A 115,343-nucleotide genomic window follows, 5' to 3' on the forward strand; every position below is an offset into this window, starting at 1 on the left:
TTTCTTCGACACCAAGTGACCATAAAGAAACAACTATAGAGGCAAAAGGAATGTAATCTTGCAGAAATACAGCATGAATCAGCAAAGCGTATGGAGTTATTGGATAATCAGGTTGAAAAAATGGGATGATGCCTAAAAGGGCTATTAGCACTATAAAAGTGTAAAGTGGCAGTATTCTTAATGCCCTTTTAAAAAAATAGCTATAAATAAATGATCTGTAATTGCTTTTTGGCCATTTACTTAATAAGTGATGTGTAATTAAAAAACCACTCAAAGCAAAAAATAAGTCTACACCTAACCAGCCGTTGTACCAGAGATTCCATATGGCGCCATCTAGAGGCTCTTCCCAAAATCGTACAGAATGGCGTAATAGCACTAAAATAATAGCGATGGCTCTAATGTTATCAAGCCCTGGAAACCGGCCTGGTTGTCCAGCAATATCAAAATATTGCTTAAACATAGTACGGCTTCCTATTCTGTAAGAGTCTTTTTAATTTGCGGCTTACGCAACTTCCAAATTTGAGAGTCGACAATATAATGATGAAAATTAATTGCTGCATAAACAATAAATATTAGAGCAATTTTGTTATCACCACTAAACTGATTAATGCTTTGGTTAACTGCCCAATATACTGCCAATGATAGGATAAGGCAGCTACCAAAATATATGAAAAACCTATTAGGTTGGCTAATGTATGAAATGATCAAATGCTTTTTGTCGATGCCAGAGGAATATTTCTTACGGTTAAAAAGCCAAACAAAACCTATGTATTGCGCATTATGCCAAATATTAATAGTTAACCAAGAGTAATCAATTTCGGTAATAAAAATATAAGCCGTTAGGTAGATGCTATAATGAGAAAGCGTATAGATATAATATAAAAAGGATATTTTCTTTTGCGCTAGGGCTATCAGACCTTTAATAAGCCATAATAATGCAGCTGAAAAGCTTATTATCATTAATATCAATCTGAGTTCTGTTGATAAACTAATAGTTAAAATTGGAATGTTAAGAAAATACTCTGGACCACCACTTATCATATAAAAAAAAGTAGTGAAAGGTACTGTATAAAACATAGTGCGATTTATCGTGGAGCGAGCAAAATTGCTATCGGCACACTTAAAACTATAAGCTTTTGCAACACCTTCACTTTGTCGTGAGTAGTGATACCACTGCCAATATAAATACACACTACCTAAAATTATAGCACCACCCATTTGATAAATGGTAAGTACAGCTATAAGCACAAATACTGGTAAGGGGAAAAGTAGTTTCCAGTGTTCTTTAATACTGTTGGTGTCAAAACCAATGCGTGTAAAAGTAGATATTACGTGATGGTAACCAAGAAGCCATAAATTAAGCATTAGTATAAGTAAGAAATAATCTGGGCGTACACTAACAAAAGCACCAACGATAATAGCCAAAGCAGGTATAACAAGTATGAAAAAAATATCCGCTTTTTGATGAGGGAATAAACCGGTTTTATTATTCATAACATACACCTGAGACATTACTTATTACCAACCTTATTATACTTCTTAAGTGTACAAGATAATAGAAAGCCAGCTTTATTCAGTATCTCAAATTAATAAGGAATAAAATAAAGCCCCAATTAAGGGGCTTCGTTGTTTGTATTTTAAGCTAAAAAACTATTTAAATTAAGGAACAGGAGCTGGAACAGTAGCAGCTAATGCACAAGAACCTGTACCAGCATTACAAGTAGCATCTTCTTTAATACTTGCATTACCACGAGTTGGTGATGCAAATACAACAGCTTGACTAGAATCATAATGTGCTACAGTTAATGGGCTTGGAGTCATGCTGCTACAAGCTACAGGTGTATATGCTGCACTTGGTGGACGGTTGTTTGCTAAGTCACCTACTGCAGCGCTCATGTATGCTTTAGCTTCAGCTAGACAACCGCCGTTAGCTGCACGTTGAGTGTAGTCACGGTAAGCTGGTAATGCTACCGCTGCTAAAATACCGATGATTGCGATAACAATCATTAATTCAATTAAGGTAAAACCTTGTTGTACTTTTTTCATTTTTACTTCTCCAGAGTTTTAAGTAGCCCTTGGGCTAATGTCTATTGTGAGTGAATTTATTTTTGGTGCAAGTAAAAACTGAGGTTTTTAGCTGTTTTTTTTAAATACTTGTTTCAAGTGGCTATTTTTTTAACTAAAAAGTTTAGTTATTAACGTAACTAGTAACAAAGTACTAGTGTAATAACTCTATTTTTTGAACTGCAATTCATTTTATCCTGCTAAAAAGGCAAACTGGCTGAAAAAATTTCTACCATTACTTGAAAGCAACCAGATAATTAACAAGGTATTAGCCAGTATTATTAAGGCGAATTCACGTTGAAATAACCACTTACTGCTTTTGTGCTTTAACCTTTTCTGGGCAATATAGGCCCCAGGCCAGCCGCCAATTAAGCTAAATAATTGCAAGCTTTGCTCGGGCAGCCTGTCGCGCTGGCGTAATTTAGCCGCGTCTTTGTCGGCCCGGTAAAGCCAAAAGGTAAATAAGCTGGCTTCTATATAGAGGATGGGCAGTAAATAAGGTAGGGTGCCAAATAGCACGGCAATAATAAACAGGATAAAAAAGCCCATTCTAAAAAACAGTGCAATATCTTTAGTATGTTGGATATCAATATTGTGGTTTAACTGAGCTGTTTTATTAGGCTGGTTATTAGTTTTGCTGTTGGCTTTGTGAGTGGCATTGGCATCTGAAGTGCTAGTGCTACTATTTTCAAGCTTAGCCATATAGTTAGCTATATGATGGTTAATATGGCCGGATAAGCAGTTAACACTAGGTTGCCAGTTAGTCGCTATAGGGCGGCCTTTTTTATCTGTGCCTAAACTATAGTTAAGTTGGTCACCAACGCTAGGCCGATAGTGTTTAATAACCTGCATTGCCGCAGTTTGATTGTCAATTTCAGTATCAACTTTAGCAGTGTCGGTTTTAGCGGTTTCTGCTGTTGAGGCAGGGCTTGCTGATAAGGCGGTTAATTCAGCAAGCATAGCTTGCTGATTCAGCTTAAGATCACGGATATGAAAAAACAGTTTTTCTTGGCTAGCTTGGTCTACAATAAAGCCGAAGCCTTTATCGTCTCGCCAAAATACTACGCTACCCGTTAAATGCATATTTACCACTGTTCGCTACGCGAGAGTTTAGTTTTTAGTTATGAGTGTTGAGTGTTTAGTTGCAAAAAAGTTCACTTATAGCTTACCTGTAAGCCCGTAACCGTTCGCAAAGCGAACTAGTGACCGCAGCGCAGCTGCTAGTTACCGCTTGCAAAGCAAGCTAGTCGCTCACAACTTACCACTCACAACTCACAACTCACAACTCACAATTCATCACTAAAGAATCTCCAGCCTCATCGACAAGTCGACTGCTTGCACATGCTTAGTTAACGCGCCGCTTGAGATGTAGTCTACGCCGGTCTGGGCTAATTCAGTTAAGCGCTCGCTGGTAATGTTGCCTGAAACTTCAAGTTTTGCTTGGCCGTTATTAGTTTGCTTGTTTTGCGCTACGGCTTGTTCGATATCTGCTAGGCTAAAATTGTCTAGCATAATAATATCGGCGCCTGCTGTGAGTGCTTGGGTAAATTCAGCTAGGTTTTCTGTTTCAACTTCAACCGGCTTACCTGGGAAATTTTGTTTAGCTGTAGTGACAGCATTAGCAATAGAGCCCGCTGCGGCAATATGGTTTTCTTTAATTAAGAAGGCATCGAATAAGCCTAGTCGATGATTAGTGCCACCGCCACAGTTTACTGCATACTTTTGGCTAAAACGCAGGCCGGGTATGGTTTTACGGGTGTCTAGCAATTGCGTGTGAAAACCCTCTAGAAAAGCAACATAACGCGCTGTTTGCGTGGCTGTGCCGCTTAATAATTGTAAAAAGTTAAGCGCACTGCGCTCACCGGTTAATAAAATACGGGCCGGGCCTGTTAACGTGCATAGCAGGCTATTGGCGCTAACTTTATCGCCATCTTTTACTTGCCAGTTAATATTGATGTCTTGGCTTAATTGCTTAAACACTTCATTGACAAAAGCAATGCCGCAAATAACGCTGTCTTCGCGAGTAATAATAGTGGCTTTAGCTTGTTGGGTTGCAGGTATTAGCGAAGCGGTAATATCGCCTTGAGCTAGATTTAAAAAGCCTAAGTCTTCCGCTAGTGCGGCGCTAACACTGCGTTCAATTTCGTTTTGAAGTAAGTCGGTATAATGTGTTTGCATAGTTATTTGTGCTGTATCAGAGTGAGTTGATTACCTTGTTGGTGGAATTCTAACTGTTTTAGTACGCTCATGCCCAACAATATCTCTGTACCTGCCAAATTAGGTACAATACTGGCTGGAATATTATATAAAACAATGTCACCTAATTGCAGCTGTTTAATTTGGCTAAGATAAGCCGTCGTTAAGCCATTAGCTGTGCTTACTTGTATTGGTTGGCCTTGTCTTAAACCTAATTGGCGCGCAGCGTCAGCGGTAATAGCCACAGTCGTTGCGCCTGTGTCTAGCATAAAATCTATTGGCTGCTGGTTAACTAAAGCGGTGCCAACGTAATGGCCGGCTTTATTGCGGATTAAAACAGTGCGTACTTCGCCTTGACTGCCAATGCTGCTATTTAACTGTTGGTTTGGGTTTAGTTGTGCATTAATGGCGTCTTGAAAAAAAAAGTACAGCATTACCATAATGAGCAACCAAGCTATTACTGCAAAGCTTTTAGCAAACCCTTTTTGATTTTTATTATTGTGAAGGGTTTGAGGTCTTGGTGCTTGCATTCATATTCTCCAGCATTGACAATATGCTATAGCTTAAAGAAGCCCCAGCATAAAGGCAAAAGCTCTGATGACAGGTTTTGATAACATGACAGCAGCTCAACCCGTATTTAGACAAAGCCCACATTGTGATGCCAGGCCTACTGGCGCCGAAGTGAGTTTATTGGTGATCCACAATATAAGTTTGCCTGCTGGCCAATTTGCCGCTAACCCTGAACAGCATGCCTATGTCGATCAGCTGTTTATGGGTAGCCTTGATACTAACCCAGCAACGACGGCTGATGCCAGCTTTGTTAGTTTAAGCGGCATAAAAGTGTCGGCGCATTGCGTAATATGGCGCAGCGGCCAGGTATTTCAATATGTGCCTTTTGCCAAGCGAGCATGGCATGCAGGTGTTAGTCGTTTTGCTGGGCGTGAGCGCTGTAATGATTTTTCTATTGGTATAGAGTTAGAAGGTACTGATGATTTACCTTATACTGATGCACAATATCAGAGCTTAATAATGCTAACCCGACAACTTATGCAATTTTATCCAGCAATTATGCCGCAACGTATTGTCGGCCATAGCGATATTGCGCCAGGACGAAAAACCGATCCGGGGCCAGCATTTGACTGGGCTCGATTTCAAACCGCTATTAAGGAGTTTACCCTATGACGTTAATCAGTATGCTGTTAGCGCTAATTATTGAGCGCTTAGCCGTACGCAGCGATGCTTGGCAGGCACATGGCTACTTAAAAAGCTATGTTCGTTTAAGTGCCAGCTCTGGCTTAAGCAAATTAGCGTCACATCGTTTTGGCCAGTATCTTTGGCTAGCCTTACCCGGCGCTGTGGTTGGCTTAGTACTTTGTTTACTAGATAGCCATTTAATTAGTTTTGTTGTTAATACCTTAGTGTTATTAGTTTCAATAGGGTGTTGGCATTTTAGACAACTGTATAAGCAGTATTTAAATGCAATGGAACGCGGCGATGATGAAGCGGGTTTTTTAGCTATGCAGCAAATGCGCCATGATAGCGGCAGCCGTGAGCAAAGTAGTTATGGCCAAATTTTGGTTTGGTTGAATTTTCAATATTATGCGGCAGTTGTGTTTTGGTTTTTAGTCGCCGGTGCCTTTGGCGTAATAACCTATGCCTTAGTGCGTCACTTACAACAACCGGTAGCAGAAGATGATACCGAGCAAGCAGCAGCCTATGCTCATTGTGTGCCAGAGGGCAGTAAGGCCCTGCCAAGAGTGGCGCATTGGCTAAATTGGTTTCCTGCGCGTTTATTTGGTTTAGGCTTTGCCTTGGTAGGGCACTTCTCGCGAGCTTCCTCAGCTTTGCTAAGCTATTTCTTAGACTTTACTGCCGACAACGAGTTAGTTGTTACCGAAGTGGCAGCAGCGGCTGAACCGATGCCAGAATTAACCGTGAATACTGTAGAAGAAAGTGGCCATATGTTGCAGCTAGCTAAACGCAGTATGTTGTTCTTTTTAGCTTTTGCTGCAGTGCTGACGTTAGGCGGCTGGTTAGCTTAAGTTGAATATTGGCAAGAGCAGTTAACAAAAGGCTTAACTGCTCTTGCGTGCGTAGTGCATAGTGCTAGTGTTTAGTTTTGAGTGTTGAATGTTGAATGTTGAGTTTTTAGTGTTTAGTTTTTTTGCCTGATATTGCTTTGCTAATGTCGCTGAAGCTGTGCGGTTTTAGTTCCATTTTTTCTTTTTCGTTTTTTTTCTCTTCTATTTTATTCTTTTGAGCTTTAGCTCTAACTATATTTCAATTTTGCCTTTGTCTTTAATGTCTGCTTTATTTACTTCATATTTTATAAATGTTACTTTATCGCGATTAATTACTTATTGGTAAGACCAATTTACACTTTGTTGTTGATTGTGTTGATGCCTTTAGCTAATAGCTATTTTAGGAGTGCTTTTTTATAGCGATGGCAGATTTTAAAATTAAACCGGCTAAGCTTTCCGATAGGATAGTAGAACAGCTTGAAAATATGATGCTAGAAGGCAGTTTAACCGCAGGTCAAAAGCTACCGGCTGAGCGTGAACTAGCTGAGCGTTTTGCTGTGTCTCGCCCTTCGCTGCGTGAAGCTATTCAAAAGTTAGAAGCCAAAGGTTTAGTTAATCGTCGTCAAGGTGGTGGCACCTATGTAAGTGAGAATCTTGCTAAGGGCTTAACTGATCCGCTGTATGCCTTAATTAGCCGCCATCCAGAATCTCAGTTTGATTTATTAGAGTTTAGACATGCATTAGAAGGCATTAGTGCTTATTACGCCGCATTGCGTGGTACACCGGCCGATTTTGCCCAGATAAAAAATGACTATGATGCTATTTGTGATGCCCAACAATTAAATGATTTAGATAGCGAAGCCAAAGCGGTGGCCGATTTTCATTTAGCTGTCGCAGAAGCTTCACATAATGTGGTGTTATTGCATTTAGTTCGCGGCTTAATGCCGTTAGTTGAACAGAATATTCGCATTAACTTAGATAGCTTGCAGCAAAGAGAAGGCATTGTTGGCCAATTAAACCAACACCGCCAGCGCTTAATGCAGGCCGTAATTAACGGCGAGCCAGAGCAGGCTCGTCAGGCCAGTAATGGCCATTTGGCCTTTATTGAAGAGGCTTTATTAGAAATAGGTAAAGAGCAATCTAGAATAGAGCGCTCACTGCGACGTACTCAGCAAAGCTGATACTGAACTAGGCTTATACTGAATAAGTATTAACTGTTTCTTTGTCAATTGAATAACTTATAACGCGAAGTCGCGTTGATAACCATAGGAAACCTCGATATGTCTGAAGTCAATAAAGTTGACATCGACGCGCTAGAAACTAAAGAGTGGCTAGAAGCGTTAGAATCGGTTGTTCGCACTGAAGGGGTAGAGCGGGCGCAGTTCCTGCTTGAGCAAGTGTTAGATCAAGCGCGTTTAGATGGTGTGGCCATGCCTACAGGCGTGACGACAAACTACATTAATACCATAGCGCCGCAACAAGAGCCGGCCTACCCAGGTGATGTTAACTTAGAAAGACGTATTCGCTCGGTTATTCGTTGGAACTCTATAATGATAGTGCTGCGCGGCTCGAAAAAAGAGCTAGATTTAGGTGGCCATATGGCATCTTATCAATCGTCAGCGGCGTTTTATGAAACTTGTTTTAACCACTTTTTCCGCGCTCCAAACGAAAAAGACGGCGGCGATTTAGTCTATTATCAAGGCCATATTTCACCGGGTATTTATGCCCGTGCCTTTGTTGAAGGCCGCTTAACTGAAGCGCAATTAGATGGCTTCCGCCAAGAAGTAGATGGCGCAGGTTTACCAAGTTACCCACATCCTAAGTTAATGCCTGAATTCTGGCAGTTCCCAACGGTTTCTATGGGCTTAGGCTCTATTTCTGCTATTTACCAAGCGCGTTTCTTAAAGTATTTAAATGGTCGCGGCTTAAAAGATACTACAGAGCAACGGGTTTATGCCTTCTTAGGCGATGGTGAGATGGATGAGCCAGAATCACGCGGCGCTATCTCGTTTGCGGCTCGGGAAAAGCTAGGCAACTTATGCTTCTTAATTAACTGTAACTTACAGCGTTTAGACGGCCCAGTTATGGGTAACGGTAAGATTATTCAAGAGTTAGAAGGCTTATTCCGTGGCGCAGGCTGGAATGTTATTAAAGTGGTTTGGGGCCGTGGTTGGGATAAATTATTAGCCAAAGACACCTCAGGTAAGCTATTACAGTTGATGAACGAAACTATCGATGGTGATTACCAAAGATATAAAGCCAATGATGGCGCTTATGTTCGTAAGCACTTCTTTGGTCGTTATCCTGAGACTGAAGCTTTAGTTGCTGATATGACAGATGAAGAAATTTTCGCCTTAAAACGCGGTGGTCATGAACCTTCTAAGTTATTTGCAGCCTTTAAAGCAGCTCAAGAGTGCACGGATAAACCAACGGTTATTTTAGCTAAAACCGTAAAAGGTTACGGCATGGGTGAAGCAGCTGAAGGTAAGAATATTGCTCACCAAGTGAAAAAAATGGATATGACCCACGTATTGCAACTACGCAAACGTTTAGGGCTTGAAGATTATATTACTGAAGATCAAGTAGCAGATTTACCTTATATTAAATTGCCAGAAGGCTCGCCAGAATTAGCTTATTTACATGAACGTCGTCAAGCGTTAAAAGGCTATACACCTAAGCGTTTACCTAAGTTTAGCCAAAAGCTAACCTTACCTGCATTAAGCGAGTTCAGTGGCTTATTAGAAGAGCAAAAGCGTGAGATTTCAACAACTATGGCCTTTGTCCGTATGTTGAATATTTTATTGAAAGATAAAAATATTGGTCAGCAAATAGTGCCAATTATTGCCGATGAAGCCCGTACCTTTGGTATGGAAGGTTTGTTCCGTCAAATTGGTATTTATAATCCGGGCGGTCAAAACTATAAGCCTGAAGATCATTCTGTGCTTAGTTACTATAAAGAAGATACCGCAGGCCAAGTATTACAAGAAGGCATTAATGAGCTGGGCGCTATGTCGTCTTGGGTGGCAGCTGCAACCTCATATAGCACCAACGATTTACCGATGATCCCGTTCTATATTTATTACTCTATGTTTGGCTTCCAACGTGTGGGTGATATGGCGTGGATGGCAGGTGATCAGCAAGCGCGTGGTTTCTTATTAGGTGCAACAGCAGGGCGGACAACGCTTAACGGTGAAGGCTTGCAGCACCAAGATGGCCACAGTCATGTGTTAGCCAGCACAGTGCCTAACTGTATCTCTTATGATCCAACCTATGCTTACGAGCTAGCGGTGATTATTCAAGATGGTATTGAGCGCATGTACGGTGAAAAGCAAGAAAACGTGTATTACTACTTAACGGTAATGAATGAAAACTATCATCAACATGCTATGCCTGAAGGGGCTGAAGAAGGTATTCGCCGCGGTATTTATAAGTTAGAAACCTTAAATGGCGACCGTGGTAAAGTGCAGCTGTTAGGCTCTGGTACTATTATGCAGGAAGTACGCAAAGCGGCCGATATTCTAAGCAAAGATTACGGTGTTGCTTCTGATGTGTATTCAGTCACCTCATTTAATGAGCTAGCGCGTGATGGCCAAGATGTTGAGCGTTTTAATATGCTAAACCCAGAAGCCGAAGCTAAAACAGCTTATATTGCAACGGTAATGAATAGTGCACCGGCAATTGCTGCGACCGACTATATTAAAAACTATGCCGAGCAAGTACGTGCTTTTGTACCTTCTAGTTCGTATAAGGTATTAGGTACTGATGGTTTTGGTCGCTCTGATAGCCGTGATAATTTACGCCGTCATTTTGAAGTTAATGCCAGCTATATTGTAGTTGCAGCATTAAGCGAACTAGTTAAGCAAGGTGAGTTGAAACAAGCTGTAGTGGTAGATGCCCTGAAAAAATTCGGCATTGATAGCAGCAAAATCAACCCGCTATACGCATAAGAGGATTGCAAATGACTATTGAAATTCAAGTTCCGGATATTGGTGCTGATGAAGTTGAAGTCACTGAGATCTTGGTTAAAGTTGGCGATAGCGTTGCTGTTGATCAAACCATACTCAGCGTTGAAGGCGACAAGGCCGCTATGGAGCTGCCTGCCTCTGAAGCAGGTGTAGTAAAAGAGATTAAGGTTGCTGTTGGCGACATGGTAAAAACCGGTAGCGTTATTATGTTATTTGCCGCGGATGGTGACAAAGCCGATGCTAAAGCCGATAACAAAGAAGAAAGCCAAGCCGAAACTAAGTCTGAAGCTACAGAATCAGCAGCTAAGCCAGCTGATGCGCAAGCGACGACTAGCCTAGAAGATATTAATGTACCTGATATCGGCGGTGATGCCGTTGAAGTGACTGAGATACTGGTTAAAGTTGGCGATACTGTGTCGGCTGATCAGTCAATACTTAGTGTTGAAGGCGATAAAGCAGCTATGGAATTACCTGCACCTATGGCGGGTACAGTAAAAGAAATCAAAGTTGCTGTTGGCGATAAAGTGTCTACTGGCAGCTTGATGATGGTGTTTGAAACTTCAGCACAAGGCGCACCTGCGGCTAAGTCTGATTCAAGCGCTAAATCCGAGGCAAAGCCTGAAGCGAAAGCTGCTACAGAAACGGCTAAGGCCGAGCCAGCTAAAGCTGCAGCACCAAGCAACCCCGCAACAGATAGCTTTGTTGAAAATAAAGAATATGCTCATGCGTCACCTGTAGTGCGTCGTATTGCGCGTGAGTTTGGCGTTAACTTAGCCAAAGTTAAGGGCACAGGCCGTAAAGAGCGGGTACTAAAAGAAGACGTACAAAACTATGTTAAGCAACTGGTTAAGCAAGTAGAAAGCGGTGCTAGCACCGGTGGCTCAGTCTCTAATATGGGCTTTGATTTAATTGCTTGGCCTAAAGTTGACTTTGCTAAGTTTGGTGAAGTGGAATCTAAGCCATTATCGCGAATTCAAAAGCTATCGGGTGCTAACTTGCATCGGAACTGGGTGCGTATTCCGCATGTAACCCAATTTGATGAGGCTGATATCAGCGGCTTAGAAGATTTCCGTAAGCAGCAAAACCAATTAGCGGAAAAGAAAAAGCTTGGCGTTAAGTTCACACCTTTAGTCTTTATAATGAAAGCAGTAGCGAAAGCTTTAGAGGAATTCCCAACCTTTAATAGTTCGCTGTCAGACGATGGTGCTAGCTTAATTCTGAAGAAATATGTTCATATTGGTATAGCCGTTGATACGCCAAATGGCTTAGTAGTGCCTGTAGTACGTGATGTAAACAAAAAAGGCATTATTGAGCTTTCTCGCGAGTTGCAAGAGATCTCGGCTAAGGCCCGTGATGGCAAGTTAACCGCTGCTGATATGCAAGGCGGCTGCTTTACTATCTCTAGCTTAGGCGGTATTGGTGGTACGGCGTTTACGCCTATTGTTAATGCGCCAGAGGTGGCTATTTTGGGTGTATCTAAATCAGATATGAAACCAAAATGGAATGGTAAAGAGTTCTTACCAGCCTTAATGTTACCGTTAAGTTTATCTTACGATCACCGTGTTATAGATGGCGCTTTAGCTGCACGCTTTACCGCAACTTTAGCTGGCTATTTAGCGGATATTCGTCAGATTATTATGTAATAGCTATATAAGTGCTTATATAGAAAATTAGTAGCGAGTAAAAACCAGAAGTCCCAGCAAAAGTTTCGGGACTTCTGCGGTTGGCAATGTTAAAATTTTGCCACTTTTTTCGCCTGATAGGATTTAAATAAAGATCCTGTCAGTAACCCGACCCGATAAAGAAAGGTAATACGATGAGCAACGAAATTAAAACCCAAGTTGTGGTGCTAGGCGCAGGCCCTGGCGGTTACTCTGCTGCATTTCGTGCAGCAGACCTAGGTCTGGAAGTCACCTTAGTTGAAGCCCGTAGCACCTTAGGTGGTGTCTGCTTAAACGTAGGCTGTATTCCTTCTAAAGCATTATTACACGTTGCTAAAGTGATTGATGATGCCCGCGAAATGGCGTCACACGGTGTTACTTTTGGTGCACCAGAAATTGATTTAGATAAAATTCGCAGCTGGAAAGACAAAGTGGTTTCTCAATTAACCACAGGTTTAGCTGGTATGTCGAAAATGCGTAAAGTTAACGTAGTTAATGGCTACGGTAAATTTACCGGTGCTAACACCTTACAAGTTGGCGATACTACTATTAACTTTGAACACGCTATTATCGCTGCAGGTTCAGAGCCAGTTTCTCTGCCATTTATTCCAGAAAATGACGATCGCGTAATTGACTCTACAGGCGCCTTAGAATTAAAAGATATTCCAGGCGAAATGTTAGTATTAGGTGGCGGTATCATTGGTTTAGAAATGGGTACAGTTTACCGTGCCTTAGGCTCTAAAGTATCAGTAGTAGAATTTGCTGATCAATTAGTGCCAGCAGCAGATGCTGACTTAGTAAAAACCTATACTAAGTACAACAAAAAGAACTTCAACATTATGCTATCAACTAAAGTTGTTGGCGTAGAAGCCAAAGATGACGGCTTATATGTGACTTTCGAAGGTAAAAACGCGCCAGAAACAGCAGTACGTTACGACAAGATTTTAGTAGCTGTTGGCCGTAAGCCAAACGGTAACTTATTAGACGTAACTAAAGCCGGTGTAAATGTTGATGAGCGTGGCTTTATTAATGTTGATAAGCAATTAAAAACTAACGTTGACCACATCTATGCCATTGGTGATGTTATTGGCCAGCCAATGTTAGCGCATAAAGCGGTTCACGAAGGCCATGTTGCGGCTGAAGTTATCTCTGGTAAGAAACATTACTTCGATCCTCGCTGCATTCCTTCAGTTGCCTACACAGATCCAGAAATGGCTTGGACAGGTTTAACTGAAAAAGAAGCTAAAGAGCAAGGTATTCAAATTGAAACAGCCACTTTCCCTTGGGCTGCATCAGGCCGTGCTATTGCCTCTTCACGTACTGAAGGCTTTACCAAATTAATCTTTGATAAAGAAACCCACCGTGTATTAGGTGGCGCTATTGTTGGTATCAACGCTGGTGAAATGCTAGGTGAAATTTGTTTAGCTGTTGAAATGGGCGCAGACGCAGAAGATATCGCGTTAACTGTGCATGCTCACCCAACATTAAACGAATCAATAGGTATGGCTGCTGAAATGTTCGAAGGTAGCATTACTGACTTACCAAACCCAAAAGCTAAGAAGAAAAAGTAATTTCCAATGCTTAGTGTTTAATAAAAAGGCCGCATAGCGGCCTTTTTTGTTTAAAGTTTTCAAGCACTCTTACCCCTTGAACTAAAATCTCGACGCTGCTTTGATAGGTGTTGCTCGATGTTGTCTGCGCAATTACCGAGTTCACGGTTTGCGTTATCATTCAGACAAAATTACAAAATAAAGGAGATGGGCTATGGTTCTGGGAAATTTCAGTATAATTCGTATAGCATTACTGACAACTATATTTAGCATTTCTTCATGTGCTCAAGCTGATATTAGTCTTAGTACTGTTAACGGTAAATGTAGCGTAACAACCAGAGGGCAAAGTGTTGAGTTAGAACTTACACCACCTTGTGAGCTGGTTAAAATAGAGTATAAAGATCATTATTATCATCAGTATAACGATAACAAGGTTTTTATAGTCGCAGGACAGCCAGCACAGCTAGATAAGTTAACTAAATGGTCAGTAATTGAAAAGGATAGATGTTCGCTGCAATCACAGGCTGTAATTATTAATAAAGCGGCTGTACGCGTAGCCGCGATTAGCTATGGCTCATTAACCTGCCCTGATATTGGTTTAGATGAAAAGTTTTACCGGTCAGTGTTAGATAACTGAGAATATAGATTTTACCGATACTAATACGGCTAAAAAGGCTTGTTAAATTAACAAGCCTTTTTGGTTTAGTACCTTTAAGCGGTAATTGCTGTGTTAATAGCAGTAGTAGAATTGGTTTTGGTTATTTGACTAATAACAAAACGCATTTCACTGCCTAACACTTTTACGCGTACTTCATCACCGGCGTCTTTACCTAATAAGGCTTGGCCTAGTGGCGATAAAACTGATAGTTCACCTTGGTTAAGGTTAGCATCAGGGGTTGCTACTAAGGTTAACCAGCTTTTGCTGTCTTCTTGTTCTGATTCTAAATAAACAGCAGTGCCTAAACTTACTTTTAACGGTTGTAGACTATCTTGCTCGCTAGTTTGACGCTGATCTAATTGATCCATCGTATTATGTAGCATTAAAGGCGTTAATGGCACTAATGCTGACATGAGCAAGCAACGACGAGTTTTGGTGCTTAATGATTTAAAGAAAGAAAAAATAGGATTTAATAACATATAGCCTCCAGAGCATGTGTAATTAGAACATGGTTAGATAACAGTGTGGCTAAATAGGCCCAGTTACGGTTTAACGTAGCTGGTTTAAAACGATGAGACGATAGAAAATTTAAGCTAATTATTATTGGCTATAGGCTACGTCTCGCTGTGTTGCTACTGAGTCACTGTTAGGGCTATTATAACTTAACTAGGTTAAATAAGCAAATACATTGATACTTAAGTTGTTAAAATGAAGGTTAGATTTGATTTGTCTGTCTAGCGCGCCGAAAATGAACGTTATCTTAACGAGGTTAGTACGAAAGTTAATCAGTTTGTTTTAAATTATAAGTTGTTAGCTATTAATATGATTAAGCTGCTGATGCTGCCCTGATGGTTAGGGTTAACTATGTCATACTAATAGGCAAATTTGCCCGCTTTATAGGTATTTATGAAACAACCACAAGCTATTACATCAATATTGCAACAACTTCTGCAGCAGTGCCAGCCCTTATATAGTCAAGGTAAGGTGGCTGATTATATTCCCGCTTTAGCACAAGTTGATCCAAGCTCTGCAGCCATAGCTGTAGCAACCATTGACGGACAAATACATAGTGCCGGCGCAGCTGATAAAACCTTTTCCCTACAAAGTGTCTCGAAAGTATTTGGTTTAGTGATGGCGATGAATAGGCTTGGTGATGATTTATGGCAGCGAGTTAACATGGAGCCATCAGGGCAGCCATTTAATTCAATTGTTCAGTTGGAGTGGGAAAAAGGTATTCCGCGTAATCCTGTAATTAATGCTGGTGCTATATTAGTTGCTGATGTTTTAGTAAGCCATTACTCGGCAAGTAAAAGTGCTTTTTTAACTTTTATGCGCCGTTTAGCCGGTGATGAGAATATCTATGCCGATCAAAAGGTTTATTTATCAGAGCTTGAGCATGGTAATCGCAATGCGGCGCTTGCTTACTTAATGAAAAGCTTTGGCAATATTGAAGCTGAAGTGCCAGATGTATTAGCACATTATTTTCATCAATGTGCTACGGCAATTAATTGTCAGCAATTAGCCAAATCATTATTGTTTTTAGCAAACCGTGGCATACAGCCTCATAGTAACGAGCAAATTTGTAGTCGCCGCGACGCCCACCGAGTTAATGCAATTTTATCCACTAGCGGCATGTATGACCAATCAGGTGAATTTGCCTTTAAAGTAGGCTTGCCAGCTAAAAGTGGTGTAGGCGGGGCCATTGTTGCTATAGTGCCGCAGTTTGGGGTTATTTCAGCTTGGAGCCCAGCATTAAACTCTTATGGTAACTCTGTTGTTGGCATGCAGCTGATTAGCTTATTTGCTGAAGAATTAGGTTTGTCATTGTTTTAACCTTTAGCGGTAATCATTTATTGTCATGATTACCGCGAATTGGCTGTAGAGTATTAAAGCTTTATCACTTTAGGCTTTATGGCGAAATTACTAATAAAACCTAAGCTGAAAATGGCAAACATGATATAAAGAAAAGTGTAATCGGTTTCTTTTGCCTCGGTTTTAGCTTGTTGTTCCAGTTTTTGTCCTTGCACTTGGGTTGTTTGCTTAGCCGGATTAGCAGGTGGCGCAACAGGTTGGGTAAGGGCTTGGGCCAAAGCCTGAGATAAGGGCGTTAAACCAAAGCCTGCAGCAGTGCTGTCCATGTATTGGTTAAACTTTTCGTTATCTGTAGCGACATCAAACTGTGTTGCCAGCTCAGTATAAGTTTGCACCATTTTTTGGATGGTTTTTTCATCTGCCTGCCAATAACCTTTACGTACCGCTTCTAACATTCGCTCAATAATTTGGGCTAGGCTTTCAGCGTTATGTTGTTCAAAGAACTCACGCATATCCATTTGATATTTATCGTCGACATAGACGTCAAAAAATTCTTGCCATTGGTCATCACGTATTGCTTCAGGTGTCATGACTTCCCAGCCCCACATATTATTCATTCGATCTAATATGGCAGTAGCACCGGCATAACCAGAATCTTGCATGGCTTTTATCCAGCGCGGATGAAAATAACGACTGCGCATTTCTTGGTTAACAAACTCGGCTAAAGTTTGCGCTTTTAGCTGATCTTTTTGCCGCAAGTTAGCCACATACATCTCTGGTGTTTTACCGTCTAAATGGCGTACTGCTAGGCCAATGCCACCAAAATATTGAAAGGGATCGTCGTTGGTCATCAGCGCATATAAGTTAGTTGAACGAGAAAAAATAACGCCATCTGTGCCTGATAGCACTTTACTGTATAAGCCTTGGCTATTAGCTCCTAAGGCATCGTTAACATTTTCGCTCCAGCGCTTTTCATCATAACCATAAGCAAACCCCATTCTATCTAAATATAACTTGGCCAGTTTATCATCGGTATCCCAAGTGTCAGACGCTAAAGAGCTGCTTGCTAAGCCGGTACCATAGTTACCGGTTTCGTTAGAAAAAATACGAATTGACGATAAATAATCCGCATCGTCTGGGCTTTTGCCTTTGGCTAACAACTCCGTTTTTAAGGCAGTGCTATTGCGGTAAACAAAGTTGTTGTCTTCTTTCATTTTGGCCACTTTATCAATGGCTTTAGCTAGCCATAACATAACATTGGGAAAAGCATCGCGGTATAAACCGGTTGCTGAAATGACTACATCAATGCGGGGCCGCTTTAATTCGCTGTAGGGGATCACCTCTGTGTCTATCACATCGCCTTGATTATTCCACTTAGGCCTTAAGCCTAAGGCGTGAAGTATTTGCGCCTCAAGGGCACCGTGATGGCGCATAGTTTCTAGCGACCATAACGAAAAAGCTAATTTTTCAGGGTATTTGCCATGTTTGGCGACATAAGCGGCAATAGTTTGATCCATTAAAGTCACCCCAGCAGCATAGGCTTCTTTTGATGGCACTTTTGCTGGGTTAAAGCCAATCAGGTTTCTGCCCGTGGGCGCTGCATTAGGGTTACGAATTGGATCGCCACCATAGCTTACAGGAATGTACTTGGCATCGAGTGCTGCTAACAAGTTTTGAGTTTCAGCAATACCTTGAAAATTATCCCAATAGCTTTTAGCTAAGCTAAGATCTGCAGCTAATAAGGGATCGACGTCAATTAATGACTTAGGATCCGCTAAATAGGTTTTAAGTAATTGATAGCCTTCAAGAGCTGCAAGCTTACGTACTTTGCGCTGATCAAAATGCTGCTCTTCAGGTAAAGCTAACTGATGGTGTTGCTCATATTTAGCCGCACGCTCGGTAAAACTTTGGCCTAACATTTGTAATATAGTGCTATATAAATGCTCTGTTTTAGGCAGCTGGCCAAAAATATGTACCCCTAGCGGTTGGCTTATTTGAGCCAGTGCATTTAAATGATCCTGTATTTTATCAATATAATGCTCAAAATCGGCGGCAACCATTTGTTCTGTTAAATTTAAATCTTTAAAAATATTCAGGCTTTGCGCCATATTAATAATTTCTGCTTGGGTGTTAGCTTTGGTTTGACCTGCTGCAAGCAGTAAATAATTGGTTATTTTTTCATTTAACTCTGCCACTTCGGTATATAAACCGGCTTTAGCAAAGCCGGGTGTTAAATGGCTAATCATAGTGGCGCGGCCACGGCGCTTGGCTTGCATGGCTTCACCTACGTTATCAATAATATACGGGTAAAATACCGGGAGGTTTCCTAAAGCCAAACTAGGTGCATCGTAAACAGATAAGCCTCGCTCTTTGCCGGTTAACCACTCTTGGCTGCCATGGGTACCTAAATGAATATAAGCATTAGCCTTAAAAGTTTCTCGGGCAAAGAGGTAAATAGCCAAATAACTGTGGTTGATTGGGGTTTTAGTGCTGTGGTAAAGGTTTGCGTGTTCTTTGGCATTTTCGCCGCGTACGCCTTGTGGTAATACAATCATATTACCTAAGTTAATTCTGGGTATAACAAAGGCTGGTATTGTTTTGCCATCTTTAGTTGTCGATCTTAGCATAGTGCTATCTTCAGCTTTGCCCCAGCGCTGAATAATAGGCTCTGTGACCGAGCTAGGTAAACTATTAAACCAGGTTAAATAAGTGCTTAAGGGTAAGTATTCTGCTAAGTCTTGCTCAATGAGTGTCTCTGCATCTTCACCCCGATAATAAGGGCGTAATAATTTACCGGCCGATTCTATTAACGCTTGCTGCGATTTAAGCTGAATATCATAGCCTTTTTGTTGCATGGCTTTGGCAATGTTTTCAATTGACGTTGGCACATCTAAAAATGCGGCGCCAATATTCTTTTCCCCCGGTGGGTAATTCCAAATAAACATCGCGATCTTTTTATCTTTATTGTTAATATGGGCCAAGTTGGCGTGATGATAGGCACGCTCGACTAAAGCATTTAATTGATAAGGTATCTCTTTTTTCTCGCCATTTTCATTAGCAGCAATAATAGTAGGATCGGCACTACCGGTATCCTCTGGCATCACTAAAAAGAACGGTGTTAATGAGGCGGATATACCCGCATGATCTTGCTCAAATTCAGCTTGATCACCTTGGGTGTAATTTAATGCATGTAAAACTGGGACACCTATTTTTTCAAATTCAGCTCGGCGTTTGGCAACAAAATGTAAAGATCGGTAATTAATTAATAAATCTATAGTAGGTATTGTTTTGCCATCTTTTTCGGTTATGAGTAAGTCGGTGTAATTTAATGCTTCATCTTCGCCTTCAAAAAAGTAACCAAAAGCTTTAGCACCTTTAGCTTCTAGCCCTTTAATGAGGGCATCAACCACTTGTTGTTGCTGATAATCAATAACGCTGCGGTGTATACCTATGGCAATAACAACTTGGTTTGTATTAGCCTGTAAAAAGCGATAAAAAGCGTTTGCATCAGCCGTCATTTGGCCTGGATAAGCGTAATGATACAGGCCAATATTAGGGGTAATAATGGGCGGCGGCGCAACTTGGGCTGACAGCTTTAAAAAATTATTGCTTAAATACAGCATCATATTGCGATAATTGTCGCTACCGGCATTTTTATAGTAACTGCCAATAGTCAATTTTTGCTCATTTGATAAACCATGGTTCATTTGTTCATTGGTTAAATCACCAAGAGAGATCACCGGCACTTGAGGAAACTGGCTGATTTTGTTTTGGTATTGTTCAAACATAAATTTAGAAAGAGCGGGATTTATGCCATCTAGCATCATTAAACTCGCCTGTGACCAAGCTTGGTTTATTTGCTGTTCCGATTTGCCTTGACTGGAATAGATCACTAACTCAAAGGGTTGATCTTTGGCCAACGCTTGCAGTAAATCACCTTTAGGTTTCGAGGCATGTGATGACATCATTAATAATATTTGTGGTTTAGGCTCTGATTTTACAGCGTCTGCGGCTGCTATTGTTTCAGCAGAAAAAGCAAAGCCATGTAAAATAGCACTGATAAAGCAGGTGCTGAAAGTTAAATAGGTTAAGATAGTTTTTAGCATTATTTTTTACTCGCTGCAGCAGAGGAGTTACTGCTTTTGTCATCTTCTGGTACATAAACAAAGCTGCCATCAGCCATTTTGTAAGCCACACCGGCGCGCATGCCTTCGCCTGAGCCAATATCACCGGTAGATTTATATTGTTTAATTTCTTTGCCTTGTTTAATGATGACTTCCATATTCGGTTTACCAGCATTTTTTACTACTGTGACATCATCGCTAGAAAACACATTCAACGGATTTTGGGCTAAGGCGATGAGTAAAGCAGCAATAATGACTAAAAACACATCAACCAGGTTCACGGCACTAACAATAGGGTTAAGTTCTTCATCATCATCTAGAAATCGCATTAATTAAGCCCCTTTAATTTACGAATATTTATTAACTCGTTGGCGTACCATCGCTTTTTAACCGAGGCTGGCCAGAAGGTGATGGATGAAATAACTAAGCCCCAAATTACGGCTGCAAAGGCAATAATAAGGTTTTCACTAATGCCTTGAATGTTGCCATCAGCTAAGGCCTGTAGTGCTGGCCCCATAGGGATCATGGTTGCTATTAAGCCTAACATGGGGGCAATCCGGGTCACTATTCTTAAGGTTTCTAGCTGTTGTAGCGCTACCACTTCCAGCTCGTCATCGCTGGCTTGGGGGTTATGGATAAAATAATTATGAATAGGGTAGCCATTATGAGCAGTTACAGCAGTTTGATTAGGTTGTGAAACTTGTCTGGTATAAGCCAGTTTAGCTTTTCTTCTTTGCAGCCATTGCGAGGCAAATTGACCTAAGGCATAGAGCGCATATACAGCTAAGCCCGCTATCAAAACGATGACGGGCGCCATCAGTAGGGTTGAGGCTTGCGCCATAGATATTTCTAAAAACTGTAAATTCACCTTAATACTTCCTCATTTTATTTAGCGAAAAGAGTGTATATTTCATTAAATCGCAATGCAAGTGATAACTGTTATCATTTGTATTTACGAATTGTTTTTTTCCATGTAAAGTAAAAAGCGATATATAAGAGGCCAATAACTATTGGTATTAATACAGACCTTAAAATGCTTAATCGCTGCAACAAAAGCGTTTCACCTTAGGTGTGATGTGTTAGCAAGTGGTAAGGATTGTTTTAACTAGGAAATAACAATGAGGATTCATAATCGTACTCTGTTAGCGACTGCTATTTTATCAGCATTAGTGATGCCAAGAGTTTCAAACGCCAATAATATGGATACGACTGCTAATACTGATTTTGAAGTGATAGTCATTAGCGGTACCAAGATAGAAAAACCGCTAAGAGATGTTGCCGGTAGTATCTCAGTTATTACTGAAGACGATCTGGATAAACAGGTTATTACGGATATGAGTCAATTATTTAAATACGATCCTAGTATTCAGGTCAGTGGCAATACTGGCGCTGCCCAAAACTTCATTGTCCGAGGGATGGGCGGTGATCGGATCTTGATGATTAAAGATGGCATGCGTATGAACGAAGGCTATGGTGCTAATGGCTTAAACGATATTGTAGGCCGTGGCTTTATTGAAACAGATATTCTAAAGCAAGTGGAAGTGGCTAAAGGGGCAGCATCATCGCTTTATGGTTCTGATGCGCTTGGCGGTATAGTAGTGTTTACTACAAAAACGGCATCAGACTATTTAGCCGATGGTGACCGTTTTGCGGCAAAAATTAAGTTAGGTTATAGCGAGCTTGGTAAACAAAGTTCTATAGGCACTACCTTAGCCTTAGCAACAGGGCAGCTAGAGCACTTAGTGAATATTACCGCGCGAGAAGGAAACGAAGTTCAAAATTATGATCACACTAAGCCAGAATTAAATATTGACTCAACCAGTTTATTTTATAATGGCCAATATAATCTGAATCAAACCGATTTTATTCGCTTTACTGCTGATAACTGGCAGCAAGATGTTAAGGGAGACATGGCGTTTGGTTTATTAGATTACTTTAGAACATTAGATGGTTATAACATTGTCAAAGAATCAAGCACCGGCATTAAAGATAATAACTCCCTGCAGCTGCGTTATCACGCTGAAACAACAACGCCTGTTTATGACTTGCTTAATATTTCCCTTTATCAAAATAAAACCAAGCAAAAAAATATTGAATATGGACAGCTAGACATTAATGCTAATTTCGGCATGCCAATTATTGAAATTAGAGATATGTGGAAAACCGCTATTTATAAGCAAGAAACCTACGGTTTTCTTTCTAATGCCAGTTTAAAAGTTAGCGGAAATCATACTTTGGGTTATGGTTTAGACATTGAGAAATCTACATCGCAGCGCACCGAGACAAAATTATATTCAGTTGCTGGTATTCCAAAAAATGGTTATCCAGAAACGGCAGATAAATTCCCTAAAACAGAGGTATCTCGTGCCGGTGTATTTATTAATGATGAAATCTCGTTATTAAAAGGCCAGTTAACTGTTACCCCAGGCGCGCGGTTTGATACGTATAGCATGAAGCCAAATAATGCCACTAAAGCCAGTGGTGAGCCCTATGCAAAATTTGAACAAAACAATGTTTCTTTTAATTTGGGGGCCTTGTATAAACTTAATAATACAGTGGCAGTTTTTGCCCAGTATGGCCAAGGCTTTAAAGTGCCAGCTTATGATTTAGCCTATATTGATCACGATAACTCTATTTACGGTTATAAAATTGTGCCTAGCGAAGATTTATCGCCAGAAAAAAGTGATGCTTATGAATTAGGTATTAGAGGGCAATTAGACGATTTTATATTCAGTGCAGCGATTTATTACAATCAATACGATCAGTTTTTATCTACCGCCTTAATTGATATTGAAAGCATTAGTAATCCTTATACAGGGGAAGAAAGCCAAGTGTTAGTGTATCAATACCAAAATATAGATGCAGTGACAACAAAGGGTATAGAAGCTTCTGTTCGCTATCATGTAAATGATGCGTGGTCATTTTTTGCTAATGCGGCTTATCAAGATGGTAAAAATGATGAAACCGGTGATTATATTACGAGTATCGCGCCATTATCTGGTGTGACAGGGCTTAGCTTTGAGCTGGAAAATTTTTCCAGCGAATTAATTGTTAATTGGGCCAAGCGGATGGATAAAGTTAATGCTAACAATATTGAAGTTGCCGGCTACGGCAGTCTAGACTTTATTGCGAGTTATGCATTTACAGAAAGCTTTAAAATGAATGTATCGGTAACTAACCTCACTGATAAAAAGTATGTGCGATATCTTAACGGAGCAGGCCATGCAGACAGGTCTAGTTTAAATAAAATAACCGAGCCTAGCCGAACTATATCAGCAAATGTGCATTATATTTTTTAATCAAATATTGTTAATAAAAGGCGCTTTATACTTTCTATAAACGAGTCTAGTTAAAAGCTAAATCATTTATCCTTCATTAGTTATAACTTGTTACAACTTAACTTCAGATGCTATTTGGCATCAAGGTTAGCACAGGTTAGTATAAGAAGATTTTGTGATTTAGCTTGTACAAAAACAGGAAACTAGAATGAAAAAAATTACCTTAGTTGCAGCTTCTGTTGCATTGGCTTTGGGCTTAACTGCCTGTGCCCCACAAGAAGCAGCATCAACGAAAACAGCAACAGAGCAACAAGCATCTACGGCGGTTAAAGCGCCATTAGTGTCGGGTGTAGAGACACAGTATTTCGATCCTGCCGTTAAATTTAGTGAAGATTTCTTCCTTGCGGTAAATGGTAAGTGGTTAGCTGAAACAGATATTCCTGCTGATAAGTCGTCATACGGTTCATTTAATATTTTACGTGATAATTCTCAACACGCGGTAAGAGATATTATTAACGATGTTTCTGCTCGCACCAACTTAGTGCCAGGCTCTGATGAGCAAAAATTAGGTGATTTTTATAAGAGCTATATGGATGAAGCTAAGATTGAAAGCTTAGGAATTAAACCATTACAGCCGCAATTAGATGCAGTAGCTGCACTTAGTAGTAAAGATCAATTACCAGCATTATTTGCTAAATTACAGCGTGATGGTATTTCAATTCCATTTAGCTGGTATGTAAATAACGATGCGAAAAACTCTAGCGAGTATGGCGTTTATGTTAGCCAAAGCGGCTTAGGTTTACCCGATCGTGATTATTATTTTAAAGATGATGAAGCAGGTAAGCAGTTACTAGCTGATTATAAAGCATATTTAACCGATATGTTCACGTTAGCCGGTTATAAAGATGCAGCTGCGGCGGCAGAGCGGGTATTTAATTTAGAAAAAGCTTTAGCCGAGCATCATTGGACGCGGGTAGAAAACCGTAATGCCGATAAAACCTATAACAAAATGGCCTTTGCTGAACTAGATAAAAAAATGGGTGATTTTGATTGGGCCCAGTTTGCTAAAAACGTTAAATTAACCGGTATTGATCAAATTATTGTGCGCCAACCAACTTATTTCTCTGGTTTTGCTAAAGTCGTTGCCAACAGTGATATAGCAAGCTGGCAAGATTACTTAACCATGAGAACAGTCAGTGGCTATGCCAGTAAATTAAGCAGCGACTTTGCTGATCGCCAATTTGCTTTTTATGGCACAGTTTTAAATGGTACTAAAGAACAACAACCACGCTGGAAACAAGCAGTTGATGCTTCTGATGATGTATTAGGTGAGTTAACCGGTAAGCTTTATGTTGAGCGTCACTTTACCCCTGAAGCTAAAGCGCGGATGGAAGGCTTAGTAGATAACTTAATTAAAGCCTATGCGGTTGCTATTGATGAGTTAGAGTGGATGACACCAGACACTAAAAAAGCCGCTCACGCTAAGTTAAATGCTTTTACTGCTAAGATTGGTTACCCAGATGAGTGGAAAGACTATTCTAAGCTAGAAATTAAAGCAGATGACTTGGTAGGTAACTTTGTTCGTGCAACTCACTTTGCTTATGATGAAATGTTAGCGAAATTAGGTAAGCCAATTGATAAAGGCGAGTGGCATATGACACCGCAAACGGTGAATGCTTACTTTAACCCTGTGAACAACGAAATTGTTTTCCCAGCCGCTATTTTACAACCGCCTTTCTTCAATATGGAAGCAGATGACGCTGTTAACTATGGTGGCATTGGCGCAGTTATTGGTCATGAATTAGGCCATGGTTTTGATGACCAAGGTGCTAAGTTTGATGGTGACGGTAACTTACGTAACTGGTGGAGCGAAGAAGACAAAAAGCAATTCCAAGAGCGTGGCGCTATGTTAAGTGCACACTACAGCCAGTATGAACCGCTTGAAGGCCATAAAGTAAATGGTGATTTAACCTTAGGCGAAAATATCGGTGACTTAGGCGGCTTAACGGTCGCGTTAAAAGCGTATGAAATTTCGTTACAAGGTAAAGAAGCGCCAGTGATGGATGGCTTTACAGGTTTACAACGGGTATTTATTAGCTGGGCGCAAGTATGGCGTACTAAATACCGCGATGAAGCGTTAAAGCAGCGCTTAGCAACAGATCCACATTCACCTCCGTATATCCGTGTTATAGGCTTACTGCCAAATATTCCGCAGTTCTATGAAGCCTTTGATATTAAAGAAGGTGATGCCATGTATTTAGCCCCAGAAAAACGGGTTAAGATTTGGTAAGCTAAATCTGGTATAATGCTCAGGCTGAACAGTTTATTGTTGTGATAAACGTTCAGCCTTTTTTATGCTTAGTTTTTAGGTAACCATGCAATGTGGTGCGCTATCAAGGATAAATTTTTACCAGTTAGGTTAAAACTTAATCATCAAGAATATAGTTAGCTAAACATTGTATTCAGCATATTTATACCCACTATAAGTTTGGGAGTTAGCAGGCAGATGTCAATTTGACCTGATTTTTCTTATAATTCACCCCATTCAGTCTAGTGAATACCATTGCAGCGGCAAGGCTGCAATAAACGACCAAGAGGATCAAACTGTGCTACAAGAATATCGCGAACATGTGGCCGAGCGCGCAGCGCAAGGTATACCAGCAAAGCCGCTCAATGCTGAGCAAGTAGCCGCTTTAGTAGAATTAATTAAAAACCCACCACAAGGTGAGGAAGAAACCTTATTAGACTTATTAATTAACCGTGTACCACCAGGGGTAGACGAAGCTGCTTATGTTAAAGCGGGCTTTTTAGCTGCAGTAGCAAAAAGTGAAATTAGCTGTGGTTTAATCAGTGCCGAACGTGCCACTGAGCTACTAGGCACTATGATGGGTGGTTATAATATCCAGCCATTAATTAGCTTATTAGATGACAAAACATTAGCACCAGTTGCGGCCAAAGCCTTATCTCATACTTTACTTATTTTTGATGCTTTTCATGATGTTACTGAAAAAGCTGATGCTGGCAACGAGTATGCTAAGCAAGTGGTACAAAGCTGGGCAGATGCCGAGTGGTTTGAAGCTAAAGCCCCTTTAGCTGAAAAAATTACTGTAACCGTATTTAAAGTATCAGGTGAAACGAATACTGATGATTTATCACCAGCACCAGATGCTTGGTCACGTCCTGATATTCCTTTGCATGCGTTAGCTATGCTAAAAAATGCTCGCGAAGGTATTACACCAGACGAGCCAGGTACCTTAGGTCCAATTAAGCAAATTGAAGAATTAAACAAAAAAGGTCATCCTTTAGCTTATGTTGGTGACGTTGTAGGTACAGGTTCATCACGTAAATCGGCGACTAACTCTGTTTTATGGTTTATGGGCGATGATATCCCATACGTACCGAACAAACGCGCTGGCGGTTTTGTTTTAGGTGGTAAAATTGCGCCTATCTTCTTTAATACTATGGAAGACTCAGGCGCTTTACCTATCGAAGTTGATGTAAGCAACTTAGAGATGGGTGATGTTATTGATATTCTGCCATTTGAAGGCAAAATTGTTCGTCATGGTACTGATGAAGTATTAGCTGAATTTGAATTAGCAACAGACGTATTAATTGATGAAGTACGCGCCGGTGGCCGTATTCCATTAATCATTGGTCGTGGTTTAACCGACCGTGCCCGTGAGTTCTTAGGTCAGGGCCCGTCAGATAAATTCCGTCGTCCAGTACCTAAAGCCGACTCAGGCAAAGGCTTCACCTTAGCGCAAAAAATGGTAGGTAAAGCTTGTGGTGTTGCTGGTGTTCGTCCAGGCACTTACTGTGAACCAAAAATGACCACAGTAGGCTCGCAAGATACCACAGGACCAATGACTCGTGACGAATTAAAAGACTTAGCCTGTTTAGGCTTTACTGCAGACTTAACAATGCAGTCTTTCTGTCACACGGCGGCTTATCCTAAGCCAGTAGACGTTGATACCCATCACTCATTACCAGACTTTATTATGAACCGTGGTGGTGTGTCATTACGCCCAGGTGACGGTATTATTCACAGCTGGTTAAACCGTATGTTACTACCTGATACCGTAGGTACGGGTGGTGATTCTCATACCCGTTTCCCAATTGGTATTTCATTCCCAGCAGGTTCAGGCCTAGTTGCCTTTGCTGCAGCAACGGGTGTTATGCCACTTGATATGCCAGAGTCGGTATTAGTTCGCTTTAAAGGCGAAATGCAACCGGGTATTACATTGCGCGACTTAGTGCATGCTATTCCTTATGTTGCTATTCAAAAAGGCTTATTAACTGTAGATAAAAAAGGCAAAAAGAATGCGTTCTCTGGCCGTGTATTAGAAATTGAAGGCTTACCACACTTAACGGTTGAGCAAGCGTTTGAATTATCTGATGCGTCTGCTGAGCGTTCTGCTGCCGGTTGTACTATTAAGTTGTCACAAGAATCTATTGCTGAATATCTTGAATCTAACATAGTGATGTTAAAGTGGATGATAAGCGAAGGTTACGGTGATGTGCGTACTATTGAACGTCGTATCTTAGCGATGAAAGAATGGTTAGCGAACCCAGAATTAATGTCTGCTGACGCGGATGCTGAATATGCAGAAGTTATTGAAATTGATTTAGCTGAAATTAAAGAGCCCGTATTATGTGCACCAAATGATCCAGATGATGCGCGCTTATTATCTGAAGTCGCTGGCGATAAAATTGATGAAGTCTTTATTGGTTCTTGTATGACCAATATTGGTCACTTCCGTGCTGCGGGTAAATTATTGGATAAGTATAAAGGCCAATTACCAACACGGTTATGGATAGCACCACCGACTAAGATGGACCAAGCGCAATTAACTGACGAAGGCTATTACAGTATCTTCGGTAAAGTAGGTGCCCGTACTGAAATGCCAGGCTGTTCACTGTGTATGGGTAACCAAGCACGCGTAGCAGAAAACTCAACTGTAGTGTCTACGTCAACGCGTAACTTCCCGAACCGTTTAGGCCAAGGTGCTAATGTTTATTTAGCGTCAGCTGAGCTAGCAGCGGTTGCATCAATCATTGGTAAATTACCAACAGTGGCTGAATACTTAGAGTATGCAGCACAAATTGATGCTACAGCGGCTGATACTTACCGTTACTTGAACTTCCATAAAATGCCTGAGTACACTAAAAAGGCAGATAATGTAATTATTCAACAAGCGGTGTAATTAAGCCTGCTAGTATAAATAACTGAGTATTAACTCGTTAGCAAAAGGCCTGCAATAGCAGGCCTTTTTTATGCGAATGGCTTAGAGAAATAAGCAAGCCACAGCTTTAGCCAATACGCTAAAAAGACGGACTCTGTTAGTGGTTTTATGGCTAAGGCGATATACTTAGCCCTTTGTCAATAAAAGGCCAATATTGTGGAATATGACTTTAGTTATGATAGTGCAACTAAGCAATATGGCTTAGTATTAGCTGCAGAATTTCAAATTTTAGCGAATTTTCTGCTAGACGAGTTTGCTGTAGATAGCGCAGCATTAGGCCAGCTAATACAACAACTCACAGCGCTAACTGCACATGATGACTGGCGCTACCAAGGCAAAGAATTTGTTTTAGATGTGCAGCAGCTTGAGGTTATGCTGCAGCACAATAGTCTTTTGCATGATCATAATTCGACAACAGAGCAACAATTGCTGCTAGAAGAACAATTGCAACTTGATGAACATGGCTTAAGTTGCCACTGTGGCTTAGAAGACCTAGTAAAACTGCTACAAGATTGGCAGCAATTTATTGCGGTTTAATTACTTTAAAGTCGTTAATTTGCCAGCGCTGCATTTCATACAAACGCGAGGTACAGCGCTCAAAGGCAAAGGCTAACTGTTTCGCTTGGTACAGATCGGCAATGTCTACCTCAGCACTAAGCAATAATAAACAGCCTCTGTCGTAGCATTCATCCACTAAGGCAATAAAACGCCGCGCTTCATCATCCATTTTGCTAACATAATATTCTTTATGCTCGCGTTGATATTGATCTTCAACACCGTGGACTATGGCCTTTTGTGCAACATAACTAAATTGTGGCACTTGATGGACAACAATGGCCTTATAATCATCAGCCAGCTGCATATAGTCTAATTGGCTACGAGGGCCATGACATAGCGCCATAAAATCAAAACAGACTAGATGCTCATTTTGCCATAAACAGGCTATAGGCCTTTGCTGTATTATAATCTGCTGACAAGCAGTTACTTGGCCAAATAACTGCTCAGCCCGTTGTTGTAATTCTTGGCCTGTGGCTTGTTGTAAATAGTAAGGTTTTGCTATGGCAGCAAGACGGCGATAGTCAATGCCATTGTCTAAACTGAGCACCTGACAATGTTGCTCTAATAAGCTGATTGTTGGCAAAAAACGTTGTCGTTGTAAGCCGTTATAATATAAATCCTTCGGTGGCGCATTCGAGGTAGTCACTAATACTACGCCTTGATCAAATAGCGCTTGCCATAAGGTGCCTAACAACATGGCATCGCCAATATCATTAACAAAGAACTCATCAAAACATAGCACCTTATATTGCTTAGCCCAATTTGCCGCCACTTGCCGCAGCGGATCAGCCTTGCCGGTTAATTGATTAAGCTCTTTATGTACTCTGGCCATAAAGTGATGAAAGTGAATACGTATTTTTTGGCTGATGGTCAGATGGTTATAGAAGGCGTCCATCAGCATGGTTTTACCCCGACCAACAGGGCCGTAAATATATAAACCTTGCTCTACAGCAGCGCCGGCATTGAGCTGCAGTGCTAATTGTTGCAGTTGCTTAATTAGTTGATATTGCGCTTCATCGTACTTTAGCTCTGCACGTTCAACTTGTTGCTGGTATTGTGCTAACACAGGGCGGCAAACTCCTAAACAATAAATTTATAGCCTCACTAAAAACTTAGTTAATGTTAGCATTTTCATTGCATTAAAGCTGTAATGGTAAAATAGAGGCTAAATTTAATGGCTGATGGCTCACGATAATTAATAAGCCTTGCTGCTGGCGGCGAATTAGTGAAGCGAGTACCTTGTCTAGGCTTGCTTGATCTAAACCGGCAAAAGGTTCATCTAACAGTAATATTGGCCGCTGGGTTAATAACAACCTAGCCAAAGCAATGCGCCTAGCTTGGCCGCCCGAGACTTGAGCACCATATTCACCTAAGGGGGTGTTAAGTTGCTCTGGCTGCGCTTTTACCCAGCTTGTTAAGTCAACATCAGCTAACACTTGCCACAACTGCTCATCGCTGGCCTCTGGCGTGCCTAAGCGTAGATTTTGCGCTAGGCTAAGATCGAAAATATCTAACTGCTGCGGCAAATAGCCAATAACATCGGCTAACTGCCAAGTATTATAAGATTGATTATTTAATAGCAACTCGCCGCTGTACTGTAGCTGATTCGCTAATACTTGCAGTAGGGTTGACTTACCACAGCCTGAGGCTCCGCTAATATGTAATACTTGGCCGGTGCGCAAGTTGAAACTAATATTGTTAGGGCCAGTTAGGGCGCCATCTTGTCGTGCGCTAAGTTGCTTAACCGTTAACTGCCAAGGCCCTGTTGGTATAGTGGTTGCTATCGCACAATTAGCAGTCTCTTGAGCCAGCTGATTAAGCCTATCACGCGCAGCCATACTTAAGCCTAGGGCAATAAAGCTTTGGCATAACGGAGTTAACGCTTCACTTAGGGCCCATAATGCCAGCACAGCGGCTAATAATAGCGGCACTGTCAGTTTAGCCGCGGCCACTAATATAATGCCTTGCCATAACAGGCCCACTAAGCTTAAAGCCAATAATAATTGCTGCACTAGGCTAGCCAAACTGCTGAGTTGCTGTTGCTTAAGTTGCAACCGCAAATAGCGGCTATCAGTGTTATTAAAGCGCAGGGCAGCCTCTTGCCAGCGTTGCCACAACAATAAAGGTGTCATCATGGCTAATGGCTCAAGCAATTGCTGGCGCCTTATTCCGGCTAAGTCAGTATCTTGTTTCGCCAATTTAATGCCAGCCATTAAAGTAAAAAATGGTACTGCTAACCAAGCTGCAGCTAATGGAATTGCCGCATAAAAAGCTAGGCTTGGTGCGAGTAAATACCAAAATAAAATCACCAATAAGCTAAGTAAGCTTGCCCAAAGCCAAGGCGTAATAACCTTAAGTGGAAATAAGTCTAATAGATCGATATCAGCAACCAGCCGTTGTAGTAACTGAGCCGAGCCATGGCGTGAAGGCGCTTGCTCAGCTAATGCTTTAAAGCTTTTAACGCGCAAGTCTTTTAATAAACCTAAGGCTGCATAATGAGATGTTAAGCGCTCAGCATAGCGCCCAGCCGTGCGGCCTATGGCACACAGACGAATAATGGCAGCGGGCCTAAAGTAATCAAAACCATAAGCGGCAACACTTGTTAAGCCAGCCAGGGCCGCTGCGCTGATAAACCAGCCGGATAAGGCCAATAGTGTTGCCCCAGCTAGCAAGGTAATAAAGCCTAATAAAACAGCTAAAGACCAATTCGCCATCCGGCTTTGCATGAGTGTTCTTAGCTTTATTAAAGGATGAATTTTGCCCTGCTTTATTGTCGATTTAGCTTGCATCACTGGCCTCTGACAACGGGCAATTAGCCGTTAAATTTTTAGCGCTAAATTGCTCAGCGGTTAAGGTAATAATGTTATCTGCCCAAGTTAAACCTTCACTGCTATGGCTAACTAAAATGACTGTTTTACCTTGGCTTAATTTGCCCAGTAACTGATGGATGCGTAATGCTGTCGGTGGATCTAAATGAGCGCTAGGCTCATCAAGTAACCAAAGCCACGCATCACGCAACAGTAATTGGCCAATAGCTAAGCGCTGAAGCTGACCGCCAGATAAGCCTAAACCGCGCTCGCCAAGTGGTGTAGCTAATTGCAGTGGCAACTGAGCAATTAACGGCCATAGCTCTACTTGTTTTAACACGGCTATAAGCTGCTGATCTGTCGCTTGGTTATTGGCTAAGCGCAGGTTATCGGCAATGCTTGCTGTCATTATGCTGCTGCGTTGAGCTAAGTAGCCAAGCTGCTGTTGCCAGTGGCAGCGAGATAACTGACAAAGGCTGTGTTGGTTTATACTAATTTCACCTTGATACTGGTTAAAGCCGAGCAGGGTTTCTAATAGCGTTGATTTACCGCAACCGCTAGCACCTTGAATAACAATGCGCTGGCCGGGTTTTATGGATAATTGGCTAAGTTGTAATCGGAGTCGACTTTTAGCTGCATTTCGATCACGGGCTGCTAACACCTGCAAATTTTTAATGCTAATAGCCGGAGGGGCGGTGAGCGATAGCAATTCTGTGCCACTATGTTGCCAAACCGAGCGGGTTAATAAAGGCTGTAGTTCTTGCACTGCGGCAATGGCTTGGGCTTTAGCATGGTAATCGGTGCCTAACTGCCGTAATGGCGCATAAAATTCTGGGGCGAGTAATAAGATAAAGAGCGCACCTTGATAAGGTACAGGGATCTGGGCTTTAGCCCAAGGTAGAATGCCTAATAAGCCTAAACCTAGATATAATGCCAATAAGGCGATGGCTAAAGAAGCAAAAAACTCTAACACTGCGGTAGATAAAAAAGCCAGCCGTAATACTTTCATGCTACTACTACGATACTGCTGGGCAGCATTGGCCACGCTATTGGTGGCTCTTATGCCCGCTTGTAAATGTTGTATGGTAGCCATGCCACGCATTAAATCTAAGAAACGACTACTCATACGGCTTAGCACTTGTAGTTGTTGCTGGCTAGCGCTTGCAGCCGCATTGCCTAATAAGATCATAAATACTGGTACTAAAGGCGCAGTGACTAATAATAAAACCGCGGCTAACTTGCTGTAATAAAAAATAGCAATAAAAAGCAGTGCAGGGGTTATTAATACTAAATAACGCTGCACATAATAACGACTAATAAAGCCATCTAAAGCATCAACATGCTCTAAAACTTGGCTAGCTAAACTACCATCAGCGGCATATTGATTTTTAGCCGTACCGCTACTTGCTATAGTGGCTAAGAGTTGCTGGCGCAATGAGGCCCTACAACGCTGGCTGGCTAATAAGCTTAATTGTTCGCGGCCATAATGTAATAGAGGCCGCATAAATAAACAGAACAAAAGCCAAGGTAACAAGTGTAAAAGTTGCTGGGTAGTAATAGCTTGCTGCTGCAAGCTGCTAGTTAGCCATTGGCTAAATAACATTGCTAATAAATAGCATTGCCAAACAAATAGAGCAGCATGCAACACCGCAAGTAACAAAGCGGCTTGTAACAAAAGTCGCTGCGGTGCCAGCAAAGCATTAAGCTGTTTACTGGCACTTTTACTAGCACTTATTTCGGCACTGTTAATAAGTGCTGCGTCAGCTTTATTTTCTGGCTTATTTTCTGACTTAGTCAGCTTGTTGTTCCTCGTCTGCGTAACCTTGCGCTTCTAACCACATGGCATTAATAATGCCAAAAGAGCAGGCTAATAACACACCTAAAATCCAAGCGAAATACCACATAAGTTATCCTCTTTATTTAATACAGTGAGTTAGAATTATCTTTAATATGTTGCTCGTTTAACCGACCACGCATAACAAAGTAACTCCAAGCGGTATAAAGCAAGACAATGGGCACAAATATACAGGCGACAATAAACATAATCATCAGCGAGCTTTCACTTGCGGTGGCATCCCACATAGTTAAGCTATGATTTGGCATACTGCTCGATGGCATAATAAAGGGAAACATACTAACGCCAAAGGTTAATACCACCATGGCAATAGCCATTGCTGAACTGATAAATGCCAAGATATGACGCTTAGCTGCACTGGCTATTGAGCTGAAAATAAAGGCCAAGACACCTAAGGTAGGCACTAACCAAAGTAGCGGCCATTTGGCATAGTTATTAAACCAAGCACCTTTGGCCATTGTTACTGTTTTTTCCACAGTACGGTTGATGCCATTAGTATCAATAACGCTAGTTACGCTATAGCCGTCGATAGCAAAATATAACCAAATACCAGCTAATACAAAGATCACAGCACAGGCTGCGGCTAAAATAGTCGATACTTTTTCGCTACGGGCACGTAGGTCATCTTCAGTTTTCAGTTGCAAGTAAGTTGCGCCGTGGTTTACCAACATAAGTAAACTGAGTACTCCCACCAAGAGCGCAAAAGGATTTAATAAAGCAAAAAAGCTGCCGGTATAATGTAGGCGTAAAATATCATCAAACTGAAAAGGTACGCCTTGTAATAAGTTGCCAAAGGCAATACCAAACACGACAGCAGGCACTGCCGAGCCAATTGTAAGTGCCCAGTCCCACTTTTCGCGCCAAGCGGCATCATCAATTTTTGCTCGGTACTCAAAACCAATGGGGCGTAAGAATAATGCAAATAAAGTGAGCATCATTGCTAAGTAAAAACCGCTAAACGCGGCGGCATAAACGGTTGGCCAAGCTGCAAATAAGGCACCGGCTGCTGTAACCAGCCAAACTTGGTTGCCATCCCAGTGTGGGGCTATGCTGTTTATCATAATGCGACGTTGATTATTGTTTTTACCTATAATCTTAAGCAAAACAGCAACACCGATATCAAAACCATCGGTAACCACAAAGCCAATTAGCAGCACGCCAATTAGCAGCCACCAAATAAATCTTAACGCTTCATAATCCATGATTAACCCTCTTTAAGCTCAGCTGTAGAATGTTCTAAATCATACTTCCCGGTTTTTAACGCGGCAGGACCAATCCGAGCATATTTAGTCATTAACCACATTTCGATAATGACAAAAATAGTATAGAGAACCATAATAGAGCCTAAGCTAATCCAAATATCAGTGGTGCTAAGTTGTGATACCGCCATATGGGTAGGTAGTATCTCACCTATAGCCCAAGGCTGACGGCCATATTCGGCAATAAACCAACCGGCTTCACAGGCAATCCAGGGTAGCGGCAAGCTGTATAAGGCGAACTTGAGTAACCACTTAGGTTTAACAGCAGTACGTTTAGCGCTATGCCAAAAAGCGCAAGCAAACAGCAATAGCATTAAAAAGCCGCAGCCAACCATTATTCTAAAGCTCCAAAAGAGTGGCCAAACGGTGGGAATAGAGTCTTCTACGGCCATGGCGATATGCTCAGGGGTAGCGTTAGCAACATCATCGGTATAAGCCGTTAATAACATACCATAGCCTAGGTCATCACTGAGTTGGTTAAAACGCTCAACTGTTGCACTAGACTTATCGCCTTGACGATATTGCTGCATTAATACATAAGCTTCTTGACCACGTATTATCCGCTGTAAGTGTTCACGTTTAAGCTGGTCTAAACCTTTAACTTCTTTATCTAAAGAGCGGGTGGCAATTAAGCCTAATACCGCTGGAATTTGTAAGGCGTAATCTGTGGTTTGGGTTTCTTCATTTGGCAGGCCAATTAGGGTAAAGGCTGCAGGTGCAGGGTGGGTTTTCCATTCAGCTTCAATTGCCGCCAGTTTTACCTTTTGCACATCACCTAATTCATAACCAGACTCGTCACCTAGAACAATAACCGACAGTACGCTGGCTAAACCAAAAGCAGAAGCAATGGCAAAGCTGCGCCTTGCAAAAGCGAGATCGCGTTTTTTTAATAAGTACCAACTTGAGATAGCCAACACGAAAATAGCCGCGGTAACATAACCGGCTGAAACGGTATGAACAAACTTCACTTGGGCAACCGGATTAAACACTACTTCGCTAAAATTAGTTAGCTCCATCCGCATAGTGTCTATATTAAATTGAGAGCCCACAGGATGTTGCATCCAGCCGTTGGCAATTAAAATCCATAATGCCGATAGGTTAGTGCCAAGCGCCATTAACCAAGTAACCATTAAATGCTTTTCTTTGCTTAGCCTGTCCCAACCAAAGAAAAACAAGCCCACTAAGGTCGACTCTAAAAAGAACGCCATTAAGGCTTCAATCGCTAAAGGGGCGCCAAAAATATCACCGACATAATGGGAGTAATACGACCAGTTAGTACCGAACTGAAACTCCATAGCAATACCGGTAGTAATGCCTAACGCAAAGTTAATGCCAAATAACTTACCCCAAAACTTGGTCATATCGCGATAAATAACTTTGCCGGTTAACACATAAACCGACTCCATTATTGCCAGAATAAGAGCCATACCAATAGTCAGGGGAACGAAGAGGAAGTGGATCATCGCGGTAAACGCGAATTGAAATCGTGACAGTTCAACTATATCCATCTGCATACTCCAAGTGCGCAGTTAATAGAAATGTCGTACCTATGAAGGGGTAGACATTCTAATGATACGCCCCTTAGCGCTAGATTCAATGCGCAAGATCAAACTATGGTTTTTATTTAGCTGTTAAATTGGACAGTAAGTAAATATTACTTTACTAACAAAAATGTCATTGCAAATAAATATTTTAACACTGCGTTTGCAGGGCTAGTGAAGCCATGCATTTTTGCCAAAATCTAAGCTAAGAGTAGCTTTAGCAATAAAGTTTATTCATTATGCTTAGGATCTTAAATAATGAAATTTAATGGCAAGGCCGCTCTATGCATTCTCATATTGAAAAACTCGCTAACATGGCGTCTAAACCCAGCCGGATGATTATTGGCTTAATGAGTGGAACCTCGTTAGATGGCTTAGACGTTGCGTTGTGCCGAATACGTGGTGAAGGTTTATCAACCCAGGTTGAGCTAATGGAGTTTAAAACCATTGACTATGATGCTGACTATAAACAGCGAGTTAAAGCAATATTTGCCAAACGCCAAGTCGACTTACAAATGGTAACCTTATTACATCCTTGGATTGGCTTAACCCATGGCCGCATGATTAGCCAATGCTTAGCGCAGTGGCAAGTAACGCCAGAAGATATCGATCTAGTTGCCAGCCATGGCCAAACGGTTTTTCATTGTCCAAAGCAACAGCACCAAGTAGCCGGATTTGGCAATGCGACTTTACAGCTAGGGGACGGCGATCATCTGGCGGTGCAAAGCGGCATAATAACAATAAGTGACTTTAGACAAAAACATATTGCCGCCGGTGGTGAAGGTGCGCCACTGGCTGTATATGGTGACTATTTACTATTTAGTAGCCCTGAAGAAAACCGCATTTTATTAAATATTGGCGGCATTGCAAACTTAACTTATTTACCCCGTAGCCAAAATGCAGCAGAGGTGTTTAGCTCTGATCTAGGCCCAGGTAATACTATAATGGATGCCTATATTCAGGCCCACTTTCCTGGTCAATATTATGATCGCAGTGCCACTTTAGCTTATGCAGGTGAGGTAAATGCTAACTTACTGCAAGCGTTAAACAATAACCCGTTTTTTAGCTTGGCGTTTCCTAAAACAACTGGGCCAGAAGTGTTTAATTTGGCCTATTTACAGCAAGCCCAGCAGCTAAGTGCTACTGAGCAGCTAAATCATGCTGATGTTATGGCAACGCTAAATTATTTTACCGCTAAGGTGATAGTGCAAGCCATTAAGCACTTAACCAAACAGCTAGATAGCTATGCGCTTTATGTCAGTGGTGGTGGTATTCATAATCCGTTACTGATGCAGCATATTAGCCAGGCTCTAGGCCAAACTCGTATTAGTAGCACCGCAGAGCTGGGCATAAACCCAGACGCAAAAGAAGCGGTATTATTTGCCGTATTAGCCAATGAATGCTTAGTCGGCGGCAAGCAGAAATTTGCTAATAAACGAGAAGGGATCCCAAATATTAGCATGGGAAAAATAAGCTTTGCTGACTAGGTTTTCGTATGTAAGCGAGTACATACTAGTCAGTAGACTCTGGCTAGCGGATTTGGGCTAGTGCATTTAAGCAGAGTGTTTTTATTACTAAAACACTCTGCTCAATGCTCAAGCTTAAAGCTGGGCGTAATCAAGTACCCAGTTAACATAGAGCTCTGTACCCGTTTTCAACGCTTTTTCATCAGCATAGAAAAACGGAGAATGATTACTCGGTGCTGTTGCTGCATCTTGGCCCTCAGGTGTAATACCTAAAAATACAAATAAGCCAGGGACTTCTAAAGCAAAGAATGAAAAGTCTTCAGCGCCTGTCACTAGCTCATTGACATGTACTTTATCTTTGCCTGCCACACGTTCAATGGTGGGGAGCATCTTATTGGTTAAGGCAATATCATTCACCGTAACCGGATAACCTTCTTCAATATGAACATGAGCCTCTGCACCGGTAGCTTTAGCGGTCATTTCGGCTGTTGTTTTTAAGTTTTCAAAGATCTGGGCACGGTTATCCATATCAAAGTTACGAATAGTCCCCTCTAAATAGACTTGGTCGGGAATAATATTATTCCGCACGCCGCCTTCAACAATGCCAAAACTTAACACCGCTGGCGCTTTAGTAATATCAACTTGGCGACTAACAATTGTTTGGCTGTTAGATATAATTTGCCCAGCTGCAACTATAGGATCAACACCACCCCAAGGCCGTGAGCCATGGGTTTGTTTGCCTTTTACCGTAATTTCAAATCGATCAGAAGATGCCATTAAAGGCCCTGCACGATAACCAATATGGCCCACTGTACCTGCAGACCAAACGTGGATGCCAAATACGGCTTCGGGTTGATGCTGCTTAAATAAGCCTTGTTTTAGCATTAACTCAGCACCGCCTTCTTCACCTGAGGGGGCACCTTCTTCTGCTGGTTGAAAAATAAAGACAACAGTTCCTGCCAGTTGCTGCTTCATAGCGGTAAGTTGCTCAGCTGCGCCCATTAACATAGCCACATGTAAATCATGGCCACAAGCATGCATAACCCCCACTTCTTTACCGCGATATTCAGAAGTGGCAGTAGACTTAAAGGTAACATCGGTTTGCTCTACAACAGGTAAAGCATCCATATCGGCACGTAAAGCGATAGTGGGGCCTGGCTTACTGCCTTTTAACACGCCAACAACCCCAGTATGAGCCACACCCGTTTGAACCTCTAAACCTAAGGCAGTTAAATGCTCGGCAATGACTTTAGCCGTGCGAAACTCGCGATTACTTAATTCAGGGTGTTGATGTAAATCGCGGCGCCACTCAATCACTTTTTGTTCTAAAGTATCAGAGATAGTTACCGGTTGCTGGGCTTGAACGCTAGTAAATAAGCCAGCGGCGGCAACAACAGCAAGGCTAATTGACGATAATTTCATATAGAACTCCTGGGCAGTTAAACAGATTAGCTGCTTTGAGTATGCATGGCAGGGCTAGTGCTGACAATATTTGTTTTGGTTTATATTTTCTTAGCGTTAGACTGAGCTATGTAGGGCTAGTAAGGCTAATTAAACCGGCATTCATACTGCGGTCAATTAATAGTTCTTCACCAGAAAAGTTTGCCATACAGTGTGTTGTTTTTTTTGGATGCCCGCTTGGCGAGGGGGAGCGGCAAAATACCATTAACAATAGGATCCTTTATCCATTGCAAAGCAGATAACGGCAACTCTGTTTGGTATTCCGTATTGTAATTTTCCCCACGGCTTACCTCGTAAATAACAAGTAAATTATTATTTGAAAAGTAACTTCATCATTATTTTAGGGGGTAGTTACATTTGGGTTTGTCCAATTATCTACAATAGTTTTTGAATGCGATAGTAGCCTTTGGCTTTCTGGCACTTTAAATGAAGTTTTTTACGGCTTTCACCAGTTGGAGCATGAGAGCATTTATAATATTACAGCTATTGATTAGGATAAAGTGTACTCAGATTCTGTTTGCAATCTAATATTCGCTCTCTCAACCAGCAGTCGTTAATATTATAAATAGATTCTTGATTGAGTAAAATTTCTTTAATATGGGGAAAATATTTAAAGTCGCCTTTGCTATGTAATTTTTTCATTGCTCGAAAAGCAACCTCGATATCCTTCACATATATCCACTCGTCATTAGACCAAATTCTATTTTCATTTTTATAAGCTTCTGCCATCTTATGATTGGCAGTTTCAATACCATTTACATAGTCAAATAAAAGAGCTATTAATTCAAGTTTTGAGATATTCATTTTAAGGCCTAATGTCGTTAATTGGCTTTTTAGCTGTAATTTTTATTGATACTGGAACATTTTGATGAGTTATACCATCTATACTAACATCACTAAATTTCTTTATTTCAGTGTTTATATCACTGCCCGCTCTGGCAGGATAGTTGCCACTACTTAAAATTTAACCAGTTGGGGCGTTAAGGCTTAATTGTGCCGAGTTATAGTGAAGAACGTAAGCAGCAGATTTTGAATAAGTTACTACCTCCTTCGAATATGACCGTAGCAGAAGTATCGAGAATCGAAGGAGTTGGGTTGCAAACTTTGTATAATTGGCGGGATAAAGCCAAACAACAAGGTCGTCCTGTGCTCGGAAGTAAACTAACCTCAGAACATTGGTCAGCAGAAGCTAAGTTTGCCACTGTGCTTGAAACTGCCAGTTTAAATGAAGCTGAATTGAGCGAGTATTGTCGTGCAAAAGGTCTGTACGTTGATCAGGTAAAAGCCTGGAAAGCCGATGCACTTCGCGGATTTATGAGTTCCCGCGAGCAGGAATTGGAAGCGAAACGGCAACGTCAAGCCGACCATAAAGAAATCAAACAGTTAAAAAGCGAGTTGAGGCGTAAGGAAAAAGCGTTGGCTGAAACCGCAGCCTTGTTGGTGCTCAGAAAAAAGTTAAATGCGCTTTGGGAGAACGACAACGAGGACGATTAACCTTGCTCCCGGAGCGCAATGAATGTGTGAATTTGATACAGGAAGCGAAGGAAGCGGAACAGGCGATGATCATCGAAGTGTGCAATATGCCGAAGTTTGCCAGCTTGCCGCCATCGCAAATCGTACCAACGTTATTGGATGAAGATGCATATTATGGTTCTGAATCAACATTTTATCGGGTGCTCAAAGCGTTTGGTCAGCTGCATCATCGTGGTCGGAGCGTAGCGCCGAAGGTGTCAACGCTGCCAACGACCTATACCGCAACAGGGCCTGGTCAGGTTTTTTGTTGGGATATCACCTACTTGCCAAGTACGGTGCGTGGGCAGTTTTACTACCTGTATATGCTGGAGGATTTGTTCAGCCGGAAAATTGTTGGGTGTGAAGTGTTTGAACAGGAAAGCGGAGAAAACGCAGAGAAGCTATTAGAGCAAACGCTGCTCCGGGAGAAGTGTTTACACAGTGGCGTGGTGCTGTATTCGGACAACGGTGCGCCAATGAAATCGCAAACCATGCGAATGAAAGCGTATGAGCTTGGTGTGACGACATCGTACAGCAGACCGCGGGTCAGCAACGATAATCCGTTTGCAGAGTCGCTGTTCCGCACTTGCAAATACCGGCCGGACTGGCCATCAGCAGGCTTTAAAAGCCTTGATGAAGCGAGAACTTGGGTGTTGAAATTTATGCGCTGGTACAACTACGAACACAAACACAGCAAGTTGCGGTTCGTGACACCGCACCAACGCCATACCGGTCAAGATCAAATCCTGTTGGCGAAGCGCAAAGAACGGATTGAAGCCGCGAAAGCAGCCAACCCAAGCCGTTGGGGGAAACGCGAAGTGCGAAACTGTACACCAGTGGGACCGACAACGCTAAATCCGGAAAAAGAGTCAGTTAAAAAGGTAGAAAAACAGGCCGCTTAAAACGGTCAATGGTGACAATTAGCTTGAAAAACGCCGTTAAAAACAATGACGGATGTATTTACACCAGTAAAAGCACTAATGACTGAACAGTTGAGTTTCGATCTCTGGCGAGTGAAGTTAGAAAAGCAAATGGTTGAAAGAATTAAAAGGGCTGCATAAGTTATGATACTACGTTCTAGTTTATTGATTATTTTGACTTTTACTGTATTTGCATGTAGTGGCCTTGAAATCAAGACAGCCACTCTCAACACAATAAACCCGACGGAAATGTGTCGGGATAAAATGGCATTCGACAGTGACACCACCTTCATTTTTTCTGATTGCCAAACTTACGAGTTTATCAATCAATATATCGTCTCAGATCCGATGACAATGCCGGAGTTTAGACAGTTTGTAACGGAGTATCAGGTAGGGAATGAATACCAAACAACGCTTGAGCAGAATCTGTTGCGCCATTTTGATGCGATGATTTCCCCCTTTGATCCAAATACTACAGTTGAATCTGATACAAACATAATTCTGTTTAGTACTAAACAGCATCTTGCATTATTTGAACGTAAAGGCGATCACTGGCTTCTGACCAAAGCCGTATTCAAGTAATAGCAAAAGGTCGCTACTGCAAGCGCTATCAACAAAGACACAAGCATTGCCATACCTGTTCAGCAGCGGATCATAGGGTCAGGTCTTGCAGCGGATCATAGGGTCAGGTCTTGCAGCGGATCATAGGGTCAGGTCTTGCTTTTTGCCTTTTCTGTCTGGTGCGCTACAGTTTATCGAATCGGCACATCATACGGAGCGTCCACTATGGCAAGACCTTTGCGGCTGGAATTTGCCGGCGCGCTTTACCATATCACCAGCCGGGGTAACGAGCGCAAAGCTATCTATGTTGATGATACCGATTTCGAACTGTTCTTAACGCTTTTGGGGAAGGTGTGCGAGCAGTATCACTGGGTGGTGCATGCCTATTGCCTGATGAGCAACCATTACCATCTACTGGTAGAAACACCGGATGCTAACCTCAGTAAAGGTATGCGCCAACTTAACGGTACCTTTACGCAGGCGATAAATCGAAAACACAAACGTGCAGGGCATTTGTTTCAGGGCAGATATAAAGCAATATTGGTAGATAAAGATGCCTATTTGCTCGAATTAAACCGTTACATTGTGCTAAACCCCATCAGGGCAAATATGGTGCGGGCACTCGATGATTGGCCATGGAGTAATTGGCATGCGGTGATGGGCAAAACGACTTCACCTGCCTGGCTGACGACAGATGCTGTATTAGGCATGTTCGGCAAAACACGTAAAGCGGCCAGAGATAAATATGAAGCCTTTGTGCAGAAAGGTAAAGATGTGTCTGTTTGGGATAAGCTCAGCAACCAAATATTTTTAGGCGATGATGACTTTGTACAATCCCATTTAGCATTAATTAACGAAACGGATAAGTTATCCGACATTCCGAAAAAGCAACTACGCAGCAAAGTACAATCGCTGACAGAGTATGAGCAACAAGCTGGCACACGTAATGAGGCAATTGCTGCTGTGTATCGCTCTGGCAGTTATACCCTTAAAGACATCGGCAGTTATTTTGGTTTGCATTACTCGCGGGTGAGTAAGATAGTTGCAAAAGGCAAGACCTGACCCTATATGCATTTGCACGTAATGAGGCAATTGCTGCTGCGTATCGCTCTGGCAGTTATACCCTTAAAGACATCGGCAGTTATTTTGGTTTGCATTACTCGCGGGTGAGTAAGATAGTGGCAAAAGGCAAGACCTGACCCTATATGCATTTGTCTATACGATACACTGAGCGACTTGCTGAAGCTGGAATTCAAGCGTCTGTAGGCAGTGTGGGTGACTCTTATGACAATGCATTGACTGAAACAATAAATGGATTATTTAAAACAGAGATTATTCGCAGAAATGGCCCGTGGAAGAATGTTGATGCTGTTGAATACGCAACGTTAGAGTGGGTCAATTGGTTTAATAATCAACGCTTATTATCTTCAATTGGGTATATTTCACCAGCTCAATATGAAACAGACTACTATGATAATTTAAACGAGTCAGGTAAAGTGGCCTGACTTAAACAAACTGGTCTCCGATGAACTCGGGGCGATTCAGACCATAATAAGTTGATTGATTATATAAAAGGAGTTGGCTATCGGTTAAGTGCCATGGAACACATAGTACCGGAACAGATGTTTTCTACTGAAGCAAAGCAAGCTCATGGTATAAGTGCAGTAAAAGCTTTGGCAATAGCAAGTAATCAAGGACAAAAAATTTGGCAAATTGACCAAAGAAATTTAAACGTAGCATTAGCGGCTATAAATGTTGATGCAGATATTGAAAGTGAAATTACAGCCGCAGTTTATGCTGGCAAGGTAGCAACGGTGCATGAGGCCCCTGTTAACTTTGAAGGTGGTACTAATGTGGGATATCTATTAATAGATCCAAATACAGGCGCAGGAGCTTATAAAATTTCAGGTGGTGCTAACGGGGGATTTTTATCTGATGATGCTGCAGGAATTTGGACGTGGGTAGGGCTGTCCGCTGGAATGTTAGGGCTTCTAGCGCCTGTTTTGTTCTATATAGCCGCAGCTATTGCAGTTATGCTGATTATTGATGCTGTACTAGATTTCGAAGGCAATTGCCCAGGAGGAGGCTTCTCTGCTCTTATCGCATTTGGTGTCATTGTCGCCTTGGCTGGAATATTTGCTCCTCCACTTATTGCAATTGTTTTAACATATACAGCCCTGTTACTTAGTTCACCAATTATTACAATAGACTCAAAACTTTGTAAATAAAGGCACAAGATGGATTTTATCAATATAGCGATATCGATTGTGCAAGTGACATTTATTTTATCAGTCGTTTATGGAGTGATATCTAAAAGAGTGTATATGTTTGGGCGTTGGGTTTACTACTCAGAAGGTATGGAATATTGGTTTGCTCTTCTTTTTCAATGCTTTGCATTGTTAATGTTTGTGCATTTTTTTGGGTGGGTTCCATTCGTTTTTGGTGACAACTAGATGAGGAATAGATCAGTACCTCTTAAACGCTTTAGCGAACTGCCTACGGAATATAAGATAGTAGTTTTTTCGCTACTATCTCCAATTTTGGCTCATATTTTTGGATATATTCGTCTCAAGCAACGTATTTGGCTGTTTAGTGCAATAGCTTGTACTACTTTGTATATTTTGTCCGCTTTACTGATACCTTTTCCTTCCATTTTAAAGCTAAATACGTTGCTTGCTCTATCAGTGTTAGTTGGTTATTTTAATTTAGGGACCAGCCGAATAGGTCACGCTGTTACTAAAACTCTTGTTAGTTTGGCTATTCTGTTTTCGCCATTGTATGTCCTATCGGGCTTTCCTGAATCAGTGCTAGGCCTTGTATTTTCAGGTACATTAATTTTACTTTGTATATTTCTGATTTGGGTTGGTGACTCCAAAGTTAAACTTCATTAGTTTTTTGCGAAGTATGTCTAGGCTTGTTCTAAGGTGCACCATCAATATGCTCTGCTTTTATAATAAAAGCATTCGCATCTACTTTTGCTGGGGCAGCGTCAGCAGAGTTGCTGGAGCAGATTTAATTGCCGCACCGTTTCCGGGTGGAAAGCATGGATTAAAGCTAGCGTATCACAATTAGGAACAGTTATTTAGACGAAAACTATCGGTCAAGTTCACACTGCACTTTCCTGCTTTACGTAAAGTACTTGAAGACTTCTGGTGAGCGTAACCCGAACCGCACATTCCAGGCTTAGCTAAATCTTCTTACCCTGTCTGAATCTACTACCAGACAGGAACCTTGAGGGTCAGATCCAAGTGTTACACGATGCAGTAAAACAAGTCTTTGCGGGTAAAGCGCATAAAGACAGCGCAGCGCAGTCACTGGAAAAGAACCGTGGGCGTCTAGAGTACCGTGAATTCCAGGTCTGTCCGGCCAATGAATTACCGGAAAAACTCAAAGCTGCCTGGCCAGCGCTGAGAACCTTAGGCATGGCAACGACTTACCGGGTGGAAAAGCACAAGCGTGCGGTGTTAGAGCAACGTTATTTTATCAGCTCAGCCGACCTTAACGCAGAAAGGCTGTCCCAGGCAGTACGCGAGCATTGGGGTATTGAAAACCAGCTGCACTGGGTGCTGGATGTGAGCTTAAGTGAGGATGCGTGCCAGATATACCGTGGTAATGCAGCAGCCAATCTTGCCACGATGCGACACTTCGGCTTGAATATGTTACGCGCTGAGAAGCGAAAAATGAGTATCAGAAGAAAGCAGCGTCAGGCATTGATGAATGAGGCTTATCTTGATGCGGTGTTGGAAGCTGGCATGAGTGTGGTGATTAAATGACCACTCGTAATCTCACCCTGCTGAACTCCCGCTTTGCGCCGATCAGACTCTGGAAGCTATTTTTCGCAACATAAAAATATTGTGATAAATTACAACATTAATATCTAACCTGGTAACAGGCCGCATGGACAACAACACAGACTTAGTTGAGCTAACAACGGTAGTACAACGCTGTATAGCAACAACAGACAACCCTTTTGCTGCTGAAAAGCCGGACACGCGACAGCTAACTATAGAGGCTATTGAACTCTTAACCGGTCAATACCGCATTGCCGATATTATTACAGCGCTTACAGCAGAGAAAGAACGTTTAACCGGCTTTACGCAACAACGCGGCGGTATGTTGGCGTATGAGCTTTCTCTGTCATATCGTGAAGCACTGTATAACTGCGATGCAGCGATAGCATTTTTGCACAGTACAGCTGTCCAGCAAAACTCAGCCGACAACGCTAATGCTTAAATCACAGACGCAGAGATAATTTATGCAGGATTTGTCACCCAACAAGAAGCATAGTTTAACGTTTATGGCTAACGGCGAAGTTGGCATGGGTGGGCCTATGATAGGTGCCATTAGCATAAACGGTAATCTGCTTGGTAAAAACTTTATGGGTTGCTGGCTGTGGAATGAAAACTCTGACTCGGTGCTGTTACTGGAATTTGTCAGCCGCGCACCCGACAGAACACAACTTGTAAGTTATAACGCTGCTACCAATGTACTTAAACATCACCAGATGGAATTTGGTTACCGCTTGCCAAATCTTGTGTTTGAAGACAATTTGCTAACCTTTACAGATGCTGAGCAGGTTATCGCGTTGGATCTTTAAGGTTGGTAGGCTGCCCCGCCAACTTGTGGTACCTGATACCAGGTTAATTATTTAACCACAGGATAAAGCTGGTTGTTTTTGCTACATAAGTTCTTAAACATTTGTAGCAAACCAGCTTGCTGCAACAGTTTGTTTGGTAACAACACACCTTGGCTGTTTCCTCTGCCATTAACAGCAGTGCGGCTCAAATTTTGAAGTTTAATGCCTTTCTCGCCATCATCACTGCATTTGGTTACATGCTTTATTTTTAGTTCTTCTCCGGCAATGCTGCCATCGACATGCAAAACATCATTTGGTAAGCCGCCCTGACTCGGCAGTTGCCAGAATTTTTCTTCGATAGTTTTGACTATCCAAGGCAGAGCAATTAATGGAAATTCAGCTTGCTCCAGCCACAGTCCCGGCTCATCTTCTTTACTGCTTATGCGTTTATCTGCAACTATTTTACTAACGATAATCAGGGTGTCCGGCGCAGAGATCACAAAACGTGTGTAGTCGGTCATCACCGGGTCTTTCACCGCCGCTTCAACAACATGATGTGCTGGCAGTCCATGGGTATTAAGGTAAGTCAAAAAAAATTCACCGCATCCGCTTGGGCAATTTCACCAGCCTGATAGCGACGGATAATATCTTTAAACATCGCTCGTGCGTGATCTTTCCAAATACTTAGTGCAAAAGAGAAAGTTTGTGCAGCTTCACCGGGAAGGATATAACAATCGCGGCTGAAATTTGTCAGCATATAGCTACCTACACTACCGAAACGCCGTAGCGTAATTCGATGTTTTCACCTGTAAACTGTTTATCGAGGTGTAACACTTCTTTTGCCAGGCCACCTTGCGATGGTTTGCGCTCAAACATAGTTTCTATCGAGCCTAGGGCCCAGCTTAAAGCATCAAGCGGCATTTCAAATTGCGTTATGCTATTTTTCTTACCGTTAGCCAAACGACCTTCTTTTCTGACTATAAATAGGTTATTGCCAATAAATATGTCGTTAACTATCTCTCTTTTTGTGGTTGATAGTGCGTTGGGCAATTTACCGATATATACATAGTCAACTGGTATATTTGCGTAATCAATCAACCCTAAAAAACTGGATATATTAAGCAATATTAACTGCCGTCCTTGTTAACTTTTGTCAGTAGTTGCTTATCCAATTCAGCCAGATAGGCCAGACCATATTGCGGCTCATTCAGGGATTGCTTCAGGTGTTCCGGCAGGTTTCTACTGTAGCTGGCAAAGCAGCTGGCAATTCCCACGGCGATAGCTGCCACACTGTCGGTGTCACCCGACAGCGCCACACAACTTTGCAGCAAATCGGCCAGATTGTCATGGCGTAACAAACAACTTAATGCGGCACTTACTGTATCAAAAGCTTCCACCGTTACGGCTTGTTGCCAGTTGTAATCCCAGTCGGCAAAACCCTCGCTTTGCAAGAATGTAGGCAATTGCGATAGTTCGCCCAGTTGGTACAAACCATAATGCGCTGCCAGCGCGACGGCACAGCTACTGGCTATGCCGATAGGTGAGTTATGAGTAATAGCGGCTTGTTGTTTAGCGTAGGCTAACAGTTGATGCTTATTGGCAATAATACCCAGCGGTACTGCACGCATAGCCGCACCATTGCGGGTACTATGAGCACGCAGCGTAGTGAGTAACTGCTGGCCGTTTTCAACTTGTTGCAATACGGCATAAAAACCTTTTGAGTACCCCTGGCGAGGGTCTCGTTTGAAACATTTTACAAACTGATCGGCAATGTTTAATGCTGTCCATTCAGCATCGGCTACTAACAACTCGGCCAATGCCAAACTCATTTGAGTGTCATCGGTATAGTTGCCAAGCATGCCGTATAGCTGATGTGGAATATAGTGGCTAAGGTCATTGTGCCGGGCAATCACCTCTGGCGCGGCAAACTCGAATCCGGCACCGTAGGCATCGGCTATAGCAATTTCATACAGCATAAGGGCTCTCTTTCAGGCTGTTTCAGGTAGTTTTGTTCCGGGTATTAAATAACCTCAGAAATTTCGGAGAAAAATTTCTCTAACCAAAGCTGTAGATCCTCGTCAGAGTCGAAATCCTCTTCAGTTAACTCTTCATACTCCTCAGTTGAAATGAGCTTATAGTCGATAGCTTCACGCAGTTGCGTTTTAAATAACTCTACGTCATAGGGAAATCCTTTCCCTGTAATGATAGCTTCCCTTATTAAGTTGGGATCATAGCACTCGACATGGCAGTATTTTTTCAATATCGTTTTTAACGGTTCTTTGATTTTGCTCATTTCAATCTCTTAAGTTTTTGGATTTGGATATAGAGTATGTAATTTAACATTTCCATGCCGGTCTAGTCTGTAAATTGCTTTCACTGTGCCATCGGTGAAATCGATTTGAGTATGCCCTGTTGGATTTTTTTTACTACCTAACCGTGTAACGCCTCGCACATGACTCTTATAGTCTTCCCCAAATACCTCGACCAGTGGAATTTCTACAGGGGCAACAAACATGTCGCCATTCATCCCGGCAGTTACAATATTTTGCTCGAACTGTGCAGAGTTTCTTGCAAATTCATCTGCTTTTAATAGTGCTTCATCACTGGTAAATGCTGTAGCATTCTTGCCAACTTTGTGAAGTGAAGGACTGCCATCCATATTTTTATTAAAAGCGTCATATTGTGTACCTGAAGCAGGATCTATGCCTCTAACAGCACGATTTTCAAGTTGTGTATCAGTCACTTGATTTGGGCCGCCATGTCTAATTGGAGCATGGCTTTCTAAATTAAGTGCTGCTATTCTTTGCTCTGTAGATGAGTCATTTGGCACGTCGCTGCCATCATTGATTTGAGGTGCACTAACTCTCTCGCCTAAACTTTCATGCCCGGCAGCTTTCGCTGCCACTGGCGCTTCAGTGGTTACCCCGCCACCTTTTGGCTTAGCCGCTTTAGCGGCGGGTTTGCTGCTGGTATTGCCACTGCTGGCTGGCGCTAAGCCGCCTTCGCCTATGCCGTTGCCTTCCGGTGGTGCGCCCCAGCCGTCGGTTAGTTGCCAGATGCGCAGTTCACCCGCAGCGAACAGCTTTAACAGCGCATCTCGCAGCTGAAAATCGCTAAGCCGTGAGAAATCAAAAGCCCAAGGTTTGGCGTGTTGATACATTTCCGTCTAAATTTGGCGTAAGTTCCATGATGGCTCTAAATCGTGCAGAAAATAGCGGCCATATACCTTGTCGTTTACGTCAGTAATATAACCTTCACCTAAATCTGCATAAGCCAGCAAACAACTGCTGCACAGGTAGGTTTTACCCCATTTGTCTTCGAGTATTACACCATCGTACTGACTGTCTAGCATCCTGCCGCCTTATATAAAAAACTTACCTGTATAAACAGTAAATTTACATGAGGGGCACTTTACAATTCGGCAGGGTATTGTAAAACATTGTGTTTAATTAGTTAAAAAAATGTTTTTATTTGTGCTGGCTAAGAGCTTGTTGCAGGGTAGTTAGAATGTCACTGCTTTTACGCTGTAGTCTTAGCTGGATAAATAATTCGGCTGCTTCAGGATATTGTAGTTTTAAATAACTAAACCATTGTTTAATTCGATTGCTGTAATACTGGCTTTTATCGCCACAGATTTCAAATTCCGAATATTGCAGTAATAACTCAAGCACTTGCGGCCATGGCATAGCGGCTGTATTTTGCCGAATGCTTTGGGCTAAGTTGGGCATGGCTAAGACGCCACGGCCTAGCATAATATCTTGGCAGTTGGCTTGTTGCTGACACAATAGGGCAGAGTGTCGATCCCAAATTTCACCATTAGCAATTAGCGGAATTGCAACTTGCTGCTTTATTTTGGCAATCCATGACCAATAAGCTGGTGGTTTATAACCGTCGGTTTTGGTTCTAGCATGTACAGCTAAAACTGAGGCACCGGCTTCAGCAATGGCTTGAGCATTTTCTATGGTTAGGCTGGTGTCATCATAGCCTAAGCGTATTTTAGCGCTAACACTATGCTGGCTAGGTACGGCTAAACGAACCGCTTTAACAATTTTATATAGTTGTTCGGGTTGCTTTAATAATACAGCACCGCCACGACTTTTATTAACGGCCTTGGCAGGGCAGCCAAAGTTTAAGTCAACACCGTGAGAGCCTAAACTAACCGCGCGATAGGCATTTTCAGCTAGCCAATTTGGCTCTTGACCTAATAGCTGAATACGCACTGGTGTGCCTGCTGGGGTTCTTCCTTGCTGGGCTAGCTCTGGGCAAATACGCTGAAATACCCGCTCTGGCAGTAGTTGATCGACAATACGAATAAACTCGGTAACGCATAGGTCAAAGCCACCTATGCGCGTTAGCATATCACGCATTAAGTGATCAACTACGCCTTCCATTGGCGCTAAAATAATGTGCATTTTTTAGGGCTAGGAATCTAAATAGGGCCGGCCTAACATCATCTGTTGGGCGAGTTGCTGTTCTGATTGAGCTTCATTGAGTTGTAAGTCATTAAATTGAACATCAAACTGTAATAAGTCAGGATCAGCTAAGTTTTGTACCAGTATTTTATCGGGCACTTGGTTAACTTGGCGATAGGCATTAATAGCGACTTGCGCTGCTTGTTCCATTAAAAGTAAAAACTGGCCTAATGGAAATTGCTGGAAAATCTCGTGATCTAAGTGGGCCCAGCCCAATAAGTCTCCACTAATACTGCCATCGGCATGATCAGTAAATAACATTGAAACAGCCGGATTTGCAGGGTTTTCACCAGGCGTAAATTTTTCGGCAGCGTCATGGCTAAATACTAATACATAACCAAAACTTGGGCAGCCTTCTGCGTCCATTTCATCAAATGACGCATCATACATTAGAAACAGTTCATTTTCTGTCATTACGCAACTCCTGCTGAAAAATTGGTCGCTAATTCTACCTGATTATTGTTCAAGGCTAAAGCTCAGCAGGCATTATATCTGTATTGAGTTAAATTTGGCTTTGTTCAACAGGCATTTCTAATAATAAGGCGAGGGCTTGGAGTAGGGCTTGCTCTTGGTTGGTTAACTGATTGTCGGCATTAACCGCGGCATGAATCGCTTGCCACAGCTGCTGTTTGTCGCTAGGGGCTAGAGCCAATAGCTTAGGTAATGCAGCACTAAGCATTGGCCAATCTATGCTTGGCTTAGCTGTGTCTGCGGCTAAGGCTAAGCTTTTTAGGGCTTGCTGCCAGGCATGTTGCTGTGCTTCTAACTCACCTGCAAGACTGCTAATTAAGGCTAATAACATTAGCATGGCTGGTTGCAATTGGCTTAAACTGTTCTGTGATAATTTTCTAACTATTTGTTTTTTATCAAATTCAGCAGCAACAGTATGTTGAATAAACTCGTAGGTTAGCCAACTGCTTAGGTTTGGCTGCACAAGTTTCTGTTGTAATGATTTAAGTAATTGATTCAGCTGTGCGAACTCGTTAGCACTAAGGGTTTTTAAGGCGGGAATAACGCGTTGTAATAACTGCACTTGTTGCAGTAAGTCTAAGTTTTCAATATGATCACATAGCTGATCAACCTGTTGTAGTAACTCGGTTGAACCTATTTGCTTTATTAAATTAAGTTGCTTTGCGCGCGAGGCTTCATCTGTTTGCAGTAATAAGCAACAGACTATGGCGCTAGCCGGTTGGCTTTGTCTGGTGCTATGGATTAACAATAATGGCAGAGAGGCCATCAGTTTTTCTTGCAGACTAGGCTCTGCTGCTGTATCAGGGTTTAACTGAGCACTGGCTTCCGCTATTTGCTCGGCCTTATTACGCGGTGTTGGGTATTTACCATTCCAGTGCGGTTCTATGCGCTTGATCCGTTTAGCCAAAGGTGGATGTGTGGCAAAAATACTAAGCCAGCTGCTAATGGCTTGGCCAAAAAATAAATGACTATTTTCATCGGCATTTTGATTACGAATGCGGCTTTGGCTGCTATGGCTGCCAATAACTTTTAAAGCGCCTGCTATGCCTCTTGGGTTGCGGCTAAATTGTACGGCTGAAGCGTCGGCTAAGTATTCCCGCTGGCGACTGACTGCAGCTTTGATTAGATTACCAAAAAAAGAACCTAAGTAGCCAATAACAATAAAGCCAAGGGCTAAGGCTAATAAGCCGCCACCATTATTTTTATTGTTGCTGCGAGAGCGACTTACTGAGCTGGTGCTGCCTGTGCGTAATAAAAAATAACCAACATGGCCTACAAATAAAATGCCATTTAAAATAGCAATAAGGCGAATATTCATCCGCATATCGCCATTTAAAACATGACTAAACTCATGGGCAATAACACCTTGTAATTCATCACGATTTAACTGCTCTAAAGCGCCTTGAGTAATGCCTATAACGGCATCTGCAGGGCTATAGCCTGCAGCAAAGGCGTTAATGCCTGATTCGGGTAATAAATAAACCGGAGGAACCGGTAAATTTGCTGCTAGTGCCATTTCTTCAACAACATTAAGTAAACGCCGTTGTAATGGTTCCGTGCAGTCAGGGGTAATGCGTATGCCACCAAGTGATTCAGCAACCGCTTTGCCACCATGGCGTAGCTTATGCCATTTTAATAAAATGGCCATGCTAATAGCACCAATAACAACGATACTGATAATGCTAATGATATCCCAAGGTAAATATTGGGTACTGGCTGGACTATCTATGGCAGATACGTCAACAAAACCTAAGGCAAACAGGGCAATGGCATTAGTGAGTAATACCAGTAGTAATACGGCTAAGCTAAATAGCAACACTAATATTTTAGTGTTGCGTCTTGCTAAGTCTTGCTGGGCAAAAAAATTACTACTCATGGCATTAGGCTTATTATTAAATGACGTTAATGCTAATTAAAAGCTGACTTTAGGAGCAGCTTGAATTTGTGCGCTATCTTCAAACTCAAGTAATTTAGCATCGGCTGCATGGCCAAAACTTGCAGCCAATACCACAGCTGGAAAACTTTGCTTGTAGCTATTATATTCTGTAACAGCATCATTAAAAGCTTGGCGAGCAAAAGCAACTCGATTCTCAGTGCTAGTAAGCTCTTCTGATAACTGCATCATATTTTGATTGGCTTTTAAATCAGGGTAGGCTTCCATAACAACATTTAATCGGCCCATGGCTTGTTGTAGCATGCCTTCGGCTCCTGCTAACTCGGTCATGGCACCTGCATCGCCCGGGTTGTTTGCTGCTACTTTAAGGCCTGCCATAGCAGCATTTCTAGCTTGAATAACCGCCTCAAGAGTTTCTTGTTCATGTGACATATAGGCTTTAGCTGTTTCAACTAAATTGGGTATTAGGTCATAACGACGCTTTAATTGAACTTCTATTTGAGCGAAAGCATTTTGGAAGCGATTTTTTAATTTAACTAAGTTATTAAAAATACTAATAACCCAGATGACTATCGCGAGCAACAGGCCAAGAATAATTAAGCTTGTCATGGCTATACCTTTATCTAGTTGTTATTATTCTTATTGTTAACGAAAGTTTAATCATGTGTCTAGTGATTATTGCTTTTAAGGCTAAATTATGTCGAATTTTAGCTTAAACTGGGGCTAGACTAGGTAAATTGATTTTCTCTAGGTTAAGATGGCAATAGAAAATTTATATCAGGTAATCAAGGGGACAGGATGAGTGAGTTTAAGCACATTAGTGTGCAACAAACTGCCGAGTTAATGCAGCAACAAAGCGTCGTTATTGCTGATATTCGTGATGAACAAAGCTTTATGGCTGGCCATATTGCGAGCTCTCATCATTTAACCGATGGCAGCTTGCATCGTTTTATGCAGCAAGTAGATTTTGAGCAACCCGTTATTGTGGTTTGTTACCATGGTAATTCGAGCCAGGGAGCTGCCCAGTATCTTGTTAACCAAGGTTTTGAGCAGGTGTATAGCCTAGATGGCGGCTTTGAAAGCTGGCGCAAGCAACAACCATTTGCTAGCGGATCTGAGCAGGAGCCAAGCTCTAGACAGGATAATAGTACGGCTGAAAATGACTGAAACTTACTTAAACGTATTTGCCATTTTAAATTCGGCTAAAGCCGCCCAGTTATTTGCGGATTATTGCCAAGCTCAGGGTATAGCAGTGCATTTAGAAATACAGTCTGCCGATGTTGCAGAGCTTTATTGCGCACAAGCTGATCTGGCAAAAGCTGAAGCTGAATTAGCCCGCTTTATGGAACAACCGCAGCACCAACGTTATCAACAAGCTGCTTGGCAATTAAGCCGGCCTAGTACCAGCCAAACTGAAGTTATGCCGAGTGTTAATTGGCAACAGGCTTTATTGGTAGCGCCTTTAACTTCTGTTGTTGTCGTGCTTTGTTTAGCGGTTTATGCTTGGATGCAAATTGACTGGCCAAGTGCTGCTAAGTGGATGCAGCTAACCGATCCGGTTGAGTTATGGCGTTGGTTTACGCCCATGTTGTTACATTTTTCATTAACCCATTTAGTGTTTAATTTAGCTTGGTGGTGGTTATTAGGCCGACAATTTGAGCGGGTGCTAGGTTTTGGTTTTTTAATTAATTTTACTTTGTCTGTAGCCTTGATTTCCAACGCGACCCAATATTTCTTAGTAGGTCCTAACTTCGGTGGCTTATCGGGTGTTGTTTACGGCTTATTTGGCTATTGTTGGTTAGCGGGAATTATTAGCCCACAACAGCGTTTATATTTAAGTTCAGGCATGGCTGGGTTTTTAGTCTTGTGGTTAGTGCTTGGTTTCTTTGATTTGCTTTGGGTGAGCATGGCAAATTGGGCTCATTTGGCGGGCTTAATCTCAGGTTTAGCTTGGGCCTGGTTATTACGCAAACAACCAAGCCGAATTTAGTAAACAATTGTATCATTAATAGCTCAAGGCCATTAACTGCGCTGCATTGTTATGGCCTTAGGGTTAGGTTTTGATGTATGGCTTGTTGAGATATTACTTATTGATTTTACTGGTAAAGGTACTTAGTAAATAAAATATCGCGAACCACAATATCACCGGTTTCGTCTTGCATTTTTTGTTGTATCTTTTGCAGTATCATTTGTCTAATTTCTTCACGGCCAACTAATGATTTAATTGTACTTTCTGGCTGTTGGCTAAAGGTGCTAATAATGGTATCTAAGATCAGGGGTTCGTGATGCTCGGTCAGGGCAAGATAAGCTTTATCTTCTAACATGAGTTCAACGACAACACGAAGATAGCCCATAGCGCGTCGATCTGCAGTAACATAATTTGTCACAATATCGGCATCAAAACCGTAATAAACAACTTCAGGTTTTACATCGTTAGCGGTGGTTGAAAAACTTGCGAGCAAGATAAAGGTTGCGAGTAACTGTTTGAGCATAACGTCCACTTTTTGATGTCGAATTAATTAATAAATCGTTCCAATAACGATCTATTGCTATTTTACCAGTTTAGGCGCTATTTGCTAATGGCTTTTAAATTAATTAATCGATATTAAAATAAAGCTAATTGTAATTAGTTTAAGCTTGCTGAAAAGCGCCAGCTAAGTTGTTACTATAGCAAAATAATAAATTTTTAGATGATGGTTATTCGTGACAACGCCTGTAATTTCTTTGCAAGCAGATTGGCAAAAAGCCAGTATGCTGAACTTGCCTGCAGTAATAGCACCTTGGCTATTAGAGGAGGCCTCGTTAACGGCTAAATTAAAGCGGCATAGTCAGTTGTTTCAGTTACAGGTACTGCATGAGTCTATGCAACCGGTGCCTGCATTTTTAACTGCGCTATTTCCGGATACGCCTGATAATAGTTCAGCGCTTTTACGAGAAGTCCTTTTAAGTTGTGATAATCAACCTTGTGTGTATGCCCAAAGCTGGTTGCCTAAAACAACATTAGCATCGTTACAACCCTTAGCGAATATGGGGCAAAGACCACTAGGTGATTATATTTTTCGCCAAGAAAATTTGTTACGAGGTGAAATAGAAGCTTGCCAAGTGGATATTAGCTTGCCGCAGGTTGCCAGTGGTCAATCTCAATTATGTTGGGCCAGACGCTCGGTCTTTCAGTTGCAACAGCAGCCTTTTTTAGTGGCTGAGGTGTTTTTACCTGCCATCGCAAGGTTAAAACAGAACAGTTCCAGCTTAGCGATAGCAAAATAGTGAGAGCAGAATAATGCAGTGGCAATTAACTAGCAGACATTGGCGTGATTATCTGCAATTAATGCGTTTAGAAAAACCAATTGGCACTTATTTATTATTATGGCCAACTTGGTGGGCACTCTGGCTAGCGGCTAAAGGAATTCCGCCGATTGAGTTATTAGTGGTATTTACCCTAGGCGTTATTTTAATGCGGGCTGCCGGTTGTGTTATTAACGACTTTGCCGATAGAAATGTTGATGGTGCAGTTGCCAGAACCAAAGATAGGCCTTTAGCTGCCAAGCGGGTAACGGCAACCGAAGCGTTACAGCTATTTTTTGTTTTGCTAGTAGGCGCGGCTTCTTTATTGTTGTTTTTAAATTGGCAAACGGTTTTGTTGTCAACTGTCGCCTTAGTGTTAGCAGTAGCGTACCCCTTTATGAAGCGTTACACCCATTTGCCACAGCTAGTATTAGGCGCTGCTTTTAGTTGGGGAATGCCAATGGCTTTTATGGCAATTCAACTTCAGTTGCCCGCTATTGTTTGGCTATTATATGCGGCTAATTTACTTTGGACAGTCGCCTATGACACTTATTACGCTATGGTTGATAAACCTGATGACATAAAAACGGGCATTAAATCTACGGCGATTTTATTTGGCCGCCATGTGTTGCTAATTATTGGCTTATTACAACTTGGCAGCCTAGCATTATTGGCATTAGTGGGTTATTTAGCTCAGTTACATTGGCTATATTACTTAAGCTTATTGGTCGCAGCAGGCTGCTTTGTTTATCAACACCGTTTAGCGAAAACAAATTTAGCGGGCTGTTTTTCGGCCTTTTTGCATAATCATTATGTTGGTATGCTGATATTTTTAGGCATAGCGCTGGGCTATTTGTTGCAAGGCTACTAGGTTTAACAGGAAATAAGGAACTCTAAGCTTATGCTAAAAAGTGCTGCGTTAAGTGTCTTGATATTACTTATTTGCCCAGCCTGTGCAGCACAGCCAAGCACAGAGGCAGGGCAGATGACTGAGCAAGAGGCTAGACAGGCATTTTCATTAGCTGCTGTGAATATTGGTAAGAGAAGCTTTATTGTTCAACTGGCAGACTCTGCACAGAAACGCGCTCAAGGCTTAATGTTTCAAAAAACGGCTAATCCTGGCATGTTATTGCTTTATAAGCAGCCTGATTTTATTAGTTTATGGATGCGAAATACAACTATGCCGTTGGATGTTGCATTTATAGGTCCTGATTGGACTATTTTGCATATTGAACAGCTGCAACCGTTAGATGAAACTAGTATTAGCTCTAATGGCAAGGTGATAGCAGCTTTAGAAATGCCCCAAGGCTGGTTTGCTGCTAAGCAAATTAAGCCAGGTGATAAAGTGAAGTTAATAACTAATTAATTAGATGAACTGATAACCAATTAGATAAACTGATAACCAGACAGTGCGCTTTAATTATAGCTTGCTGTCTGGCTATTGGGGGCATTACTCGCGTGTGCGAGTAATAATGGCCGTTATTTCGTTTTATACCGCCTACGGTGCAATAAGAAATACAGCACCGGTAGTAACAGCATAGAAATGATAGGCGCTGCTATCATGCCGCCTAGCATAGGCGCTGCAATGCGTTGCATTACTTCATTACCGGCTCCTGAGCCTAACATTATAGGTAACAAGCTAACAATAATCGTCAGTACTGTCATGGCTTTAGGCCGCACTCTTTGTACTGCGCCTTGCATAATCGCCTGCCACAATTGTTGCTCATTTTCAGGGTTCAACTCCGCTATCGCGCGTTTTAAATAAAGTAGCATAACGACAGCGAACTCAGCTGCGACACCACTTAGCGCTATTAAACCCACAGCAACCGCTACTGATAATTGATAATCTAATAGGTGTAGTAACCATAAGCTACCGCTTGCGGCAAAGGGTAAGCTTATTAAAACCAAGCTAACATCTTTAAGGTTACGAAAGGTTAGATACAGCAGCATAACAATAATAAGTAGTGTTAATGGCACTAGCTGTTGTAAGCGCTGCTGAACACGTTGCATATATTCATATTGGCCACCAATGCTGACATTTATTTGGTTAGGGAAGCTGCTATTGGCTAGCAGGGTTTCTAACTGTGCTAAGTAATCGCCAATGGTAGTGTCTTTGCTTAAATCTATATATATCCAGTTAGTTAAACGGGCGTTTTCTGCCGTTATCATAACAGGGCCATTTTTTACTTCTACTGTTGCAAGCTGCTCTAATAAAACATAAGCGCCATCACGGCTCTGCATTGGCAGTTTGCGTATTTGCTCGGGATCGCTACGATTAGCGCGAGGAAAGCGTAGGCTAATATCATAACTTTCTCGGCCTTGGATACTGGTAGCAATAGGGGCTCCGCCAATAGCGAAGCGAACATATTCTTGGAGCTCACTTAAAGTAATGCCATAGCGACCTAACTGACTTAGGTTAGGCTCTATATGTAGATATAACCCACGCTGAGCACGCTCAGCATAAACAGAGCGGCTGCCAGGTAAGGCTTTTATTTTATGCTCTAACTCGGTAGCAACCTCTTGAATGCGGGCTAAATCGGGGCCTGTTACCCTTACGCCTATGGGCGTTCTAATACCGGTAGATAACATATCAATACGGGTTTTAATGGGCGGTAACCACGCATTAGTTAAACCGGGTACCTGCACGGTTGCATCGAGCTGGGCGATAATATCATCTAAGGTGATCCCTTCTCGCCATTCTGATTGCGGCTTTAAGCGAATGCTGGTTTCAAACATGGTTAAAGGTGCAGGATCGGTTGCGGTATTGGCGCGGCCACTTTTACCTAGCACCACCGCGACTTCAGGTACGGTTTTAATCAACCGATCTGTTTGTTGTAACAGTTTGGCTGCTGTCGCAGGGCTGATACCTGGCAAAGTGGTGGGCATATATAATAAGTCGCCTTCTGCAAATTCAGGCATAAATTCACTAGATAAGTTTTGCCAAGGAATTAAGCTGCTGGCTAAGCCAAGAACGGATATCAGCACTAAGGTTTTAGGAAAAGCTAAGCAAAGCTTTAAAATAGGCCGATATAACGCTATTAAGCCTCGGTTTAATGGGTTTTGTTGTTCGGTCGGTATTTTTCCGCGCAGTAAATACAGCATTAACACCGGAATAAGTGTTATTGCTAAAATAGCGGCAGCAGCCATAGCAAAGGTTTTAGTAAAAGCGAGCGGGGCAAATAAGCGGCCTTCTTGTGCCTCTAAAAAAAACACGGGCATAAAGCTGACAGTGATAACTAACAGCGAGAAAAATAGTGCAGGGCCAACATCGGTACAGGCTGATGTAATAACTTGGCGATAATCGGCTGCAGTAAGTTGTGCTTGCTTTAATTTAGCCTGCTCTAACTGTTTATGCGCATGCTCAACCATAACAATGGCAGCATCAACTAAGGCCCCAATGGCGATGGCAATGCCACCTAAACTCATCACGTTGGCATTAATATTAAGTAAATTCATTAGCAATACACTGCTTAATAGCGCTAATGGCAAACTGATTACAGCAACGAGTGCCGATCTGAAATGGAGTAAAAAGAGCAAACAAATAATACTAACAACGGCCATTTCTTCTAGTAATTTGTCACTTAAGTTATTTACGGTAGCCATTATTAATTCAGAGCGATCATAAACGGTGATCACCTCAACACCCTCTGGCAAGCCAGCTTTGAGTTGTTGCAGTTTTTGTTTTACGGCATCAATGGTATTTAAGGCATTTTCGGCATGACGCATAACAATAATTCCCGCCACCACTTCACCTTCACCATTTAGCTCGGCAAGCCCACGACGCGCAGCTGGGACTAATTGCACTGTACCTAAATCGGCCAGTGTTAATGCAAAGTCGGCTTGATTACGTTTGCCCACAGGAATTTGGCCGAGATCTTGAACAGATTGAATATAACCATTGCTTTGCACTAATAGCTCTGTTTCTGCCACTTCAATAATGCCGCCACCGACTTGCTGGTTATGACTTTTAACCGCGTTAATCACATCGCCAAGGGTTAATTGATGCATCCGCAGTAAACGAGGATTAAGTTCAATTTGGTAGGTTTTATCCATACCACCTATAGTGGCCACTTCTGATACACCATTAACACTTTGTAGCTCTGGGCTTAAATAAAACTTTTGTAATTGGGTTAACTGTTCTAATGAATGCTGGCCGCTTCGGTCTAGCAAAGCATATTGAAACACCCAGCCTACGCCGCTGGCATCTGGCCCTAAAGTGGCTGTGGCGCCCTGAGGTAGAGTTACGGTTTGCAGATATTCCAATACCCGTGAACGCGCCCAATAGGGATCTGTGCCATCGTCAAAAATTACATATAAGAAGCTATCGCCCGCCATTGAGTAACTGCGCACCGCTTTGGCCTTAGGTACAGCTAATAGTGCTGTAGATAATGGATAGCTTACTTGTTGCTCTATTAACTCGGGCGTTTGGCCTGGAAAGCTGGTTTTAATTATCACCTGAACATCAGAGAGATCAGGCAAGGCATCTAGCTTAATCTGTTTACTGGCTTGCCAACCAAATAAAATTAGAGCCAGGCTACAGAGTAAAATTAATAATGGGTTTTTAAGTGACCAACGAATAATAAAATTAATCATGTTGCATGGCTCCATGATCATGTTGTTGGCTAGGAGCAGGGCTAGAGGTTGAACTCGGTAGCTGGCTTAAACTTGCTTCTGCATCCAGTAAAAACTGACCTGAAGTCACCACAGTTTCCCCTTCATGTAAACCACTGAGAATTTCTACCCAGTTATAAGCGCTATTACCTGTTTCAACTTCACGCACAGAAAACTCTTGCTCTGACTGTACAATAACGCGGCTACCGGTTGCTGATAACATAACCGCTTGTTTAGGCACAGTAAGAACATTGGGCAGGGCACCTCCGTAAAGGCGTACCGGCAGCACCATATTAGGTTGAAGCTGCAGCTGTTTATTAGCAATAGGCAGTCGAACTTGGCTGGTGCGGCTTATTGGGTCAACTTCTGGGTAAATAAAAGCAACGGAGGTTTCAATGCCTTGTTGTTTTAATGCTGGAATATCAACTTCAGCAGGCATACCTAAACGTAGCCAACTGTGCTGACTTTCAGGCACATCGGCGACTAACCACACTTGTTGTAAATTCGTAATTTCAATTAGAGTATCGCTGGGCTTAATAAACATGCCATCGCGGATGTTAAGCTTGGTAACCACACCATCTTGATGGGCATAAACGGTGATCCGATATAAGCTCTGTTTGGTTTGTTTCAGTTGACTAATATGTTTATCTGTTAAGCCTAATAAACGTAATCGGGTTTCTGCGCGCTCTAATAAACTTTTCCCATTAGATCGATTATTTTCAATCACAGACAGTGCTTGTAAATAGTCGTCTTGGGCCACTAATAAATCTGGGGCATAGTAACTAAATAGTTTATCACCGGCTTTTACCCTTTGGCCCGGACTGCGGACATATAAATCTTCAATCCAGCCCTCGGCGCGGATATGGCTATGATGAATCGCATCTTCGTCGTACTGTACTTGGCCAAAGGTTTCAATAAAACGCCAAAGAGTACGTTTTTGTGCAGGCTCGGTGCGAATGCCTAAAGCTTGCTGCATTTGTCCAGAAACGGTAACGCTAGCATTATTGTTCAAATTGCTTGGTTGTTTTTCAACTAAGCTCATACCACAAATGGGGCAAGTGCCAGCATGGTCTTGTTGAATATGCGGATGCATAGGGCAAGCAAAAATAGGCTGAGTCGCCTGTTGCAACGTGACTGGGTTTAAGACATTAGAGGGAGCACTAGCTTGATTTGCCAAAACTGAAAATGAATTGGCCACTAAAAAAGTAAATAATAGGCTGTATATACGCATAAGTAAGATCCTGATAAAGACGAAAAACGGCTAGCTATCTAGCGTAACGTTATAGTGTCAATCAGGCGTTTATAGGCGGTGGCGGGTCTTTATAAAATAACCAAGTGGCAAAGGTTGTTAGAGAGTTATTGCTGTTCATTGAACCAGCAATATAATTTAATAAGGCGGAATTAAGTAAGGCACTAGTTACCGCACAGTGCTGAGCACAACAGCCTTTATCGCAATCGTTCTCATCACATAGTGTGTCTTGCATACAACAATTGTCAGGGTGGCTGGCGCTGTCTTGTACTGCTACTGTTTCTGTTAAGCTATGACAGGGTGGTGTTTCTGGGGTTACGTGTTCGGTGCTAACTAAATTAGATTCTGTTATGTCATGGGCTAAAGCCACCGATCCGGTTAAGCTGGATAGTGTTAGGCAAATTAAAATGACATAACTAATAAAAGTGCGCATCAGTATTATAATAAGCGCTTAATGTGCTATTGGGAAGAGAATATTAAGCAGAAGCTGAGGCTTATGTCGCTCACAGGCTTATTTTTAATTAGCGGGGTCTAACACTCCATTAATATTAGCATTTTTGCGAAACCAGCCTGCGATGCTAAAGCGCGGATCTTGAGCGGGTAATACTTCATGAGGAAAGCGTTCGCTTTCAAATAGCAGCAAACTGCCTGCAGTCGGTGTAATGGTTTTAATTAGCGTGTCTTTTTCATCATATAAAGCTAACTGGCCACCTTGTTTAACCGTATTTAGATAGCTAACCGTTGTTAAGACCCTATTGGTGCGGCCTTTAAAAGCATCTAAGTGCTTTTTATAAAAATCTCCCTGCTGATAACGAGCAAAATGACATTCAAAGTCGAATAGGCCCAAAAAACATTGCCGGTTTAAAGCTTGCTGTAACTTAGCCATTAACTGTAAATAGTTCTGTTGAGCCGAGCTTTGGCCATCAAACCATTTGGTTGCATCGCGACGAATTTGCATATTTAGCTGATGAGCATTGCTACGGCCAATGCCGGCAAGGGTAAGGTCGGCTTCATATTGTGCTTCATGTAATAGGGCAGCATTGAGCTCTGGGGTTAAAAACTGCGGTAAAAATACCCAGCCATATTGATAAACATGCTCAATTAAAGATGAGAAGAAGATGTTATCGGTAGCTGCCAAAGAATTAATAATAGCCATAGAGGCGAAACCAGAATTAAGGATGCGCCGTTGTACAGGGAATAGACAGTAATGTCTAATTAAAGCTATTACTCTTTAAGATAAGTAAGATAAATTGAAAAGAAAATTGATGTATGTTGCAGGTATAGATAGCAGTATTAAGTAATTACAGACTGCGATAGGCTAAATTTAAATAGCCTTGCAGTCTGTAGCAAATATCATAAATGAGATAATTACTGCTGTGATTTAGGGTAGGTTGGGTATTGCTGCATAATTAAGTTTACAACTTTATTAACCGCTTTTTTAGGTTGGTTAAGATCAGACTTTCTTAAGGTACCTTCCGCTACGCCTTCCCAAATGAGTTGTTTTTTCGCCGCATCAACAATATCTATATTAACGGTGCCAACTTTATAATTCACCGTATCTACTTCTGTTGTGTATAAAGGGAAACCGGCATAAATACCACGACGATAATTATAGTAACCATAACTAATGCTCGCACTTGGCATAGAGCGTACTTCGGTTCTGTTTTCAATATTAGAGTTAAAGTTAACTAATAAATCCGGGTTCTGTTCGCTATATTCGTAACCAGCTAGTGCCATCTCTTTACTAATAGCTGCCTTAAAGTTTTGGGTAACTATAGTGGTATAACCTGCTTTATCTGTTGCTAATTGTTCAATAAAACCGAAAGTTTTATAAGAAGTAAAGTTAGTATTAGAGACAGAGTCTGAACGTACTTGCGGACCTGAAGAACAAGCTGCAAGTGATAACAGCACCACTGCACTTAAAAGAGCAGTAATTCGTTTAGGATTAATATTTAACATAAGTAAAAGGTCCTTCCAAGGTTGATCTCGCTGAGCTAGTCTAACAAGTTCACTGTTAAAATATACTAGGTTATGTATTATGAACTGGCCCTTAAACAAGAAAATTTTTTAATTTAATGATAAAGTGTCATTATTTATAATACATTTAATTAAATTAAGTTACTGTTTTAAATTGTATAAAAATAAAAAAATCTAAAATACATTTTTAGCGTTAGCTATCGTAGATAAGTCATATTACACTAAAGTACCAGTAGGGTGTCAGTGTGGTAGGTTAGGCATCGCTATATGTAGCCAGTTTAATTGTAATAGTGCTACTGACAACTAGCTTGTATTTTTAAGTAGCCAAAGTAAAACGAGAACTGATAATGACTACAGTAAAACAAAATAATAATAATACTAGTCCGCAACGTATTGCTGAGCTCTCTCAAGCTGCGAAATTAAGCATGCAAGAAAGCATAGAAGGTTTTTCCAGCCAACTAATTGAGATGCAGCAGCAGTCAATGCAGCAGTTTGCAACTGAAGTGCTAGCTGATGCTGATAAACAATGGCAACATCGTTTAAAAGAGCAAGAGCAAGCCTATCAAAAGTTGTTTAAAGAATGGCAGCAAGCAAAAAAATTGTTACAGCAATCAGGCGCTAAGTCTGAAACAAACGATGAATCGCTTAGCGCTTTACAGCAAGAAAAAAATGAATTAACTCACCGGTTAGCGAGTGTTGAGTCTGAGCTTACCGCAACCATGCGAGACCTTGTTGCTGAACAAGAACATTACCAAGAGTTACAGCAGAAAAATCAAGCTGAGTATGAAAAGTTACAACAAAAAATTGCTGAACTCACTGAGAATCAAGCAAATAACCAAGCCCAGCAATCTTCAGAACAAGTCGAAAAAGTTGATGATTTACAACAGCAGCTTAAAGATTTACAAGCCGAATCAGAGCAAGCTAAGCTTGCAGCCCATGATTTAAAATTAGAGTTACAGCAAGCTAAAACAGAACTTAAGCTTTTACAGAATCAACAGCAAAAGCACTTAACTGATCAAAATGAATCTAACGCTAAGTTTGAGCAGGAACTGACCCAGTTACAAAGTGAACATGAGCAACAACTTCATCAGTTGAAGCATCAGCATGTTGTTGAATTAGAATCTACTCAGAATCAGTTGACCCAGCTTGAAGCCGAATTAGTATCAGCACAGCAGCAAATGGCTGCGAATGATCAATCTTTGCAAGAAAAATCTCAAACCATCTCTAAACTGCAACAAGAATTACAAGATCGCAGTAAAACCGTTGAACTACAACAGCAAAAAATTCAGCAGCAACAACAAAGCGTTCAGAATTTAACTGATGATAACACTACCCTGAAGCAACAATTAAACGAGACTTTAGCCGAGCAGCAAGCTTCTGCAGAAAGAGCCGCAACGCTAGACTCTGAATTAACAGAGCTACAAAGCCGCTATGTTGACCTAGTAGAACAAAATCAAACTCAAGAATCTCGTCAGCAAAAAATTGAAGCTCAGCTGGAGCATGCTCAAAATAGGCAATATGCAGCTGAACAAAAACAACAGTCTGAAGCTGATAATAGCAGAGAAATAATTCGTACACTGCGGATGGAGTTACAAGAAAAAGAAGTGCAACAACAAGCCGTTGTTCAAGAAATGGAAGAACGCATAATGGAATTGAAACTTAAGTTTGAATATGCACAAAAACAATTACAAGTAACGAGTTAATCCTCGTTACTCCCCCTTTGTTAGGATCTAAATGAAACACAAAGCTAATAATTTTCAAGCTATGCGTGAGCTTAGCTTTTATCAGCAAGCGGCTATTGCCGCAACACTACTTGAACGTATGCTACCGAACTATCAGTTGTTTGCTGAAGTGACTAAGAGTGGTGATCCTGAGTTACCTCGCCATATTTTAACCTTGATCTGGGAATGGTTAACGGTTAAAAAAGCTAAAATAAACTTTGAGAAATTAGCGGCTGATCTTGAGTTAATAATGCCCGAAGTAAGTCAGTTTGATATTTTTGGTGTTTATCCTGCGGTTGATACCTTAACCGCATTAGATATGATGCTAAATGGTATTGCTTTGCAAGACAGTGCTGACTTTATTGATGTTGCTAAAATATCGCAGGCGTCAGTAGCACGATTAATTGAATATGAATCAGAAGATCAAGAAATTACTAGTGAAGCTGAGCTAAAAAAAATGGTTCGCGAGCACCCCTTAATGCAATATGAGATGGAATGCTTGGCTGAATTGATTGCTTTAGTGCAACCAATTAAACGCTTTGAACGAGAACAACGGCAATTACTGCAAGCTTGGGTTAAGCAGCAAGGCTTAACTAACTTAGGCATGGAGTTGGTTGCCGCTGAACAAACATAACCCGGCAAAGGGTTATGTTACTGTCGCTGGTATAACCTATATGCCAGCTGACCTGCTTGTTGTTGCTTTATTAGCAGCCAATTGCTCGGAACCAGGCTAACATCTAATTCCTTTTCTACTTCTAAATAAATAAAGCTACCTTGATTGAGCCAAGCGTTATTCTCTAATGCTTGGCAGCACACCATCGCAAGATCTTTATGAAATGGAGGATCAATAAATACAATATCGTATTGTTTAGACGCAGTTTTTGCTAAAACGTTTAGGCAGTCTTGATTTATTACTTCTGCATTAGTGCAATTTAAACGTTGTAAATTTTGGCTTAAATGGCTAGCTAGTTTGCGATCACGCTCGATTAAACTAGCAAAATGAGCATGACGAGACAGCGCTTCTATAGCTAAGCTTCCGCTGCCGGAAAAGCAATCCAGTACAAGGGCGCCGTCTATATGCTGCATTAGCCAATTAAATAATGTTTCTTTTACCCGATCTGGAGTAGGTCGCAAACCTTCTGCATTAAAAACCGGTAGCTTACGGCCTCGCCACTTGCCACTGATAACCCTAACATCACCAGGTGCTTTACTTAAGGCTGTTTGCTGTTTATTTAGTCCTGTAGCTGTTTTTATTTTTCGCTTTGCTTTTGCTTGTTTCATCGATTCCATTTTGCCTTTAACGCAAAGGTGTTAGTATAGCGCTTAAGTTTACCTTAGTTTTTAATTGTATACACTTGAGCTTATGAGCAAAAAAAATAAACTGTTTTCTTGGCTAGGCCTTGGCAAAAAAAATTCAACCGACTCCAATGTTCCTGAAACGGGGGCTGCAGAGAAAAATCAGCATTCTAACCAGGATGTGCAATCAGAAGCTGTTGTGACAACAACAGACAAGTCTGTGGGGGCAACTGATGACCCAAGCAGACAAAGCACACAGCCGCTTGCTACTCAAGTTGCTGCAACCGACGAGACGGCAGAAACAGCTGTAACTACTACAGCTGACATTATATCTGCAACTACTCCTGAGTCTGCTGAAAATGTTGATCCGTTAACGGATACGGTAATTAATACGCAAAGCGAAGCCGTTGTAACACCCGATGAACAACTAGAGCCTGAAGAGGTCAGCGTTGAAACCGAAGTTGTAAACACTGAACCTGTGCTTGTAGAAACTCAACCAGAAATTATTGAGCCGCCTAAAGTAGTAGAAAATCAGCCCGAAGCGGTTAAGCCTGAACCTCAAGTTGCTGAGGCTAAGGTTGAGTTTGAACAACCAGCGAAAAAAGTTGGTTTTTTTGCTCGCTTAAAGCAAGGTTTAGCAAAGACTAGCCAAAACCTAGGCGCGGGTTTAGCCGGTTTATTTACGGGCCGTAAAATTGATGATGAGTTATATGAAGAGCTTGAAACGCAATTGCTTATGGCCGATTTAGGTGTTGAAACAACACAAAAATTGATTAGCCAGTTAGAGCGACATGCTGATCGTAAATCATTAAAAGATGCCACTTTATTATTTGATAAATTACAACAGGATATGGCAGTGCTGCTTAGCGAAGTGGAACAACCACTAGTGCCTAAGTGCGAACAAGGTCCTTTTGTTATTTTAATGATTGGGGTTAATGGCGTAGGTAAAACTACGACTATAGGTAAAATGGCTAAGCAATATAAGCTGCAAGGTAAAAATGTCATGCTAGCGGCAGGCGACACATTTCGTGCCGCAGCCGTTGAGCAGTTGCAGGTATGGGGTCAACGTAATGATATTCCGGTTATTGCTCAGCATACCGGGGCAGATAGTGCCTCTGTTATTTTTGACGCCTATCAAGCAGCTAAAGCAAGGAAAGTGGATGTATTAATTGCTGATACAGCAGGCCGCTTGCAAAATAAAGCGCATTTAATGGAAGAGCTGAAGAAAATTGTCCGTGTATTACAGAAAATCGAACCTAATGCACCGCATGAAGTCATGTTAACACTTGATGCAGGTACTGGCCAAAATGCGCTAAGCCAAGCTAAAGTATTTAATGAAGCTGTACCCTTAACCGGAATTAGCTTAACAAAACTTGACGGCACAGCCAAAGGCGGTGTGATATTTGCCATTGCAGATAAATTTAACCTTCCTATTCGCTATATTGGTGTAGGTGAAGGGCTGGATGATTTACGCGAGTTTAATAGTAAAGATTTTATCCAAGCATTATTTAACCGAGATCTCTAATATGTTGCAGTTTGATCAAGTGAGCAAAAGTTATCAGGGTGGCTTTGTTGCCTTAGATCGCGTTAGTTTTAAGTTAGAACGCGGAGAAATGGCCTTTTTAACGGGTCATTCGGGTGCAGGTAAAAGTACCTTATTAAAACTTATTAGCTTGATTGAACGACCTTCAGTAGGAAGAGTATTAATTAATGATGTCGATTTAAGTCGAATTCGTCGTGCTCACATCCCTTTTGTTCGTCGGGATATTGGTATTATATTTCAAAATCACCGTTTATTAATGAACCATACCGTGTTTGATAATGTTGCTTTACCTTTAGTTATAGAAGGCTTTAGCGGTAAAGATATGGTTAAACGTGTTCATGCGGCTTTAGATAAAGTAGGACTACTAGATAAAGTACGATGTTTGCCTCATACCTTATCTGGTGGAGAGCAGCAGCGCGTAGGTATTGCGCGAGCGGTAGTCAATAAACCGCCATTACTGTTAGCTGATGAGCCTACTGGTAACCTTGATCCTGAATTATCGAAAGAAATTTTACGGGTGTTTGAAGCTTTTAACCAGGTAGGTGTATCCGTGCTAGTGGCTACCCATGATTTAGGGCTAGTGGCTAGGAAAAAGTATCGCACCTTAACCTTAAAACAAGGCAAGATGATTAACGATGGCTTGTTTCATGCTGAGGATGCGCCTATATGAGTATGTTATTTTCCGGTCGCGTTACCAGTGGCGCTTCGGCACGCAAGGTCGGACCTGTTCGACGTTTTTTGATGTTTTGGATAGACCATGTGCGTCAGGCGTTATTTAGTTTAGGTGAATTATGGCGCACACCTTCGGCATCTATGCTGACTATTGCAGTGTTAGGAGTAAGCTTAACTTTGCCGACCACGCTGCATTTACTCGTTAAGAATGTTCAGCAAATTAGTGATGGCTTTACTGAAGCTGCTGAAATAAGCTTATTTATCAAAGAAGGCAGTTCTGACAAACAAATTGCTGGTTTAGTACATATTTTAGAGTCAGATAAAGAGATTGCGCGTGTAACCTGGATTAATAAGCAACAAGCATTGGACGAGTTTTCACAAGTGTCTGGCTTCGGCAGTGCTTTGTCGTTATTAAAAGCCAATCCTTTACCTGACGTATTATTAGTATTACCGAGTAATACGGCTGCAGAGCCGGCTAAACAGCTATTAACGCGTTTGTTAAACGAACGATTAGTGGATACTGGAAAGCTTGATATTGACTGGCTTATTCGTCTGGAGGCTATTGTTAGCTTGTTGCGTCAAGCGGTTCTTGTTATTGCGCTACTACTATTAAGCGCGGTGCTATTAATTATTGGCAATACTATTCGTTTGTCGATTATGAATAAAAAAGATGAAATTGAAGTGATGAAGCTGGTCGGCGCTACTGACGCTTTTATTCAGCGACCTTTTCTGTACAGTGGGGTTTGGTTTGGCGTTTTTGGTGGCTTAGTGTCTTTCTTGATTGTTGAAATGATGCTGTGGTGGCTGCAGGGCGCGATTGGCGGAGTTACTTCTTTATATCAAAGTCAATTTCAACTTATGTCCTTAAATTTTTCTGAGTTCATAGGTTTAATGCTGATTGCGGTCTTATTAGGCCTAGGCGGCTCATACTTATCGGTACGTCGCCATATTAGTAGTATTGAGCCTACAGGCCCTTAATATCGCTTAGTTCTTAAATATAATATCGTTATAGCTAGCAGATCTAAAAATATTAGGAACTAAAATTAGCACTCTCTGTCAAAGAGTGCTAAGATTGGTTTCAGTCAGATTGAAAAGGACACCATAATGAACGATACAGCAAAAATGATCCCATTCCCGGTAGCCACTAGCAGTAGCTTAGAGGCCTATACCCATGCTGTGAGTTCAATTGCAATGCTAACTGTAGATGAAGAGCGTGAGCTTGCTAAACGTTTATTTGAAACGGGTGATTTAGAAGCAGCTCGAAAATTAATTATTTCTCATTTACGCTTTGTGGTACATATAGCACGCAGTTACTCAGGTTATGGTTTACCGGTTAGTGATTTAATTCAAGAGGGTAATATCGGCTTAATGAAGGCGGTAAAACGTTTTGACCCTGCGGTTGGAGTAAGACTAGTTTCTTTTGCCGTCCATTGGATTAAAGCAGAAATCCATGAATATGTATTAAAAAATTGGCGCATAGTTAAAGTTGCTACAACCAAAGCACAACGTAAATTATTTTTCAATTTACGCCGCTCAAAGAAACATTTAGGTTGGTTTAGCCAAGACGAAGTTAAAAATGTAGCAGAAACACTGGGTGTTGCTGAGCATGAGGTGCGTGAAATGGAATCACGCATGAGCAATTATGATATGCCGTTTGATGCACCTGATGAAGACGATGATGCTAGCTTTAGCGCTCCTGTCTATTACTTACAAGATAAAAATTCAGATGTCGCTTTACAGGTTGAAGAAGAACAATCTGATACGGCAGCGATTGATAAATTACAAGCAGCAATTCGTACTTTAGATGAACGCAGTCAAGACATTGTTCGTGCTCGTTGGTTAGACAATAACAAGCTAACCTTGCAAGAGCTAGCTGATCGTTATTCGGTATCAGCAGAGCGTGTTCGTCAGTTAGAGAAAAATGCCATGAAAAAACTTCAGGCAGCGATGGCTTAATAATAGCTAAAATAGTCACTACAAAAAAAAGCAGCCTAACAGCTGCTTTTTTTGTCTGTTTTACGCGGTTATTGCGGGGCAGAAACCGCTGGGGCGGTAAAGCCTGCGGCGACCACACTATGTTCTTGTGGTAACAGCTTTGATATTCCTACTAACTGAATACCTTGCTGTTTAAGTAAGGGAAGATGCTTACGTAAAAAGTTATAGGTTTCGGGATAGGGGTGACCAATGGCAATAGCGGGTCTACCTGATTTAGCCAGTCGTATAAGCTGATCAAATTGCTTACTGATGGCATCTTCTGTTTGCTCATTATCTAGAAAAACATGACGACTTAAACTTGTCACACCATACTCTGATGCATACTTATCAGCCGTGCTTCTTGGTGTAGTAAGACTGTCGACAAAAAATAAGTGACGGTGTTGTAAATACTCCATGGTCCAAGCCATATGCTGCTCTAGCTCAGTAAATAAACTGCCCATGTGATTGTTGATACCAATAGCATAAGGAATATCTGCCAGTGCTGTTTGTAAGCTATGTTGTACCTGCTGCTTAGTCATATGCTGAGATAGGGTACCTAATTCTTCAGCTGTATGATGGGTTGATTGCATCGGCATATGCAACATAACATCCCTTTGCCTTGAAAAAGCGTAGCGTGCTGTACGCTGGCCATAAGGGGTGTGAGGCAATACTGAAAAAGTTAAAGCATAAGGTAAATCGATTAATTTAAAATCAGATTTTTGGTAGCCAATATCATCTATAATAATAGCGATAGTTGGTTTAAAACTGTTAGCTTGCAGATTACAGCTTAACAGTAAGACTATAATAAATAAAAAGCGTCGCACGTTATTATTATTCTCATTTGGTGTTTAGCTAGGCTATTTTGTTATAAAGTATAAATAGTTATAAATGTTAATAAAGCATTTTTTCGGTTTTTATTTGTTGAGCCAACTAATGGGATTAACAGCTTCACCTTTATTTCTAATTTCAAAATATAACCCAGCTGAAGTTTGACCACCACTCATACCTGCTGCCGCAATGGTTTCTCCGGCGGTGATGCGACTGCCAGGCTTTTTAAGCAAAGACTGGTTGTGGCCATACAAGCTCATAAAGCCAGCACCATGATCAAGGACTATAACCCAGCCATAACCTTTTAACCAATCTGCATAAATAACTTGGCCATCCGCTATTGCTTTTATCGCCGCCCCCTCTGTAGTGTCAATGATGATCCCTTTAGATGACATGCCACCTTGTCGCTTTTGACCAAAATGTTGACTCAGTTTGCCACTGACTGGCCAAGTGAGTTGTCCTTTTTGATTAGTGAGACCCTTTAATTCCTGGACTTGTTGGGCCATTTTGTTTAATTTTTCAATAGTGGCTTGTAAACTTGCTTCGTTTTGGCGTAGGTAATCTAGCTGCTTACCTTGCTTTTGTAGCATTGTCTGCAAGCGAGCAATAGCTTGTTGTTGACTTCGTTTAGCGTTATTAAGTTGGTGCTGTTGTTGTTGTAGTTTTTTTAGGCTAGCCTCAAGTTGCTGCTGTTTATCAATTAACTCACTGGCAATCTTTTTAAGTTCGGATAAGGTTACATTAATACTATCCAGTTGCTTAAGCCTAGCTTGATTAAAATATTGATAGTAAGTTAATACACGCTCTAATTTTGAGGCGTCTTTTTGATTTAATAGCATCTTGCTATAGTCGTGTTGGCCAAGTTGATGAGCACTTTTTATTTGCGCTTCAAGCAACTCGGTTTGTTTACTAAGCTGTTGTTGATATTCGAGTTGTTGATCTTGCAGTTGTTGTTGTTGAACAATTATTGCATCACGCTGCTGCTCTGTTTCATTAACTTGTATTGAAGCCTTAGATAACTCTCGATCAGATTGCTGTAATTTTTTCTCGGCTCTCTCTAGCTGTTTTTGTTGTTGTTTAACTTCTCGTTCTGTCAGTTCAATTTGCTGCTGAACTTGAGCAAGCTCTTCTTGTTGCTGAGCTTGACTGGTTACACAACAAAACAACAGCAACCATAAGTGTTGCTGTAGCCAAATTTTTAAGCCTGATTTGTGCATTTAATCTACTTGCATTAAGATTTTTCCGGTCATTTCTGGCGGAATAGGTAATTGCATTAAATGTAACATAGTTGGTGCAACATCACTTAATACACCACCGGAAATGGCTGTAGCAGGCCGACCTACATAAATAAAAGGTACCGGCCCATTGGTATGTGCTGTATGGGCTTGGCCTGACTCTATATCGCGCATTAGCTCGGCATTACCGTGGTCAGCTGTAATTAAACATTCGCCACCAACTTGCTGTAACGCTTCGACAACACGGCCAATACAGTGGTCAACGGCCTCAACTGCTTTAATTGCTGCCGGTAATACTCCAGTATGGCCTACCATGTCGCCATTTGGATAATTACAGATAATAGTATCAAAATCACCACTATGAATAGCCTCTACTAGCTTGTCGGTAAGTTCTGTTGAGCTCATTTCCGGTTTTAAGTCGTAAGTAGCTACTTTAGGTGACTCAATAAGCACTCTTTGCTCACCTTCAAATAAGGTTTCACGGCCGCCGCTAAAAAAGAAAGTAACATGGGCATACTTTTCTGTTTCAGAAATTCTTAACTGAGTTTTGTTTTGCTTAGCTAACCATTCGCCAAGCACATTGTTTAACGCTACCGGTGGATAAGCACAAGGCGCATCTATATTTTTTGCGTATTCAGTTAGCATAACAAATTGGCTTAGCTTCGGTTGTTTTTGACGATGAAAGCCGTCAAATGCAGCGTCTACAAAAGCCCGACTAAATTGACGAGCACGATCCGCTCGGAAGTTCATAAAAATTAAAGCGTCACCATCTTCTAAACTAATAGTGTTGCCGTTTTTTGATTCAATTTTGGTTGCTTGGACAAACTCATCATTTTCATCACGTTGATAAGCTTGCTTTAAGCCGTCGACCGCTGATGAAGCCGTAAACTCAGCTTGGCCTGCCGTTATTAAGTTATAGGCTTGTTCAACACGGTCCCAGCGATTATCTCTGTCCATGGCGTAATATCGGCCAATAATAGAAGCTATTTGGCCGCAACCTGTTGTAGCAAAATGTTGCTCAAGTTTTTTTAATGAAGCCTCAGCACTTCGTGGCGGGGTGTCTCGGCCATCTAAAAAGGCATGGACATAGACTTTTTCAGCGCCTTGTTGCTGAGCAAGCTTAACCATAGCGATAATATGGTCCTCATGGCTATGGACACCACCAGGTGATAATAAACCCATAATATGCACCGCTTTTTGTTTAGTTACAGCGCCTTGAACGGCTGAAGTGAGTTGCGGATTAGTAAAAAAGTCGCCGTCAGCAATGGCTTTAGTGATGCGAGTAAAATCTTGATAAACAACCCGGCCAGAGCCTAAATTAACATGACCCACTTCAGAGTTACCCATTTGGCCATCAGGTAAGCCTACATCTAGGCCTGAGCCTGAAATTAAACTATGAGGATACTCCTGCCATAACTTATCCATCACGGGTGTATTCGCTTGCGCAATGGCATTGTTTGTTTTGTCTTCGCGGTAGCCCCAGCCATCAAGAATTAAAAGAACTAAAGGTTTTTTTTTGCTGGCCATGCAGACTCCGTAACTAAACTTTAAGGGGATTAATGTGGTTAATATCTTACCGAATTCTACAAAATTCGCTAGTCTTGATCCGCTTTGTGTCTGCTTAATTGCTGCTTTATTTTTGCAAACTGGGTATACTTGGCACTGGTTTATTTTAGTAAAAGCAGAATAGGTTATGCAGCAGTATATAGATTTTTTTAGTAATCATCCGATGTTAAGCCTTGCTTGGTTGGTTATCGCAGGTTTGTTAATTTTTGGCTGGTTTAAACAGCGTTTAAGTTCAGTAGCGCAACTTTCCCCTACCGAGTTAACATTACAGGTTAATCGGCATGATGCCGTGGTAGTAGATATACGTGCCGAAGCAGACTTCGCTAAGGGACATATTACCGATGCAAAGCATCTTACTGCGGCTGACATTGAAGCAGAAAAACTTTCAGGCCTTGAAAAGAAAAAAGATGTGCCCATTATTGTAGTATGTCAAGCTGGTATGAGTGCACAGAAAGTAGCAGCCACTTTGGCAAAACAAGGCTTTACCAAGGTGTCGATATTACAAGGTGGTATGGGCGCTTGGACAAGTGCAAATTTACCGATAGTTAAAGCGAAGAAATAAATATGTCAAAAGTAGTTATCTATACCAAAGCGTATTGCCCTTATTGCATGCAAGCTGCAATGTTGTTACAAAATAAAGGCGTATCCTATGAGGAAATACGTATAGATCAACAGCCTGAGAGAAGGCCTGAAATGATTGAAAAAGCGAATGGCCGTACAACGGTGCCACAAATTTTTATTAATGATTTTCATGTCGGTGGCTGTGATGATTTGATGGCTCTGGATGCTGCAGGTGACTTAGCTGCTTTATTAACTCAATAAATATAATATAAATTAGGAATTATTATGGCTGATCAACAAGTAAATGGTGCAAACGAACAACAATCTCAGGGGTTACAGTTTGCTATCCAACGTATCTTTGTTAAAGATATTTCATTTGAAGCACCAAACGCACCAGCGATCTTTCGTAAAGAATGGAAGCCAGAAGTTAAACTAGATTTAGACACGCGCAGTGAGAAGCTAGAAGAAAACACTTACCAAGTTATCTTGTCATTGACAGTTACAACAACTGTTGAAGGTGAAACAGCGTTTTTATGTGAAGTGCAACAAGCCGGTATTTTTTCTATTGGTGAAGTTGAAGATGCACAGCTAGCGCATATGTTGGCATCTTATTGTCCTAACATGTTATTCCCGTATGCACGTGAAGCCGTTTCTAACTTAGTTAATCGTGGTACTTTCCCACAACTAAACTTAGCACCGGTTAATTTTGATGCCTTGTATGCCCAGTACTTACAAAAACGTCAAGCTGAAGCGCAAGGCGCTACAGCAGACGCTTAATAGCATGAAAAACTCTGCAATAGCAGTGCTTGGCGCGGGATCTTATGGTACCGCGCTAGCTATTTGTTTAGCTAGAAATGGCAACACAATCAGTTTGTGGGGTCGTAATGTTGCTGAGATGAAGAAAATGGAACAGCAGCGCTGTAATGAGCGTTACTTGCCAGGAATTCTTTTGCCAGTTTCATTGCAGTTAAGTTCAGATTTAGCTAAAACCGTGGCAACTAGTCAGAATATTCTTATTGTTGTTCCTAGCCATGCATTTGCTGATACGTTGAAACAGGTTAAACCCTTTCTTCAGCCTAAAGCGCGAGTAGCTTGGGCAACTAAAGGTTTAGAGCCAGAGACAGGCCGTTTACTGCAAGATGTAGCCAGAGATATTCTAGGTGACAAAGTTCCTTTAGCTGTTTTTTCTGGTCCAACCTTTGCTAAAGAAATGGCTGCTGGAATGCCAACGGCGATAACACTTTCGTCAACTGATCCTGAGTTTATTGATGAGTTATCATCGCTGCTACATTGTGCCAAAAGTTTTCGAGTTTATACCAATCCAGATTTTATTGGCGTGCAATTAGGTGGTGCGGTTAAGAACGTTATTGCCATTGGTGCCGGTATGGCTGATGGCATTGGTTTTGGTGCTAATGCTAGAACGGCATTAATTACTCGTGGCCTAACTGAGATGTGTCGATTAGGTTGTGCTATGGGTGCTCAAAAAGATACGTTTATGGGGATGGCTGGTTTAGGTGATTTAGTGCTGACCTGCACTGATAACCAATCAAGAAACCGACGATTTGGATTGTTACTAGGCCAAGGCGAAGCCGTTGCAGAAGCAATGACGACGATAGGTCAAGTTGTAGAAGGCTATAGAAATACCAAAGAGGTTTTCAATTTGGCTCAGCGTTATCAGGTAGAAATGCCGATAACCGAGCAAATTTATCAGGTGCTTTATAAAGGTAAAGATGCAAAAACTGCAGCACTTGATTTATTAGGCCGAGAAAAGCGCGACGAGTTATCTTAGTGACCGTGCTTGTGCAATAATTTATTTTCTTTTGTTAATAAGCCAGCAATGTCTTTTGCTGGCAAGGCTTTACTGAACAAAAAGCCTTGTAGTATATCGCAGCCCATCACATGTAACAGATAAGCCTGCATTTCATTCTCTATACCAACCGCGATTATATTTAATTGCAAATACGAAGCGATCCTGATCAAGCTAGCGGTGATATTGCGCTGTTGTTCGTTATGCTCTATATCGGCTATATAGCTTTTAGTCAGTTTAATGTTGTGCAATGGGTAGCGCCGTAATACATCTATTGATAGTACACCTTCACCAACTTTATCTAAGGTAATTTGCAAACCTAACTCAATTAATTGTTGTAGCTTTGCCGATAAATTAACGCAAGGGGATAAAAACACCTCTTCTGAAAGTTCTAGTGCAAAGTGTTCACCTGCAAGGTGGTGTTGTTGTAATTGTTGCTTTAAACGTGTAACGAAATCGTCTTGCTCAAAACTTATCTTGGCAATATTAATTGATATACGCCCTCGTTCAAGTCCCTGTTTATGCCATTGAAGAAACTGTTGGCAGCACTTATCAATAACAGCATGATCTAGACTGAGAATCAGCCTTGTGTCATACGCTAATTGGATAAAATTTTGCGCCGAAATTGTTCCGCGCATCGGGCAAAGCCAACGAAGTAGAGCTTCATAACCAACTACCTTGTTACTAGAGATACTTATTTGTGGTTGAAAATAAACCTCTATTTGCTGGTTTTCTATTGCCAGTGCCAATGTGGCTTCTTGATTTAGGCTTTCAAGGTAATCCTGTTGGGTTAAACTATTTGCGAATTGAATTCTTTGTTTAGGATCTTTACTGCTGCTATTTAGTAATGCAGCTGATGCCGTGGTTAAAATGGCGTCTGTTGTATCTGCATCATCTGGATAAACTGCTATGCCTATCGCTGTTTCTAAATTATTACTGAGTCTTTCTACTGAGGAATTGTGATTTAAAATAGTCAGAGCTAGATGGCTAGCAAAGCTATTTATATTTGCAGTGCATAAATAAGCTGGAAGAAGTAAAGACAAACTATCTGTGCTATGCCGACCTAAAACTGCCCCTTTAGGTAGTTGATGTTGCATATATTTGGCTAGGCTAACTAATTGTTCGCTAATTGCTGTTTGTGCTTTAGAGTCTAGATCATCTTTTTCCAGGTTAACTTTTATTATTAATAGGATAAGTTTTGGTTTTTGAGGGGTACAGCTTTGGATTGCTTTGTCTAAAAACTCATTAAATACAGCTGATGCTAAAACATTCGTTTCGGGATCTCTAATCCGTTGTTGTAACAGTAATTGCTGCTGACGCTTTTGGCTTGAGATATCTTGACCAACAAACAAATACTTTAGCGGCGGTGAGTTACCTAACTGAGTTATTGATGCAGATATACAGCGCCGTTTTTCGGTGTTGTTACTAGCAAGCCATAACTCGCCTTGCCAATAAGCGCGTTCACTTAAGCTGTTCTCAAGTAAAGTATTCATAAGCTGCATGGAATTTTCGGTTGTATAGCTAATGAGGCTGAGAGAGTTGGCATCCGTTGTTGCTTGGTTCGTTAATGCCAGTAAATGCGAGTTTATAAAATTAGGCTCCAATTTATGATCTAGAACCGCAACCAGTTCATTGGAGTGGTGCAAAAAGCTTAATAGCTGTTGATATTGCTGGTTAAGATGGTTAAATCGGCGTTTGTAAACACCATAAGTAAAGAAGACAGCAAAGCTAACAACTAATATTAAGCTTAGGGTCCAAAAGTTTGCCCAGCTTACTAAAAAATCGGTATTTTCTATAGCCAAAACGCAGCTAGAAAAGAGTAGAACAAACTTGAAAAACAAAAGCTTTTTAAGCATAAGCATGATGTCAGCGTCCTTGTGAGCGATCAAAGCAATGCTTAATATAGACCCTAAAGGTTTATTTTAACAGTGTTAAAATACTAAATCTTTGCACCTGCATAATCTAGTTGACGCCATGATTCATAAACAAAAACAGAAACAGCATTAGACAAATTCATTGAACGGCTATTCGCCGTCATTGGAATTTTTAGCCAATGTTGCATAGGCAGTCGCTCAAGTAAATCCATGGGTAGCCCACGGCTTTCAGGGCCAAAAATTAAGGCGTCATCGGCTTGATATTGTGCATCGCTATGTCTCGTTTGCCCTTTAGTAGTACAGGCAAATAAACGCTTAGGCTGAACCTGCTGTATAAACTGGTCGAAATTACGGTGGCGCTGAACATGAACAAACTCATGATAATCTAAACCGGCACGCTTAATTCGTTTGTCGTCCCAAGCAAAGCCTAAGGGTTCAATTAAATGCAGCTTAAACCCGGTATTGGCGCATAAGCGAATAATATTGCCGGTATTAGGTGGGATCTCAGGTTCGAATAAAACAATATGTAACATGCTAAGCTCCAATGCGTTTAATTAAAGGGGACTTGTTGTAAAAAGTCATTAATGGCGTTAAAAGCGTTGTCGCGAATGGCATCATGCTCCATAAAAATTTCGTGTTTAGCACCTTGAATACTGACTTTTTGTTTATTTAAGTTTTTTGGTAAGGCCTGATACCAATTATCTTGCGAGCGATTAGCAACCACTTTATCTTCGGCTGCTTGTAATAATAGAACTGGCGTTGACCACTTAGCCGCTTGTAAATGAATATTTTCCATTGCATAAATCGCTTGCTCTAACCAGCGCAGTGTCACACCACCTAGTTGACTTTTAGGCTGTTGCTGATACTGCTGCTGTAACCAAAGGTAACGCTCTTGATTACTGGTTTGTGGGTTATTTTTAAAGGGTTTTAGTCGATAATCGCCTTGAAAAGGTGCATACCAAGGGGTGGTGCTAAAACAGCGGTTTACTTTATACCAAGCTAATACCGCAAACTGGGCAACAGGATAAGGCACTATACTGGTATAAATTCCGAACATAGGTGCCGCTAAAATGGTTGCAACAAAAGGATGCTTAGGCTGCTTAGCCAGATAAGTCGCTAAGATGGCGCAGCCCATAGAGTGGCCTAATGCAATATGATACTTATGCTGGCGAGGCTGAACAATTTGCAGCATAAATTGATTAAAATCTTGCTGATATAAATCAAAATCAATAATATCGCCTTTAAATTTATTGCCTAACGAACGTTGAGATAACCCTTGGCCACGGTGATCTAGAATAAAAACACTGTATCCCGCTTGGACTAATTCATAGCTTAGTTCGGCATATTTTAATGCCATTTCCATTCTGCCAGCGCTGATAACAACCGCACACTGAGCTTGTGGCGAGTGATGGTATTTATAAAATAAGCGGGTACCGTCGTGGCTTATTAGCTCACCCTCTGGCATTTTGTGCCAAAATGGCTGAACGCGCTTTTGCCATTGCTCGGTTAATAGTGCCGCTTTGCTAAGAGGCTTAATAATGGGAAAAGGGCTATGCGGTTTCAAGCGTACACTCATTTGTCACAGAATGGCGCTAGTTTACTGGGATCTGCATTGTGATACAAAGCCCTGCATCAGATATTTTAGATGCTGTTACCGTGCCAGCATGCTGGCGTATAACTTTAGCTACTATTGCTAAACCTAAACCTGTTCCCCCTGTGTTATTAGTGCGGCTATCTGACACTCGATAAAAGGGTTCGAAAATTGCCTCTAATAAGTGTGCCTCTATGCCATCACCTTGATCACAGATGCTAATGGTTACTAAGTGATTACCAGTAGTTAAACTGCAGCTAATAGTGCTTGCTTCAGGACTATATTTGATAGCATTACGTAGCACATTCTCAATAGCCCGAGCTAATAGTTGGCTGTCGGCATGAACTTCAATAGGCTCTTTAGCAATAAATTCAATTTGTTGCTTTTTAGCATCTGCTTCAACTTGATTCACTTCAATAATATCGGCAACAAGCTCTGTTAGATCAAAAGCCTGCTTTTGAAGCTGGTACTGGCCAGCATCGAGTTTACTGTAAGTAAGTAGCTCATCTAACATAGTATCAATTCGATCGAGCTCTTGTTTAATTCTGGGAACTTGCTGTAGGTTTTGTTGCCGCTCAGTTAGGCCTAATGCTAGTTGTGCTCGCGCTAAAGGAGAGCGCAGCTCGTGGGAGATATCTCTTAATAAACGCTGCTGATTAGTTAATAAAGCACTAATACGCTCGGCCATGGTATTAAAGCTATGGCCTAACTGACCAAGCTCATCTTGGCGTTTAATTAAATTAAGCACCCTAACATCGAGCTCACCATTAGCAAATGCGAGATTGCGTTGTAATAATTCACGTAAGGGCTTTGATATTGAAATGGCTAAAATAACACTAGCAACAATAGAAATAACCAGCATAAACAGTAACACCAGATGCTGTGGCGCATCGTGAATATGCCACCATGGGCGAACACGGTGCTGCCTTTTTTGATAGAGTGCCAGCGACTCATCACCAAGCTGTAATATAAAGGGGCCTGCGAGAGTAAGGTTTTTATGCTTTAACCAACCCGGTCTAGATAATTGAGATAACTCTGTTAACCAGTTTTGATCAAAATCTTTAGGTAAAGCAGGAATAGAGCTAATTTTATTTGTCTGAGTGTTAACGACTAACCAGCGATTTGGCTGCTGTTTATCTAAGGCTTTAATTAAGCTCTCGCTATTAGCTAGGTGTTGATAATGCGTTACTTGTCGCTGTATCTTAGCGGCTATATTTGGTGATAATCGTCTAATCTCGGTAGGCTCACTAAGGCTGCGAGATAATAAAACTGCAGTAATAACCGCACTTAGCAGTACCAGCCAAAACCAAATAAAAATACGTCCAGCAAGATAATGAAAAGGATTTAATGATTTCAATATAACGCTCTCGTTATTAAACTAGCTGTTAGGTAACAATAAATAGCCTGAACCTCTTAGGGTTTTAATTTTTTCTTCAGCGCTATATTGGCTTATTTTTTTTCGTATATTACTAATATGCATATCTAAACTACGATCATACATTTGCAAACGTTTGCCTAGCACCTTTTGGCTTAATTCATCTTTAGTGTGAACAATACCCGGTTGCTGCATTAAGATTTCTAATAGTTGAAACTCGGTTACGGTTAAGTTTAAATCTTGATTTTGGCACTGTGCTTGGCGGTTTTTTCGGTTAAGGGTTAAGCCATTAACTTCAAGCAGGCTACTAGTATGTAAAGGGGCTTGCATTAATTCTGCGCGACGTAATATGGCTTTTATTCTAGCCACTAATTCGCGGGGATTAAAAGGCTTAGCTAAATAATCATCTGCGCCTAATTCAAGCCCAACGATGCGATCAATATCATCACCACGCGCGGTTAGCATTAACACAGGACAGTAGTTGTCACCTTGACGCAAGGCTTTTAAAACACTTAAACCATCCATGCCAGGTAACATAATATCTAATAAAATTAACTGATACTGGCCCGAATTAGCTTCAGCTAACCCAGCAGGGCCGGTATGTTCGGCATGAAACTGCAGTTCATCAAGTGCAAGATACTCTGATACTAACTGACAAAGCTCAACATCATCGTCGATCATCAGTATGGCTGACATGGCGCCTCCTTTTTATCTTAGTGTACTTAATCTACTTAAAGATTTATCCACCTTTACAGAGTCTTTACCTGTTGCTTGCGTTGCTTTGCAATCGATGTTTTATGCTGTGAGAGTGCACGCTAATTAACCTACATATTATCTAATGGAGTTAAAAATGAAATTAACAAGTTTAGTAACAACACTACTGCTGGCTAGCGGGTTAAGTTTAACTAGCATGGCAATGGCAGACGTTGATAAATCAGAAAACAAAAAGGCTGAATCAAGTCATGACAATCAACATAATACCCGTCATAGACAGCATAAAGAACGGACGATGTTTATGCATCATTTACGCTCTTTAGATTTATCAACTAGTCAGAATGAGCAGGTTAAGCTATTAATGCAGCAATATAAAGCAGATAGTAAAAGTCAACGAGCGAATAAAGCGCAAAGGACACAAATGCAAACGGCTATTAAACAGTTAATGCAGGCCGATTACTTTGACCAGGCTCAAGCCGAGCAGCTAGTTAACCAACAGCAAATGCAGCAGAAACAGCAACAATTATTGCGCTTAAAGCTGCAATACGATGTGTTACAGCTATTAACGCCTGAGCAAAAAGAGTATCTTGCAGCATTAAAAAGTAGCAGGAAACATCATTAATTAGCCCAGCCTAAACTTAATAATGCTAACTAATTCGGCATAAATAAAATCTACTTAGGTTAATACCCTGCCAGCTAAGTTATTTTATACTTAGCTGGCTTAATTACTTCAAGCCTAGCTGGTTGAGTTTTCTCGTTAAGGTATTGCGGCCCCAACCTAAACGTTTGGCCGCATCTTGCTTATGGCCTTGGCTAAAGGCTAACGCTTGTTGAATTAATACTTTTTCTAATGCTAATTGGGCATCTTGGGCAAGATTATCATTACCAGTAGCCAGTTGTTGTGTAACCCAGTGGCTAAATAAATCTTGCCAATTGGTACTGGCGCTTGGTTGGGGACTATTCGTTGCTTGGGCTTGTAAGGGGGGATTTACTGCGCTGTCTAGTAATTCAGAAGGTAAATCGGTTTTATTTATATTTTTTCCGCTGGCCATGACGGTTAGCCAGCGACAGGTATTTTCTAGTTGCCGTACATTACCTGGCCAGTCTAATTGACTTAGCAAATGTTCAACTTCGGGGTTGAGTTTTTTCTTTTCTACCTTTAGTTCTAAAGCGGCTTGTTGTAAAAAATGTTGTGCTAACTGCGCAATATCCTGTTTGCGCTCTTTTAATGGAGGTAAATGGATCCGGATCACATTTAAGCGGTGAAATAAATCTTCTCGAAATTGACCTAAGGCTACTAACTGCTCTAAATTCTGGTGGGTTGCAGCAATAATTCGAACATCTACACTTATAGGCTCAAGACCACCCACGCGATAAAACTGACCTTCGGCTAATACCCTTAGTAAACGTGTTTGTACATGCAATGGCATATCGCCAATTTCATCGAGAAATAAGCTACCACCATTGGCTTGCTCAAAACGACCTTTGCGTAATGTATTGGCACCAGTAAAGGCGCCTTTTTCATGGCCAAACAGTTCCGACTCTATTAAATCAGTGGGAATGGCGGCCATATTTAGGGCGATAAAAGGTTGGGCTTTACGCGGGCTATGTTTATGCAAGGCTCTGGCAACTAACTCTTTACCTGTACCTGACTGGCCGTTAATTAAAACGCTAATACTAGAGCGCGCTAAGCGGCCTATAGCGCGAAACACTTCTTGCATAGCAGGCGCTGCACCAATAATCTCTGACGATATGGTGTTATTAATTAGGTCGTCTTGGCTTGGGTGAGTGGCGGCTTGCTCTAAAGCTCGGCTAATTAAGTCTACGGCTTCGTTAATATCAAAAGGTTTGGGTAAGTATTCAAATGCGCCACGGCTAAAGGCATTAACAGCACTTTCTAAATCAGAATGGGCGGTCATAATGATGACGGGTAAGTCGGGCAGTTGTTGTTGTAGTTGATTTAATAACTGTATGCCGCTACTACCTGGCATACGAATATCAGAAATGACGACGCTAGGTTGCTGATAAGTAAGTCGTTGCAACATTAAGTCAGCAGATGCGAAGCTTTCAGTTGCAATATTTGCTCGAGCGAGGGCTTTTTCTAATACCCAGCGAATAGAGTTATCATCGTCAACTATCCAAACACTTTGCGCCATGGGTTAATTCTCACTGTCTACTATGGGTAAATACAGGCAAAACTCGGTATGACCAGGCCAGCTATCGCAATCTATCCAACCGCCATGTTGATGCAAAAGCGTTTGGGCAATAGATAAGCCTAAGCCATTTCCTTGCGGCTGGGTGGTTACCATAGGATAAAATAGGGTGTCTTTAACCGCTTCGGCAATCCCTGGGCCATTATCAATAACTTTAATAGCGGCAACCAACTTATAACGCTTTCCGTGTAAGGTGTGTTGAAATAAAACACGGGTTTGCAAGCAGATATCTCCGCCTTGAGTGAGTACTTGCTGAGCGTTACGGACGATATTAAGTAAGGCCTGTTGTAATAGTTCGGTATCAAAAGCAAAGTCAGGAATGCTGGGATCGTAATCTAAGCTAAACTGGACTTTATGGGGGTTGTCCATTAAGGCGAGTTGTCTAACTTGCTCTATCATTTGATGTAGATTATTTTTTTGCAGCTTTGCTGGCCGATAAGGGCCAAGCAATCGGTCAACTAAGTTTGTTAATCGGTCGGCTTGAGCAATAATTAGCTGGGTGTATTCGGTTAGCTCGTCAGTTAATGACATTTCCAGCAATTGCGCTGCACCACGTAAACCGCCAAGTGGATTTTTTATTTCGTGGGCTAAACCACGAATAAGCTCTCGGGCTGCCAAATGCTGATGTTGCTGTAAACTCTCTAAACTTATTTTTCTTTGCTGATCAATTTGTCTGATTTCTAGCAACAAGTGTTGCTCAGGATTTTCACAGTAAGTCACGGTTATATCGAGTAATAAATGCCGACCGTCTAAGCTAATGGCTTTAACATCTGTGACATTAAAATTATTCTGTGAAGAAATGGCTTGATTAAAACGCTGAGTGTTAACTTCGTTATACTGAAATAGCTGGCTAAAGTGCTGCTGTAAAATTCGTTTTTCACCTAAGCCTAATAAAGCACTAGTGGCCGGATTATAAAACGTAACAAGCAAGTGCATGTCCAGTAATAAGACTGCCGTTGTCATTTGCGCACTGATTAGTTTTTCTGTAGAAATTAAGCTATTAGTCACCGCTGCTCCTTTGCACCATATTGGTGCATTGCGCAGTGTAATCTAGAGAATAAAAAATTGCACGAATAACTTATTGCTTAAAAGGACATTAGCAAGAGGTTAGTTTGGATTAATTCGTGATGCTCGATGTAAGTAGAAAGTACTCACTGGACTTGTTGCTATTACTTTACCTGTTGCATCTAATAGCTGCATTTCTAGTTTATGTTCGCCCCGCTCAATATCTCTAAGTACAAAAATAGTACTATTTTGCGGTTCGGCTTGTGCTTGGCCATCAATGAGTAGCTTAACTCTTAAGCCGCGCTTAAATGATGGTGTTATGCGACCTGAGACATGGACAGAGCCGGTATTGTCTCGAACCGTTGCTTGATCTTCTGGCTGCATAATGCTGATTTCATATTGTTCTGAAGCTGGTTGTCTCGCTTTAGGAAGCGTAGGATCAGTTGCGGGCATAACATTAGGCCGAGCTAAAAAGTTGACTTCTTCTGCGCCCATTTGTGGGCTATCTGAAAAAACCAAAACACCATTTTCATCAGTAGTGACAAATACTTTTTTGGCTTGTGCATCAGCAAAGGTTGGCAACAACATACATAATACTAATAGCAATAAACTTTTATTCATTATTAGCCAGTCCTTATATTGCTTTATTATTTTTATAGTTTGATTACTCTATCGTGAATTGTTAATAAATTCTACTAAAAAAAAGCCCACTTAAAAAAGTGGGCTTTATCAATAACTTTTAGCTTTAAACGCTATAGTATAACTCAAACTCTAATGGATGAACGGCTACAGCAACTCGCATGGCTTCAGCACGTTTAATCTCTATATATGCATCAATCATACAGTCGGTCATTACGCCGCCTTTAGTAAATACAGCGCGGTTTTTATCTAGTTCGTCTAATGCTTCTTCTAAGCTTTTAGCTACTTGAGGAATATTAGCCGCTTCTTCTGCTGGTAAATCATATAAATCTTTATCCATAGCATCACCAGGATGAATTTTATTTTGAATACCGTCTAAGCCGGCCATTAATTGCGCAGTGAAGGCTAAATAAGGGTTAGCTGTTGGATCTGGGAACCGGCACTCAATACGGCGCGCTTTAGCACTTGGCACTAAAGGAATACGGATTGATGCAGAGCGGTTACGTGCAGAATAAGCTAACATAACAGGTGCTTCATAGTGTGGGACTAAACGCTTGTACGAGTTTGTTGAAGGGTTGGTAAAAGCATTTAATGCTTTAGCATGTTTAATAATACCGCCGATATAATATAAGGCTAATTCTGATAAGCCAGCATATTTATCACCAGCAAATAAATTGACACCGTCTTTAGCTAAAGATTGATGACAGTGCATGCCCGAGCCATTATCACCTACTAAAGGTTTTGGCATAAAGGTCACTGTTTTACCATATAAGTGAGCGACGTTTTGAATAACATATTTTAATTGCTGAGTTTCATCGGCTTTTTTAGTTAAGCTATTGAACTTGGTGGCAATTTCATTTTGGCCAGCTGTAGCAACTTCATGGTGATGCGCTTCAACTGTTTGGCCCATCTCTTCTAGCACCATACACATAGCACTACGAATATCATGGCTAGAGTCTACTGGAGGTAGTGGGAAATAACCGCCTTTTACTGTTGGACGATGGCCTTTATTACCGCCTTCATAACTCGTGCCTGAGTTCCAAGCTGCTTCTGTTGAGTTTATTTTAAAGAAGGAGCTACCCATGGTTGTTTCAAAACGAATATCATCAAACATGAAAAACTCTGGCTCTGGGCCAAATAAAATAGTGTCAGCAATGCCGGTAGAACGTAGGTAATCTTCAGCACGTTTAGCGATTGACCGCGGATCGCGATCATAGCCTTGCATGGTGCTTGGCTCAATAACATCGCAAGTGATATTAAGTGTAGTTTCCTCAAAGAAGGGATCTAAAACTGCGGTGCTTGGATCTGGCATTAAAATCATGTCTGAGTCATTAATGCCTTTCCAGCCTGTCATTGATGAGCCATCAAACATTTTGCCATCTTCAAAAAAATCTTCATCTATTTGATTGACTGGAATGGTAACGTGCTGCTCTTTACCTTTAGTGTCAGTGAAGCGTAAATCAATAAATTTCACTTCATTCTCTTTTATTAAACTCATTACAGTTGATGCAGACATGCATTCCTCCAGTTAATCTGATTTTTTTGCGTTTGGTTGCGCTTGTTACTGTTTTCACTTTTGCTATAGTAGCTAATTATATGCCAATTATTTAAGTTTATGTATTTATTGAAATAAATATTTATAACTCAATTTTTAATAAGATGCTCTGCACTATAATGGTGCAACTTGTTAGTGTTTTGGTGCAAGGTTGAACCCCACTAAGCCTATAACCATAAAGCATAAAATAAAAAAAATGCAGAAATATTAATATGCAGTTTTTCTTTCTAGGTAAAAACAGAGTAGAATATGCGCCCTTAACGTAAAGTTAATTATTGCCTAGTGGTCATTATGGTCATCTAGTGCCACAGAGGATATGTTTACATGAGTGTTACCGCAACAAACTTAGACAAACTGCGCAATATCGCCATTATTGCCCACGTTGACCACGGAAAAACTACTTTGGTCGATAAATTATTACAGCAATCAGGCACTTTTGATGCTCGCGCTAAATTAAAAGAGCGAGTTATGGACTCCGATGCGCAGGAATCTGAACGCGGTATAACTATATTAGCGAAAAATACATCAGTGCGTTGGAATGGTTATCACATTAACATTCTTGATACCCCAGGTCACGCCGATTTCGGTGGTGAGGTTGAGCGTGTATTATCAATGGCTGATTCTGTTTTATTATTAGTTGATGCTGTTGATGGCCCTATGCCGCAAACTCGCTTTGTAACCCAAAAAGCCTTTGCCCACGGTTTAAAGCCGATTGTTGTTGTTAATAAGATAGACCGTCCTGGCGCACGTCCAGATTGGGTTATTGACCAAGTATTCGATTTATTCGATAACTTAGGTGCAACTGATGAGCAATTAGATTTCCCTATCGTTTATGCGTCTGCGTTAAATGGTTGGGCAACCTTAGATTACAATGATAAAAAAGAAAACATTGACGACTTATTCTCGGCCATTGTTAAACACGTAGCACCACCAGCTGTAGAGTTAAACGGTGAAACACAAATCCAAGTTTCTCAGTTAGATTACTCTAGCTATTTAGGCATTATCGGTATTGGCCGTATTAAGCGTGGTAGTTTAAAACCAAACCAACAAGTGACTGTACTTGGTGCTGATGGTAGTAAGCGCAATGCAAAAGTAGGCCAAGTATTTGGTTATTTAGGTCTAGAACGTGTTGAAACCGATGAAGCAACAGCCGGTGATATTGTTGCTTTCACTGGTTTAGGTGAGCTTAAAATTTCTGACACAATTTGTTCGACCACCAAACTTGAAGCGTTACCGCCACTGACGATCGATGAGCCTACCGTAACGATGACGTTCCAAGTTAATACCTCACCATTTGCCGGTAAAGAAGGTAAGTTTGTTACCTCTCGTCAAATTTTAGACCGCCTAAATGCGGAGCTAAAACACAACGTTGCTCTGCGCGTTCAAGAAACTGACGACGGTGATAAGTTCCGTGTTTCAGGCCGTGGTGAATTGCACTTAGGTGTGTTAATTGAAAGCATGCGTCGTGAAGGTTACGAGTTAGCAGTATCTCGTCCAGAAGTTATTATGAAAGAAGTTGATGGCCAGAAAATGGAACCAATGGAAAACGTTACCATTGACTGTGAAGAGCAGCATCAAGGTTCTATCATGGAGAAAATGGGTGAGCGTAAGGCTGAATTAACCAATATGCAGCCAGATGGTAAAGGCCGTATTCGTTTAGACTTTATGATGCCTAGCCGTGGTTTAATTGGTTTTAGAACAGACTTTATGACCATCACTTCAGGCACTGGCTTAATGTACCATAGCTTTGATCACTACGGTGACTTCAAAGGCGGTAACATTGGTCAGCGTATGAACGGTGTTATGATCTCTAATGCAATGGGTAAAGCAGCAGGTTATGCTATTTTCTCATTACAAGAACGTGGTCGTATGTTTATCGGTCATGCTGAAGAAGTATATGAAGGCCAAATTATTGGTATTCATAGCCGTAGCAACGATTTAACTGTGAACTGTTTAAAAGGTAAGCAATTAACAAACGTCCGTTCTTCTGGTACTGATGAGGCAATCAACTTAGTACCACCAGTGCGCTTTACTTTAGAGCAAGCGCTAGAATTTATCGATGATGATGAATTAGTAGAAGTTACGCCTAAATCTATTCGTATTCGTAAGCGTCACTTAACTGAAAACGAACGTAAACGTGCTAGCCGCGGTTAATCGTTAACTAGATAGAAAAAGCCAGCTAAAAGCTGGCTTTTTTATTGCTTCTTAAAAGCTTAAGTGAATTTAGAAACTAGAGGATCACTAAAGCAAAATAAAGATGTTAACTGGTTGTATTTATAGCTTTCATGTATTCTATATAAAGATTATTTTCAGTGGGGGGGTAAGGATGCGGCAGCAATTAGTACAAATAAAAGCTAATAGTATTCGTTTTATTCAGCTTTATATACAGCGCTGTGTGCATGACCAAATTACGGTTATCAGCGGTTATTTAGCTTATATTTCTTTATTATCATTAGTGCCATTAATTGCGGTGATCTTCTCAATGCTTGGCGCTTTTCCTATGTTTTCTGATCTACGTACTGAAATTGAAGCTTTTATGTACGCGAATGTGATCCCCTCACGAGGTGATGAAATTCAAGGCTACATTACCCAATTTATAAGTAATACAGCAAAGATGACAGCCTTTGGTATTGCTGCATTAGTGGTTGTTGCTTTGATGTTGATCCACAATATTGATAAAAGTTTAAATAAAATTTGGCGGATCACTAAGCGACCACGGCTTATTATTTCATTTTCAATTTATTGGATGATTTTAACCTTGGGTCCCATTTTAGTGGGTAGCTCTATTGCCCTAACATCTTATTTAGTTACCTTAACTAAGTACGCTGATAATTACACCTTAGGCTTTTCAACCTATTTATTAGGTTTAGTACCGTATCTGTTCTCGCTAATTGCCTTTTTTCTGTTGTATCTGGTTGTGCCTAATATCAAAGTGAAAATGAAACACGCCATTTGGGGGGCCTTATTAGCAACTGTTTTATTTGAGTTCTTTAAGCGCGGGTTTGCACTATATATAAGTCATTTCCCGTCGTATCAAGCTATATATGGTGCCTTAGCCTTAGTGCCAATCTTGTTTGTTTGGGTGTATTTGTCTTGGGTTGTTGTATTACTTGGCGCTGAGTTAACTGCGTTATTGCAACAGCTGGATGCCGATAAGCAAGAGCAAGAAAATGATGAGACTGCCTAACTTGTTTTATCTGGAAAATTAAATATGAAGCATTGGCAATTACGCGAGCCACAAACTAGCCAAGAATGGCAACAATATTATCAGTTACGTTGGCAAGTATTACGACAACCTTGGCAGCAACCGCAGGGCTCTGAGCAAGATAGCTTAGACGCTAAAGCTTATCATTTATTATTAATTAATGATGCTGGTGACATTGCTGCGGTAGGTCGTATACATCAGTGCCAAGATAAAACCGCGCAAATTCGCTATATGGCTGTGGCTGAGGCTTATAGGGGTAAAGGAGCAGGGCGGCGTATTTTACAAGGGTTAGAGCAGCAAGCTGTTTTATGGCAATGTGTAAGTGTTATCCTCAATGCCAGAGAGTCTGCTATCGGTTTTTATCAAGGTTTAGGCTATCAAGCTAAAGAAGAGGCTGAAGCATTGTTTGGTATTGCTCATACTAAAATGGCCAAGGTAATAAAATTAGAAGCAAGTAAGCAGGTATTTGGCCAGTGGTGCCAACAGCTAGGGCAAACTTGGCAGCAGACCATCCCTATGAGCCAGTATATGCAAATAAGTATTAATGGTTTTGATGGTAATACCTTTAGTTGCCAAGCTCCTTTAGCTCCCAATATAAATCTGCATCAAACTATGTTTGCAGGCAGTATTTACACGTTGGCCACTTTAACCGGCTGGGGCATGCTATTTTTACAGCTACAAGCTCAAAATTTAAGCGGTGATATGGTTTTAGCCGAAGGCAACATTCGCTATTTTGCACCGGTATCGATACACCCTGCAACTCGTTGCCAATTACAGCACTGTATTGGTGATCTTAGCCCTTTAGCTAGCGGTAAAAAAGTATCACAAAGCATAACAGTGGCAGTGTTATCTGATAATAAAGTGGCAGCTGAATTTAAAGGCCGTTATGTGGTGCTACCTAAAAAGGCTAGTCAGTAAAACGCCAAGCTAATAGTAAACTGGTTTTTTGGCCTTGCTGCATTTTCTGTTGCTTTATAACCACTTTGTTATATTTAGCTAATAAAGTTAATAAAGGCTTATGGTGCTGGCGCTGGGAAACTAGGGTTGTAAACCAACCTACCTGTTTAGAAAATAGATAACTTTCTGCAATCATATTACTAATAAAGCTAAGTTCACCGCCTTCACACCAAAGCTCGCTGGCGCTACCTTTGAAGTTCCGGCCTTGATTAGGTTTACCTAGTTTTTGCCACTTTTGTTTATTAACGGCAGTGGCTTCTTTGGCTGAACCATAAAAGGGTGGGTTACAAACGGTTAAACTAAAATACTCATTAGGTTGAATAATGCCCTGAAAAATATGCTGACTTTGTTTTTGTTGGCGCAGCGTGATTTTCTGCTGCAACTTTTTATTGGCATTAATAATAGTTTGCGCCACTTGTAATGCTTTAGCATCAATATCGCTACCTATAACCTGCCAACCAAAGCTTCGACTAGCCAAAATGGCATAAATGCAGTTAGCACCACAGCCAATATCTAACATCTTAATTGAAGACTTAGTTTGGTGACAAGCCGCAGGTAACTCTGAAACTAAATCAGCGGCATAGTGTAAGTAATCGGCTCGCCCTGGAATAGGCGGGCATAAATATCCTTCAGGTAGCTGCCAGAAATCTACTTGATAATAACTAGCCAATAAGGCTGCATTTAAACTTTGCACAGCTTTAGGATTGCTAAAATCAATAGTGTCAGCGCCGGTTGGACTTCTCACCACAAAAGATGTTAGAGCAGGATAACGCTGACAAAGTTGCTTAATGTCATAACGCCCTTGGTGCGGGTTTTTAGGGTGTAACTTGTTTGCTTGATTAGTCATAGTCTGACGCAATAGTAAGTTTGTTTATAGTGTAATGGAATGACTTAATGGCTGCGAGTGGCAAACTGCAGATTTGTTGACTGGTATTATAATTCCCTAGGTTTAACCACAATGGGGCCTTTAACTTGACTCGATAATTGCTTTATTAAGCATTTATCATCTGTTTATTAAGACAGAAAGACTATTTTGTTTGAAAATAACCCTATCATTATCTTCTTTGAAGTATTCATCATGATCAATAAATGGTTAGTCGTCTCTTCAATTAGTACCGTATTAGGCTTTTTGGCTGGTGTAATTTATCTTTTATTTGCTGAACATTCTTTATTGCTTAGTAATAGCGGTTGGGTGCTAAGTGCATTTTGGTCAACCTTTATGTTGTGGATTTTTATATTTATGTTTGTTTTAACCTTAGTGTTAAATATTATCGTTTTTATAGAATTAGACTCTCACCACAGTATGTTAACGATTAGCCTGCCGAGTTTAATTTCTATCAAGCAGAGGCAACAGCAGTTTATTGCTACAGCTTTAGGTTATTTAGAAAGTGAGGGGGTTCTTAAAGCTGCAGCGCATGAGAACCAACATTATCTTACAGTTAATGCCGAGGCTAAAAAGCTAGTATATATTCAACACAGATCACAACGGGTTGATATTTCGGTCATTAGACAGCTATTTCAGCAAATGTTGGCTGAAGATATACGTGAGGGCGTTGTGGTGAGTTATAGCGGTTTTAGTGGCCAAGCATGGATTTTTGCTAAAGAAGCAAATATTCAGCTTATTGATCAAAAAAGTATAAAAAAACAGCATAAACAATATAATAAACAGCAATTCGCACTTATTTAATAATGAGCTGTAGTGGCTTAACTGGCTGCGAGGCTCAATTATTAGCCACTACTGCTACAAACACCAGCTAGTTAATTTACTTTAAAAGTACTAGTGTCTTGCTTTAATTGCGTGGCTAACTTCGCCATATCATCACTATGCGTTAAACTGCGTTGCGCTTTTGCGCTGCTATCTGCTGATAACTCAATCATTTGTTGCATATTACTATCTATAGCTTGACCTAAAGTGAGTTGTGTCTCTGTGGCTGAAGCAACTTGTTCATTAAGTATCTGGGTTTGCGAAATAGCTTGATTGACCGCAGCTAATGAATTAACTAGGGTTGTCATTTGCTCTACACATTTATCTGAATCTTCTTTACCTTTACCTACTGCACTAACAGCTTGTTGGCTTTGTTGTTGCAAGCTTTCAATCATCTGACGAATTTCTGCCGTTGCCTGTTGGGTACGGTTGGCGAGAGTTCTCACCTCATCGGCGACGACCGCAAAACCTCGGCCCTGTTCACCAGCTCTTGCCGCCTCAATAGCCGCATTAAGTGCTAAAAGGTTGGTTTGTTCGGCAATATCTCTTATCGTAGAGAGGATGCTATTGATGCTATTAACCTCTTCATTAACATTGCTCATTATACTGCTGGTATTCGTTAATTGATCAGCTAAACCTTGGATCAGGTTATTGTTTTGACTGGCTATGCCATCAATTGCTTGTCCTTGATCTTGGGCTTGCTTCATGGCGTTTGCTGTTTGAGCCGCAATATCTGCAATCTCGCGAGTACTTGTTGCAAGCTGCACAGTTACATCATTAACTAAAGCAATTTGTTGCTGCTGTTGTTGTAATGAAAGATTAATTTCACCTATTTCCTGGCTGGACAAGTTGGTAAATTGATCAAGCTCGTTGGCATTATGTTGGATAGTTATGATTAAACGGCTTAACGCTTGGGTTAAACTATTTACTTTTGCAGCTAGGGCGCCAAATTCATCTTTTTGGCTGACATTAAGTTGACGACTTAAATCCCCCTTAGCTATTTCACCTAGCACTTTGTTAATGCCGGCTAAAGGCCTTAACATAACATTGATTGTAAAATAGGCAGTGATAATGGCGAGAATAATTAAAATTAGGGTTAAGCCTAAAGTTAGATTAGACCCGCTACTAACACTGCTCGTCATTTGCTGTTGTAGTTGACTTAACTGAGCTTCAGTGGCAGTAAGCAAAGAATCTAAAGCAGTTATTGATTGCTCGACTTTCTGCTCAGCAATGCTAAATTGCTGACGGGCGCGACTTTGCTGTTTAAGTTGCTCGGCTTTCATAGTCGCTAGATTATCAGCTGCTTGTAAGCGTTGTCGGATCTGACTCATTTGCTGAGTAAATTCAGGCCATAAGTTCCCGCTATCTTGCCCTTGGAGTAAATTGGCTAAATAGTTAATATTTACCTGCATATCACTGAGTGAGAAGTTGATATTTTGTCCATTCTTTTCCGCTTTGCTTACATCGGTGTCGGTAGTGACTTCTTGTAGGGTATTCATTAAGCCAAGCAGTTGGCCATCAATAATATTTGCACTACCGGATATCAACTCGGCAAGCGCTTGATCTTCTAGCTCTAAATAAGAAATATCAACTAAGTTTGCACCCGCATTATCTATTAGCTGTTGTAATTGGGTAAATTCTTCATTAGTGCGTTGCTGGTAATCAATAGCCGCTTCTTTAGCGTTAAACATGGCTAAGGCTGCTGTTTTATAATCAGTATATTGCTGCTTAAACTGCTGAATAAGTTCGATAAACTGGCTGTCATTCGCTGTTAACTTACCTAGGCCGGCTAACTGTGTTTCTAAAGCAAGTTCGGCTTGATTAAAAAGCTGTTGATATTGAGTGATTTCATTAGAGGTGTCTGCGGTAAAACCTAAAGCAGATTGCTTGGCAAGTTTTAATAATTGAATTTGGCTCGTATTGCTTTGCTGTTGTACTGGAACCGCAAGCTGATTAACTTGTTGATTTGAAATGTTAATATTGAAGAAACTAACTAAAGCGAAGCCACTAGAGAATAAGAGCAATAAGATAATAAAGCTAAAACCTAGGATAACTTTATGGGCAACTGTCAGATTAGGCATTTACAGGCTCCAAAATAAACTTACTTAAAGATAATAGAGCTTTGTGCTTGAGGATACAAATACTTAGATGGAAAATAGGAGAAGTTTGAAAACTACCTAAAACGATAGCTAGCTTATTTCGCTACCGTTTTAGGCTGTAAATAACTTAAAAGCTACATAATACCTTAGCAGGCAATAAGCTATTTAATTGTCGTTGGCGCAGTACTTCTGCGCTGTTATCTATGTCTGGTGCAAAATAGCGATCTTGCTGATAAAAACTCACCTTTTCACGCAAAATTTGCTTAGCTTGCTCTAATAAAGGTGTTGTTTTTAAAGGTGCTCTAAAGTCTAAACCTTGAGCTGCAGCTAAGTATTCAACGGCTAATACACCTAAGGTGTTTTCAGCCATATCCGCTAGCCTGCGAGCTGCGAAGGTGGCCATAGAAACATGATCTTCTTGGTTAGCCGAAGTGGGTAAGCTATCAACAGAAGCTGGATGCGCTAGCGACTTATTTTCTGAAGCTAAGGCTGCAGCTGTGACTTGGGCTATCATAAAGCCACTATTAACACCGCCATTAGGTACTAAGAATGGTGGTAATTTACTTAAGGTCGCATCTATCAGTAACGCCATCCGACGCTCTGATAAGGCACCTATTTCAGCAATCACTAAAGCTAAGTTATCAGCCGCCATAGCAACCGGCTCAGCGTGGAAGTTACCGCCTGAGATAATGTCATTATCGTCAGCAAACACCAGTGGGTTATCGGTTACGCCATTGGCTTCAACTTCTAAGACTGATGCAGCATGGCGAATTTGAGTTAAGCAAGCGCCCATAACTTGTGGCTGACAGCGTAAGCTGTACGGGTCTTGTACTTTTTCGCAATTAGTATGAGACAGGCCAATTTCTGAGCTGTCTTGCAAGAGATGGCGATAAACAGCAGCAGAGTCAATTTGACCTTGTTGGCCACGGGCCTGATGAATACGATCATCAAATGGCGAGCGACTGCCCATAGCTGCTTCTACGCTCATGGCGCCAATAACAGATCCAGCGGCAAATAAATCTTCCGCTCTAAATAAGCCTTCTAACGCAAACGCAGTTGAGGCTTGAGTACCATTTAATAAGGCTAAACCTTCTTTGGCGGCTAGAGTTACCGGCTCTAAATTAGCAAATTTTAAGCCTTCACGGGCATCATAAATTTGCCCTTTATAGCTAACTTCGCCTTCACCAATTAAAGGTAAAACTAAATGGGCTAAAGGGGCTAAGTCGCCTGAAGCGCCCACTGAACCTTTTTTCGGAATACAAGGGTAGACTTCGGCGTTAACCAGTTTAATTAAAGCTTCTATAACCTCTAGGCGAATGCCTGAAAAGCCGCGGGCTAATGAATTTATTTTTAACACTAGCATTAAACGCACCGTGCTATCGTCCATTAAGTCGCCATAGCCTGCGGCATGAGATAATACGATTGAGCGTTGTAATAGCTCTAACTCTTCGGTTTTAATGCGGGTGTTGGCTAATAAACCAAAGCCGGTATTAATGCCATAAACCACGCGGTTTTCTTTAAGCACCTTGGCAACGCAGGCGGCTGATTTTTCAATACCTGCAATCGCTGAAGAGTCTAAACTTAATTGCACGGCTTGTTGTTGTACTTGGCGTAATTGGGCCAAGCTAAGCTTGCCTGGTGCTAAATTTAATGAAAAGCTCATTCTATGTCTCCGTTACCTTTAACCATTAATCATTGGTAGGTCTAAATTTTGTTGTTTAGCGCAGTCTTTAGCGATGTCGTAGCCGGCATCAGCATGGCGCATAACCCCTGTACCTGGGTCATTCCATAATACACGGCCTAAGCGAGCCTCTGCTGCATCAGTACCGTCGGCAACAATAACTACGCCGCTATGTTGGCTGTAGCCCATACCAACACCACCACCGTGATGCAACGACACCCAAGTCGCGCCGCCTGCGGTATTTAATAAGGCATTTAATAATGGCCAGTCAGATACGGCATCTGAACCATCTAACATGGCTTCTGTTTCTCTATTTGGGCTGGCAACAGAGCCTGAGTCTAAGTGGTCTCGACCGATGACAATAGGGGCAGATAATTCACCACTTTTCACCATGTCGTTAAAGGCTTTAGCGATACGGGCCCGATCTTTTAAGCCAATCCAGCAGATACGCGCTGGTAAGCCTTGGAATTGGATCCGCTCGCGCGCCATATCAAGCCAGTTATGTAAATGCGGATCATCAGGGAGCAATTCTTTCACCTTGGCATCCGTTTTATAGATGTCCTCAGGATCACCCGATAACGCCACCCAACGGAAAGGCCCTATGCCTTGGCAGAATAAAGGACGAATATAAGCAGGCACAAAACCTGGGAAGTCAAAGGCATTTTCTACGCCCATATCTTGGGCCATTTGGCGAATATTATTGCCATAGTCTGTTGCCACAGCACCGCGCGTTTGCATAGTTAAAATGGCTTTTACTTGCACCGCCATGGAGTTTTTAGCAGCTGTAACGACTTCATCTGGTGCGACTTTACGTTGCTCTTGCGCCTGTTGCATAGTCCAACCTTGTGGCAAGTAGCCATTAAGCGGATCATGGGCCGAGGTTTGGTCGGTAACCACATCTGGTGTAATGTTACGTGCTACTAATTCAGCAAATACATCAGCGGCATTGGCTAATAAACCGATAGAAATAGGTTTGCCATCTGCTTTAGCTTGTTCAAGCATGGCTAAGGCTTCATCTAGGCTCTGGGCTTTTTTATCGACATAACCGGTTTTTAAACGAAAATCGATCCGGCTTTCATCGACGTCACAAGCTAACATATGGAAGCCCGCCATGGTTGCGGCTAACGGTTGAGCGCCACCCATGCCACCTAAGCCACCGGTTAGGATCCATTTATTGCTAGGATCACCGTTAAAGTGCTGTTTAGCAATTGCAACAAAGGTTTCATAGGTGCCTTGTACTATGCCTTGGGTACCAATATAGATCCAAGAGCCGGCGGTCATTTGGCCGTACATCATTAGGCCTTTTTTATCCAGCTCATTAAAATGTTCCCAGTTGGCCCAAGCTGGCACTAAGTTAGAGTTAGCAATTAATACTCTTGGTGCATCTGGATGAGTAGGAAAAACACCAACAGGCTTACCACTTTGCACTAATAAAGTTTGGTTATCTTCTAAGCGCTCCAGCACTTCAACAATTTTATCAAAGCATTGCCAGTCACGTGCGGCGCGGCCAATGCCACCATAAACAACTAAAGATTGCGGGTGCTCTGCCACTTCAGGATCGAGGTTATTCATTAACATCCGTTTAGCAGCTTCTGTTTGCCAACTTTTTGTGCTGATACTCGTGCCACGGTCGGCACGGATAACACGGCTATTATCAATACGTGGATCAGTCATTAGATATTCTCTCTACTGGTCGGGAGTGAAAAATTAAGGTGACCGCCTAAACGATAGCGGCTACCTGGTGAAGTTAAATACGCTAAACTCACAGCGCCTTCTCGGCTAAAGGTGCGCCGAGTTAAACGTAAACAGGGTTCAGCTTTTTTCAGTTGTAATTGCTGGCAAGTAAAGTGATCTGGCCAGATGGCTTCAACCGTATGCTCAGCTTCGGTTAAAGGGGCAATAAAGCTTAAATACTGGTGCGGTGTTTGGCTGTTAAAATCTTGCTGCACATAGTCTGGCACTAATAAGGGGCTGACATAACGCGCTTCAAGTTGCAATGGCAGTTGATTTTCAATATGCACTATCAAGGAGAAATACACTGGTTGATTGCGCTTTAAGCCTAAAGCTTCAGCAATAACCGCAGGGCAGGGTAATTCCGTTAGTTGTACTAATTTGGCTTGATAACTATGGCCGCGGGCGTTTATTTCGTCTGCGATATTGCGTATTTCTAACAAAGAAGATTGCGATTTTAAAGCCGCTACAAAACTACCCACACCTTGAGTACGATATAAAATGCCTTGCTCAGTTAGCTCTTGTAAGGCACGTCTTGCTGTCATGCGGCTAACGCTAAATTGGCCGGCTAAATCATTTTCTGATGGCACACGGCTATGTTCAGGCCAAGCGCCAATTTCGATTTGACCTAGCATGTATTCTTTTATTTCAGCATATTTAGCAACGGCCATTGAAGTTCCAATACCTAAAGATGATTAAGACTAAGGCAAAAAATATAGTATCTTGGTTGTATATACAAGTGGTTAGCGGTAATTTAGTTTAAAATAACATGATAAAGCTGACAACTTGATGGCAGATTGTGATGAGCTTTCAAGTTATTGGCAGCCGTTTCAATGTAACAGGAGTGAATATGCAACAGTTTGATGCTGTATGGCTAAATGCCAATATTGCCACTATGCAAGAGACAGAAAATGCTTATGGCACTATTAATAATGCGGCTTTAGCCATTAAAGATGGCGTTATTGCTTATGTTGGGCCGCAAACGAACTTGCCCGAGTTTGATCGTAAGACCACAGCTGTTTATGACATCGCAGGGCAGTGGATTTTACCCGGTTTTATTGATTGTCATACCCATTTAGTTTATGCCGGTAGTCGGGCTAACGAGTTTGAAATGCGCTTAAATGGAGCTAATTATCAAGATATAGCCGCAGCGGGTGGGGGAATTAAGTCAACTGTTGCCGCTACGCGACAAGCTTCAGAGCAGCAATTGTTTAAGTTGGCACAGCAACGTTTAAATACCTTATTAAGCCAAGGGGTCACTACAGTAGAAATAAAGTCTGGTTATGGCCTAGATTTAGCCAACGAAGAAAAAATACTTAAAGTCGCCGCCTTATTAGATCAACAGCACCCTATTAGCATTAGTAAAACTTTTCTTGGCGCTCATGCTTTACCTACTGAGTATGCCAATGACGCAGATGGTTATATTGATGCTGTTTGTGCCATGCTGCCGATTTTGCAGCAGCAAAATTTAGTTGATGCGGTGGATGTATTTTGTGAAAACATTGGTTTTAGCATAGAGCAGACTCGTAAAGTTTTTGCCGCCGCAACAGCTTTAGGCTTACCGGTAAAAGCCCATGCCGAGCAATTATCGAATTTAGGCGGCAGTGCCTTAGTAGCTGAGTTTGCTGGCTTATCGGCAGATCATATTGAGTTTTTAGATCAAGCAGGCGTGCAAGCTATGGCTAAAGCCGGCACGGTTGCGGTGTTATTGCCAGGTGCTTATTACTTTTTACGAGAAACTCAGCAGCCGCCGATTGAGTTATTACGTCAGAACGGTGTCGCTATGGCTTTAGCGACAGATTTAAATCCGGGTACCTCGCCTTTATGCTCACTACCGTTAATGTTAAATATGGGCTGTACCTTATTCCGCTTAACGCCAGAAGAAGCCTTGTTAGGGGTCACCCGTCATGCGGCAACCGCTTTAGGCTATAAAGATCGCGGTATATTAGCTACCGGCATGCGAGCAGACTTTGCTTGTTATGCTATTACCCAGCCAGCAGAGCTGTGCTATCAATATGGGGTGAGTAATTTAAGCCAGCTATTTATAGCAGGTAAAGAAGTAAATAATTAATTTAGCCAAATATTCGCCTAGCTAGAATTTATCTACTAGCTAGGCAGGGTAGATTAAACATCAAGCGGCTAAGCTAGGTTAAACTATGCTAGGTTAAACTATGCAAAGCTAAGCCAAGTGAGACTAAGCCAAGTTAGACTATAGGCGGTTGCTGTTGTTTGCCTTGAATAAATGCAAAGGTTAAAGCCGCTAATACTTGGCCTGCTTCATTCATGCCCGCAGCTAAGCCTGCCGGATGTTGGCTCGGTGCCGCTTCGGCTAAATGCAAATATTGACTGCGCGGCAATTTAGCCAGTTGAAACACAAACTGCTCGGCAGCAGCAACGCTAATACCACAATTAGTAAAGGCGCTAACGGGCATTGAGCTTATGCTGTCAGTGTCTACTTCAATACCAATAGCATTATTGCCCTGAACAATAGAATCAATGCAGTGGCTCAGCGCTTGATTATAGCTATATTGTTGGCGAACAAAAATTTGTTGATAACTAATAAACTCAGCACCCGCTTGGGCCATTAAGGCTAAATTGGCTGCTGAATTTTTTAATTCATGTAAGCCTAAAACAAAATAGTGTTGTAATTTTTGTTGCTGCCAAGCATAACTAAAACCATTGCCACTGTGTCGGCCTTCTAAAGCGCGAAAATCAGAATGCGGATCAAGATTTGCGCAATTAACCGCCCGCTGACTGACAGTGGCCAGCGCACTGATTATTGGATAACTATTATTATGGCCGCCGCCAATAACGATAGGGTAAAGTTCAGCGGCAAAAATTTCTGCCACGACTTGCTCGACTCTTTGGTCGATAATCTCGACTAATTGACGTAACTGCTCAAGTTGCGCTGGAACATTAGGCTTAAGCTCACTCGCTTGGGCTTGTAAATCGCTACAGTCAATATCGCCAAGCAGCAAAATTTGCTTAGCGTTAATAAAGTCGTTGCTTTGTAGATTAAGAAACTTACTTAAGAAAGCGGTCCAGCCAGCACTAGCGCCTGCTGAACCTAAGTTAGCTCTGGGGCCTATATCTTCACTAATGCCAACTAATACATAACGACAGCCTTGTTGTTTGCTATCTTGTAACTGCTCGGCTAAAGGGCTGCTGCTATTGGGTAGTAAAACCTGCTGACCTAAGCGTTGCTCTCCGGCTCTAGTTTGGCATAGTGCACTAAGTTGTTCTGGTGCAAAAAGTTTCAGCATAACTAACACTCTTTAGCTAAATGCATTTTAAAAAAATTATCATTCTATATCTAGGGCATCTGGTGACATAATAATGCCAGTGGTATCGGCATAGAGGTGATCACCGGGTAAAAAAGTCACACCAGCAAAGTTAACTGGCGCATCTACTTCACCAAAGCCTAGATCATCCGCGCCAACAGGAATGGCATTAACAGCTTGAATACCAATGTCAAAATCTTCCAGTAAGTCTAACTCGCGCACACTACCGTAGCAGACAATGCCTTCCCAATCATTGCTAGCGGCTAAGGCCGCTAACTCCGCATCAATAATGGCGCGTCTAGCAGAGCCACCGGCATCTATTAATAATACTTTACCTAAACCAGGGCTTGATAAAACTTGACGAACTAGGCCGTTATCTTCAAAGCATTTAATAGTTGTTATTTGGCCACCAAATGAACGGCGACCGCCATAACTGGCAAAAATAGGTTCTACTACATCGATAACATCGGCATAGAGATCACATAATTCAGAAGTATTGTATTCCATGGCAGGCTCCGTTTTTTAAGTTGTTGAGCATTAGTATACGCTGCGTTAGACTAGGCTCAAACTTTTATTCAAAACAAACAATTAGAATAAAGCTAGCAGTATCAGTTGTAAGGCTAATTAGTAGTTTGCTATTGTGTTGATAATCTTCTTTTAGGTAATTGTAGTGACAGCTGAACTTTTTGCTAGACTCGCCATTTATTCCACCCAGCTTGGGGTAGCATTGTTACTCAGTTATTTGCTATGGCATTTTAGCCGGATCTATCGCCAAAGCTATATTCAATCTTGGTTCTTCGCTTTTATTGCCTTCTCTGTATACCAACTGGGTATTCTGATTCGCCGCGATGGCATGGCTAACTTGATACTTGATACTGGCTTTAATATTATTGTGGTTGCCGCAAGCTATGGTTTTGCTGTGTTTTTACTCCGGGGTATGACACAAACTCGGTCCTCTTTAATTAGCATAAGTAGGCAATTAACGACTAATCGTTTAGTCATAGGCAGTTTGTTAGTTGGTATTTTAACTGTAGTTCCTTTTGTGATTTTTGATGACCTAGCTAATTGGCGTCGTTATTTTCAGTCAGACTTACGTTTATTTTTGATGGGCGTATTGTTATTAGTGGCAGCATTAAGCCTTTGGCATCAACTTGAAAAATCACTGGGTCAACGCTTAAGTGTAGTAACAATGCTAATCTGGGGTGGATTGTATATCTCTTTTTCAGTTTGGATGATGTTTAGCCCAGAGCTAGGTATTTTTGCTGAATATTTTTTTGCATTTAAATGTTTCGAGTTACTTTTAATTTGTAGTATGGGGCTGGCGCTATTAATTTGGCTGCAAGAGCACGAACGCAATAATAATATGCAGCTGACAAAGAAAACCTTGTATTTAGATAAACATGATCAACTAACTGGCGCTTTAAATCGAGACGCGCTTCTGTTGCAGTTAGATAGTCAAATACAGTTACAGGAAGGTAAGCCAGTCCATCTACTTATGCTGGGTTTAGATAAGTTTAAAACGGTAAATGAATCAGTCGGTATTAAGCAAGGTGATAAAATACTGCGCTTATTAGTTGAGCGTTTTAGCTCTAGTATTATTAAGCCTGTATTGATCGCCAGAACCGGTGGCGATATTTTTGCTTTAGTGATTAAAGATATAAATAATGATAAACAGTTACAGTTTACCTTAGATCATATTACTCAACTAGTTGAAAAAAACTTTGTTTTAGATACCGGTATTTTACAATTGAGTTGTAGCGTCGGTTTCTCTAGTTATCCTGAACATGCCAGCACAGCTGATGCTTTATTACAAAAAGCCAATATTGCCTTTCACCAAGCAAAACGGATCCAAAACTCGTGGTTAGCCTATCAACCTGGGATGGAGGATGAAACAACGCGTTTAATTTGCTGGGAAAATGACATTTTCTATGCTATGGAGCAGTCGCAATTTGTTTTATATTTCCAGCCTCAGTTATGTTTAAAACAAAATAAACTGGATGGGTTTGAAGTTTTAGTACGTTGGCAGCACCCAAGTAAAGGCTTACTGATGCCAGGACAGTTTTTACCTTATGTTGAACAATTAGGCCTAAGTCGTAAGCTGGATGTTTGGATTTTACAGCAAGCAATTAAGACCATACAGCGCTGGCAGCAACAGAGTATTTTTATTCCATTAGCCGTTAATATGTCGCCGTTGCATTTTCAGCAAGAAGGTTTAAAAGCTAAAATTCAGCAATTTTTATTACAGTATCAAGTGCCACCACAGATGCTAGAGCTTGAGATAACCGAAAATACAGCTATGCAAGATATGGAAGTGGGCTCTAATCATGTAATGGAATTACAGCAAATGGGGATCAGGTTATCGATAGATGATTTTGGAACCGGCTATTCATCCTTGTCATATCTACGGCAAATGCCTATTGATAAAATTAAAATTGACCGTAGTTTTATTGCTGAAATGGCTGATAATGATTCAGATATGATGATTGTTAAAACCATGATTAAATTAGCCCATGGTTTAGGTAAGCGGATTTTAGCCGAGGGGGTTGAAACCAAGAACCAATTAGAATTATTGCGCAGTTTAGACTGTGATTCAATCCAAGGCTACTTCTATGCTAAACCTTTATCTGAACAAGATGCTTTAGCGTTTTACGCTAAGTGTTCTAATACGGGTTAAACTTAATGGCAATTGCAGCTTCTCGATTAGCATTTGCCGCTTGTAATCGCTGTAAATAGTCTTGCCACAGAGTTTCTTGATTTGTAGCGAGTTGGTGCAGGTAATGCCAGCTATAAATACCTGTGTCATGGCCGTCATCAAACACTAGTTTAACTGCATATTGCCCGACAACACTAAGCTGCTTAATGCTGACCTGTTTTTTGTTGGCGACTAAGATAGGGGCGCCATGACGGCGAACTTCTGCAGAGGGTGAAAATACCCGCAAAAATTCAGCCGTCAGGCTAGCATGGCTTTGATCAGAGAAGTGAATATCCAGCACACGGCTTTGCTTATGATAATGTAGCTTGGTAACTTCTATCTCTGATTGATCCATAATTACAGAATATACCTACTTAAATCGTCATCTTTAACTAAAGCGCCTAAGTGTTTTTCAACATAAGCGGCATCCACTTCGATTTTCTCGCCAGCGTGATCAGCAGCATCATAAGAAATTTCGTCAAGTAAGCGCTCCATTACGGTATATAAGCGTCTTGCACCAATATTTTCTGTGGTTTCATTCACTTGCCATGCCGCTGCGGCTAAACTTTTAATACCATCTCCTGTGAAGCTAATGGTGACGCCTTCTGTGGCTAACATAGCGCTACTTTGCTCGGTTAGTGATGCTTTGGGCTCAGTTAAGATGCGCTCAAAATCGTGCGCAGTAAGGGCTTCTAATTCAACACGAATAGGCAGACGCCCTTGTAGCTCTGGTACTAAGTCAGATGGCTTACTCATTTGAAAAGCCCCTGAGGCAATAAATAAAATGTGATCTGTTTTTACCATGCCGTGTTTAGTGTTAACTGTACAGCCTTCAATTAAAGGCAGTAAGTCACGTTGGACACCTTCACGTGAAACATCTGGCCCATTGCTTTCACCACGCTTACAGATTTTATCTATTTCATCTAAAAATACGATGCCATTTTGCTCAACAGCTTCTAAGGCTTCGGCTTTTAATTCTTCTGGATTCACTAGGCGAGCGGCTTCTTCATCAATCAGCTGCTTTAAAGCATCTTTGATTTTAAGCTTAGTTTTTTTCTTCTTATCGTTGCCTAAATTTTGAAACATGCTTTGCAGCTGTGAGGTCATCTCTTCCATTCCTGGAGGTGCCATGATCTCTACACCAATATTTGCTTGGGTCAACTCTAGCTCAATTTCTTTGTCGTCTAGTTGACCTTCCCGTAACTTCTTACGGAAAATTTGCCGAGTGTGACTATCGGTTTTATCGCTGCTTTTATTATCTGCTTCTGGCCACTCAGACTTTGCTGGAGGTAATAAAATATCTAATATTCTCTCTTCAGCGGCTTCTTCTGCACGAAAGCGATTTTTAGCTATGGCTTGCTCACGTAACATTTTAACAGCACTGTCGGTCAGATCACGAATAATGCTTTCAACTTCTTTACCTACGTAACCCACTTCAGTGAATTTTGTTGCTTCAACCTTAATAAAAGGTGCATTAGCTAGTTTAGCTAGACGCCGAGCTATTTCTGTTTTACCGACACCAGTTGGACCTATCATTAAAATATTTTTAGGCGTGATCTCTTGGCGTAATGCAGGGTCTAATTGCATACGACGCCAGCGGTTACGCAAGGCTATAGCGACAGCACGTTTGGCTTTATTTTGGCCAATGATGTGCCGATCTAATTCATGAACAATTTCTCTTGGAGTCATATCAGACATAAATACCTACTTATAATTCTTCAATAGTCTGGTGCTGGTTGGTGTAAACACAAATATCACCAGCAATAGTCAGGCTTTTTTCTACAATTTCTCTGGCACTTAATTCAGTGTTTTGCAATAAAGCTGTGGCAGCAGATTGAGCAAAAGGACCACCGCTGCCAATGGCAATTAAGTCGTGCTCTGGCTGGATAACATCACCATTACCGGTAATGATTAGTGAACTGTGGGCATCGGCCACGGCAAGGAGAGCTTCTAGTTTGCGTAACATACGATCAGTACGCCAGTCTTTAGCTAGTTCAACAGCAGCTCGCATTAAGTGACCTTGATGCACTTCTAGCTTGGCTTCAAAACGTTCAAATAATGTAAAAGCATCTGCTGTACCGCCTGCGAAGCCAGCAATCACTTTGTCATTATAAAGACGACGTACTTTGCGAGCGTTACCTTTCATTACAGTGTTACCAAGTGAAACTTGGCCATCACCGCCGATGGCAACATGGCCATCGCGGCGAACAGAAACTATCGTGGTCATATTTTTTAAACCCTATGGCGTAATTAGCGTAGAGTTTAAGTGAGGTTGCAAGGGCTTAATTTCAAGACCAGTTCCAAATCTGACAAGTATTAATATTTTGTTGGCGTAATCTATTTCGATCGGCAGTGGCTTGACGCTTTGATTCGTAAGGGCCTAATATAACGCGATACCAAATACCATTTGTTCCTTCAGAGCGGCGAACTTCAGCGGTAAAACCAGAAAAAGCAATTTTGGCTTTCATTTCTTCTGCCTGACTTTGATTACGGAATGAGCCACACTGCATTTGGTAAGGTCCAGCTGCAGCTTGTTCGGTAACCTCAACTTTTACCTCTTTGTTTTCTAATTCTTTAATATATTGATAAGGCTCAGAGGTAGGCTTCTCAGGTAAGGGATCGGGTTTAGCCGCTACAGCTACAGGCATTTTAGGCTCAGCTGTAACTTCTAATGCAGGTTGCTGATTTAAATACCATAAAAAATAAGCAAAACCACTGACAATGCAGATTGCCAAAATAATGGCTAACCAAGGTATCGACGATGCAGCAGGTTTAGCTTTGCTAGGGCGACGTTTTCCCGGCTGACGCTTTGCTGTTTTTGGTTTAGCGCGGTTGGTTTTTACATAGTCTTTATGTGCCATGGAGTATTACAGTACCTCTTTATCTGGAACGGGCTATTCTACTTGGTTAATTATAAAAAGACAGCATGTTGAAGGCTAGTTTACTCAGCTAAGATCAATAGGATCAACATCTAGTTGCCATTTAACTTTTCGGGTTAAGGGCCAAGCCATAAATTCATTCAATAGTGAAGTTAGCGCAGTGTGAATAATACTGCGATTAGCGCTATACAGTTGTAATTGCCAACGATACTTACCAGCCCGGCGCTCTAAAGGTGAAGGAATAGGGCCTAATAACTGTAATTGAGGTGTTTTGTTTATTAAGCCAGCAACTTGGTTTAACCATTGCTGGCAATGCTCTGAGTTATGCGCCTCAGCTCTAAATAAAGCTAAATATTGATAAGGCGGTAATTGAGTATGTTTTCGCTCTAATAAAGCAGAACGAGCAAAAGCAGCATAGCCATTATGGATAATATCTTGTAGCAAATTATGCTCTGGATAATGGGTTTGTAATAGCACTCGGCCTTGGCTACCGCCTCTTCCCGCACGCCCAGCTACTTGCGTAAGCAGTTGAGCAAGTTGTTCTGGAGCTCGAAAATCACTGCTATATAAGGCGCCATCAACATCAACAATAACAACTAAACTCACATTGGGGAAGTGATGGCCCTTGGCTAACATTTGAGTTCCAACAATCAGCCTAGCGCCTGGGCTATTAATATCATCTAGAGCGCTATTTAGTGCGCCTTTACGCCGAGTACTATCGCGGTCGAGTCGGGTAATTGCAGTATCAGGAAACAGGGTTTGTAGGTTTTGCTCTAATTGTTCTGTACCTTGGCCTAAAGGGACTAATTGAGTGCTGCCACAGTCACCACATTGACGCGGGATCGCTTTACTGGCACCACAATGGTGACAAATAAGTTGTCGGCTTTGTTTATGATAGGTAGTAAAAGCACTGCAGCGGTGACATTCCGTTAACCAACCACATTCTTGACAACTTAATGCTGGCGCAAAACCACGGCGGTTAAGAAATAGCATGACTTGCTGGCCTAAGCTTAATTGTTTGCGAATATGGGCCAGGCTAATATCGGCTAACCCAAACTGTAAAACCTGCTGCTTTAAATCAACCAAGGTAAAGTCAGGCACTTTATAGCCTGTTGCTCGATCAGGCAGTGCTAAATGAATAAAGCGCTTATTGTCAGCATTATATAAGCTTTCTAAGCTAGGTGTCGCCGAGCCTAATACTATAGGACAGTGCTCTATTGCGGCACGTTTTATAGCTAAGTCTCTGGCGTGATAGCTAAAACCATCTTGTTGCTTTAATGATTGGTCATGCTCTTCATCAATGATTATTAAGCCTAATTGCTTAAAAGGCAAAAATAACGCCGAACGAGTGCCAATAATAACGGCCGCGGCGCCTGTTGCGGCCTGCTGCCAGCAATGTAAGCGTTCACTGTCAGTTAAAGCAGAGTGCCAGCATAAAATAGGCAGTTCAAATCTGGCTTGAAAGCGCGCTAAGGTTTGTGGTGTTAAGCCTATTTCTGGCACTATAACTAAGACTTGCTGCTGGGTTATTACGTATTGAGCAATACATTGTAGGTACACTTCGGTTTTACCTGAGCCGGTGACTCCTTCAATTAAAAAACGTTCAAAGCGGCCTTTAGCTTGATTAATTGCCGTAACCGCCAAGGCTTGATTCGGGGTGAGTTGTAATCCTGCTGCTAGGCGAGTTGGCGCAACAAAAGGACTTGGCGCAACAGGGTAAGACTCAACCAACTCTTTTTTAATCAGTTGGTTTAAAATAGCGCGGCTAAATTGTTGTAATAGCATAGACTCGGTTAGGTCTGACTGCTCAAGTGCTTGCCATAATGCCAATTGTTGTTTGGCGCGGCGTAACTGGTTGCTATCTAATGCTTTTCCTTTTTCGGTTAATCGATAAGCTAAAGGTTGGTAATCAGCTAAGTTTCTACCTTCACGTAATAAAGCGGGTAAAGCGCTAATAAGCACTTCGCCTAGCGGGTAATGATAATAATCTGCAGCAAAGCTGAGTAAACTGCATAATATAGGGGGTAATACCGGTTGCGGATCGATGATTTCAATAACCGTTTTCAGCTTATCTAATGCAAAGCTGCTATCTGGCGATACTTGCCAAACAATGCCAATAAGTTTGCGTGAACCAAAAGGCACTAATACCCGACAACCAACAGCGGGCGCGGTCAGCTCACTGACAAGGTAGTCAAAATGCTGTCTTATTGGTACTGGTAGGGCAACCCGAATTACAATCACAACATATCTCAAATCAATACAGAGCTGACAAGTGTAAGGACAGTGCAATTAAATGCCAAGTAAAACAAAAAAAAGCATTTTATTGTTCTAAGTTATTGCAACTTTGATGGTGATAGATTAAGCTACGCGCCCTAATTTAACTGAAATTACGTATGGTGTTCGGCAACAGAGTTTGACCGGATAGCGATGCGGCCTAACGAGGTAATCCCAATGAAAACAGGTATTCATCCAGAATATAAAGAAATTACGGCAACTTGTACTTGCGGTAATAGCTTCAAAACTAAATCAGCATTATGCAAAGACATTCACTTAGACGTATGTTCTGCATGTCACCCGTTTTACACTGGTAAGCAAAAAGTGTTAGATGTTGGCGGCCGTGTTGATCGCTTCAAAAAGCGTTTCTCTGTATTGGGCAACCGTTAATCGGTACCTTGCAGTTAAAAAAAGCACCTTAGGGTGCTTTTTTTATGTCTAATATTTGCCTAAAGCTAACACTTAAAATCAAGGATATAAAAAAGTAGTTTGCTCCAACATAAGTTAAATTGCATCAGCTATGCTTATAGGCTGGTACGATCAGAACGAATCTGGTTCTAATCTGAGTAAGCCCTCATTACACTATAGCTATCTTAGATAAAACAATAATAAAAACCTTTATATCTTATCTCACTTCAACTAGCAGGATAAATAGATGTCAGACTTCAGAGAACAAGCATTACGCTACCATGCCGAACCGACCCCAGGAAAAATAGGCATCGAAATTACTACGCCAGCTGAAACAGTGACAGACTTAGCGCTTGCTTACAGCCCTGGGGTCGCCGCTCCGGTGCGAGAGATAGCAGCAGATATAGATAACGTTTATAAATACACAGCTAAAGGAAATTTAGTGGCAGTTATCACTAACGGTACTGCCATTTTAGGTTTAGGTAATTTAGGGCCTATGGCTTCTAAGCCAGTAATGGAAGGTAAGTCATTATTATTTAAACGTTTTGCCAATATAGATTCAATTGATATTGAAGTTACTCACCGCACCACGGAAGAGTTTATTAATACCGTTGCTAATATTGCTGATACTTTTGGCGGAATTAATTTAGAAGATATAAAAGCCCCTGAATGTTTCGAAATAGAAAAAGAGCTGATTAAACGCTGCAAGATCCCTGTGTTTCATGATGATCAACACGGAACCGCTATTGTTACCGCAGCAGGCTTATTAAATGCGCTAGAAATTCAAGGTAAAGATATCACCAACGCGACTATTGTTTGTATGGGAGCGGGTGCTGCGGCTATTGCTTGTATGGAATTATTGATTAAATGCGGCGCTAAGCGTGAATATATTTATATGCTAGACACCAAAGGTGTTATCCATACTCGGCGTGAAGATTTAAATCAATATAAAACCTTATTTGCTAATAATACCGATAAGCGCACTTTAGAAGATGCAATAACAGGAGCGGATGTGTTTGTTGGGGTTTCAGGCCCTAATGTACTTTCAGCTGAAGCATTAAAGCTAATGGCTGATAATCCGGTTATTTTTGCTTGCTCTAACCCTGATCCTGAAATTGAGCCGGAGTTAGCTCATGCTACTCGTGACGATATTATTATGGCAACTGGGCGCTCTGATTATCCTAATCAAGTTAATAATGTTTTATGTTTCCCATTTATTTTCCGCGGTGCCTTAGATGTGCGTGCTAGTGTAATTAATGCTGAAATGAAAATTGCGGCTGTTGAAGCAATTAGACAAATTGCGAAAGAGCCTGTGCCAGGTGCGATTTTAAAAGCATCAAACGTGGATAAGTTGGAATATGGTAAAACCTATATTATTCCAAAACCAATGGATCCTCGTTTATTATCTCGAGTAGCTAAAGCGGTTGCACAAGCGGCCATTGACTCTGGTGTGGCACGCCTGCCTTTACCTGAAGGCTATATGGATTAACTAAATTGACATTAGCCTGCTGTTGCCAGCAGGCTAATATCATTGTTTTACTGCTTAAATAGATTAATTGTACTTAAAAAGTACTGTTTATTCTTCGTCTGGATCTGCGTCAATAATAATTGGAATATCTTTACCCTGACTGGTGAGTATTTCACGAACTTCTTGTGGTATTTGATGCGGGTTATCTTTTCGTAAATCATCATCAGCTGGCAGTGGCTGCCCTGTGAACGCGTGTAAAAAAGCTTCGCATAATAATTCACTATTAGTGGCATGTCGTAAATTATTGACTTGGCGACGAGTGCGCTCATCAGTTAATACTTTTAATACATTAAGCGGAATTGATACGGTTATCTTTTTAACAAGTTCAGATTTCTTTCCGTGTTCCGCGTAAGGGTGGATATATTCACCATTCCACTTAGCCATAATGGTACCTTGTGTTAGTTATTATCAGTTTATTGCCTTAGCAAGTGGCGAAATTCTATCGTGTTATGTCAGCGAGTCAAATAATGCAGCATAAATAATATTTTTAGCTAGTAAAATAGCTTGAACTATAAATTTAGCTGCGTAAAATAAGCCGTCTAGCCGTCTATTTGTGCTGGTTTATAATTTGCCCAAATAAACAATATAACCAGAACTCTATAATAGTGCTATTGATTCAAAATTGGCTCTGTATTAAGCCGATATTAATTGAGAAGCACTAATAGATTAAAGTTAGCAAGCTCGGGTTAAAGTGAGCATCACTAAGTTGATATAAATTAAAGCGTAAAATGCATAATGGTAATGAAACATGTTGAATACAATTAAGCGGGAAGAAAATAGCGAAAATCGAAATGTTGTTGCACAGGTGCATAAGTTTGGCGGTAGCAGTTTAGCAAACGCATCTCGCTTTCATGCCGTTTTAGAACTCATTTTACAGCAAGACAGCAACCAACCTATATGGGTAGTGGTATCGGCCCCTGGAGATTGTACAGATGACTTGCTCGCTATTATTGAACAACCAAACGACGCTGACCGACTCATCGCTATACTTGCATTACAGCAAAAATTAACTCGACTAATTATTGGCTGTTTACCCGCTAAAATTGCCGCCAATTGTAATCTAAAAATTAAAGCTTGGTTGCAAGATATTCCTTTGTTATTAAGGCTAGGGAAGCCTAACGATGTGCTGGCGATAGGTGAAAATATATCTGCGTTAGTGTTAAGTGAATTATTACTGTCAAAAGGTGTTGCTGCAGTTAAGTTAGATGCGAGAGACTTTTTATATTTCAATAATTATCAATTCGAATTTGTCTACAGCCAACAAAAATTAATAGCACATATCCAACCTGATACTATTCATATCGTCACAGGGTATATTGCCAAAGACATGGCTAATAACACTATCACCCTTGGTCGTAATGGTAGTGACTATAGTGCTACTTTAGTCGGTAGTTTAATTAAAGCTAACAGCATTAGCATTTGGACCGATGTACCCGCTATATATAGTGCAGATCCAAGATATTTTACTCATGCCCAGCCTTACGTTGCGGTTAATTGGCAACAGGCTTGTTTATTAGCGCAATTAGGTAACCCAGTATTACATCCCCGAACCTTATACCCACTACAGCAAGGTAAGGCTAGTTTACTAGTGAAAAGTAGTTTTAATAGCCAAAAACGTGGTAGTGCGGTTGTGTTGAATGCTAAAAGCCAAGATTTTCTGACCACCATACCCCAGGCCCAACTAGTC

The 115,343-nt window shown here is 41.4% G+C and carries 106 protein-coding genes and 1 pseudogene (2 of these 107 cut by a window edge); 46 read left to right on the forward strand and 61 right to left on the reverse strand.

The genetic code is table 11. The features are described from left to right. The 6 genes from ACRCA4_RS02175 to ACRCA4_RS02200 form a co-directional block, all read right to left on the reverse strand. Positions 1-460, reverse strand: partial view of an acyltransferase family protein gene (locus ACRCA4_RS02175; RefSeq protein ID WP_433183496.1) — the 5' end (the start) only. Its footprint begins 671 nt before the window's first position; 460 of the gene's 1,131 nt are visible here — the first part of the coding sequence; the start codon lies at positions 458-460; its stop codon lies beyond the left edge, outside the window. 11 nt (positions 461-471) lie between these two features. After that, entirely contained in the window at positions 472-1,494 is a 1,023-nt protein-coding gene (locus tag ACRCA4_RS02180) for a hypothetical protein (protein WP_433183498.1), read from the reverse strand. Positions 1,495-1,659: 165 nt separating this feature from the next. Beyond that, entirely contained in the window at positions 1,660-2,046 is a 387-nt protein-coding gene (locus ACRCA4_RS02185) for a pilin (RefSeq protein WP_433183501.1), read from the reverse strand. A 210-nt stretch (positions 2,047-2,256) separates the two neighbouring features. Next, positions 2,257-3,147 carry a DUF1294 domain-containing protein gene (locus tag ACRCA4_RS02190; protein ID WP_433183504.1) on the reverse strand — a complete coding sequence of 297 codons (891 nt, stop codon included), beginning with the start codon at positions 3,145-3,147 and terminating at the stop codon, positions 2,257-2,259. A gap of 216 nt (positions 3,148-3,363) precedes the next feature. Next, positions 3,364-4,242 carry a carboxylating nicotinate-nucleotide diphosphorylase gene (gene nadC / locus ACRCA4_RS02195; protein WP_433183507.1) on the reverse strand — a complete coding sequence of 293 codons (879 nt, stop codon included), beginning with the start codon at positions 4,240-4,242 and terminating at the stop codon, positions 3,364-3,366. A 2-nt stretch (positions 4,243-4,244) separates the two neighbouring features. Then, positions 4,245-4,790 (reverse strand): retropepsin-like aspartic protease family protein, encoded by a 546-nt coding sequence (locus ACRCA4_RS02200; RefSeq protein WP_433183510.1) that lies wholly within the window; start codon positions 4,788-4,790, stop codon positions 4,245-4,247. Between the two features lie 67 nt (positions 4,791-4,857). Here ACRCA4_RS02200 and ampD point away from each other — a divergent pair, with 67 nt between their 5' ends. The 7 genes from ampD (at position 4,858) to ACRCA4_RS02235 (ending at position 14,094) form a co-directional block, all read left to right on the forward strand. Next, a complete protein-coding gene (ampD, locus tag ACRCA4_RS02205; protein WP_433183513.1) occupies positions 4,858-5,442 on the forward strand; it encodes a 1,6-anhydro-N-acetylmuramyl-L-alanine amidase AmpD in 585 nt (194 codons plus the stop codon). Continuing rightward, positions 5,439-6,302, forward strand: coding sequence for a regulatory signaling modulator protein AmpE (ampE, locus tag ACRCA4_RS02210; protein ID WP_433183515.1), 864 nt, complete (start codon positions 5,439-5,441; stop codon positions 6,300-6,302). Before ampD ends, ampE begins: the two co-directional genes overlap by 4 nt. Before the next feature lie 401 nt (positions 6,303-6,703). After that, positions 6,704-7,462, forward strand: coding sequence for a pyruvate dehydrogenase complex transcriptional repressor PdhR (gene pdhR, locus ACRCA4_RS02215; RefSeq protein ID WP_433183518.1), 759 nt, complete (start codon positions 6,704-6,706; stop codon positions 7,460-7,462). A 99-nt stretch (positions 7,463-7,561) separates the two neighbouring features. Further along, positions 7,562-10,228, forward strand: a complete 2,667-nt coding sequence (aceE, locus tag ACRCA4_RS02220) for a pyruvate dehydrogenase (acetyl-transferring), homodimeric type (RefSeq protein WP_433183521.1) — start codon at positions 7,562-7,564, stop codon at positions 10,226-10,228. An 11-nt stretch (positions 10,229-10,239) separates the two neighbouring features. Further along, complete coding sequence (gene aceF, locus ACRCA4_RS02225) at positions 10,240-11,889, forward strand: dihydrolipoyllysine-residue acetyltransferase (protein WP_433183523.1); 1,650 nt, start codon at positions 10,240-10,242, stop codon at positions 11,887-11,889. A gap of 173 nt (positions 11,890-12,062) precedes the next feature. Beyond that, positions 12,063-13,478, forward strand: a complete 1,416-nt coding sequence (lpdA, locus tag ACRCA4_RS02230; RefSeq protein ID WP_433183526.1) for a dihydrolipoyl dehydrogenase — start codon at positions 12,063-12,065, stop codon at positions 13,476-13,478. 193 nt (positions 13,479-13,671) lie between these two features. Next, on the forward strand, positions 13,672-14,094 hold the full coding sequence (locus ACRCA4_RS02235; RefSeq protein WP_433183528.1) for a hypothetical protein: 423 nt from the start codon (positions 13,672-13,674) through the stop codon (positions 14,092-14,094). Positions 14,095-14,168: 74 nt separating this feature from the next. On the opposite strand, the gene ACRCA4_RS02240 is transcribed toward ACRCA4_RS02235, so the two are convergent. Continuing rightward, positions 14,169-14,594, reverse strand: a complete 426-nt coding sequence (locus tag ACRCA4_RS02240; protein ID WP_433183531.1) for a GreA/GreB family elongation factor — start codon at positions 14,592-14,594, stop codon at positions 14,169-14,171. Between the two features lie 427 nt (positions 14,595-15,021). Between ACRCA4_RS02240 and glsB the strand changes: the two genes are divergently transcribed. Beyond that, positions 15,022-15,948 carry a glutaminase B gene (glsB, locus tag ACRCA4_RS02245; RefSeq protein ID WP_433183533.1) on the forward strand — a complete coding sequence of 309 codons (927 nt, stop codon included), beginning with the start codon at positions 15,022-15,024 and terminating at the stop codon, positions 15,946-15,948. Between the two features lie 53 nt (positions 15,949-16,001). Here the strand turns inward: glsB and ACRCA4_RS02250 are convergent, their stop codons facing one another. From ACRCA4_RS02250 to ACRCA4_RS02260, 3 genes are read right to left on the reverse strand one after another with little or no spacing between them, the layout of a single operon-like run. Continuing rightward, complete coding sequence (locus ACRCA4_RS02250; protein WP_433183536.1) at positions 16,002-20,033, reverse strand: cobaltochelatase subunit CobN; 4,032 nt, start codon at positions 20,031-20,033, stop codon at positions 16,002-16,004. Further along, positions 20,033-20,380, reverse strand: coding sequence for a DUF2149 domain-containing protein (locus tag ACRCA4_RS02255; RefSeq protein ID WP_433183538.1), 348 nt, complete (start codon positions 20,378-20,380; stop codon positions 20,033-20,035). Before ACRCA4_RS02255 ends, ACRCA4_RS02250 begins: the two co-directional genes overlap by 1 nt. Beyond that, positions 20,380-20,919 carry a MotA/TolQ/ExbB proton channel family protein gene (locus tag ACRCA4_RS02260; RefSeq protein ID WP_433183540.1) on the reverse strand — a complete coding sequence of 180 codons (540 nt, stop codon included), beginning with the start codon at positions 20,917-20,919 and terminating at the stop codon, positions 20,380-20,382. The genes ACRCA4_RS02255 and ACRCA4_RS02260 overlap by 1 nt, the downstream gene beginning before the upstream one ends. Positions 20,920-21,169: 250 nt before the next feature. On the opposite strand from ACRCA4_RS02260, the gene ACRCA4_RS02265 reads away from it, so the two are divergent. From ACRCA4_RS02265 to ACRCA4_RS02280, 4 genes are all read left to right on the forward strand, one after another. Then, complete coding sequence (locus tag ACRCA4_RS02265) at positions 21,170-23,350, forward strand: TonB-dependent hemoglobin/transferrin/lactoferrin family receptor (RefSeq protein WP_433183542.1); 2,181 nt, start codon at positions 21,170-21,172, stop codon at positions 23,348-23,350. Between the two features lie 187 nt (positions 23,351-23,537). Then, positions 23,538-25,619, forward strand: coding sequence for a M13 family metallopeptidase (locus tag ACRCA4_RS02270; protein WP_433183545.1), 2,082 nt, complete (start codon positions 23,538-23,540; stop codon positions 25,617-25,619). A gap of 316 nt (positions 25,620-25,935) precedes the next feature. Then, positions 25,936-28,533 (forward strand): bifunctional aconitate hydratase 2/2-methylisocitrate dehydratase, encoded by a 2,598-nt coding sequence (gene acnB / locus ACRCA4_RS02275; RefSeq protein ID WP_433183548.1) that lies wholly within the window; start codon positions 25,936-25,938, stop codon positions 28,531-28,533. A 195-nt stretch (positions 28,534-28,728) separates the two neighbouring features. After that, complete coding sequence (locus ACRCA4_RS02280; protein ID WP_433183551.1) at positions 28,729-29,109, forward strand: YacL family protein; 381 nt, start codon at positions 28,729-28,731, stop codon at positions 29,107-29,109. Here ACRCA4_RS02280 and zapE read toward each other — a convergent pair. The 6 genes from zapE to ACRCA4_RS02310 all read right to left on the reverse strand — a co-directional run bounded on the left by zapE (position 29,096) and on the right by ACRCA4_RS02310 (position 36,559). Beyond that, complete coding sequence (zapE, locus tag ACRCA4_RS02285) at positions 29,096-30,196, reverse strand: cell division protein ZapE (protein WP_433183554.1); 1,101 nt, start codon at positions 30,194-30,196, stop codon at positions 29,096-29,098. The genes ACRCA4_RS02280 and zapE overlap by 14 nt on opposite strands. A gap of 73 nt (positions 30,197-30,269) precedes the next feature. Then, positions 30,270-31,919 carry a thiol reductant ABC exporter subunit CydC gene (gene cydC, locus ACRCA4_RS02290; protein ID WP_433183557.1) on the reverse strand — a complete coding sequence of 550 codons (1,650 nt, stop codon included), beginning with the start codon at positions 31,917-31,919 and terminating at the stop codon, positions 30,270-30,272. Then, the gene (gene cydD / locus ACRCA4_RS02295; protein WP_433183560.1) at positions 31,909-33,612 is read right to left on the reverse strand and encodes a thiol reductant ABC exporter subunit CydD; all 1,704 of its coding nucleotides are present in this window, start codon (positions 33,610-33,612) and stop codon (positions 31,909-31,911) included. The genes cydC and cydD overlap by 11 nt, the downstream gene beginning before the upstream one ends. A 115-nt stretch (positions 33,613-33,727) precedes the next feature. Next, a complete protein-coding gene (gene cydX / locus ACRCA4_RS02300; RefSeq protein ID WP_433183563.1) occupies positions 33,728-33,841 on the reverse strand; it encodes a cytochrome bd-I oxidase subunit CydX in 114 nt (37 codons plus the stop codon). Positions 33,842-33,857: 16 nt separating this feature from the next. Further along, a complete protein-coding gene (gene cydB, locus ACRCA4_RS02305) occupies positions 33,858-34,994 on the reverse strand; it encodes a cytochrome d ubiquinol oxidase subunit II (protein WP_433183565.1) in 1,137 nt (378 codons plus the stop codon). 2 nt (positions 34,995-34,996) lie between these two features. Then, positions 34,997-36,559, reverse strand: coding sequence for a cytochrome ubiquinol oxidase subunit I (locus ACRCA4_RS02310; protein ID WP_433183567.1), 1,563 nt, complete (start codon positions 36,557-36,559; stop codon positions 34,997-34,999). Positions 36,560-36,876: 317 nt separating this feature from the next. Between ACRCA4_RS02310 and ACRCA4_RS02315 the strand changes: the two genes are divergently transcribed. Then, positions 36,877-38,079 (forward strand): anhydro-N-acetylmuramic acid kinase, encoded by a 1,203-nt coding sequence (locus ACRCA4_RS02315; protein ID WP_433183570.1) that lies wholly within the window; start codon positions 36,877-36,879, stop codon positions 38,077-38,079. A gap of 114 nt (positions 38,080-38,193) precedes the next feature. Here the strand turns inward: ACRCA4_RS02315 and ACRCA4_RS02320 are convergent, their stop codons facing one another. Beyond that, positions 38,194-39,480, reverse strand: a complete 1,287-nt coding sequence (locus ACRCA4_RS02320; protein WP_433183573.1) for an amidohydrolase — start codon at positions 39,478-39,480, stop codon at positions 38,194-38,196. Positions 39,481-40,002: 522 nt separating this feature from the next. After that, positions 40,003-40,323, reverse strand: coding sequence for a hypothetical protein (locus ACRCA4_RS02325; RefSeq protein ID WP_433183575.1), 321 nt, complete (start codon positions 40,321-40,323; stop codon positions 40,003-40,005). Positions 40,324-40,512: 189 nt separating this feature from the next. On the opposite strand from ACRCA4_RS02325, the gene ACRCA4_RS02330 reads away from it, so the two are divergent. The 8 genes and pseudogenes from ACRCA4_RS02330 (at position 40,513) to ACRCA4_RS02365 (ending at position 47,109) form a co-directional block, all read left to right on the forward strand. Continuing rightward, positions 40,513-41,933, forward strand: a protein-coding gene (locus ACRCA4_RS02330) for an IS3 family transposase (RefSeq protein WP_433183577.1) whose coding sequence is annotated in 2 segments (ribosomal slippage) — positions 40,513-40,981 and positions 40,981-41,933 — 1,422 coding nt in all. Because the reading frame shifts where the segments join, the coding sequence is not laid out codon by codon here. A 162-nt stretch (positions 41,934-42,095) separates the two neighbouring features. Beyond that, entirely contained in the window at positions 42,096-42,533 is a 438-nt protein-coding gene (locus tag ACRCA4_RS02335) for a hypothetical protein (RefSeq protein ID WP_433183580.1), read from the forward strand. Between the two features lie 204 nt (positions 42,534-42,737). After that, positions 42,738-43,574: an REP-associated tyrosine transposase gene (locus ACRCA4_RS02340; RefSeq protein WP_433183583.1), complete on the forward strand. Its 837-nt coding sequence runs from the start codon at positions 42,738-42,740 to the stop codon at positions 43,572-43,574. Positions 43,575-43,720: 146 nt separating this feature from the next. Then, positions 43,721-44,017, forward strand: a pseudogene (locus ACRCA4_RS02345) (integrase core domain-containing protein); the annotation flags it as partial. 51 nt (positions 44,018-44,068) lie between these two features. Then, positions 44,069-44,740 carry a hypothetical protein gene (locus ACRCA4_RS02350; protein ID WP_433183586.1) on the forward strand — a complete coding sequence of 224 codons (672 nt, stop codon included), beginning with the start codon at positions 44,069-44,071 and terminating at the stop codon, positions 44,738-44,740. Positions 44,741-45,760: 1,020 nt separating this feature from the next. Next, complete coding sequence (locus ACRCA4_RS02355) at positions 45,761-46,285, forward strand: ISAs1 family transposase (RefSeq protein WP_433183588.1); 525 nt, start codon at positions 45,761-45,763, stop codon at positions 46,283-46,285. A gap of 124 nt (positions 46,286-46,409) precedes the next feature. Then, a complete protein-coding gene (locus tag ACRCA4_RS02360) occupies positions 46,410-46,745 on the forward strand; it encodes a hypothetical protein (protein ID WP_433183591.1) in 336 nt (111 codons plus the stop codon). Positions 46,746-46,767: 22 nt separating this feature from the next. Beyond that, on the forward strand, positions 46,768-47,109 hold the full coding sequence (locus ACRCA4_RS02365) for a hypothetical protein (protein ID WP_433183593.1): 342 nt from the start codon (positions 46,768-46,770) through the stop codon (positions 47,107-47,109). 47 nt (positions 47,110-47,156) lie between these two features. On the opposite strand, the gene ACRCA4_RS02370 is transcribed toward ACRCA4_RS02365, so the two are convergent. From ACRCA4_RS02370 to ACRCA4_RS02420, 11 genes are all read right to left on the reverse strand, one after another. Then, the gene (locus tag ACRCA4_RS02370) at positions 47,157-47,678 is read right to left on the reverse strand and encodes a hypothetical protein (protein ID WP_433183596.1); all 522 of its coding nucleotides are present in this window, start codon (positions 47,676-47,678) and stop codon (positions 47,157-47,159) included. Beyond that, positions 47,675-47,845 (reverse strand): hypothetical protein, encoded by a 171-nt coding sequence (locus ACRCA4_RS02375; protein ID WP_433183599.1) that lies wholly within the window; start codon positions 47,843-47,845, stop codon positions 47,675-47,677. Before ACRCA4_RS02375 ends, ACRCA4_RS02370 begins: the two co-directional genes overlap by 4 nt. An 8-nt stretch (positions 47,846-47,853) precedes the next feature. Next, positions 47,854-48,213: a hypothetical protein gene (locus ACRCA4_RS02380; protein ID WP_433183601.1), complete on the reverse strand. Its 360-nt coding sequence runs from the start codon at positions 48,211-48,213 to the stop codon at positions 47,854-47,856. Positions 48,214-48,215: 2 nt separating this feature from the next. Then, positions 48,216-49,064: an ADP-ribosylglycohydrolase family protein gene (locus ACRCA4_RS02385; protein ID WP_433183604.1), complete on the reverse strand. Its 849-nt coding sequence runs from the start codon at positions 49,062-49,064 to the stop codon at positions 48,216-48,218. A gap of 44 nt (positions 49,065-49,108) precedes the next feature. Then, entirely contained in the window at positions 49,109-49,381 is a 273-nt protein-coding gene (locus ACRCA4_RS02390; protein ID WP_433183606.1) for a hypothetical protein, read from the reverse strand. 9 nt (positions 49,382-49,390) lie between these two features. Beyond that, positions 49,391-50,248 (reverse strand): hypothetical protein, encoded by an 858-nt coding sequence (locus tag ACRCA4_RS02395; protein ID WP_433183609.1) that lies wholly within the window; start codon positions 50,246-50,248, stop codon positions 49,391-49,393. Between the two features lie 6 nt (positions 50,249-50,254). After that, positions 50,255-50,440 (reverse strand): hypothetical protein, encoded by a 186-nt coding sequence (locus ACRCA4_RS02400; protein WP_433183612.1) that lies wholly within the window; start codon positions 50,438-50,440, stop codon positions 50,255-50,257. Between the two features lie 115 nt (positions 50,441-50,555). After that, entirely contained in the window at positions 50,556-51,500 is a 945-nt protein-coding gene (dusC, locus tag ACRCA4_RS02405; protein WP_433183615.1) for a tRNA dihydrouridine(16) synthase DusC, read from the reverse strand. Positions 51,501-51,509: 9 nt separating this feature from the next. After that, a complete protein-coding gene (locus tag ACRCA4_RS02410) occupies positions 51,510-51,974 on the reverse strand; it encodes a hypothetical protein (RefSeq protein ID WP_433183617.1) in 465 nt (154 codons plus the stop codon). Positions 51,975-52,062: 88 nt separating this feature from the next. Next, positions 52,063-53,907, reverse strand: coding sequence for a M48 family metallopeptidase (locus ACRCA4_RS02415; protein ID WP_433183620.1), 1,845 nt, complete (start codon positions 53,905-53,907; stop codon positions 52,063-52,065). 36 nt (positions 53,908-53,943) lie between these two features. Further along, positions 53,944-54,534 (reverse strand): LemA family protein, encoded by a 591-nt coding sequence (locus tag ACRCA4_RS02420; RefSeq protein WP_433183623.1) that lies wholly within the window; start codon positions 54,532-54,534, stop codon positions 53,944-53,946. A 189-nt stretch (positions 54,535-54,723) separates the two neighbouring features. Between ACRCA4_RS02420 and glpE the strand changes: the two genes are divergently transcribed. Further along, positions 54,724-55,092, forward strand: coding sequence for a thiosulfate sulfurtransferase GlpE (gene glpE / locus ACRCA4_RS02425; RefSeq protein WP_433183626.1), 369 nt, complete (start codon positions 54,724-54,726; stop codon positions 55,090-55,092). Then, positions 55,085-55,915 (forward strand): rhomboid family intramembrane serine protease GlpG, encoded by an 831-nt coding sequence (glpG, locus tag ACRCA4_RS02430; protein ID WP_433183629.1) that lies wholly within the window; start codon positions 55,085-55,087, stop codon positions 55,913-55,915. The genes glpE and glpG overlap by 8 nt, the downstream gene beginning before the upstream one ends. Positions 55,916-56,021: 106 nt before the next feature. On the opposite strand, the gene ACRCA4_RS02435 is transcribed toward glpG, so the two are convergent. Further along, positions 56,022-56,417 carry a flagellar basal body-associated FliL family protein gene (locus tag ACRCA4_RS02435; RefSeq protein ID WP_433183632.1) on the reverse strand — a complete coding sequence of 132 codons (396 nt, stop codon included), beginning with the start codon at positions 56,415-56,417 and terminating at the stop codon, positions 56,022-56,024. A gap of 211 nt (positions 56,418-56,628) precedes the next feature. Between ACRCA4_RS02435 and ACRCA4_RS02440 the strand changes: the two genes are divergently transcribed. From ACRCA4_RS02440 to ACRCA4_RS02450, 3 genes are read left to right on the forward strand one after another with little or no spacing between them, the layout of a single operon-like run. Beyond that, a complete protein-coding gene (locus ACRCA4_RS02440; protein ID WP_433183635.1) occupies positions 56,629-57,192 on the forward strand; it encodes a chorismate--pyruvate lyase family protein in 564 nt (187 codons plus the stop codon). 13 nt (positions 57,193-57,205) lie between these two features. Further along, positions 57,206-58,081 carry a 4-hydroxybenzoate octaprenyltransferase gene (gene ubiA / locus ACRCA4_RS02445; protein WP_433183638.1) on the forward strand — a complete coding sequence of 292 codons (876 nt, stop codon included), beginning with the start codon at positions 57,206-57,208 and terminating at the stop codon, positions 58,079-58,081. 30 nt (positions 58,082-58,111) lie between these two features. Next, positions 58,112-58,576, forward strand: coding sequence for a DUF192 domain-containing protein (locus ACRCA4_RS02450; protein ID WP_433183641.1), 465 nt, complete (start codon positions 58,112-58,114; stop codon positions 58,574-58,576). Between the two features lie 113 nt (positions 58,577-58,689). On the opposite strand, the gene ACRCA4_RS02455 is transcribed toward ACRCA4_RS02450, so the two are convergent. From ACRCA4_RS02455 to ACRCA4_RS02475, 5 genes are all read right to left on the reverse strand, one after another. Continuing rightward, positions 58,690-61,803, reverse strand: a complete 3,114-nt coding sequence (locus ACRCA4_RS02455; RefSeq protein WP_433183643.1) for an efflux RND transporter permease subunit — start codon at positions 61,801-61,803, stop codon at positions 58,690-58,692. Continuing rightward, a complete protein-coding gene (locus tag ACRCA4_RS02460; RefSeq protein WP_433183646.1) occupies positions 61,796-63,052 on the reverse strand; it encodes an efflux RND transporter periplasmic adaptor subunit in 1,257 nt (418 codons plus the stop codon). The genes ACRCA4_RS02455 and ACRCA4_RS02460 overlap by 8 nt, the downstream gene beginning before the upstream one ends. Before the next feature lie 61 nt (positions 63,053-63,113). After that, complete coding sequence (locus ACRCA4_RS02465; protein WP_433183649.1) at positions 63,114-63,503, reverse strand: hypothetical protein; 390 nt, start codon at positions 63,501-63,503, stop codon at positions 63,114-63,116. A gap of 84 nt (positions 63,504-63,587) precedes the next feature. After that, positions 63,588-64,226: a 2OG-Fe(II) oxygenase gene (locus ACRCA4_RS02470; RefSeq protein WP_433183652.1), complete on the reverse strand. Its 639-nt coding sequence runs from the start codon at positions 64,224-64,226 to the stop codon at positions 63,588-63,590. Positions 64,227-64,438: 212 nt separating this feature from the next. Then, a complete protein-coding gene (locus tag ACRCA4_RS02475) occupies positions 64,439-65,029 on the reverse strand; it encodes a DUF4136 domain-containing protein (protein ID WP_433183654.1) in 591 nt (196 codons plus the stop codon). 365 nt (positions 65,030-65,394) lie between these two features. Between ACRCA4_RS02475 and ACRCA4_RS02480 the strand changes: the two genes are divergently transcribed. After that, positions 65,395-66,750, forward strand: coding sequence for a hypothetical protein (locus ACRCA4_RS02480; protein ID WP_433183657.1), 1,356 nt, complete (start codon positions 65,395-65,397; stop codon positions 66,748-66,750). A 31-nt stretch (positions 66,751-66,781) separates the two neighbouring features. Continuing rightward, positions 66,782-67,402 (forward strand): YjaG family protein, encoded by a 621-nt coding sequence (locus ACRCA4_RS02485; RefSeq protein ID WP_433183660.1) that lies wholly within the window; start codon positions 66,782-66,784, stop codon positions 67,400-67,402. A gap of 17 nt (positions 67,403-67,419) precedes the next feature. Here the strand turns inward: ACRCA4_RS02485 and rsmD are convergent, their stop codons facing one another. After that, complete coding sequence (rsmD, locus tag ACRCA4_RS02490) at positions 67,420-68,049, reverse strand: 16S rRNA (guanine(966)-N(2))-methyltransferase RsmD (RefSeq protein ID WP_433183663.1); 630 nt, start codon at positions 68,047-68,049, stop codon at positions 67,420-67,422. Positions 68,050-68,566: 517 nt separating this feature from the next. Between rsmD and ftsY the strand changes: the two genes are divergently transcribed. From ftsY to rpoH, 4 genes are all read left to right on the forward strand, one after another. Further along, complete coding sequence (gene ftsY, locus ACRCA4_RS02495; protein ID WP_433184402.1) at positions 68,567-69,589, forward strand: signal recognition particle-docking protein FtsY; 1,023 nt, start codon at positions 68,567-68,569, stop codon at positions 69,587-69,589. Between the two features lies 1 nt (position 69,590). After that, positions 69,591-70,277 carry a cell division ATP-binding protein FtsE gene (gene ftsE, locus ACRCA4_RS02500; RefSeq protein ID WP_433183665.1) on the forward strand — a complete coding sequence of 229 codons (687 nt, stop codon included), beginning with the start codon at positions 69,591-69,593 and terminating at the stop codon, positions 70,275-70,277. Continuing rightward, positions 70,274-71,257: a permease-like cell division protein FtsX gene (gene ftsX, locus ACRCA4_RS02505; protein ID WP_433183668.1), complete on the forward strand. Its 984-nt coding sequence runs from the start codon at positions 70,274-70,276 to the stop codon at positions 71,255-71,257. Before ftsE ends, ftsX begins: the two co-directional genes overlap by 4 nt. Positions 71,258-71,383: 126 nt before the next feature. After that, on the forward strand, positions 71,384-72,235 hold the full coding sequence (rpoH, locus tag ACRCA4_RS02510; protein ID WP_433183671.1) for an RNA polymerase sigma factor RpoH: 852 nt from the start codon (positions 71,384-71,386) through the stop codon (positions 72,233-72,235). A gap of 68 nt (positions 72,236-72,303) precedes the next feature. On the opposite strand, the gene ACRCA4_RS02515 is transcribed toward rpoH, so the two are convergent. The 3 genes from ACRCA4_RS02515 to gpmM form a co-directional block, all read right to left on the reverse strand. Then, complete coding sequence (locus ACRCA4_RS02515; RefSeq protein WP_433183674.1) at positions 72,304-73,077, reverse strand: divergent polysaccharide deacetylase family protein; 774 nt, start codon at positions 73,075-73,077, stop codon at positions 72,304-72,306. 90 nt (positions 73,078-73,167) lie between these two features. Further along, positions 73,168-74,298 carry a murein hydrolase activator EnvC family protein gene (locus ACRCA4_RS02520; protein ID WP_433183677.1) on the reverse strand — a complete coding sequence of 377 codons (1,131 nt, stop codon included), beginning with the start codon at positions 74,296-74,298 and terminating at the stop codon, positions 73,168-73,170. Further along, positions 74,299-75,843, reverse strand: coding sequence for a 2,3-bisphosphoglycerate-independent phosphoglycerate mutase (gpmM, locus tag ACRCA4_RS02525; protein ID WP_433183680.1), 1,545 nt, complete (start codon positions 75,841-75,843; stop codon positions 74,299-74,301). Positions 75,844-76,009: 166 nt separating this feature from the next. On the opposite strand from gpmM, the gene ACRCA4_RS02530 reads away from it, so the two are divergent. Genes ACRCA4_RS02530 through gpsA form a run of 4 tightly spaced genes read left to right on the forward strand, consistent with a single transcriptional unit; the run spans position 76,010 to position 78,232 of the window. Further along, a complete protein-coding gene (locus ACRCA4_RS02530; RefSeq protein ID WP_433183683.1) occupies positions 76,010-76,444 on the forward strand; it encodes a rhodanese-like domain-containing protein in 435 nt (144 codons plus the stop codon). Between the two features lie 2 nt (positions 76,445-76,446). Next, positions 76,447-76,704, forward strand: coding sequence for a glutaredoxin 3 (grxC, locus tag ACRCA4_RS02535; protein WP_433183686.1), 258 nt, complete (start codon positions 76,447-76,449; stop codon positions 76,702-76,704). 24 nt (positions 76,705-76,728) lie between these two features. Next, entirely contained in the window at positions 76,729-77,220 is a 492-nt protein-coding gene (gene secB / locus ACRCA4_RS02540; protein WP_433183689.1) for a protein-export chaperone SecB, read from the forward strand. Positions 77,221-77,224: 4 nt separating this feature from the next. After that, positions 77,225-78,232, forward strand: a complete 1,008-nt coding sequence (gene gpsA, locus ACRCA4_RS02545; protein ID WP_433183691.1) for an NAD(P)H-dependent glycerol-3-phosphate dehydrogenase — start codon at positions 77,225-77,227, stop codon at positions 78,230-78,232. On the opposite strand, the gene ACRCA4_RS02550 is transcribed toward gpsA, so the two are convergent. From ACRCA4_RS02550 to ACRCA4_RS02570, 5 genes are all read right to left on the reverse strand, one after another. Beyond that, complete coding sequence (locus tag ACRCA4_RS02550; protein ID WP_433183694.1) at positions 78,229-80,052, reverse strand: EAL domain-containing protein; 1,824 nt, start codon at positions 80,050-80,052, stop codon at positions 78,229-78,231. The genes gpsA and ACRCA4_RS02550 overlap by 4 nt on opposite strands. 137 nt (positions 80,053-80,189) lie before the next feature. Beyond that, positions 80,190-80,657: a tRNA (uridine(34)/cytosine(34)/5-carboxymethylaminomethyluridine(34)-2'-O)-methyltransferase TrmL gene (gene trmL / locus ACRCA4_RS02555; protein WP_433183697.1), complete on the reverse strand. Its 468-nt coding sequence runs from the start codon at positions 80,655-80,657 to the stop codon at positions 80,190-80,192. A 17-nt stretch (positions 80,658-80,674) separates the two neighbouring features. Beyond that, the gene (locus ACRCA4_RS02560; RefSeq protein WP_433183700.1) at positions 80,675-81,688 is read right to left on the reverse strand and encodes an alpha/beta fold hydrolase; all 1,014 of its coding nucleotides are present in this window, start codon (positions 81,686-81,688) and stop codon (positions 80,675-80,677) included. A gap of 28 nt (positions 81,689-81,716) precedes the next feature. After that, complete coding sequence (locus tag ACRCA4_RS02565; protein ID WP_433183703.1) at positions 81,717-83,072, reverse strand: ATP-binding protein; 1,356 nt, start codon at positions 83,070-83,072, stop codon at positions 81,717-81,719. A 21-nt stretch (positions 83,073-83,093) separates the two neighbouring features. Further along, positions 83,094-83,786 (reverse strand): response regulator, encoded by a 693-nt coding sequence (locus ACRCA4_RS02570; RefSeq protein ID WP_433183706.1) that lies wholly within the window; start codon positions 83,784-83,786, stop codon positions 83,094-83,096. Positions 83,787-83,940: 154 nt separating this feature from the next. Here ACRCA4_RS02570 and ACRCA4_RS02575 point away from each other — a divergent pair, with 154 nt between their 5' ends. After that, the gene (locus ACRCA4_RS02575; protein ID WP_433183709.1) at positions 83,941-84,426 is read left to right on the forward strand and encodes a Spy/CpxP family protein refolding chaperone; all 486 of its coding nucleotides are present in this window, start codon (positions 83,941-83,943) and stop codon (positions 84,424-84,426) included. Positions 84,427-84,529: 103 nt separating this feature from the next. On the opposite strand, the gene glnG is transcribed toward ACRCA4_RS02575, so the two are convergent. The 4 genes from glnG to glnA all read right to left on the reverse strand — a co-directional run bounded on the left by glnG (position 84,530) and on the right by glnA (position 89,177). Beyond that, a complete protein-coding gene (glnG, locus tag ACRCA4_RS02580; protein WP_433183712.1) occupies positions 84,530-85,960 on the reverse strand; it encodes a nitrogen regulation protein NR(I) in 1,431 nt (476 codons plus the stop codon). A 3-nt stretch (positions 85,961-85,963) separates the two neighbouring features. Continuing rightward, the gene (glnL, locus tag ACRCA4_RS02585) at positions 85,964-87,025 is read right to left on the reverse strand and encodes a nitrogen regulation protein NR(II) (RefSeq protein ID WP_433183714.1); all 1,062 of its coding nucleotides are present in this window, start codon (positions 87,023-87,025) and stop codon (positions 85,964-85,966) included. A gap of 99 nt (positions 87,026-87,124) precedes the next feature. Continuing rightward, entirely contained in the window at positions 87,125-87,643 is a 519-nt protein-coding gene (locus tag ACRCA4_RS02590; protein ID WP_433183717.1) for a DUF4124 domain-containing protein, read from the reverse strand. 124 nt (positions 87,644-87,767) lie between these two features. Continuing rightward, positions 87,768-89,177, reverse strand: coding sequence for a glutamate--ammonia ligase (glnA, locus tag ACRCA4_RS02595; RefSeq protein WP_433183719.1), 1,410 nt, complete (start codon positions 89,175-89,177; stop codon positions 87,768-87,770). 363 nt (positions 89,178-89,540) lie between these two features. Between glnA and typA the strand changes: the two genes are divergently transcribed. From typA to ACRCA4_RS02610, 3 genes are all read left to right on the forward strand, one after another. Then, a complete protein-coding gene (gene typA / locus ACRCA4_RS02600) occupies positions 89,541-91,370 on the forward strand; it encodes a translational GTPase TypA (RefSeq protein WP_433183722.1) in 1,830 nt (609 codons plus the stop codon). A 172-nt stretch (positions 91,371-91,542) separates the two neighbouring features. Further along, on the forward strand, positions 91,543-92,403 hold the full coding sequence (locus tag ACRCA4_RS02605; RefSeq protein ID WP_433183725.1) for a virulence factor BrkB family protein: 861 nt from the start codon (positions 91,543-91,545) through the stop codon (positions 92,401-92,403). Between the two features lie 24 nt (positions 92,404-92,427). Continuing rightward, on the forward strand, positions 92,428-93,339 hold the full coding sequence (locus ACRCA4_RS02610) for a YiiD C-terminal domain-containing protein (RefSeq protein ID WP_433183728.1): 912 nt from the start codon (positions 92,428-92,430) through the stop codon (positions 93,337-93,339). Here ACRCA4_RS02610 and rlmF read toward each other — a convergent pair. Continuing rightward, positions 93,329-94,225 (reverse strand): 23S rRNA (adenine(1618)-N(6))-methyltransferase RlmF, encoded by an 897-nt coding sequence (gene rlmF, locus ACRCA4_RS02615; protein ID WP_433183731.1) that lies wholly within the window; start codon positions 94,223-94,225, stop codon positions 93,329-93,331. The genes ACRCA4_RS02610 and rlmF overlap by 11 nt on opposite strands. Before the next feature lie 231 nt (positions 94,226-94,456). Between rlmF and ACRCA4_RS02620 the strand changes: the two genes are divergently transcribed. After that, the gene (locus ACRCA4_RS02620) at positions 94,457-95,065 is read left to right on the forward strand and encodes a restriction endonuclease (protein ID WP_433183734.1); all 609 of its coding nucleotides are present in this window, start codon (positions 94,457-94,459) and stop codon (positions 95,063-95,065) included. 71 nt (positions 95,066-95,136) lie between these two features. On the opposite strand, the gene ACRCA4_RS02625 is transcribed toward ACRCA4_RS02620, so the two are convergent. The 4 genes from ACRCA4_RS02625 to hutC all read right to left on the reverse strand — a co-directional run bounded on the left by ACRCA4_RS02625 (position 95,137) and on the right by hutC (position 101,265). Further along, positions 95,137-97,164: a methyl-accepting chemotaxis protein gene (locus tag ACRCA4_RS02625; protein WP_433183737.1), complete on the reverse strand. Its 2,028-nt coding sequence runs from the start codon at positions 97,162-97,164 to the stop codon at positions 95,137-95,139. 145 nt (positions 97,165-97,309) lie between these two features. Further along, positions 97,310-98,845 carry a histidine ammonia-lyase gene (gene hutH, locus ACRCA4_RS02630; protein WP_433183740.1) on the reverse strand — a complete coding sequence of 512 codons (1,536 nt, stop codon included), beginning with the start codon at positions 98,843-98,845 and terminating at the stop codon, positions 97,310-97,312. 18 nt (positions 98,846-98,863) lie between these two features. Then, entirely contained in the window at positions 98,864-100,537 is a 1,674-nt protein-coding gene (hutU, locus tag ACRCA4_RS02635) for a urocanate hydratase (RefSeq protein WP_433183743.1), read from the reverse strand. Continuing rightward, entirely contained in the window at positions 100,537-101,265 is a 729-nt protein-coding gene (gene hutC, locus ACRCA4_RS02640; RefSeq protein ID WP_313908548.1) for a histidine utilization repressor, read from the reverse strand. Before hutC ends, hutU begins: the two co-directional genes overlap by 1 nt. A gap of 179 nt (positions 101,266-101,444) precedes the next feature. On the opposite strand from hutC, the gene hutI reads away from it, so the two are divergent. After that, complete coding sequence (gene hutI / locus ACRCA4_RS02645; RefSeq protein WP_433183747.1) at positions 101,445-102,665, forward strand: imidazolonepropionase; 1,221 nt, start codon at positions 101,445-101,447, stop codon at positions 102,663-102,665. 133 nt (positions 102,666-102,798) lie between these two features. Here hutI and ACRCA4_RS02650 read toward each other — a convergent pair whose 3' ends face one another. Both ACRCA4_RS02650 and rraA read right to left on the reverse strand, forming a co-directional pair. Next, the gene (locus tag ACRCA4_RS02650) at positions 102,799-103,857 is read right to left on the reverse strand and encodes a formimidoylglutamase (protein WP_433183750.1); all 1,059 of its coding nucleotides are present in this window, start codon (positions 103,855-103,857) and stop codon (positions 102,799-102,801) included. A 39-nt stretch (positions 103,858-103,896) separates the two neighbouring features. Further along, the gene (gene rraA / locus ACRCA4_RS02655; protein ID WP_433183753.1) at positions 103,897-104,382 is read right to left on the reverse strand and encodes a ribonuclease E activity regulator RraA; all 486 of its coding nucleotides are present in this window, start codon (positions 104,380-104,382) and stop codon (positions 103,897-103,899) included. Between the two features lie 163 nt (positions 104,383-104,545). Here rraA and ACRCA4_RS02660 point away from each other — a divergent pair, with 163 nt between their 5' ends. Then, complete coding sequence (locus ACRCA4_RS02660) at positions 104,546-106,549, forward strand: putative bifunctional diguanylate cyclase/phosphodiesterase (protein ID WP_433183756.1); 2,004 nt, start codon at positions 104,546-104,548, stop codon at positions 106,547-106,549. Here ACRCA4_RS02660 and ACRCA4_RS02665 read toward each other — a convergent pair. From ACRCA4_RS02665 to priA, 5 genes are all read right to left on the reverse strand, one after another. Continuing rightward, positions 106,536-106,922, reverse strand: coding sequence for a gamma-butyrobetaine hydroxylase-like domain-containing protein (locus tag ACRCA4_RS02665; protein WP_433183759.1), 387 nt, complete (start codon positions 106,920-106,922; stop codon positions 106,536-106,538). The genes ACRCA4_RS02660 and ACRCA4_RS02665 overlap by 14 nt on opposite strands. A gap of 2 nt (positions 106,923-106,924) precedes the next feature. Beyond that, complete coding sequence (hslU, locus tag ACRCA4_RS02670) at positions 106,925-108,265, reverse strand: HslU--HslV peptidase ATPase subunit (protein WP_433183762.1); 1,341 nt, start codon at positions 108,263-108,265, stop codon at positions 106,925-106,927. 10 nt (positions 108,266-108,275) lie between these two features. Then, positions 108,276-108,794, reverse strand: a complete 519-nt coding sequence (gene hslV, locus ACRCA4_RS02675; RefSeq protein ID WP_433183765.1) for an ATP-dependent protease subunit HslV — start codon at positions 108,792-108,794, stop codon at positions 108,276-108,278. A gap of 61 nt (positions 108,795-108,855) precedes the next feature. Then, entirely contained in the window at positions 108,856-109,428 is a 573-nt protein-coding gene (locus tag ACRCA4_RS02680) for an SPOR domain-containing protein (protein WP_433183768.1), read from the reverse strand. Between the two features lie 84 nt (positions 109,429-109,512). Next, positions 109,513-111,687, reverse strand: coding sequence for a primosomal protein N' (gene priA / locus ACRCA4_RS02685; RefSeq protein WP_433183771.1), 2,175 nt, complete (start codon positions 111,685-111,687; stop codon positions 109,513-109,515). 210 nt (positions 111,688-111,897) lie between these two features. Here priA and rpmE point away from each other — a divergent pair, with 210 nt between their 5' ends. Together rpmE and ACRCA4_RS02695 are read left to right on the forward strand one after the other, a co-directional pair. After that, positions 111,898-112,110, forward strand: coding sequence for a 50S ribosomal protein L31 (gene rpmE, locus ACRCA4_RS02690; protein ID WP_433183774.1), 213 nt, complete (start codon positions 111,898-111,900; stop codon positions 112,108-112,110). A 265-nt stretch (positions 112,111-112,375) separates the two neighbouring features. Continuing rightward, the gene (locus tag ACRCA4_RS02695) at positions 112,376-113,617 is read left to right on the forward strand and encodes a malic enzyme-like NAD(P)-binding protein (protein WP_433183777.1); all 1,242 of its coding nucleotides are present in this window, start codon (positions 112,376-112,378) and stop codon (positions 113,615-113,617) included. Positions 113,618-113,704: 87 nt separating this feature from the next. Here the strand turns inward: ACRCA4_RS02695 and metJ are convergent, their stop codons facing one another. Beyond that, entirely contained in the window at positions 113,705-114,040 is a 336-nt protein-coding gene (gene metJ / locus ACRCA4_RS02700; RefSeq protein WP_313908560.1) for a met regulon transcriptional regulator MetJ, read from the reverse strand. Between the two features lie 364 nt (positions 114,041-114,404). Between metJ and ACRCA4_RS02705 the strand changes: the two genes are divergently transcribed. Further along, on the forward strand, positions 114,405-115,343 hold the 5' portion of the coding sequence (locus ACRCA4_RS02705) for a hypothetical protein (protein WP_433183781.1). It continues 387 nt past the right edge of the window; only the first 939 of its 1,326 coding nucleotides appear in the window; it begins with the start codon at positions 114,405-114,407; its stop codon lies off the right edge, out of view.

Source organism: Rheinheimera sp. WS51 (assembly GCF_050936095.1).
Classification (GTDB): Bacteria; Pseudomonadota; Gammaproteobacteria; order Enterobacterales; family Alteromonadaceae; genus Alishewanella.

Coding starts and splice junctions, on each gene's coding strand:
- rsmD (WP_433183663.1), bottom strand. CDS start 68,049: ATGAAACAAGCAAAAGCAAAGCGAAAAATAAAAACAGCTACAGGACTA.
- lpdA (WP_433183526.1), top strand. CDS start 12,063: ATGAGCAACGAAATTAAAACCCAAGTTGTGGTGCTAGGCGCAGGCCCT.
- aceE (WP_433183521.1), top strand. CDS start 7,562: ATGTCTGAAGTCAATAAAGTTGACATCGACGCGCTAGAAACTAAAGAG.
- ACRCA4_RS02375 (WP_433183599.1), bottom strand. CDS start 47,845: ATGCTGACAAATTTCAGCCGCGATTGTTATATCCTTCCCGGTGAAGCT.
- ACRCA4_RS02420 (WP_433183623.1), bottom strand. CDS start 54,534: ATGACAAGCTTAATTATTCTTGGCCTGTTGCTCGCGATAGTCATCTGG.
- ACRCA4_RS02365 (WP_433183593.1), top strand. CDS start 46,768: ATGCAGGATTTGTCACCCAACAAGAAGCATAGTTTAACGTTTATGGCT.
- rraA (WP_433183753.1), bottom strand. CDS start 104,382: ATGGAATACAATACTTCTGAATTATGTGATCTCTATGCCGATGTTATC.
- ACRCA4_RS02385 (WP_433183604.1), bottom strand. CDS start 49,064: ATGCTGTATGAAATTGCTATAGCCGATGCCTACGGTGCCGGATTCGAG.
- rpmE (WP_433183774.1), top strand. CDS start 111,898: ATGAAAACAGGTATTCATCCAGAATATAAAGAAATTACGGCAACTTGT.
- glnG (WP_433183712.1), bottom strand. CDS start 85,960: ATGGCGCAAAGTGTTTGGATAGTTGACGATGATAACTCTATTCGCTGG.
- cydX (WP_433183563.1), bottom strand. CDS start 33,841: ATGTGGTATTTCGCTTGGATTTTAGGTGTGTTATTAGCCTGCTCTTTT.
- ACRCA4_RS02190 (WP_433183504.1), bottom strand. CDS start 3,147: ATGCATTTAACGGGTAGCGTAGTATTTTGGCGAGACGATAAAGGCTTC.
- ACRCA4_RS02270 (WP_433183545.1), top strand. CDS start 23,538: ATGAAAAAAATTACCTTAGTTGCAGCTTCTGTTGCATTGGCTTTGGGC.
- trmL (WP_433183697.1), bottom strand. CDS start 80,657: ATGTTACATATTGTTTTATTCGAACCTGAGATCCCACCTAATACCGGC.
- hslV (WP_433183765.1), bottom strand. CDS start 108,794: ATGACCACGATAGTTTCTGTTCGCCGCGATGGCCATGTTGCCATCGGC.
- ACRCA4_RS02665 (WP_433183759.1), bottom strand. CDS start 106,922: ATGGATCAATCAGAGATAGAAGTTACCAAGCTACATTATCATAAGCAA.
- ACRCA4_RS02680 (WP_433183768.1), bottom strand. CDS start 109,428: ATGGCACATAAAGACTATGTAAAAACCAACCGCGCTAAACCAAAAACA.
- ubiA (WP_433183638.1), top strand. CDS start 57,206: ATGCAGTGGCAATTAACTAGCAGACATTGGCGTGATTATCTGCAATTA.
- ACRCA4_RS02470 (WP_433183652.1), bottom strand. CDS start 64,226: ATGGCTATTATTAATTCTTTGGCAGCTACCGATAACATCTTCTTCTCA.
- ACRCA4_RS02360 (WP_433183591.1), top strand. CDS start 46,410: ATGGACAACAACACAGACTTAGTTGAGCTAACAACGGTAGTACAACGC.
- ACRCA4_RS02450 (WP_433183641.1), top strand. CDS start 58,112: ATGCTAAAAAGTGCTGCGTTAAGTGTCTTGATATTACTTATTTGCCCA.
- hutI (WP_433183747.1), top strand. CDS start 101,445: ATGCAACAGTTTGATGCTGTATGGCTAAATGCCAATATTGCCACTATG.
- ftsE (WP_433183665.1), top strand. CDS start 69,591: ATGTTGCAGTTTGATCAAGTGAGCAAAAGTTATCAGGGTGGCTTTGTT.
- ACRCA4_RS02695 (WP_433183777.1), top strand. CDS start 112,376: ATGTCAGACTTCAGAGAACAAGCATTACGCTACCATGCCGAACCGACC.
- glpG (WP_433183629.1), top strand. CDS start 55,085: ATGACTGAAACTTACTTAAACGTATTTGCCATTTTAAATTCGGCTAAA.
- ACRCA4_RS02435 (WP_433183632.1), bottom strand. CDS start 56,417: ATGCTCAAACAGTTACTCGCAACCTTTATCTTGCTCGCAAGTTTTTCA.
- ACRCA4_RS02465 (WP_433183649.1), bottom strand. CDS start 63,503: ATGCGCACTTTTATTAGTTATGTCATTTTAATTTGCCTAACACTATCC.
- glpE (WP_433183626.1), top strand. CDS start 54,724: ATGAGTGAGTTTAAGCACATTAGTGTGCAACAAACTGCCGAGTTAATG.
- ACRCA4_RS02625 (WP_433183737.1), bottom strand. CDS start 97,164: ATGCCTAATCTGACAGTTGCCCATAAAGTTATCCTAGGTTTTAGCTTT.
- ACRCA4_RS02235 (WP_433183528.1), top strand. CDS start 13,672: ATGGTTCTGGGAAATTTCAGTATAATTCGTATAGCATTACTGACAACT.
- ACRCA4_RS02320 (WP_433183573.1), bottom strand. CDS start 39,480: ATGAAATTATCGTCAATTAGCCTTGCTGTTGTTGCCGCCGCTGGCTTA.
- ACRCA4_RS02265 (WP_433183542.1), top strand. CDS start 21,170: ATGAGGATTCATAATCGTACTCTGTTAGCGACTGCTATTTTATCAGCA.
- ACRCA4_RS02620 (WP_433183734.1), top strand. CDS start 94,457: ATGATCAATAAATGGTTAGTCGTCTCTTCAATTAGTACCGTATTAGGC.
- gpmM (WP_433183680.1), bottom strand. CDS start 75,843: ATGGCCAGCAAAAAAAAACCTTTAGTTCTTTTAATTCTTGATGGCTGG.
- cydC (WP_433183557.1), bottom strand. CDS start 31,919: ATGCAAGCTAAATCGACAATAAAGCAGGGCAAAATTCATCCTTTAATA.
- hutU (WP_433183743.1), bottom strand. CDS start 100,537: ATGACTGATCCACGTATTGATAATAGCCGTGTTATCCGTGCCGACCGT.
- glsB (WP_433183533.1), top strand. CDS start 15,022: ATGAAACAACCACAAGCTATTACATCAATATTGCAACAACTTCTGCAG.
- hslU (WP_433183762.1), bottom strand. CDS start 108,265: ATGTCTGATATGACTCCAAGAGAAATTGTTCATGAATTAGATCGGCAC.
- rlmF (WP_433183731.1), bottom strand. CDS start 94,225: ATGACTAATCAAGCAAACAAGTTACACCCTAAAAACCCGCACCAAGGG.
- ACRCA4_RS02590 (WP_433183717.1), bottom strand. CDS start 87,643: ATGAATAAAAGTTTATTGCTATTAGTATTATGTATGTTGTTGCCAACC.
- typA (WP_433183722.1), top strand. CDS start 89,541: ATGAGTGTTACCGCAACAAACTTAGACAAACTGCGCAATATCGCCATT.
- ACRCA4_RS02310 (WP_433183567.1), bottom strand. CDS start 36,559: ATGGATATAGTTGAACTGTCACGATTTCAATTCGCGTTTACCGCGATG.
- ftsX (WP_433183668.1), top strand. CDS start 70,274: ATGAGTATGTTATTTTCCGGTCGCGTTACCAGTGGCGCTTCGGCACGC.
- ampD (WP_433183513.1), top strand. CDS start 4,858: ATGACAGGTTTTGATAACATGACAGCAGCTCAACCCGTATTTAGACAA.
- ACRCA4_RS02605 (WP_433183725.1), top strand. CDS start 91,543: ATGCGGCAGCAATTAGTACAAATAAAAGCTAATAGTATTCGTTTTATT.
- ACRCA4_RS02250 (WP_433183536.1), bottom strand. CDS start 20,033: ATGCTAAAAACTATCTTAACCTATTTAACTTTCAGCACCTGCTTTATC.
- ACRCA4_RS02395 (WP_433183609.1), bottom strand. CDS start 50,248: ATGTATCAACACGCCAAACCTTGGGCTTTTGATTTCTCACGGCTTAGC.
- hutH (WP_433183740.1), bottom strand. CDS start 98,845: ATGAGCTTTTCATTAAATTTAGCACCAGGCAAGCTTAGCTTGGCCCAA.
- ACRCA4_RS02485 (WP_433183660.1), top strand. CDS start 66,782: ATGAAACACAAAGCTAATAATTTTCAAGCTATGCGTGAGCTTAGCTTT.
- ACRCA4_RS02240 (WP_433183531.1), bottom strand. CDS start 14,594: ATGTTATTAAATCCTATTTTTTCTTTCTTTAAATCATTAAGCACCAAA.
- ACRCA4_RS02455 (WP_433183643.1), bottom strand. CDS start 61,803: ATGATTAATTTTATTATTCGTTGGTCACTTAAAAACCCATTATTAATT.
- dusC (WP_433183615.1), bottom strand. CDS start 51,500: ATGCACATTATTTTAGCGCCAATGGAAGGCGTAGTTGATCACTTAATG.
- ACRCA4_RS02570 (WP_433183706.1), bottom strand. CDS start 83,786: ATGTCAGCCATACTGATGATCGACGATGATGTTGAGCTTTGTCAGTTA.
- ACRCA4_RS02520 (WP_433183677.1), bottom strand. CDS start 74,298: ATGCACAAATCAGGCTTAAAAATTTGGCTACAGCAACACTTATGGTTG.
- pdhR (WP_433183518.1), top strand. CDS start 6,704: ATGGCAGATTTTAAAATTAAACCGGCTAAGCTTTCCGATAGGATAGTA.
- ACRCA4_RS02400 (WP_433183612.1), bottom strand. CDS start 50,440: ATGCTAGACAGTCAGTACGATGGTGTAATACTCGAAGACAAATGGGGT.
- glnA (WP_433183719.1), bottom strand. CDS start 89,177: ATGTCTGCATCAACTGTAATGAGTTTAATAAAAGAGAATGAAGTGAAA.
- ACRCA4_RS02255 (WP_433183538.1), bottom strand. CDS start 20,380: ATGCGATTTCTAGATGATGATGAAGAACTTAACCCTATTGTTAGTGCC.
- aceF (WP_433183523.1), top strand. CDS start 10,240: ATGACTATTGAAATTCAAGTTCCGGATATTGGTGCTGATGAAGTTGAA.
- rpoH (WP_433183671.1), top strand. CDS start 71,384: ATGAACGATACAGCAAAAATGATCCCATTCCCGGTAGCCACTAGCAGT.
- metJ (WP_313908560.1), bottom strand. CDS start 114,040: ATGGCTAAGTGGAATGGTGAATATATCCACCCTTACGCGGAACACGGA.
- ACRCA4_RS02415 (WP_433183620.1), bottom strand. CDS start 53,907: ATGAGTAGTAATTTTTTTGCCCAGCAAGACTTAGCAAGACGCAACACT.
- ACRCA4_RS02315 (WP_433183570.1), top strand. CDS start 36,877: ATGCATTCTCATATTGAAAAACTCGCTAACATGGCGTCTAAACCCAGC.
- hutC (WP_313908548.1), bottom strand. CDS start 101,265: ATGGCCGTTGCTAAATATGCTGAAATAAAAGAATACATGCTAGGTCAA.
- ACRCA4_RS02200 (WP_433183510.1), bottom strand. CDS start 4,790: ATGCAAGCACCAAGACCTCAAACCCTTCACAATAATAAAAATCAAAAA.
- secB (WP_433183689.1), top strand. CDS start 76,729: ATGGCTGATCAACAAGTAAATGGTGCAAACGAACAACAATCTCAGGGG.
- nadC (WP_433183507.1), bottom strand. CDS start 4,242: ATGCAAACACATTATACCGACTTACTTCAAAACGAAATTGAACGCAGT.
- ACRCA4_RS02340 (WP_433183583.1), top strand. CDS start 42,738: ATGGCAAGACCTTTGCGGCTGGAATTTGCCGGCGCGCTTTACCATATC.
- ampE (WP_433183515.1), top strand. CDS start 5,439: ATGACGTTAATCAGTATGCTGTTAGCGCTAATTATTGAGCGCTTAGCC.
- ACRCA4_RS02480 (WP_433183657.1), top strand. CDS start 65,395: ATGACTACAGTAAAACAAAATAATAATAATACTAGTCCGCAACGTATT.
- ACRCA4_RS02185 (WP_433183501.1), bottom strand. CDS start 2,046: ATGAAAAAAGTACAACAAGGTTTTACCTTAATTGAATTAATGATTGTT.
- grxC (WP_433183686.1), top strand. CDS start 76,447: ATGTCAAAAGTAGTTATCTATACCAAAGCGTATTGCCCTTATTGCATG.
- ACRCA4_RS02410 (WP_433183617.1), bottom strand. CDS start 51,974: ATGACAGAAAATGAACTGTTTCTAATGTATGATGCGTCATTTGATGAA.
- ACRCA4_RS02180 (WP_433183498.1), bottom strand. CDS start 1,494: ATGAATAATAAAACCGGTTTATTCCCTCATCAAAAAGCGGATATTTTT.
- ACRCA4_RS02575 (WP_433183709.1), top strand. CDS start 83,941: ATGAAATTAACAAGTTTAGTAACAACACTACTGCTGGCTAGCGGGTTA.
- ACRCA4_RS02610 (WP_433183728.1), top strand. CDS start 92,428: ATGAAGCATTGGCAATTACGCGAGCCACAAACTAGCCAAGAATGGCAA.
- ACRCA4_RS02650 (WP_433183750.1), bottom strand. CDS start 103,857: ATGCTGAAACTTTTTGCACCAGAACAACTTAGTGCACTATGCCAAACT.
- gpsA (WP_433183691.1), top strand. CDS start 77,225: ATGAAAAACTCTGCAATAGCAGTGCTTGGCGCGGGATCTTATGGTACC.
- ACRCA4_RS02475 (WP_433183654.1), bottom strand. CDS start 65,029: ATGTTAAATATTAATCCTAAACGAATTACTGCTCTTTTAAGTGCAGTG.
- ACRCA4_RS02390 (WP_433183606.1), bottom strand. CDS start 49,381: ATGAGCAAAATCAAAGAACCGTTAAAAACGATATTGAAAAAATACTGC.
- cydB (WP_433183565.1), bottom strand. CDS start 34,994: ATGGATTATGAAGCGTTAAGATTTATTTGGTGGCTGCTAATTGGCGTG.
- ACRCA4_RS02335 (WP_433183580.1), top strand. CDS start 42,096: ATGATACTACGTTCTAGTTTATTGATTATTTTGACTTTTACTGTATTT.
- ACRCA4_RS02460 (WP_433183646.1), bottom strand. CDS start 63,052: ATGCGTATATACAGCCTATTATTTACTTTTTTAGTGGCCAATTCATTT.
- ACRCA4_RS02530 (WP_433183683.1), top strand. CDS start 76,010: ATGCAGCAGTATATAGATTTTTTTAGTAATCATCCGATGTTAAGCCTT.
- ACRCA4_RS02325 (WP_433183575.1), bottom strand. CDS start 40,323: ATGAATATCTCAAAACTTGAATTAATAGCTCTTTTATTTGACTATGTA.